Genomic DNA, 115343 nt, shown 5'->3' on the forward strand with positions numbered 1-115343 from the left:
TCTAATCGGGCATTGTAAACAAGATATGGTCTCCCACTAAAATCGATTACTACTCTTGCTAAAGTTTCATCCATTGGGATATAGCTAGATCCATAACGATTAATCCCAATTTTCTCACCAAGTGACTCCAACAATGCTTTCCCAATTGCAATTCCTACATCCTCTGTTGTATGGTGATCATCGACGTCTAAGTCTCCGACACAATTAAGTTCCATATCGACCCCGCTGTGAAAGCAAAATAACGTCAACATATGATCTAAAAAACCAATTCCAGTATAAATATTACTATTACCGTCTCCGTCCAAATTCAATTTTAAATATATATTCGTCTCTTTTGTTTGTCTTGAAATATTAGCTATTCTCAATTTCATTCCTCCTCAAAACGGATACTGATTGCTTTTTTATGTCCAAATAATCCTTCTTCATTTGCAATTGTCTCAATATAATTTCTAGCAGCTTTTAGTGCTTCCTTACTGTAATAAACAACTGATGTTTTCTTTTGGAAGTCATTAACCGACAATGGTGACGTAAATCTAGCTGTTCCACTAGTAGGCAATGTATGATTCGTTCCCGCATAATAATCGCCTACAGGTTCTGGTGTATAGTCTCCTACAAAAATTGCCCCAGCATTTTTAATCTTAGTCACATATTCTTCTGAATCCTTAAGTAAGATTTCAACGTGCTCTGGTGCAATTTTATTTACAAGATTGAGCCCTTCTTCTATTGAATTGACTTTTATGATCGCCCCATAATTTTCAAAGGCTTTTTGAATGATTTCTTTACGTGGTTGTTCTTCTATTAAGTCATGTGATGCTTGTTGAATTTTCTCAGCTAATTCATTTGACGTAGTGATCACAATGCTTGATGCCATTTCATCATGCTCAGCTTGCGCCATTAAATCTGCAGCGATAAATCTTTCATTTGCATGTTCATCTGCTAAAATAACCACTTCAGTAGGACCAGCAACCATATCAATACCAACAATTCCAGACACATTTTTCTTAGCCAAAGCTACATATAAGTTTCCAGGACCGACAATTTTATCGACTCTTTGAATCGTTTCAGTCCCATAGGCTAGTGCTCCAATTGCATGAGCACCACCTATTTTTAATACTTTTGAAACCCCAGCTAATTTCGCTGCAACTAGAATTGAACTTTTAATTTTACCTTCTTTATTTGGAGGCGTTACAATGACGATTTCATTTACTCCAGCAATTTTTGCAGGGATCGCGTTCATTAGAACGGTTGAAGGATATGCTGCTTTACCTCCTGGGATATAAATTCCTACTCTTTCAATTGGATTAATAATTTGTTGAATTGATGATATTTCATTTTCGATTTTGTAACCTGTTTGTAGTTGTTTTTCGTGGTACCGTTCTATATTTTCCTTTGCAGCAAGTAGTGCTTCCATTAATTCTTCATTTATCTCATTTAATGCTTGTGATATTTCTTCCTCAGATACTTCAAATGTTTCTAAATTTACTTCATCAAACAAGAAGGAATATTTACGAATTGCACCATCTCCGTTTTCTTTCACATCTGAAAGAATTTCTTCAACTCTTTTTTCAATTTGACCTGTTGGAAGAACCGTTCTATGTAGAATTTGATTAAGCTTTTCGCTTTTTTGTTCAATTGATAGAATTTCCAGCATACACCATCTTCCCTTTCTTTACTTCGTCTAAAAATTGTTGTATCCGATCATGTTGAAATCGATAACTAACTCGATTTGAGATAACCCTAGCACTGATTGTCATCATTTCCTCTAAGATGACTAAACCATTTGCTTTTAAAGTACTACCTGTTTCAACTAAATCTACAATGATGTCAGATAGACCAACGATTGGTGCAAGTTCAACTGAACCATTTAAATAGATTAATTCTATTTTTTGACGATCCTGAAAATAATTTGTCGTGATATTTGGATATTTAGTAGCAATCCTTAATGGTTCTTCACCCTTATCAATCAAAGTGTTTGGAAACCCTGCTGCAGCAAATATACATTTACCGAATTCTAAATCCATCAGCTCATAAACGTCTTTTTCTTGTTCTAATAAAACATCTTTTCCAACGAATCCTAAATCAGCAACACCACTTTCAACATAAGTAGCCACGTCTACTGGCTTGACGACCAAGTATCTAATTCGATTTTTATCATCTTCAAAAATTAATTTTCTTGAGTCGGAATCAATTACATTGCCAAGTCCAGCTTGAGCTAGAATCTTTTTTACTTCGTCTTCCAATCTCCCCTTAGCGACCGCAATGATGAGCCATTTCATTTGTATGCCACCTCCTGACATTCTATCCAAGCATTCGTATCAATCGAAAATCCAATTGCATCCATCATTTTTTCCGAATCTTCAGAAAGCACTTTGTAGCGTCCGCCCCTTAATACCTCTTTATTTAGTCGATCATAATATCCTTTAAAAACAATTCCATCATAATAATCAAGTTCATTTATTATCGAAAAATCAACATGTATATTTGGACTTATTTCTTGTAATCGTAAAATTTTATGTACTGCATCATCCATTTGCTTATTTAAAATACAACTGGTTAGCAACGAACTTATCTCTTTCCCCTTTCCTTGTAAATTAAATAATTCGTTTAGGACACGCTTTACTTCTTTTGGAAGAATTGTTTTTTCAGACCATATTTTTAATTCATCTGAATTTTTCAAGTAAATAAGTCGTTTGACTAAGTTTTTTTGTTCTTTTGAAAGATCACATTCATTAAATAATCCTTCTAAAAACCCTGTATGCCCTATTTCTAAAATAAAAGGTTGTTTACTTAATAAATCAATTGCCATTACAATGATTTCAATTTCAGTAGATTCATTTATTTCACCAAAATTCTCTATTCCAAATTGATTGATCTCCTTGATCCCTTCTTCATTGTTTCTATAAACGATTGATTGATAAAAAATCTTACATTTTTCTTCTTTTAAGGCGATCGGATATATTTCCTTCATTAATGCACTCGTAATATCTGGTCTTAATAAAAGAATTTGTTGTTTGCCTGAAAGTAAAACGACTAGTTCTTCACGTGGTAGTCGCGGATTCTGAATGGCAAAATGTTCAAATTCCTCGAAAACTTGAGGTTCGAAAGGTATATATCCACGATCTATAACGTAATCTTCCATTTTTCGCTTATACTCGTAGCTTTTCAAAGCTTGTAATAATTTCCCATTCACTTTCTCACTACCCCTTTCTGGAAAAATAAAAAGGCCATACAGGTTAATGCCTGCATGGCCTTCTGGCACGACACAAGCACCTTTTTCGTAACACGAAGAGGGCTTGTATCTACGGTCAATTTTTGTCCATAGATTCAAACCCTGGGTGGATGATGATGTTGTAACCCATTTATCGTGCGTGCGAAAAACATAGTTATGTCTCCTTCTTGTTATCATTTTTTTAAATATTAAAGAATTATGTTTGGATTGTCAATCCTTTTTATTTTATTTTATTAAATATTAAAAAAACTACCTTTTGCCTATTTCTCAAATCAAGAGATCAAAATCCGTTTAAATAAAAGGGATTCAAGACAAGAATCACGAACTATTTATTGAGAAAATTTTCCAATCGGAGGAATTATATGACGACTATAACTGAAAAAGTATTTATAAAAAACGAACCCATGTTTTTCATTGGTGACTTTGTTACAACAACAAACCAAATTGAAATGAGTGAAAAAGCTTTAATCCCTAAACAATGGGAAAAATTTTATTCAAATCAATTAGCAAACCAAATTCAAAGTAAAAAGAACGCAACCATTCTAGCACTCTATACAAATTATGAAACTGATGAAAATGGTTCATATTCATTTGCCATTGGAGCAGAAGTAAGTAATATTGAACAGATTCCTGATGGAATGAAAAGTTATTCGATTGAACCTAATCAATATATTGTATTTACCACTAGAAAAGGACCCGTTCAAGAAGTGGTCGTCGAAGCCTGGCAACATATATGGGAATGGTCCAAAACAAATAAAAGAGCATTTACAACGGACTTTGAATTATATGATGAACGTTCAATTGATCCGAATAATAGTCAAGTTGATATATATATATCTATAAAATAATTCAGTTTAGTAGGAAGGACTCAAAAAAATATTGTTGTATATGTGGCCATTTGAGTTACAAAAAAGGATAGAATTGCAGATAACACTCCTGCATTCCTATCCTTTTTTTCAATATTATTATTCTATTATGATAAAACCCTGATATTTTTTGTATTCATTTTCGTCATTCGATTAGTATATTGAGAATCTGAGTAAAATGATGTTGGATTTTTAACGCCACCATTTTCTTGTGGTTTTGTTGGTTTTGTTGGGTTTGTAGGTACAGTAGGTTTATTTGGATCTGTAGTCTCTGGCGTTATCGGATCACCATTATCATCTTCAGTTCCATCGTCAGTACCATTCCCATTATCTATACCATCATTATCATCTTCTGGGTCGTCATTGTCCCCACTACCGTTGTCATCTCCAGTTTGAGTGTCATCATCTGTTGGGTTAGTTGGTTCTACTACCGATGTTAAATCTACCGTAATTGTTACAGGATTACTCTTTCCATCTTCACTAGTTGCAACTATTTTAATTTTTACAATATCTCCTGGCACAATTCCAGAAATGGTTGCTGTAGTTCCTTGAACTTTTTGCGTTTGTCCTGCAACTTTATTTGCTTCATAACTTACTTCAAATGTAGTTGATGGTAATAAGTCTGATGGATATTGCCAATTCAATAAAATATTTCCTGTTGCTTCATCAAATTTTGAAGTAACTTTTTGTGCTGGTTCCAATAATTCATCTTTAGGAACCTCATCCATTTTTTCACCTTTAATAAACAATTCATCACGAATTTCCACTACTGAATCTGGCTTTTGGAATTTTGAAGATGAATTTGCTGTTTCTTGTAACATATCTTTTGCGATATATTTGGCAATTTTTACAGAACTTTGTCCTAAGTAATGATCTTTTTTATTTTTTTCATAGCCCGTCCAAACCGAAACAGTTACATCTGGTGTATAGCCAACAAACCAACTATCTCGTGTAGCATTTGATGGAAAACCATATTTAGCTTTTACATCATCTGGATAATTTGTTGTACCTGTTTTTCCGACCATATCAAGCCCAGGAATATTTGCCAAACCACCTGTTCCACTTGGCGATTTAACAACATCTCTAAGCATATCTGTGATCATATATGCTGTGTAGTCACTCATAGCCTGCTTTGGTTCTGGTGTTAACACTTTTTCTGTTTTATCTTGATAAATGATTCTAGTTACAGCATGTGGTTTGATATACACTCCACCATTACCAAATGCAGCGTAAGCTCCAGCCATTTCCATTGCGGACACACCAGTAAATCCACCGATTGAATGAGACTCGTAAAATGTATCTTTTTCGAAATTAAAACCAAGTCCATTACCAAATTCACGTGAACGATCTAAGCCAACTTCTTGAATTGTTTTTAAAGCCGGTATATTCCTTGATCTTGTAAGAGCCTCACGGATTGATATTTGCCCTTTGTAATTTTTGTCAGAGTTTCTAATTGGTGTTCCATCAGAATATTGATAAGGTTCATCAACAATTTGGTGATTTGTTGACCATTTTAAATTTTGAATTGCTGGTCCATAATCTAAAACTGGTTTGATCGTAGACCCAGGTTGTCTTTTTATATCTGTTGCAAAATTTAAACCACCTGATGTAGTATTTCTACCAGCTCCTACTGCCTTGATTTCCCCTGTTTTTGTATCAGTTAATACAAATCCTGTTTGAAACTCATCACTTGGATAAAATTCTTTTCCGCGATTAATGATTTCATCAGCTTTATCTTGAGCCTTAGTATCTAGCGTTGTTTCAATTATTAGTCCGTCTGTATAAACATTTGCATCTCCATTTTTTTCTACTTCATCAATGACTACATCTAAAAATGAATGATACTTTACACTTTCGTCTTCTTGGACTTTGATTAATTTCTCCATAGGAATCGCTTTTGATTGTGTAAATTGATCCTCTGTAATATATCCGTATTTCTTCATTTGGCTAAGAACAATATTTCTTCTATTTTCAGATGCCTTAGGATGCTTAGCAGGATTAAAGTTATTTGGACTTTGTACCATGCCTGCTAAAGTTGCTGCCTCAGGTAATGTAATTTCTGATAAGTCCTTACTAAAATATCGTTCACTTGCTTTCGCAATTCCATATACACCTTGACCTTTTAAACCGTTTGAAAAATACACCTTGTTTAAATACAGTTCCAAAATTTGATGTTTTGAATATTTTTGTTCTAATTGGAATGCTAAATACCATTCTTGTACCTTACGTTTGATCGTTTTTTCTGGTGATAAAAATGAATTTTTTACGACCTGTTGCGTAATTGTACTACCACCTTGAGAACCAAATCCGCCAGTAATGTTTGCTAAAACAGCACCAACGACGCGGCGAGTGTCTACACCTTTATGCTTATAAAAACGTATATCTTCTGTCGCAAGAAACGCATCTTCTACAACTTTAGGAATCTCACTATAAGAAACTTTCGTTCGACGCTCTTTTCCTAATTCAGCAATTACATTTCCATCTTTATCTAATATAGTTGATGATAAAGGAACTTGAAGCTTCTTTGTATCTAATTTAGGTGCATCACTGATTAAGTAGTAAAATGTACCAACAACGCCTAATAAGCCTACTAAACCACATGTTAAAATGATGAGGATTATTTTCTTTAATAGACCTTCTCGTTTTTTAGGAGTTCCTTTTGAAGGCTTTTCCATTCGTTTACGTTCTTCTCGTGAACGATACTCTTTTGCCATCTTATTTTCCTACCTTTCAAAACTTATAAAAAATATTTTCATAGTTACTTATTATTTTCTATACAAATGCTTTTTTAGAAATCTTCTTTTCAATTTGAACTCAATTTAAAACACGAATCACCATCTTTTCTCCTTTTATTCTATTAGTCAGATCTCAGGATCGTAAAAACGATTTACTCTACTAATATACTAATGGATTTTTTTCCCATCATAAATAATACTACAAAGATAGAATAATACCCTTTTTTGTAAAAATTTGGAATATTATAAGTCTTTATGTTTTGTACGTATTTTTCATACCCAATTAACGTTCAAAAGGAGCTGCAATCGCAACTCCACACCACTTGTTCAGTAATATTTAATTAATTTAGTCTTTTAAAAAATTTAACAATTGACACTAAAATTGCCATAAGAAAAACAATTATACTATTAATAATTAAACAGTAACCAACGACATTTAATCCGAAGAAAAATGCGAAGCCATCTTGAATAATCATCACAGCAATGATCCCTTCAACAATTGCTAAAATACATGCAAGAGCAAAGATGATAAAAGCTGCTAGGTATAGATTCTTTGATTTTCTATAAATAAAAAATGCAAATAAATTTACGCATAGTATGTTTGCTAACAATATTGAAATGATTATTAAATTACTAGACATTTTATCCCTCCTAAATTAAACATTTTACTTTTGGTAAAATATTCCTTTTCCAATACTTCTTTAGTATCAAATATTTATTAAAAAGGTGCCTCAAAAATAGAGAATGGGTTGATTTCCACTCCAGGATGCTCGCTTTCCGTGGGGCGTGCGCTGAGCCTCCTCGGCGCGCGCCTGTGGGGTCTCAGCTGCCCCGCTACTCCCACAGGAGTCGAGCACCTTCCGTTCCAATCATTTTGTGATATTGGGTGACTCTAAGAAAACCTATCTTGATACTCCTAGCATTCATAAACTCTTAATTAGTGCAAGTCTACTTTTTCTAATTTCGGGAGAGCCCCTAGATTTCTCACTTAATATAAAGAACAATATAATTTGAACAAATCAAAATATATATCTTAAAATACTTTCTATTAATAGTGTCAAATATTTATTCAATTCGTATCTGCAATTCTGCGTTTTATTACAAAATGATAATTAAAGATTAATTTCAAAATAACAAAAAGACCAAATCATACTCAATTTGGTCTTCAAATTCATTATTAAATTATATTTTTGTAATTAACCTAATACATTATCGGTTTAGAGGAGTTAAGTTCTTACTTAATAGCAGACTTGTCTGTTAGGATCGCTTTTAAGTGTAAGATTAATCCTTCGTTTTCCGCTGCAGTTCCAATTGTAATTCGGATTCCGTCCGGGAATGCGCGAATAATATAACCTTTTGCTTCTAGTCGAGTAAAGATTTCTTGGCTATTTGAAACTGGAATGTAAATAAAGTTAGCTTGAGATGGATAGTATTCAATGCCATATGCATCAAAAAATGCAGTATATTGCTCCATACCTTTTTTGTTTTGCTGTACGCAATTTTGAATGAATACTTGATCCTCTAATGAAGCTATTGCTGCAACTTGTGCAACCATAGATGTGTTAAACGGTAATCTAGCTATATTAATTTCTTCGATTAACTTACTATTTGCTACACCATATCCGATTCGGAAAGATGCTAGGCCGTATGCTTTTGAAAAAGTACGTAAGACAACTAAATTCTCATATTTATTTAATAATGAGATTGTTTTAGGATAATCAGAAGCAGATACATATTCAAAGTACGCCTCATCAACTACAACAAATGTTGATGATGGGACATTTTCTAAAAACGCTGTTAATTGGCGTGTATTTATATATGTACCTGTTGGGTTATTTGGATTACAAATCCATACTATTTTCGTGTTTTGATCAACTTGTTCAAGCATTTCATCTAAATCATGTACCCCATTTACAAGTGGTACACTTCTAACTTCAGCTCCTTCAATTACTGCGTGATGTGAATATTGGGAGAAAGTTAAAGCTGCTTGTACAATATTATGTTCTTTTGTAAGTAAGGCTCTACTAATCATTTGAATGACTTCATCAGCACCGCTTCCGAAGATTAATTGATTAGGAGCTACTCCAAGAAAATTTGCAACTTTTTCACTTAAAATCTCTGTTGCGCCATCAGGATAAATGGCAAATTTACTGACTACATTTCTTAATTCTTCAAATACTTTAGGAGAACAACCAAACGGATTTTCATTTGAAGCAAGTTTTACAACTTTATCGAGACCATATTCTCTCATGACTACTTCACTAGGTTTTCCTGGTTTATAAGCTTGAAGTGTCAAAATTTGTGGTTTCACATACATGCAAAAATCTCCTTTTCATATTCAAATTTTTTGTATAATGTTGCTAGTTTATCATATTCATATGTCGTTTATCTAGTTTTATTTGCTAGAGTTTTCTAAAAATTAGTTTTATAGTTACCTCATAGAGAATCTTCTAGAAAGATGTAGATGTATCCCTTCAGAGCTGGGCGAGCTTGTTCCACTTTTCATTCGGTCTAGCTCCACAAGCTAGCTCTTCGGTAATATTCCATATATCTTTGAAGTGGATAAATCACCACTTCTTCAGATATATGGAGATATTCCCTTCAGAGCTGGGCGAGCTTGTTCCACTTTTCTAAATAAAAAGTAGAATCATAAGACTCTACTTTTCTATCCAACTACTCATATAAGCTGGATCCTCATAGGCATGAGCATCCTTCACGACATAAAGTGGTTTAAATGTATCAATCATAACTGCTAGTTCTAATGTTTCTTTTTTGCCAATACTTCCTTCAGTTTTTCCTGGATGAGGACCATGTGGAATACCAGATGGGTGAAGAGTGATTGATTCTTGTTCAATCCCTTTTCTACTCATAAAATTACCTTCTACATAATAAAGTACTTCGTCGCTATTTACATTACTATGAACATAAGGCGCAGGAATTGCTTCTGGATGGTAATCGTATAATCTTGGAACGAATGAGCAAACGACAAAATTATGTCCTTCAAATGTTTGATGGACAGGAGGCGGTTGGTGAATTCGACCAGTGATTGGTTCAAAATCCTCAATATTAAATGCCCATGGATATAAATAACCATCCCAACCAACTACATCAAATGGATGATGTGTTAATACATGTTTATATAAATTTCCTCTCGCTCTCGTTAATACGGTAAATTCACCTTTTTCATCAAAAGTCTCTAATGTTTCAGGTCCTCTAAAATCACGCTCACAAAATGGGCTATGCTCAAGCATTTGTCCATATTCATTACGATAGCGTCTTGGCGTTGTAAGTTGAGAGTTTGACTCTACAATTAACAATTTTGTATCCGAAGTTGGCACAAGCTTGTAAATTGTCCCAATCGGAATCATTAAATAATCACCTTTTCGGTACCTAATTGTTCCAAACATCGTTTGAAGTTCACCAGTGCCGTAATGTACGAATAACATTTCATCACCTTCACCGTTGCGATAAAAATATTGGCTTTCTTCCGTAACATTACAAACAGCGATTAATAGGTCTGAATTACCTAATACGTACATTCTTCCTTCTAATGCATCGCCAGTCTTCTCAATATTATTTGTTCTAATATGACGATGTTGTAAAGAGGATTGCTCTTCAAACTCGATATTAAGTGATTTGTAAAATGAAGTTTCACTTACTGATGTAGGCATATGGTGATGATACAAAATGGATTGAGTACCAGAAAATCCTTTTGTCCCCATTACCTGTTCTCTAAATAGTGTTCCATCTTCTTTTTTAAATTGAATATGCCTTTTTCTTGGTACTTTACCTAAAGTGCGATAATACAATATCTTCCCCTCACTTTCTAACGATATTTCTTAGCTTTCCTAAACCGGTGATATGAAGTTCTACCTCATCACCATCTTCTAACCATCTATGCTTCTCTTCACCTAGCTCTAAAATGCACCCTGTACCAACTGTTCCTGATCCGATAACATCCCCAGGATATAAAGTGACATTTTTTGATGCATGTGAAATTAATTCTGAAAATGAGTAATAGATTGAAGAAAAATTACCACTAGAAATGACCTTTCCATTTATTGAGGCAGTCATCTTCAAATCGTAGCTTTTATTCTTTCTATATTGTTCAATTTCATCTTTGGTTACAATCCATGGTCCAAGTGATGTTGCAAAATCCTTACCCTTAGATGGACCTAAACCGACCTTCATTTCATGTGCTTGAAGATCTCTCGCGCTCCAGTCATTCATAATTGTGTATCCTAAAATATAATCATCTGCTTCTTCAACTGAGATATTACTTCCTGCTTTTCCAATAATACAAGCAATTTCTAGTTCATAATCCATTCGCTTACAATTAGAAGGAATAAATACACTATCCTCTGGTCCAATTACCGCTCTATGATTAGTGAAATAAAATACTGGTACTTCATACCATTCAGGAATCATCTCTAAACCTCGTCTGCCTCGAGATGTTTTAACATGTTCCTCAAATGCATAAAAATCACGTATGCTAGACGGCTTCGGAAGTGGTGATCGCAATTCAACAGAAGAAAGTGGAATACCTACTCCTGTTAATTCAGCAATTTCATTTTTATATTCATCATAGTTTTCTAGAATAGATAGTAAATCGGATGGTATTTTGCCATTGCTTAATTTATTTATATCAAGCACCTGGTCATCTACTAATATTCCTGCTTTTTCTTTTCCTTCATATAAAAATGTAATAAATTTCATAATTCACCTTTTTCTCTCAATCGCAAATGTGTCTGTAATTGCTTTTGTATATGAGTGACCAGCCAAACGTCCAACTGGATTTAATTTTTCAGTATTGATTTTGCCATTTTCATATAATTCATCATTAATATGAACATTCACAACTTTACCAATTACTAAACTACCAGCACCTTTGTTATCACCAAAATGTAATAGCTCAAAAAGTTCACATTCTAGTCCTACTAAACTTTCCTTTACTCTTGGTACATTCACAGTTGTACCATCAATTTTGGTTAGTCCAACCATCTCGAATTCATCTACTCCATAAGCAAAATCAGTTGCAGCTTGATTTACTTGTTCGCAAATTTCTTCACTTACAATATTAATAATAAATTCTTTTGTGCTTTCGATATTCTTTAGCGTATCTTTTTTATCTCCATCTGTTCCTCGAATCATTGGAGCAAAGCAAACTAGCATTGGATCAGCACAAATTGCTGTAAAGAAACTAAAAGGTGCAACATTCGCTACACCTTCAGTATTCTTTGTTGACACAAAAGCAATTGGACGTGGTAAAACTGAACCAATTAACAGCTTATAAGCATCTTGCCATGGTAAAGTATCCGGTCTAATTTCCATTGTGACAACCCCTTATAGATTTCCTCGCATTGCTTGTTCACGCTCAATCGATTCAAATAACGCTTTAAAGTTTCCATCACCGAAACCTTTAGCACCTTTACGTTGAATAATTTCAATAAATAATGTCGGGCGATCAACGATTGGACGAGTGAAAATTTGTAATAAGTAGCCTTCATCATCGCGGTCTACTAAAATCTTTAATTCTCTTAGTTTTTCAATATCTTCATCAATTTTGCCTACACGTTCTGTTAACATATCATAATATGAATCTGGCGTTTTTAAGAATTCAACACCTAATGCTCTTAGCTTCGTAACAGTATCAACAATGTCTTCAGTTAAAAGAGCTAAATGCTGTACACCAGGTCCATTGTTATAGTCTAAATACTCTTGAATTTGTGATTTACGTTTGCCTTCAGCAGGTTCGTTAATTGGGAATTTGATACGGCTTCCATTTGTCATAACTTTAGACATTAGTGCTGAATATTCAGTACTGATATCATCATCATCAAAATGAATCATTGATTGGAATCCCATTACGTTTTCATAATAAGAAACCCACTCTTCCATTTTTTCAACATTTCCAACAACGTGATCTACAGCAATTAAACCTGTTTCATTTACAGGAATGGTAAACGCACGATCCTTAAATCCAGGTAAGAATACACCTTTATAGTCTTTTTTCTCAATTAAAGTATGGATTGTGTCGCCATAAGTACCAATTACAGCTTTTTTCACTGTACCATACTCATCACTAATTTCAGTTGGAGGTAAGATTTTAATAGCTCCTCTACTAACTGCACCTTGATATGCTTTTTCGATATCATCTACGATTAATGCGATATCTTTAACGCCATCACCGTGTTTTTTTACAAATTCAGCAATTTTAGAATCTTCTTTTAAAGTTCCTGTAATCACAAGTCGAATGCTACCTTGTTTTAAAACATAAGAAACTTTGTCACGTACTTTTGTTTCTAATCCTGAATAAGCGATTGGTGTAAATCCAAAAGTGTTCGCAAAAAAATAAGCTGTTTGTTTAGCATTACCCACATACATTTCTAAATGATGCACTTCTTGAACCGGAAAAATATCATAGCTATTTTTTGCTTGTGTTAATTCATTTTGTTTCATCTTGATTTCCTCCTATAAATTACGATTTTTGTGAAGAAAAAAACTATGTACAAACTTTAAGTAAACGCTTACAAAACAAATAAACTACATAAAAAAAACATTTTCATTGTATGATTATTCAAAAGAGTATCATTTATGATGATATGGACATTCCTCCCTTTTCTAACAAACAACCTTTACTACTATATGAATATTTGAATCCATCAATGATACATTTTATATTTTTTTATAGTAGCAACTAATACAAGAAGTTCTACATCTTTTTTGTAATTCCTTCAAAAAAATTTATATTATATGAAATTTCTGTCGTTTTATATTATTCAAAAATTTAATTTTGTTTACGATCTTTGAGTTACATTACTTTATTCTACTAGTTATTTAGTTCATAATATCAATTAGGAAATATATGTAAGTACATGAAGGAAATGGAGTGAAATATACATGTTTATTATTCACGGTAGTTCAAGAGAAAATGGTAATACAGAGCAACTAACAAAAATGATTACAGAGGGTATTTCAGTCTCTGAGGTTCAATTACGAACAAAAAACATAAGACCAATCAATGATCAAAGACATGCAGAATTAGGTTTTCAACCTGTTGATGATGACTATGAGCAAATTAGCAAGGAAATGCTTGAACATAATACAATTATCTTTTCAACTCCTTTATATTGGTATGGCATGAGTGGACTTATGAAAAATTTTATTGATCGCTGGTCTCAAAGCTTAAGAGATAAAGAATTAAATTTTGCAGAAAAAATGAAAACCAAGAAAATGTATGTCGTTATCGTTGGTGGGGATAATCCAAGTTTAAAAGCATTACCACTCATTTTACAGTTTAAGCATATTTTTGAATTTGTAGGCGCGTCATTTGAGGGATATATCATCGGAAAAGCTAATTCTCCTGGTGATATTAGATTAGATTCAAACACGATTCAACAAGCAAACGCACTAAATTTGAAGCTAAAAAATGAAAATTAAAGATGAAATACCCTTGCATAGTCGCAAGGGTATTTTTTTTATGTTATATAAGGATGTGGAAATTCACTTCTGGATGTTCGTTTTCCATGATGTGTAAGATGAGGTAATTTCAATTAAAATGAAGTATGTTCCCATTCTAATTCGTTCATATGAACTAAAACATAATCCGTGCACATTTTAGGGTTAATTGTATCAACATGTGAAATAGCAATAGATGACATTGTCACAGCATATTTAACTGTATCAGCCATACTCATTTGATTCATATAGCCATATCCGATTCCAGCAACAAGTGCATCTCCTGCTCCTGTGACATTCACAACAGATACTCCTTTGGCCTTTAAAATGCCTTCTTCTACACCATTATGATAATAGATTCCTTCCGCATCTAAACTAATAAATACGTTTTTGACACCTTTTTGCCTAAAATATTCACCAGCTTTTCTAACGTCAGAAATCGAAACAATTTCAAAACCACATAATACTTCCGCTTCATGTCGATTTGGTTTAACTGTATGAAAATATTGAATTGTATCTTTAATTTTGCAAGCCTTTGCAGCAGAGACTGGATCAAGAATAAACTTTGTTTCTTGATGAAATTCTGATAATAAAAATTGAAGTGTGCTTGGATTATCTGCATCGACTACCATATAATCAGCACCTCGAATAACGTCGGCTTTCGAAAGAATAAATTCTTTTGTAAAATTGTTAGTGATTGTTAAATCTACTACTGCGGAAACCATTTCGCCACTTTCATCTAAAATAGCTAAATAAGTTGGAGTAGCTTCTCCTTCAATAATCAAGCTTTCACTCATATCCATACTAATTTTTTTGGAATGTTCGATCATATTCATTCCATTCATATCGTTCCCAACGACTGAAATAAATTTTGTATTTAATCCGATTTTTGCCATATTTTCTGCAATATTTCTGCAAACGCCACCAAATGAAACTTTCACACTACCTGGGTTCGAATCATAAGGGCGATAATTTTTTTTGGTAAACCCGATAATATCACATATTGAAACCCCAAAAACTAATATATAAGGGTTATTACTTTTGGTCATACCTTCATTCCTCTCACTTACATAAAAAATTAATAATATACATTATTTAAATATACCATAAAACACATTCATTTATTAATAGAAAATCTTGTATTTTTTAATAATTAATTCATTTAGCCCTTGACGTATACTATACATACAGATAAAATAAAATCTTGTTTGTTAAATTACGTGGTTCGTAACCCTCCCACGAAAAAAAACTAAGGAGAATAAAATGAAATTAAAAACGATTGCGATAAACGGCGTTTTTGCTGCTTTATATATAGCAGTTACCTTTTTTGTACAACCATTCGGATTTTCGAATTTACAATTCCGCCTTTCAGAAATATTTAACCACCTAATTGTATTTAATAAAAAATATTTCTTAGGAATTGTAGTCGGTGTTATTCTTGCCAACTTTTTCTTTTCACCAATTGTTGCTTATGATTTAATCTTTGGAGTCGGACAAACTGTTATTTCATTGTTCATTACAATCATCACTTCAAAATTGATCAAAGGTATCATTCCACGTATGATCGTGAATACAATCGTCTTTACCGCTTCAATGTTCCTAATTGCGATTGAACTAAAATTAGCATATGGATTACCATTCCCAATCACATATTTAACTACTGCTGTTGGAGAATTTGTTGTCATGGTGATAGGTATTCCAATTATGTATTACTTAAATAAACGTGTTAATTTTGAGAAACTAATTTAACATATAAAAAGAGTTGCCAATTCAGGTAGGCAACTCTTTTTTGTATGTATCTTTTATAATGAATAATCTTATTTGTCTTCTCTCAATATATAATCATTTCCGTCTTGATCATAAAATGAAAACATCGTTCCAAATGGCATTCTTAACATTTCGTCAACTTTTACACCATTATCTTGCATTTGTTTATAAGCTGATTCAACATCATTCGTACTGAATAAAACAGATGGATGTGCTACTTTTTCCGGTTTATGTTGTTCCATTGATGATTTTGAATATAAAACTAATGTTGTAAATTCACTTTCACTTGGACCAACTTCAATCCACTTAGCATTTGGACCCATTGCCATCTCATATTTTAATACGAAGCCAACTTTATTTATCCAAAAATCCTTCGCTGCTTCTTGATCTTGTACATATAAAGTAACTTTACCAATTTTATTAATCATTTAAAATGTACCCCTCTATTTAATAATAGTCTGACAAAATTTAGTATATCAAACAGATTTTGACAAAACAATGTCTCATCGTAGAAAAGAAAAAGCTCAAATATGAAAGCAACTAGTTTGGTAATCACTAAGTTTTTACATAAAAAAACGACTCAATTTCTTGAGTCGTTTTACATTACGCGCTTAAACATTTTTTCAAGCTCATACGAACTGAAATGAATAACAATTGGTCTGCCATGTGGGCAAGTAAAAGGATTTGTTGATTTTCTTAGTGTTTCTAGCAATCTAAATATTTCATCGTTCGTGATAAATTGATTCGCCTTAATTGAAGCTTTACAACTCATCATGATTGCTTTTTCTTCACGAAGTTTTTTAATATTTATAGTCCCGCGTTTTAATAACTCTTGGATCATCTCATCAATTAATGTTTCTTCTTGTCCTTCTGGAAACCAATTTGGATGTTCTCTAATCACATAGCTATTGCTACCAAATTTCTCAATAAACAAACCAACTTCTCTTAGTTCATCAGTATATTGATCTAACAGAATAGCTTGTTCCGGAGAAACATCGAATGTAATTGGGATCAATAAGGTTTGTAATTCCGCTGCAATTTCACCAATTTTTTCTTTAAAATATTCATAATAAATTCGTTCCTGTGCAGCATGCTGATCAACCAAATACAATCCATTTTCATTTTGTGCAACAATATACGTACCATGCATTTGTCCTATTGGATAAAGCGGTGGTAATTGATCAATCGGTGGTTCTTCTTTAGCAAGTTCATTACTAATGAAGACAGTTGTTTCCTCAGTTTTACTTTGTATCTCTTCACTTTTAAGATCACCATTATCGTTTTCATTCGAATAAAACGATTGAAAATATTGGCTTTCATAATCAGCTTGACTTTCTGATTCAATGAAATCATTTGTGTCAGGACTACTAAATGATTCCTCAAATATCTTTTCTGATTGCTGGGTTGAATGATTCATAGAATCATTCTGTAATGAAAACGGCAAACTCTTTTCTACATCATCTTTCGTTGTATGTTCAAAAGTAAATGTAGATTGTTCACTTAAAACCTTTTCTTTTGGTGCTGATCTTGTTATTTCTGGAATTAACGATCTACTTCTAAATACTTTTTGGATACTTTCTCTGATTAAAGTATATAATTGCTCTTCCTTACTAAAGCGTACTTCTTGCTTTGTAGGATGAACATTTACATCTACTAATTGAGGATCCATTTTAATAAATAGTGCAACAATAGGAAATCTACCGATTGGAAGTAATGTATGATACCCTTCAGAAATTGCTTTATTTACACCATAATGTTTAACATATCGACCATTTACATAAATTGATAAATAGTTTCTTGAAGCTCTAGTATATTCAGGCATCGATAAATAGCCATCTACTTGAAAATCTAATGATTCGGCTTCAAAGTGAACCATGTTCTTAGCAATTTGCAGTCCGTATAATGATGCTAAGATTTGCCTTGCATCTCCATTCCCATTACTTCTAAACATGTATTTATCATTATGTTTTAAATCAATTGCAATAGATGGATTAGCTAGTGCAAGTCTGTAAACCACATCAGTCACATTACTTAATTCAGTTTGGACAGTTCGCATATATTTCAAGCGAGCAGGTGTATTAAAAAATAAATTAGAAACATCTATACTTGTTCCTGTTGATTTAGCAATTTCTTTTTGGGATTGTAAAATGCCACCTTTAAGAACAGTTTCAATACCTGGACCATCAGTTGTTGATGTTTTTACAGTCACATAACTAACCGATGCTATACTAGGTAAAGCTTCTCCACGAAATCCTAGTGTTCGAATCCGAAATAGGTCATTTTCATTTTTTATTTTACTAGTTGCATGACGTTCAAAAGCGAGAATGCTATCTTCTTTTGACATCCCTTCTCCATTATCACTAATGAAAATTCTAGAGAGTCCACCATCATTTATTTCTATTGAAATGCGTGTGCTTTTTGCGTCAATCGAATTTTCAAGCAATTCCTTCACAACAGATGCAGGACGTTCAACTACTTCACCTGCTGCAATTTGATTGGCGAGGATTTCATCCAATTTTTTAATTTTAGACATACGTTTCCTCCTTTCCAAAATAAAAAGAAAGGCCAACTTCTTGCCTTGGCTATTATTTCTTTACTTCTTTTTGTAGTTCATATAATAAATTAAATGCTTCCATTGGATTCAATTCTAATAAATTTACCTTTTTCAACTGATCAATAACAGGATGATCTTTTTTCATTTCTTTCATTTTCGGTTTCTCTACATCAAAAAAGCTTAATTGTGCGTTGGAATCATTATTCATTTCCTCAGGTGTTTTATCATTTTGATTAACTTCTCTCACTATTTCACTAGAAAGATTAGCTTGTTTTTTTGGTTCTTCTTTTATAAACGGTCTCTCATTTGATTCTAAGTCATTTAATAGCTCCTTAGCTCTAGAGATGACATCTTTAGGAAGGTTTGCAAGTTCTGCAACATGAATACCATAGCTTTGATCTGCAGCTCCTTCAAATATTTTATGAAGGAATAAGACTTTCCCATCTTGTTCTTTGGCGGCTACATGAATATTCTTTAAATGTACTAATTGTTCAGCTAATACAGTTAGTTCATGGTAATGTGTCGAGAATAAAGTTTTCGCACCAATATGATCATGAATATATTCAATCATCGACTGCGCTAGGGCCATTCCATCATAAGTTGAAGTACCCCTTCCAATCTCGTCAAATAATATTAAACTATTTTCAGTCGCATTTGTAATAGCAAAGTTGGCTTCTAACATTTCAACCATAAATGTACTTTGACCTGAAATTAAGTCATCCGCTGCGCCAATACGTGTAAATATTTGATCAAAGATCGGTAGTTTTGCAGACTCAACTGGTACAAAACACCCAATTTGAGCCATAATACTAATGACTGCAACTTGTTTCATGTACGTACTTTTACCAGCCATGTTTGGCCCAGTGATTAATAATTGATGTGTTATTTCATCTAAGTTTGTATCATTTGGAATATATTCAGTATCGGATAATACGCGTTCTACAACAGGGTGACGTCCATTTGTAACCATATATTCACGTTTAGTTGTAAATGTCGGTTTTACATATCCATATTTTTCACTAATGACTGAAAAACTTTGTAAAACATCTATTTGACTAATAACTTGTCCAAGTTTTTGTAGTCTTGTTAAATATTGCTTTACTTGCTCACGAATCGAGATAAATAATTCGTATTCTAAACCAATCATTTTCTCTTCTGCTTCAAGAATTAATGTTTCTTTTTCTTTTAATTCTTCTGTTATAAACCGTTCAGCATTGGCTAGTGTTTGTTTGCGCTCATATCGCCCTTCTGGAAGCTGTGACAGATTAGACCTTGTTACTTCTATAAAATAACCAAAAATACGATTATAGCCTATTTTAAGGGACTTTATTCCTGTAATGTCTCGCTCACGTTGTTCTAGCTCCATTAGCCAGTTTTTCCCATTTTTACTAACAAAACGATATTCATCAAGTGTTTTATGAAAATCATCTTTGATAATATTACCTTCTTTAATCGATAAAGGCGCATCTTCTACAATCGCTGATTCTAAAAGCTCCTCTAGTTCATCACAAGTGTCGATTTGGTTAAGTAACGAATGAATTTCATCATGATCAATCATTTTTAATGTTTCTTTGATCGCTGGAATATTTTGAAGTGAACGTTTCAGTTGTAATAAATCTCTCGCATTCACATTACCAAATGAAACCTTTCCAGCTAATCTTTCTAAATCATAAACACCTTTTAATAATTCTTTAATATCTTCACGTACAAAGTAATTTTCATTAAATAGTTCAACAAGTGTTAAACGTTTTTCTATTTGTTTAACATCTACCAACGGTCTTTGAATCCACTTTTTCAGTAATCGTCCACCCATTGCCGTTTTTGTTTCATCTAATAACCAATTCAATGATCCTTGTTTATTTTTTGAACGTTGCGTTTCGACTAATTCTAGATTTCTCATTGAATACATATCCATATTTAAAAAGTCATGTTGGTGGATAACAATGATTGGTTGTAAATGCGAAAGTGTACGTTTTTGCGTTTTTGATAAATAGTTTAATAATCTTGCCGCTGCTTTTTGAAGTTCAACTCGTTCAATTGTTTTGACGACATTTGTAAACTCTTCAGTTAACATATCATTCGTTTCAATTGACACCGTAATTGAAAAACTTTTTTCAAGTGTTTGAATGGCCTTCGTAGAAAAATGATCCGCAACAACGACCTCTTTCGTACCAGTAGCAGCTATCTTTAATACCGCCTCATCTAATGAACCTTTTAATAACATTGCATTTCCTTCACCAGTCGTAAGGTCAATCCAAACTAATCCGTAAGATGTAGGTGTAAATTCCATCAACGAGGAAATATAATGATTTTGTTTTTCTTCAATTGTTCTTCCTTCCATTTGAGTGCCCGGTGTAATAAGTTGAACAACCTCTCTTCGAACAACACCTTTTGCAACAGATGGATCTTCTACTTGCTCACAAATTGCTACTTTATATCCTTTTTCAACTAATTGTTCTATATACCCTGCTGCAGAGTGATATGGTACCCCACACATCGGTATTTTCTCTTCCGACCCACCTGCACGTCCAGTCAACGTAATTTCTAAAACTCTAGATGCTTTAATTGCATCTTCAAAAAACATTTCATAAAAATCACCAAGTCTAAAAAATAAAAAAGCATCTTGGTAATGTTTCTTTATATTTAAATATTGCTCTATCATAGGCGTATAAGTTGCCATGCTATACTATCCTCTCCATCAAAACATTCTTTGCATATTATATCACATTTTGACGAAAGCTTTTTGATTACTTACTCGCAAAAGTTAAATGTTTCTTTTATTTTAAACAACAAAAAAGCTAGGAAGTGTCACCTTCCTAGCCTTGTTTATTCTTCTTCGCCATCTAAAATAAAATCTGGATCTAAATCTTCAAACTCATCATCTAAATCATAGAAATCTTCACCGTCGTATGCACCATCTGGAGCTACGACAACAACCACTTTTGTTTCACCTACTACTTCAACTAATACCTCTTTTTCAACAGTAACGATAAAGCGATTGCCATTTGGTGAGATAACTGCATCTAAGCAATTTGGATGTTTTAATGACTTTGCAATTACTTCACAATCTTCTCCAGTATAATTATCATCTCTGTACTTTAATTTCACCAACTCATGATACTTTACTGATTCTTGTACAACCTCTGTTCTCGTATTGTCACTATAGGAGTACCAAATATTGATATCATATTTACCTGATACCTCTACTCCTTCTTTTACTTTTTTAGCATCATATACATGATTAATAACCCAGCAGCCTAGTATACTTGATGGTGTGTGACTTGGTGTGATTGTATGAGTGCTTCTATTGTATTTCTTGCCCTTTCCTACGACTGCCTTCGTTATGATCTCTCTGTATTCAGACATAGGTGTGACCCTCCTCGTTCCATTTTCATTTCATTCTATGCGTGACATTAGCGGAATGTGTTAATGACATGAAAATTCTTTTATACAAGTTAAAAAAACATGTGATGATAAATTGTATGACGAGTGCCCAATAAAGTTGACTGTTTATTAAAGAAATTAAAAAATAATCATAAAAAATTATGATGATACCGCATCACACCTATGTTTTAAATAGATATTAAAAAGCATTTTTCAAAAGAATTCACTAGAAAACTGTGAAAAAAAATAGCTCGACTAGGTAGTCATCGTTAAGAGTATGAATTTGAAATGTCAGAGGAGATTTTTCAAAGTGTATTCAATCAATTTAGTGAATATGAAATATAAATATAGTAATTGGACAAGAAGTTTAACAAAAAAAGACACAACGGCAATTTCATTAGATTGCACGTTGTGTCTTTTTATTAATGACCGCAGCTATCAGTTGAGCAGCTTGAGCCAGCATTGCTTGCAATTTTTGAACCAGTTTCACCACTTAATAAGTTTCCACCAGTAGATTTAATAATTTCGTCTGTTACACCGTTAGAAATTGTGTGTGCAATTAGTTGAAGTAAGTCATTTACTTCTACTTGAGAAGATTGGAATTCTTGAACGATCGGAATTGATTCTAATTGTTCATTAAGCTCTTCAAGCTCTTGTTCCACTTTTTTCAATGCTTCTTTCTTGCCCCAATGTTCAAGGTTTACTGCTTGTTTTTGTAATGATTTAATTTGTTCTATATGTGTTTTAACTGTTTGGCTTTCATTAATTTGAGCTTCAGCTCGTTTAAAAAAGTCTACTTCTTCTGTTTCAGAAATCATGACAGCTAATTCCTTAGCACGTGCAACGATATCTTCTTTTGTAAATTTTCCCATTATCTCACCTCTACTGGTTCTTCTACTGACTCTTCTACTAATTCACCGTCTAATGACCATGTTTTAGCATTTGTAACTTTAACTTTTACGATTTGACCAACAATTGATTTTGGACCTTTGAAATTAACAAGTTTATTGTAAGGAGAATATCCTGCAAGTACATCAGGGTTTTTCTTACTTTCACCTTCAACTAATACTTCAAGAATTTGACCTTCAAATCGTTTATTAAACTCATTTGCTTTTTGATTAACAACAGCATTTAAACGTTGTAGACGTTCTTTTTTCACATGCTCAGGTACATTGTCAATCATTTTCGCAGCTGGAGTACCTTCACGCGGTGAATAAATAAACGTGAATGCTAAATCGAAACCTACTTCTTCATATAAAGTCATTGTTTCTTCAAATTGTTCATCAGTTTCATTTGGAAAACCTACAATGATATCTGTTGTAAATGAGATATTTGGCATTGCAGTTTTTAACTTTTTCACTAAACCAAGATAATGTTCACGATCATATTTACGTGACATTAATTTAAGTACCTCTGAACTACCTGATTGAACAGGTAAGTGAATATGTGGCATTATATTGCCACCTTTAGCTAATACTTCAATTAAATGATCATCAAAATCGCGAGGATGACTTGTCGTAAAGCGAACACGAGGTATACCAATCTTACGGATTTCATCCATTAAATGGCCAAGTCCGTAATTTCCATCCTCAAGGTCTTTACCATATGCATTAACATTTTGTCCTAAAAGTGTTACTTCTTTGTAGCCTAAACGAGCAAGTTCGCGTACTTCATTAATAATATCTTCTGGTTTACGACTTCGCTCTTTACCACGCGTGTAAGGTACGATACAGTACGTACAGAACTTGTCACAACCATACATAATATTAACCCAAGCTTTTATTTCGCCACGACGGACTTTTGGAAGGTTCTCAATTACGTCACCTTCTTTTGACCATACTTCAATAACCATTTCTTTACTAAACATAGCTTCTTGAATGATAAATGGTAGTCTATGAATATTGTGAGTACCAAAAACCATATCTATGAAAGAATGTTTTTGGAGAATACGATTTACTACAGCTTCCTCTTGTGACATACAGCCACAAATTCCAATTAATAAATCAGGTCTTTGAAGTTTAAGTGGTTTTAAGTGTCCAATCTCTCCAAATACTTTGTTTTCTGCATTTTCACGAATCGCACAAGTATTTAAAAGAATAATATCTGCATCTTCCACAGAAGTTGCTACTTCATATCCCATCGTTGTTAAGATTCCGGCCATAACTTCCGTATCATGCTCATTCATTTGACATCCGTAAGTACGAATTAAAAACTTTTTACCAGCACCTGAATTTCTCATTTCCTCTGGTATTTCAAAGCCTCTATCATACATTACTTCTTCCTTACCACGACGTTTTGCATCAGCTAAGGAAGGAGCTTGATAAACTTTTTCAAAGTACTTACTATAATCTTTATCAGTTTGATTTTTTGAATTATTTATATTAGTGCCTTGAAGGCGTTGTTGTTCATTCATTTAACAATCTCCTTTCATCGCAACATTACACATTACTCTAGTATATAACGTTATTCTACAATATACAATCTACGTTACGCAAAAAGAAAGGTCTAATCAGCAAGTATTATCTTATAGAAATTTTATCTAAAAACAATTCACTATAAACCGCTTTCATTTGTGGGTATTAAATAATGATTTATTTAGTTCTTTTTCTCTGAAATTAAATCAATGTTAAATTATATAATCAAAATAGAAGCTATCATAGTTGAATACTATTTAAAGAAACTGAAATCAGTATTCAATCATTATATAATCAAAACAAAAAAACTCCTCAAAAATGAGGAGTTTTTTATATTACATAAATTCAGCAACTAATTTTTCGAATTGATCTTTTTCTAATTGTAGATCAGATTCTACTAGTGGTTCTTCACTGTAACCAGAAATTAATTCTTGGTAAGATTTTTGTTCTTTGTTTTGGTAGATAAGACCAGTTACTAAACCTTTATTTTGCATTAATGTTTGCATAGCCATTTCTTTATTTGATGGATCATATCCTTCAACATCAGAAAGCTTCACTAGGTTTTCTTTAAACCAATCATAAGTGTTTACTTTATTGTAAGTAACACATGGACTAAATACGTTGATTAAAGAAAATCCTTTGTGTTGGATACCTTGCTCGATTAATGAAGTTAATTCTTTTAAGTCACTAGAGAAACTTTGTGCAACGAAAGTTCCACCAGCAGTTAACGCCATTTCCATTACAGAAAGTGCTGATTCAACCGAACCTTGTGGAGTACTCTTCGTTTTGAAGCCTACATCACTACGAGGTGATGTTTGACCTTTTGTTAATCCGTAAATTTGGTTATCCATTACGATATAAGTAATGTCGATGTTACGACGAATTGCATGGATTGTATGACCTAAACCGATTGCGAATCCATCTCCGTCACCACCAGAAGCGATAACAGTTAAATCACGGTTAGCCATTTTAACACCTTGTGCAATTGGAAGTGAACGACCATGAATACCATGTAAACCGTAAGAATTAATATATCCTGAGATACGACCAGAACATCCGATACCAGATACAACTGCAAGGTTATCCGGTTCTAAACCAACATTTGCTGCTGCACGTTGAATTGAAGCTTGTACAGAGAAATCTCCACATCCAGGGCACCAGTTTGGTTTAACGTTATTACGAAATTCTTTAAATGTTGCCATTTAGAACAACTCCTTCCTTACAAGTGTTGTAAATTTCTTTTGGTAGGAAAGGATTTCCATCATATTTTAATAAGCTTGAAATCTTTTCTGCATGACCACAGTTCATTTTAATGATGCTTGTTAATTGACCTGTAGCATTGTTCTCAACAACGATTACACGTTTAGCTTTTTTCAGTTCTGGTAAAAGCTCAGCTGTTGGGAATGGGTGAATTAAACGTACATGAGCATGGTTAACTTTAATACCATCTTGCTCTAAACGTACCATAGCTTCTTCTATAGCACCACGAGTTGAGTTGAAGCCTACTAATAATACATCAGCATCTTCATGTTTTGCATTTACTAATACAGGGTTAGGGAAACGTAGGTTATTTAACTTACGCATACGTTTATCCATTTGTTGATTACGATTAATTGGTGATTCAGAAGGCTTACCAGTTTCATCATGCTCAACACCAGTTACGTGGTGGATTCCACCTTTCATACCTGGTACTACACGTGGAGAAACGCCATCTTCTGTCACTTCATAACGCTTGAAGTATTCTTTATTCTCAGATACAGGAAGCTCCATGTTGTAATCAAACTTACCGCGACGAATTTGAACTTTATCAAATTGAAGTGGTTCTACTGTTTGTTTACCTAAAGATAACTGTAAGTCTGTGATTAAGATAACAGGAACTTGATATTCTTCAGCTACGTTAAACGCTTCCACCATATCGTAGAATGCTTCTTCTACTGTACTTGGAGCGATTACTACTTTAGGAATCTCACCGTGAGTACCATAGATCATAGCCATTAAATCTGATTGTTCTTGTTTTGTAGGAAGACCAGTACTTGGACCACCACGTTGTGTATCAACGATTACTAATGGAACTTCAGTAATACCTGAAAGACCGATTGCTTCCATCATTAATGATAGACCAGGACCTGCAGATGCAGTTAGTGTACGTACACCAGCGTAGTTTGCACCAATCGCCATTGTACATGCAGCAATCTCATCTTCAGTCTGGATAACAGCTCCACCGAACTTAGGTAATTTTTTAATTAAGTATTCCATAATCTCAGACGCAGGAGTAATTGGATACGCTGCCATAAAACGTGAACCACCAGCAAGTGCACCCATTGCGATTGCATCATTTCCGATTAAGAACATACGTTTTTTACCGTCTGCGCTTGATAATTGCATTTTATTTACATTAACGCCAAGCATTTCTCTCATTTCTTCTGCTCCGCGTGCGATTGCTTCAATGTTTTTCTCTACAATTTGTTGACCTTTTTTACCGAAAATTTCATCAACTACTTCTCTAAATACATCAATAGATAAACCTAAAATTGCACTTGATGCTCCAACTGCAACCATGTTTTTCATTAATGAAGTACCTAGTTCAGTTGCTAAGTCTGTAAATGGAATTGAATAAAGTGTTACATCCGTTGAATCTGGAATTGTTGGATTAAATTTAGCATCAGCGATTACGATACCGCCTTTGCGTAATTCATAAAAGTTCACATCGATCGTTTCTTGGTCAAAGGCTACTAAAATATCTAAGTCATCTGAAATTGCACGAACTTCAGTTGTACTTACACGAATTTTATTATTTGTGTGACCACCTTTAATACGTGAAGAGAAATGGCGGTAACCGTATAAATAATAACCTAAACGGTTTAACGCAATTGCAAAAATTTCTCCTGTACTTTCGATACCTTCACCCTGTTGTCCTCCAACTTTCCATGAAAGTTGTTCTATCATTTCCTACACCCCTTTGAATGCCCTCATTCGTAGTAAATTAAAAATTAAAATATTGCATATTTGCATATCATTCATTTTTTTATAAAAAGAATGAAAGCGATTTAAAACATATCTTTTGATATGAGTTAATTCGCTTTCAATTCTAGACCTTATATTCAAAAAAATCAATGATTTTAGCACAAATTATTCCTATAATTTTTATATTTTTATTATTCTGAACAAATAACCCGTTATTTAAAATGAATATATGATGAATAATTGTTGTACATAAAGCCTTTTACTTGTTCTTCAGTATAAAATTTTAGGAGTTCATTTGAAAGATTTTGATATTTTCCAACGTGATTTAAATTCGTTGGATGAATTTCGATTCCATCAAAATCAGAGCCCATCGCGATACATTTTTCGCCACCAAGTGCACACATATGATCAATATGCTTAATCAAATCAGAAATTGTTGCAGTACCTTCATCTACTACAAATGGAGGATAAAAATTAATACCTACTATTGCATTTCGACTAAACATTGCTTTTAATTGCTCATCATTTAAGTTTCTTGGGTTTTTACAAATTGATTTTGCATTTGAATGTGTAGCAGTTGGATATTTCGCTTGATGAAATGCGTCCCAAAAAGCTGCTTCACTACAATGAGAAAGATCACACCACATATTATGCTCATTTAAGTAATGAACTACACTTCTTCCAAAATTCGTTAGTCCACCGTTTCGTTCCTCAAGAATACCATCTGCTGCTTCATTAGCAAAATTCCACACTAATCCGACGCTACGTACGCCTAGACGGTGAAGAATTTTCAAACGATTAATATCACCTAATAATGCGTCACAACCTTCTAACGTTAAAATTGCACCCATTTCATGTGATTGTAATGTCGCCTCATCTTCTTTTGTCCGAATTACTTTAATATTATTCTCCGAAGTTGCAATTTTTTCATAAAAAAGAGTAACACATTGCAATGCTGCATCAAATTTGATTAATTTATGTATACTTTCAGGAATATAAATTGCATAGCATTGTACTTTGCTATTTCCTTGTTTTAATTTTTCTACTGAAACTTGCAGTGTCTCACCATTATGAAAATTGATTGAAGGCTTTTCTAATAGTTTCATCAATACGTCACAATGTGCATCAAATATTTTCATATCGTAACTTCCTTCCGATTTATTAGACTTTTTACACTATTCTATCATATTCGTCGTTACGAGAATGTTTTTTTATAAAAATGCAAAATAAAACAACCTGCTCGCATGTTGCTAACAGGTTGTTATTATTAACGAGGTTCAACGATTAATTTGATCGCTGTTCGCTCTTCCCCATCGATTTGAATATCTGTAAATGCAGGGATACAAATTAAATCCACTCCGCTTGGTGCTACAAATCCTCTTGCAATTGCAACTGCTTTCACAGCTTGGTTTAATGCACCAGCGCCGATTGCTTGAATCTCTGCCGAGCCACGCTCTCTTAATACACCTGCAAGTGCTCCTGCTACAGAATTAGGGTTTGATTTTGCTGAAACTTTTAATATTTCCATTCCTAGATCCTCCTTGTTACTAAAAAAGCTATTATTGTGTACAATAAAAACTATTCTTGATAACAAGAAGATATTCCTGCTAATTTTTTAAAGTTTTTTAAAAATTTTTACTATTCTTTTAATTAAGATAATAACGCTTGATGATCATCATTAATTTGGATACGTTTGATTGATTTTGCTCTTCCAGAATTCTTATCTAATTCTATGATTACACCACTTAGCTGGCCTCTTCCTTCATCCACTTCAAAGCGTACTGGTAGATTCGTTAAGAATTTCTTTAAGACTGCTTCCTTAGTAACGCCAAGCACACCATCATATGGCCCAGTCATTCCAACATCAGTTATAAATGCAGTTCCCTCAGGTAATACTCTTTCATCTGCAGTTTGAACATGTGTATGTGTACCTACGACCGCTGTTACACGACCATCTAAGTACCATCCCATTGCAATTTTCTCACTTGTAGCTTCCGCATGGAAATCAACAAAAATGATATTTGTTCTTTTCTTTGCAATTTTAATTAACTCATCAGCCTTTTTAAACGGGCAATCGATTGCAGGTAGGAATGTTCTTCCTTGTAAATTTATTACTGCAATCTCAACATCATTGAAGTTTAAAAATACTAAACCATTTCCTGGTGTTCCTTCTGGATAATTTGCAGGTCTTACAAGATACTTTGCGTTATCAATAAATTCAAATATTTCTTTTTTATCCCATGCATGGTTACCAAGTGTAACTGCTTGAGCTCCTAATTCTAAAAATTCACGATAAATTTTCTCTGTAATTCCCTTACCGTGTGCTGCATTTTCCCCATTTATTATCGTTACTGAAGGACTAAAATTTCTTTTTAAAGACTGTAAATGAGTCTTTACCATATCTCTACCATTTGAACCTACTACATCACCAATAAACAAAATTCTCATCTTCTTACATCCTTCCAAATTTGCATATTCTTTTTATAGAACATACAAATATCTTACCTATATATTACCCAAAAATATGAAAAGCTCCTTTACTAGCACAATCCAAATCTTTCATCCATGATAAAGATCAGATTGTTTAGTTGGAGCTCCAATTATTTCACATAAAAGAAAATAAAGTGGCTATTGCCACTTTATTTTGCATACTCAACAGCGCGAGTTTCACGAATAACCGTAACTTTGATATGTCCTGGATAATCCAGTTCATCTTCTATACGTTTTCTTATATCTCTTGCTAATCTATGAGCTTGTAAATCATCAATCGTATCCGGCTTCACCATGATTCGTACTTCACGGCCAGCTTGAATAGCGAATGACTTTTCAACACCTTCATACGATTCAGAAATTTCTTCAAGCTTTTCTAATCGACGAATATAGTTTTCTAATGTTTCGCTTCTTGCACCTGGTCTAGCTGCAGATAATGCATCAGCAGCTGCTACTAATACAGCAATAATTGATGTAGGAGCAGTATCACCGTGATGTGATGCGATACTATTAATAACTACTGGATGTTCTTTATACTTAGTCGCTAGTTCAACACCGATTTCAACGTGGCTACCTTCTACTTCATGATCAATTGCTTTACCAATATCATGAAGTAATCCTGCGCGTTTAGCTAATTTAGCATCTTCGCCAAGCTCAGCTGCCATTAGACCCGCTAGATTTGCAACTTCCATTGAGTGTTTTAACACATTTTGACCATAACTAGTTCTAAATTTCAGACGACCTAATATTTTAATTAAGTCTGGGTGAATTCCATGAACGCCAACTTCAAAAGTAGTTTGTTCACCGACTTCACGTATGTACTCATCTACTTCACGTCTAGATTTTTCAACCATTTCTTCAATTCTAGCAGGATGGATTCGACCATCTTGTACTAACTTATCTAATGCAATTCTCGCAGTTTCACGACGAATTGGATCAAAACCTGATAAAATAACAGCTTCAGGTGTATCATCAATAATTAAATCAATACCTGTTAATGTTTCTAAAGTACGTATGTTTCGCCCTTCACGACCGATAATACGACCTTTCATTTCATCATTTGGAAGATTTACTACAGATACTGTTGTCTCAGCAACATGGTCTGCAGCACAACGCTGGATTGCTAATGATAAGATATCCTTTGCTTTCTTATCAGCTTCTTCTTTTGCGCGAGCTTCTGTTTCTTTTACTAAAATTGCTGTTTCATGGGATAGCTCATTTTCGACTTTAGAAAGAATTAACTGTCTTGCTTCTTCACGATTTAAGCTAGAAATACGTTCTAACTCTTCTTGCTGAGCAGCAATTAATGCCTCTATCTTGCTTTCCAGTTCTTCTACCTGCTGTTGTTTTAAAACAAGAGATTCCTCTTTTCTTTCAAGTACAGACTCACGTTTAGAAAGTCCATCATCTTTACGGTCAAGATTCTCTTCTTTTTGCATCAAACGATTTTCTTGCTTTTGTATTTCACTACGACGATCTCGAATTTCGTTTTCTGCATCTGTACGAATTTTAAAGATTTCGTCCTTTGCTTCCAATAAAGCTTCTTTTTTAATCGATTCTGAATCACGTTTAGCATCTTCAATAATTTGATTTGCATGATTAGTTGCGCCATTAATTTTAGCTTCTGCAATGGACTTACGAACAAAAAATCCAACAACGTAACCGACTCCGAGAGCAAGCAATACGAAGATGATCCAAATTATTTCTTGTGCACCCATGATTTCACCTCCTCTTGCTATTTAATTAGTTTCATTTTTGTCGGCTGGTATATTGTATTAATAAATTGCATCAACATACAGCACATTAAAATTCAATTTTCATTTCAAAGTAATATTTTTTTAGAATATACACTTAAATATTAAATCTCTTACCAAATGATGTCAAGCCTTGTAACCTGCTTACTTGCTTGATTTATCAATATTTATTACATTTTTACTAGATTTCATACATAGAATTTAAAATTTTATACTATAAAAGAAAAATATATTGAAAAATATTCGTCTTTTTTTATTCAATATAATTTAAAATCTATCCTTTCATTTGCTAGATTTTATGAAATCACAACCATCTTATTAGCGAGACTCCTTTTACTAAAAAGTGTCTTCCGTTGTAACTAACTTCACCATCTAATTTCAAATCCAAAAAACTATCAAAAAAAGCGAGTGCTGATTGGAAGCACCCGCTTTTTACTAAATTAAATGACTAACTATTAAGATAAATTATTAATTTAATTCATCGTTACAAAAGCTTACTCATCTAATAAAGAAAATTGATCATCTTCTTCATCAGGTACAGTTACAGGCTTATCTAAATTATAGTGCTCACGAATAGATGCTTTAACAGTATCACGAATATCTTTATTTTCTTTTAAGAATTGCTTAGCATTTTCACGACCTTGTCCTAGTCGTTCCTCGTTATATGAATACCAAGCACCGCTCTTAAGAACGATATCTAAATCAGAACCGATATCTAGGATTTCTCCTTCTTTAGAGATCCCTTCTCCGTACATAATATCCACTTCTGCTTGTCTGAACGGAGGCGCTACTTTATTTTTAACAACTTTAATTTTCGTTTTGTTACCAACAATATCATTACCTTGTTTTAATTGTTCAGCACGACGCACTTCTAAACGTACAGATGAATAGAATTTTAAGGCACGTCCACCTGGTGTTGTTTCAGGGTTTCCGAACATTACCCCTACTTTTTCACGAATTTGGTTAATAAAGATTGTAATTGTTTTTGATTTATTGATTGCACCAGAAAGCTTACGTAATGCTTGTGACATTAATCGAGCTTGTAAACCAACGTGAGCATCTCCCATTTCACCTTCAATTTCAGCTTTTGGAACTAAAGCTGCAACTGAATCGACAACAATAATATCAATTGCACCACTTCGAACTAATGCTTCTGCAATTTCAAGTGCTTGTTCCCCTGTATCTGGTTGAGATAATAATAATTCATCAATATTAACGCCTAACTTTTGAGCATAAATAGGATCTAATGCATGCTCAGCATCAATAAATGCCGCTTGTCCACCTTGAGCTTGAACCTCTGCAATTGCATGAAGCGCTACAGTTGTTTTACCTGAACTCTCAGGGCCATAAATTTCAATAATACGACCTCTTGGATATCCACCTACACCTAATGCTACATCTAGTGCTAACGATCCACTAGAAATAGTTGAAATTTGGCGATCAGTTTGCTCTCCAAGCTTCATAATTGAACCTTTACCAAATTGTTTTTCTATTTGTTTTAAAGCCATTTCTAAAGCAGCTTGACGATCACTCATTTGTTTTCCTCCTCAAATTACATCCATTTATATATCTTATATATCTATCATAACTGTTTTTTGTTCGTTTGCCAACAAAAAAATAGAACATTTATTCGATATTTTTTGTATTTAAAGTAGAATTTCTCAGAATAGAAACGCTTGTTTCGTATTTTAACGCCTATAAAACTAAAAATCTATTAATTTAAGTATATGAAAATTAAAAAACTCGGCATTTTAACCGAGCTTTCTTATTATAAAATATGCAGTTATAATTTATAAGTCTTGACTTTCATTAATTAATTTCACTAATAGACTTGCTCCATTTTTCACGCTAGATAGCCTAATTTGTTCTCTACTACCGCTAAATTGGAATTCTTTGACAATTGCTGGAGAATCAGCAATTTTTATACCAATATAAACCTTACCTACTGGTACATCCTCACTTGCAATTGGTCCAGCTTCTCCAGTAAAACTTATTGAAACATCACTACGTGAGATACTTTGAATGTTTTCAACTAACGACTTAGCACATTCTATACTCACTGCCCCTTCTTTTTCAAGTAATTCTTTTGGCACATTTAATAGATTTTGTTTCACTTCATTTGAATAACAAACGATACTTCCTTTAAAGATTGACGAATTACCTGGAATATCTGTCATTCTTTTACTAAACAATCCACCTGTTAAGCTTTCAGCAGCTGATATTGAAAGATTGTGTTTTTTTAATTTTTTTGATAGGACGATAAACAAATTATCGCCATTTGAGCCATATATAAATTGTCCAACACGTTCACGGATTTGATGTTCAGCTTGTTCAATCAATTTATTAGCAGCAACTTCATCCTCGGCACTTGCAGTAACTCTAAGCATAACCTCACCTTCACTCGCTAAAGGAGCGATCGTTGGGTTCGATTGATTTTCAAGTAAATCAATAATCTTTGTCTCTAAAATAGACTCGCCAATGCCAAAGAACTTAAGTTCTTTTGATACAATTGTGTTAGTTTCCTTCCCTTTTAAGAAATAAGGAATTAACTCATTTTCTACCATTGGAATCATTTCTTTTGGGGGACCTGGTAACAGTACGAATTGTTTATTCTCACCTTCGTAAACCATCCCTGGAGCCATTCCATTATGATTCATTAAAACATGTGCGTTATTAATAACTAATGCTTGTTTTTTATTATTCTCAGTCATCGGTCGGTTAACTTTTAAGAAATATTGTTCGATAAATTGCAATGAAGGTTCATGAATGATTAATGTTTCATTTAGAAATTCAGAGACAACTTCTTTTGTTAAATCATCTTTAGTTGGACCTAACCCACCTGTTAATATGATAAGATCACTGCGTGTTATAGCAACATCTAATACATGCTTCAATCGTTCTGCATTGTCTCCAACAACAGTTTGGAAATGATGGTGATAACCAAGTGTAGACAAGTGTTTAGCTAAAAATTGAGCATTGGTATTCGCAATTTGACCTAATAGAAGCTCGGTTCCAACCGCAATAATTTCAGCCTTTTTCATATCATTTCCTCCTATTAATACAAGTTACATTGATTTAATAAGAACTTCTCTATTTTTATAGAAGTAATCCCAACCAGAATACACTGTATAGAATAGTGCAACCCAAAGAGATACGTCAGCAATTGAAAACGGTAAGAAGTTTAATGGGAAATCATGTAAGAAGTAAGCAGAAATTGCAACAATTTGTGCCCATGTCTTAATTTTTCCTAGCATTGCTGCCGCATGAACTTCTCCAGATCCAGCTAAAATCATTCTTAATCCAGTTACTGCAAATTCTCTACTAATAATCACAATTGTGATCCATGCTGGTACGTAATGAAAATCCGTTAAAATAATTAAAGCAGAAGAAACTAGTAACTTGTCTGCAAGAGGGTCTAAAAACTTCCCAAAGTTTGTTACTAAGTTATACTTACGTGCAAAATGACCATCTATAAAATCAGTAACGGATGCTAGAATAAAGATAGCCGCCCCTACGAGATGATTAACTGGTATGGAGTCACCTAGTAAAGTAACATTCCCCCATCCGAAGTCAATTAACACAACAATCATAAATAGTGGTATTAAGCATACCCTTGATACTGTAATCTTATTTGGTAAATTCATGGTAAAAACCTCCAAAACTTTCTAAAAAATGAAGCTAATTTATTGGAAATGAATAAAAGCCATCTTGAAGATGACTATTGATTCATTTTTAAATTTTTGATCGTAATATATTGGTGTACTGATTCCGATGGACTAACAGGAAACTCAAATACTTCATCATTGATTCTTAATTCAACAGCCTGTGTTGCACCAATATTTAATGTTACTTCTTCTTCATCAGTAAAATCAAAAGTTTGATTTTTAGATTTATTGATCATACCTGCAAACAGAGACGATCCAGCTTTATTTTTAATACCTAAATACACATCACCAGTAGCGCCAATTACTTCTAGTTTAAATACATCAGTTCCAGTTAATGATACAGTTGTATATTTACCTTCAGCAGAATCTACTGTGATTTTTTGTGTTGTTTCTTCAGTTTGATTTTCTTCATCCTGAGTAACATCATCTTTCGTTTCTTCGTTTGTTGCTTCATCATCTTTATTTGTTTCATCTAAAGCATTATTTTCAGGTTTTTCAATTTCTGAATTTGCATTAGATTGGTTTGTATTTGCAGAATTGTTATCGTTATCTTTCGTTGGGAACATCACGTAAATTAGAATACAAATACCAATAATAAGAAGGGCAATTAATATTTTTGGTAAATAATCCATTACGCGTGATGACTTCACATTCACACCTAATGGTTCTTTAAGCTTCGAAGAACGTGTAGGTATTTCCTCATGTTTAACTTCTTCTACGTGACTTGAACCTTCTTCAGTGTCTTCTACTGTCGGTTTTTCCACTAAGAAATTCGAGACATCAACATTTACTGTTTCTGCATATTGACGTATAAAAGCACGTACATAAAACTGTCCAGGTAATATTTCATAGTTACCTTCTTCAATCGCTTCTAAATAGCGTTTTTGTATCTTTGTTAATTCTTGCACATCATCGATCGATAAACCTTTAGCTTCTCTAGCTTCTCGTAATATTTTTCCTAATTCTGTCACAATTTACACCCCAACTAACTTTAAAAATCAAACATTGAGAACGAGTTGTGTCCATCTTTATTTTGGTCTACTAGTTCATATTTAATTTCTTCGTTTTCATCATTTCTTAGTTCTATTATGTAATCAAAATCTTCTAATGAGTATTCAGTCTGTTGTACAAATACGTCAGGATGTTCTACTACTTTTACAGAAGGCATCGCCATGATTTCACGAACCAATTGCCAATGTTGCTCATTTGCTCTTCTATGAGAAAGTATTCCATCTATAATAAATACATTTTCAGAATTATACTCATCTTCTATTAATTGACTTCTTAAAGTTTGCTTTATTAGCGTTGAAGATACGAATAACCATCGCTTATTTGCACAAACGCTTGCCGCTACTATTGATTCAGTTTTTCCAACACGAGGCATTCCTCTAATTCCAATTAGCTTATGTCCTGGCATCTTAAATAACTCAGCCATAAAATCAACTAACATACCCAGGTCATTGCGAACGAATCTAAATGTTTTTTTATCATCTTCATCGCGTTGAATATATGTACCATGCCTAACTGCTAAACGATCTCTAAGTGTCGGTTTTCTTAGTTTAATTATTGTTATATTGTCCATTGTATTTAAAATTGATTCAAATCTAGTAATTTGATCATCATTATCACAACCAAGTAGCATTCCACGTTTCATCGTAGCAACACCGTTAATCGTTAATATATTAATCCCTAACATACCAATAAGTGAAGCAATATCTCCAAGTAGTCCAGGGCGATTCTTATGTATTTCATACTCAAAGTACCATTCAACTAACTGCATACTTATACCCCCTCATTATAACTACTTTTACTCTACCTTTTATAATAAACGATTTTACCTTAATAGAAAAGGTAAAATATGTGAATTAGCAAACTTTCAAGACTTAAATTTACTAGGAAGTGTGCCATCCTCCATTTACTCCTAGAATCTGACCAGTTATATAGGAAGATTGTTCGGAAATAAGAAATGCAACGGTATTGGCTATTTCGTTTGGAATGGCTAATCTATTTAATGGAATTTCCTCTGCAATACTTTGTAATTCTTCCTCACTAAACGTGTGTAACATATTCGTTTTTACAGCACCAGGTGCAACAGCATTTACACGAATCCCACTTGGTCCTAGCTCTTTTGCTAATGCCATTACATAAGCATTTTGAGCACCTTTTGTAGTAGAATATAAAACTTCACATGATGCACCAATTTGGCCCCAAATAGAAGAAATAACAACAATACTACCAGTTTTTTTTGAAACCATTTCTGGTATAAAATGATTTACTAGTTTAATCAAGCTTTTAATATGTAATTGCATCATTTTATCAATTTCATCATCGCTAGCATCCGTAATTAATCCAAAAATAGATTGTCCAGACGCATAAATTATTGAATCTATTTTAGAGTGATTATCTATTTTTGATAGCAAATCATTAACACCTAATTCATTTGATAAATCTGCTTGGACTATTTGACAATCAACTTCATTCTCTTTTGCTAGTTCTAGTAACTTTTTGACACTTTGATCATTCCGATTGTAATGTGCAATCAAATCGTAATTTTCTTCAATACATTTTTGAGATATCGCTAGTCCTATATCTCCACTTGCTCCAACAACCAAAATTCTTTTTCTCATTTTATTTTCTCCAATTGTAAGACTTCTATAAATTGAATACTGATAGGGACAGATGAACTTGGAGTTTTCCTGCCAAAAGCTCGTTTTTAGCCAAATCCAAAGATTAAAACTCGGCTAGTGCTTGTCGGAGCAAAGCGAACGCCTTCCGCTTTTCAAATAAAAGGCATCCTATAAAGGATGCCTTCTAGTTTAATGAGGAAGTACGAAGAATTCACTCATATAGTCTTCATTTATTAAATGACTAACACTTGATTTTAAGTCCTCTACTGTAATAGATTGTAGCACACTTACGATGTCAAATAAATTCATATCTAAGAATGCATATCTTGTAAATTGATTTGCGATATATTCTGGTGAATTCAGTGAACGTAAAAATCCACCTATTTTCTTTTTCACAACTCGATCTACGATTTCTTTTTCCCATTGAAGTGAATTTGTGTCTAATAGGACTTCTTTGATTTTTGCTGATAGTTTTTCTGGTGAAGTTGAGTCTCCACCGATAATCGCAAATGCAAATCCATTCTCTGCCGAGTAATCATATGAGAATGTGTCATCTATTAGGCCTTCTTCGTACATTTCTTGATACGTATTTGATCCTTTTCCAAATAAATAATCGAGTAATAAAGAAACAGTCAGCTCATGTTTCAATAATTCTGGGCCTTTTTTCGGTGCATTAAAATCCTTTACACCGACTAAAACTTTGGATGATTGAACATTCATATGTAACACTTTCTTCTTTTCTGCTGAACTTGCTGTTTCTTCCGGGAAGAACCTTTTTATTTCATTTGCATCTTTAAATGTTTTTTTGTTTTGATTTTCTTTAATAAGTGTCATTGTTTTTTCAGGATCAACAGGTCCTACGACGAAAAACAGCATATTACTTGGATGGTAGAACGTTTCATAGCAAGTATATAATAATTCTTTCGTAATGTTAGAAATAGATTCTACAGTTCCAGCTATGTCTGTTCTAACTGGATGCTTTCCGTATAGAGACGCAATCATTCCAAAGTATTGTCTCCAGTCTGGATTATCTTCGTACATTTTGATTTCCTGACCAATAATGCCTTTTTCTTTTTCTACGCTTTGGTCGGAGAAATATGGATCTTGCACAAAGTCTAATAAGGTAATTAAATTTTGGTCAACATTATTCGTTGCTGAAAATAAATATGCAGTTCTTGTAAAGCTTGTAAATGCATTAGAAGATGCTCCTTGTTTACTAAAAACTTGGAATACGTCTCCATCTTTTTTCTCGAAAAGCTTATGCTCTAAAAAATGAGCAATTCCGTCTGGAACAACTAACTTCTCATCTTTTCCAAGAGGGATAAATTCAGAATCAATTGAACCATACTTGGTCGTAAAGGTAGCATAAGTTTTGTTGTACCCTTGTTTTGGGAGAATATAGACTTTTAATCCATTGTCCATCTCCTCAAAATAAAGTGTTTCATTTAGTTGTTCAAAATATTGCTTTTCCATTATGCTCCCTCCTGACCTTTTAAGAAGTATGTTGTATGAAGTTTGATTTTATTTGCAACTTGAATAATTTCCTCTTTTGTAACTTTTTCAATTGCTGGTATCCATTCTTCTATTGCACGCTCATTACCGCCTGCGTGGTCATTAAATAGCGTTTCGATAATTCCATAAGCAGTATCCATACCTTCTAAAAGACTATTTTTAATGACTAATTTTGTTTGTGCAATTTCTTCCTCTGTAAAATTACCTTTTCGCATTTCCTCGAGTTGCTCGGCAATAATCGTCGTTGCTTTTTCGTAATTTTCATTTGCAATACCTGACATCACCATTAGAATCGACTTATGGCTTTCAAATCGTGATGCTGCATAATAAGCTAAACTATTTTTTTCACGAACATTGATAAATAGCTTTGAGTGCGAATATCCACCAAATAATCCGTTAAATACTTGCAGTGCAAAATATTCTGGATCTTGAATTGAAACATCTGTTGTATATCCGATATGTAATTTTGCTTGATTTAATTTTTGCTCTTCGATAACTTCTTGAGGAGATTCAATTGAACTAGCTTTAACCGTATCGAAACCTTTTTGTTCAACACTTGTATTTTTGAAGTTTTCCTCAACAAGCGCTTGGCATTGTTCGAATGAAACATCCCCAACGATATATAAATCAATTAAATCCTGTTGTAATGATGTTTGATAATATTGATAAAGCCCTTCTGCCGTAATTGATTTAACGGCCTCTGTTTTACCATTCGCTAGTAAAGCATACGGATCATTTTTAAACATTTCTTCAACTAGACGCTGATTTGCATATTTAAGCTTATCATCATTAATTGATTGAATGCGCTGGATTTGACTACGCTTTTGAGTTTCAAGATGCTTTGAAGAAAAGCTTCCATTTTCCAAATAAGGATTTTGCCAGATTGAGGATATAAGAGCAATTGCTTCATTTAATAGTGCACTTTGATTTGAAAGGTATTTTTCATTTGCAATATCAATGGAAAAAGACATGACATGCGAGTCACCTTTTTTTGAGACATCTACAAAAAACGTTGCTCCATATAATTCTTCAAGCTTTCTACGAATTTCACCATTTGTAGGAAAATCCTGAGTTCCACTTTGTAAAACATAAGGTAAGATACCTCTGTAAGAAATTGTATCTTCTTCAAGCTTTCCTCGAACTTTTAATGTGATCGAATTTGTTTTAAATTTTTCTGTAGTGATGACATGTAGCTTAATCCCATTTATTTCACTGTTTCTATACTGTAGCAAATTCACTTAAAAACCCTCCTTAGTCTTAAAAGTGTATATTTATACTTATTTCCAATATCTTCATTGTATCTCTAATTTTACCAAAAATAAAACCTACAGCTTAGTTTACCCAAATTTCTAAAATTAAAGTATTGGTTCCTGGCGAATGACTATCCATTTTAGTCCGAGTTAGAGTGAATTTATACGGATTAACTTAGAAATGAAAACTACATATGTTATCCTCGAAAATTTACTTACAAAAAAAGAAGCTTCCTGCTGACAGGAAGCTTCCCCGAGAATATATTGTATTAACGTTTCCCTTTTTCATAAGCAACACCAACAGATTTTGGTGCTTGAGATGATTTAGAGAAAATAACTAACGCAATAAGTGTTACTACGTATGGGAATAACTTTAATGCTAATGGTGGAATTTGTGCCAAGCTTGGAATTACTTGCGAAACGTTTGCAACTGTTGTTGCAACTCCAAAGAATAATGTTGCTGCAAGAATTCCTAATGGCTTCCACTGACCAAAAATTAATGCGGCGATTGCAAGGAAACCTAATCCAGCAACACTTCCAGTAAACTCACCAGAATATGTTACTAAAATGATTGCTCCCCCTAAGCCTGAAAATGCACCAGAAATGATAACGCCTAAATAACGAATGCGATAAACATTAATACCAGCTGCATCTGCTGCTTGAGGATATTCACCACAAGCACGTAAACGTAAACCAAATCTTGTTTTATAAATAACAAAAGTACTAACAATTAAAATAAGTAATACTAACCATGTTGTTGCGTAAGCATTTTTAAAGAATAGGTCACCGATTATAGGAATATCACTTAAGAATGAAACATCTCCACGATCCAACCCGTTCACACGAATATTACCTGATCCAGTTAAATTTCTAGCTAAGAATATTGTTAATGCACCTGCAATCATATTGATTGCAATCCCACTGATAACTTGGTCTGCATTTAAATTAATACTAGCAAATGCATGTAATAATGAGAATAAGGCACCAGCAATAACTGCAACTAAAAGACCTACCCAGATTACCCAAGCTTCACCTGGGTTTGTTTCTTGTAATTTTGAAATTGTTAATGCACTTGCAAAGCCACCAACAACCATAAGACCTTCTAATCCGATATTTACAACACCGCTTCGTTCAGAAAATAGTCCACCTAACGCTACGATTAATAAAGGAATCGTATAGGCAATCGCATATGGGAAAATTTGTATGATAGTATCCATTGCCTTATTTCACCTTCTCTCCAACATTGCTTTCAACTGCTTCTTTTTTATACTTACGTTTCTTACCGAAGTAATCCGTTACCTTTTTAATTAAGACACTAGTCGCAGCGAAATAAATAATGATTGCAATAATAACATCAGCAATCTCTGGTGGAATTGCAGTCATTGCACTCATAAAACCTTTACCAGAGTATAAAAGACCAAAGAAAATTGCTGAGAAGAAAACACCGATTGGTGTGTTCATACCTAATAAAGCAACAGCAATTCCATCAAAACCTACAGATGGTAATATACCAATTTGGATTGTTGAGGCATTACCTGCAAATTGAACAACCCCTGCAAGTCCTGCTAATCCACCTGAAATCATCATTGATAAGATTACGTTACGATTTACAGAAATACCTGCGTATTCTGCAGCACTACGATTATAACCTACTGCTTTTAATTCATAACCTAGTACCGTACGATTAATGATAAATGCAATAACAATTACCATGATAGCTGCAAGAAATAGACCAAAGTTTATATATGATCCACCGAATATATCAGATAACCAGTGCATTTTTAATGTAGCACTATCTGGAAGATTTTTTGATTCAGTTTCAGTATTTCCTTTAAAATACTGAGGAACTAAATAGTAAATTGTCCAATAAGCAATCCAGTTCATCATGATTGTAGAAACAACTTCATGAACATTAAATTTAGCTTTTAAAAGCCCTGGGATAAATGCCCATAAAGCACCTGCTAAAAATCCAACGATAACCATTAAAGGAACAATAACGATTGATGGTAAATCAAGTGTCAATCCAATAGCAGTTGCACAAAATCCACCAAATAACATTTGTCCAGCAGCACCGATATTGAATAGACCAGTTCTAAATGCGAATGCAACAGAAAGACCTGCTAAAATTAATGGTGTAGCTGTAGCTAATGTATTACCGATACGTTCAGAATTCTGTAAACCACCTTGGAATAAATACGTAAATCCTTCAATTGGATCATTACCAGTCGCTGCAATTAGAATTGCTCCAGCAATTAACCCTAATAAAATGGCAATTAAAGAAATGATTCCGTCCTTTTTCATGCCCCTTCACCCCTCTTTATACCTGCCATCATAAGTCCTAATTCATCTTCATTCGTATCTTTTGCATCTACAATGTCAATAATTTCCCCACCATTTACGATTGCAATACGGTCAGAAAGATTTAAGACTTCATCAAGCTCTAAAGAAATTAGTAGAACAGCTTTTCCACTATCTCTTTGTTCAATTAATCTTTTATGAATGTACTCGATTGAACCTACATCTAATCCACGAGTTGGTTGACATGCAATTAATAATTCTGGTTGTAGCTCAATTTCACGGCCAATAATTGCTTTTTGCTGATTACCACCAGACATTGATTCTACAACTGTTTTAGCTCCTTCACCTGAACGAACATCAAACTCTTCAATAATTTTCTTTGCATGTTTTGCAATTGCAGCTTTATCTAAAATACCAAATTTAGAGTATGGCTCTTGATTATAAATTTCTAAAACAACATTTTCTTCAATCGTATATTCCAAAACAAGACCTCTTTTTTGTCTATCTTCTGGGATATGCGCAATACCATTATGAATTCTTTCACGGATACTATTCTTTGTAATATCTTGTCCTTTTAGAAGAATCGTTCCTTCTTCAATCGGTCTTAAACCAGTAATTGCTTCTACAAGTTCTGATTGGCCATTGCCTTCTACTCCAGCAATACCAACAATTTCACCTGCACGTACTTGAAGTGAAGCATTTTTAAGACCTAGTACTTTTTTATTATTTTTAACACTTAAGTTATTTACATCTAGTACAACTTCACCAGGAGTTGCAGCTTGTTTATCAACTTTAAAAGATACCTGACGTCCGACCATCATAGATGCCATTTCAGACTCAGAAGTTTGTTTAACATCTACAGTACCGATATATTTACCGTGACGAATAACAGTACATTGATCAGCAACAGCCTTAATTTCTTTTAATTTATGTGTAATGATAATGATTGATTTGCCTTCATTAATTAAATTTTTAATGATGTTCATTAATTCTTGAATTTCTTGAGGCGTAAGTACAGCTGTTGGTTCGTCTAAGATTAAAACTTCTGCATTACGATATAACGTTTTCAGAATTTCTACCCTTTGTTGCATTCCAACAGAAATGTCTTCAATTTTCGCATACGGGTCTACGTTTAAACCGTAAGTTTTAGATAATTCTTCAATACGTTTAGCTGCAGTTTTAATATCAACGACTAGACCTTTTTTTGGTTCAAGACCTAAAATAATATTTTCAGTCACTGTAAAGTTTGCAACAAGTTTAAAATGCTGATGAACCATTCCGATTCCAAGTTCATTTGCAACATTCGGGTTAGCGATTTTAACTTCTTTCCCTCTTACTTTGATCGTACCTTTTTCAGGAGTATACATACCAAAAAGGACGGACATTAAAGTTGATTTTCCAGCTCCATTTTCTCCTAATAGAGCGTGAACTTCACCTTTTTTTAATCGTAGTGTAATATTGTCATTCGCTATAATTCCAGGAAATTCTTTTGTTATATTTAACATTTCCACTACATATTCCATAATTTTCCTCCTTTTTATATTACGAAATCATTTATTCACAAATACGTTTTTATTTGAGTTCGAAATATTTACCTATTTTATATTTTTTAGGGAGGGTCTCTCACTCACCCACTACTCATGCCCTAATCAAAAGTAAACTTTACCATATTAAGTGCTTACATTTGATTAAGGCATGATGTTCCTTGAAAGTTGTAGAAGAAGCATACAAAAAGGTGGAATTCCTTTCCTTATGCTTCTTCTTTTAACTATTCAATGAATCGTATCATTTAAAAAATTACTTGATTAAATCGCCTTTTTCACTTGCTACAACGATTTCACCAGACTTAATTTTTCCAAATACTTCTTCAACTTTTGTTAAAGTTTCTTCGCTTAAGTTTGGATTTTCTTTTGGTAAACCAATACCATCGTTTTTAGCATCGAAAATTAAAGTTTGTCCACCAGGGAATTTTCCGTCTTTTTCAGCTTTCATCATATCAGAAGCTGCTTTAGAAACATCCTTCATAGCAGAAGTTAAGATTGTTGATTTGTTACCTTCGTAGATACCTTCAGAATATTGGTCAACGTCTACACCGATAACCCAAGCTTCTTTACCAGCTTTTGCACGAGCTTTAGATTCTGTGATTGCACCAATACCTACACCACCAGCAGCAGTGAAGATCGCTTTAACACCACGGTCATACATTTGAGCAGCAATTTGTTGTCCTGCAGCTACGTTATCAAAGCTTCCTTGATAAATTACGTTTTGAGCTTTTAAAGAGATACTAGTTCCAAGGTTTTCGTTTGCATATTTAACACCTTGTTGGAATCCCCAGTTAAATTTTTGAACGGCAGGAATTTCCATACCACCAATAAATCCAACATCACCAGTTTTTAATTGAACTGCAGTTGCAACACCAGCTAAGTAACCAGCTTCATGCTCAGCGAAGAAAATTGAAACTGTGTTATCTTTAACTACAGGTTTGAAATCACCAGCGTGTGGAGTTCCATCGATGATAACGAATTTGTCATCTTTATATTTATCTTGCGCTTTAAAAATTGCTGTTTCGAATTTGAAACCAGGCGTTACGATGAATTTGAAACCAGCATCGTGTAAGTTTCCAATTTCTTTTAAGTAGTCAGCTTCAGTACTTCCAGATGGCTTTAAGTATTTTGTATCTTTTTTCTCATTGAAGCTTAAATCTTCAGCTCCAGCTTTAATACCTTCCCAAGTACCTTGGTTAAATGACTTATCGTCAATTGTACCTGAGTCTGTTACCATACCTACTTTAAATGCGCCTTCTACATCTTTTCCTCCATCTTTACCACAAGCGCCTAAAATTGTACCTGCAGCTAAAGCCATTGAAAGAATAAGACCAGCTTTTTTCAACTTCATAAATTTTGCCCCCTTAAATTTATTTACATTTGTACTAGCTTGGTATATAATCGTTTACTTAACGATCCACCTCCCTAATAATTTTTTTATGAAATTTTCAGTTTTTTTTAGAAATACCAGCCTTTTTTATTTTCTCTTAAATTACTTTTGTATATGCAGTTAATTTCTTTTACGTAATACGTTAAAACTAAACTGATCCGCTCTAAAATAATTGTAAGAATGTAGTACAGCTCGATTTAAATCATCAAAATGTAGCTGTTCAATTAATAAAAGTGATACTTCTGGTTCACACTGTAGTAAAGGTGATACTTTATCGTGATAACCAATTGGTTCAATTCTTGCACTTGAGTATTCAATATTTCGACCTGTCACTTTTTTGATATATGAAAAAAATGAATGATCTTCAAAAGAAGGTACTTGTTTGAAATAATTAGTAGGTAGTTTATCTATACAATAAACAACCGGTTCCTCATTTGCAGTACGTATACGTTCAACGACGTGAATACGATCATCTTCAGTAATATTGAAATTATTTAAATCTTCTTTAGTAGGAACTAATAGTTTAGAAGATAAAAAGATTGTACCAGGCTCCTTACCTGCATCAACAATCATTTCCGAAACACTATTCAATTGTTCGATGCCTGTCCTAAAGATTGGTTTCGGTTTTACAAAAGTACCTACTCCATGTCTTCGAACCAAAATATTTTCTTCTTCTAATACTCTTAATGCTTCTCGCAACGTTGCTCTACTTACTCCAAATATCTTAGATAACTCATACTCTGAAGGTAACTTATGATGTGGCAAATAAATTCCATTATCTATATCTTGTTTTATTCGATCCATCACTTGGAGATAGAGTAATCTGGAGTCTGTTTTAATTTTCATGTTCCATCCCCCAAACTTTGGATTTCAGACATCAGTTGTTAGACCTCAGTCGTATAATCCTTCTTTACTATACTGTTATTTTTAAATCTTTTCAATACTTTCTGTATATTTTTTGTAAACGCTTTAATACATTTGTCGAAATGTAAGGATTCCCCTTTAATACACATAAAAAAGACTCCTATAATCCCCCAGTTTCACACAGTGAAAAAGCTAGATTATAAGAGTCAATGATTCTAGTATACGATTTCATTTTCTCCATAATAATGCTTTTTCCCCATAGTATTGCAAATACCGGTTGCAATGTAGAAACTTTCGACCCATAATGTCGAATTTATATGAGGACTTACATCTATCTGAAGAAAATAATAGCATTTCTTGTCTAAAACTGTCAATAAAGTTCGAGCAAATTTTCAAAAGATTATGATGACGCTTGTTCATCTTCTGCTGGTTTACTAACTAATACCTCTCTTGGTTTACTTCCTTCATAAGGACCAACGATTCCATTATCTTCCATAGCATCAATTAATCTCGCTGCTCTTGTGTAACCAATTCGAAATCTTCTTTGTAGTAAAGAAACTGATGCAGATTGCATATTTGTAACTAATTCAACTGCTTCATTATACAGGTCATCATCTACTTCAGTCTTTCCATCTTTCTCTTCTTTTACCATCATTTCCTCTTGGTATTGTGCTTTTTGCTGAGAAATTGTAAATTCTACAACACGCTCAACTTCATCATCTGATAAGAAAGCACCTTGTACACGAATTGGTTTGGAAGCTCCGATTGGTTGATAAAGCATATCTCCTCTACCTAAAAGCTTCTCAGCACCACCTGAATCTAAGATGGTTCTAGAATCTGTTTGTGAAGAAACACTAAAGGCGATTCGTGAAGGAATATTTGCTTTAATAACACCCGTAATAACATCAACTGATGGTCTTTGTGTTGCGATTATTAAATGAATACCAGCTGCTCGGGCCATTTGTGCTAAACGAGTTATTGAATCTTCAACATCACTTGAAGCTACCATCATTAAGTCTGCAAGCTCATCGACAATGACGACAATAAATGGTAATAAAGGTTGTTTCGCATCCAACATATTGTTATTTTGGCGTATTAATTCATTATAAGCCTCAATATTTCTAGTACCTGTATGTGAAAATAACTCATATCGTCTTTCCATTTCACTTACAACTTTTCGAAGTGCTTGAGATGCTTTTTTCGGATTTGTAACAACTGGTGTTAATAAATGTGGTATACCGTTATATACATTTAGTTCTACCATTTTTGGATCGATTAACATCAATTTTACTTCAGAAGGTTTTGCATTCATTAATATACTAACGATAATCCCATTAATACATACACTTTTCCCACTACCGGTTGCACCAGCTACTAGTAAATGTGGCATTTTATTAAGTTCTGCAAATACAGCTTCACCAGCAATATCTTTTCCAAGTGATACCGCCAAAGGATTTTGAAGTTTAGGATTTTTCGTTTCAAGAACTTCTCTAAGCAGTACTGTTGTTATGTTTGTATTAGGAACTTCAATGCCAACAGCCGATTTCCCAGGAATTGGGGCTTCTATTCGAATATCTTTCGCTGCTAGGGCAAGTGCCAAATCATCACTTAAATTAACAATTCTACTTACCTTTACACCCGCCTCAGGATATACTTCATACTTTGTAACTGCTGGGCCATGGTGAACCTTCGTTACATTGGCTTTTACCCCAAAACTTTGGAAGGTTCGTTCTAGCTTGTCCGCATTTTCTTTTAGCTTTGATTCATTTTCTCTCTTTTTAACACCTTTTGGAAATGCAAGTAAATCCATTGATGGTAATACATAATCTACTTTCTCATCCATCCCTACTTCTGCAACCGGAATATCGATAGAATTGTCATCGTCTTCGGTACTAGTAGAAGAATTGATAGTTGCAATTACTTGTTCATTTACATTAGGTTGATATGTAGGGGAATATTGAATTTGAATTTCCTTTGGTTCCTCAAGTACTTCCTCCTCGTAAATACCGGCAATTTCTATATCTCTATTGACCGTATTCGAGGGTTGGATCATTTCATCTTCTATTTGTTCTTGATTAGCTTTCCTTTTTTGTTTTGCAGCCGCTCTTCTACCTGACGTTTTAGGTTCACGCTCTCGCTTCCAAAAATTACGGAAATCTTTAAATATATCTGATATTACATTTCTAAGCTTTGGCACGATGTATTGATAAAGATACCCACCAAGTGGTTTCCCAGTAATAAATAAAATACCAGCTACAATTGCAATGACTCCAAATAATATAGCTCCAGTGCGATCAAATAGGAAATATAAAATAGCAAATAATATTGCACCAATCATTCCGCCACCAAGATCGACTGTACTAATTTGACCTTTTGCCTCAATCATAAATAAATCAAATGTACTCTTCAGAACAGATTGATCTTTAAATTGGTTACCTTTTGCTAGTAAATCAAATAGAGTAACATGACTAAACATCAGTATACTAAAGAAGATTAATAAGCCGCCCATCGTTATACTCGATATAAAAGGTGGCCTTTTTCGGTAGATAATACTATACGCAGATAAGCCGATAATAAATAGAAAACTTAACATATACCATTCACCGAAGAAAAATCGAAGGAATAGGACAAATGATTTCCCTACTATGCCTAGTTTTAATATTGTAATGATGGATAGTGCTATGAATAGTAGACCGCTAATCTCATACCATATTGATCCCGAACCACTAGTAGATTTTCGAGCTTTTGATTTTTGTTGTTTTTGTTTTGCCATGTATTTCACCCCCATCTAAGAATGCAGATTCGCCAAAGAAAGCAGCCATTTGGCTGCTTTCTTAAATTGAATTTATTATAACATATCAGAACATATGTTTACCATGTATTGTTAACATTTACCTTAAGTTGGTAGGATGACTATTCGTTGTCCTGGCTCATATTGCATATAATGCTCGGGATCTGTACTAACAATTCTTCTAATTTCGAAAGAACTGCCACCAACACTATCTACAAGCATTGGTACTCCGTTGTACTCCATATATTGCTGCTGAGTATATTCTTGTTGATCAATAGGATAAATAGATTCAAGTGGCATAATTGTATAAAGAATCAAAATGCATTCTCCTCTTTATTCGATTTTTCTTTTCTTTCATCTATTAATTCTTGAAGTTTTTGAATTGCTTGCCCAATACCACCAACATCGTCAATTAAACCATATTTCACAGCGTCTATACCTACTACATTAGAACCAATATCTCGTGTTAGATTTCCTTTTGTAAACATTAATTCTTTGAAACGCTCTTCAGTAATCTTTGAATGCTTTGTAACAAATCCAGTAACCCTTTCTTGCATCTTATCAAGATACTCGAATGTTTGAGGCACTCCGATCACAAGTCCAGTTAATCGAATAGGATGGATCGTCATCGTAGCTGTCTCAGCAATAAATGAATAGTCCGTACTAACAGCAATCGGAACCCCGATACTATGGCCTCCACCTAAAACAATTGAAACTGATGGTTTAGTTAAAGAAGCTACCATTTCTGAAATCGCAAGTCCAGCTTCAACATCACCTCCAACTGTATTTAAAACAATTAATAATCCTTCAATTTTTGGATTTTGCTCAATTGCAACCAATTGTGGAATTAAATGTTCGTATTTTGTTGTTTTATTTTGTGGTGGAAGTGCAACATGACCTTCAATTTGACCAATAATAGTTAAACAATGTATTTTTGAATCATTAGAAGTCGGTACATTTGTTTGACCAAGCTGCTGAATTTTTTCAACAATACTCATCTCTTTTTGATCATTTGGCTTTGAGGGTGATTCTTCGTTCGGGATTGGTGTTTCATTATTTGAATTTGACACAGGCGGTTCCCCCTATCATTTTTCATACATGTTAGTATGTGAAAATAAGAAGGAAAACATACATTCATTTGTAAAGAAGAGAAGCTTTTAATTAGCTTCTCTTTTTCATTTAAACTTCCATTAAAATTGGAAGTATCATAGGTCTACGCTTAGTTTCTTCATATAAATAAGCACTTAGTCCATCTCTTATTGAATTTTTTAACAGCGTCCATTCTATTTGATCATTTTGTAACATTCTTTCGGTAATGTCCTTAACCATTTCAGTTGATCTAGTAATAAGCTTTTCCGATTCTCTTACATAAACAAAACCTCTTGTGATAATTTCTGGACCTGATAGAATTAATCGTTTCTGCTTATTAAATGTGACAACAACTACTAGAATTCCGTCTTGTGAAAGAAGCTTGCGATCTCTCAATACGATATTGCCTACATCTCCAACACCGATTCCATCGATTAGCACATTGCCAACTTCAACTCTTTCAGTGCGATTAGCAAGTCCATTTTCAAATGATACAACGTCGCCTTTTTCAACGATAAATATATTTTCTTTCGGAATGCCAACTTCTTCAGCAATATGTCCATGTGCTTTTTGCATACGGTATTCACCATGTACCGGTAGGAAATATTGTGGTTTCATTAATTCTAGCATTAGTTTTAATTCTTCCTCATAACCATGACCTGATACATGAACTTTCTTATACCCGTATATTACATTCGCGCCAGCTCTAAATAGTAGATTTACTGATGAAGAGACAAGCATTTCATTTCCTGGGATTGGCGTTGCTGCCATTAATACTGTATCCCCTTTTCGAATAGATACTTGTTTATGTGTTCCTTTTGAAATTCGAGAAAGAGCTGACATCGGTTCACCTTGTGTACCAGTCGTTAAAATTACGACATCACTTTGTTTATAGTTATCTGTATCAACTACTGAAATAAATAAATCTTCAGGAATTGTTAAGTAATCTAATTCCTTCGCTAATTCTATTGATTTGACCATGCTACTACCTACAACTGCCAATTTTCGGTCTGCAGCTATACAAGCGTCAATAACTTGTTGAATGCGATAAATATTTGAAGAAAAACATGTGATAATTACTCTTCCTTTTGCATTCATAACTTCTTTTTTAATCTCTTCAGAAACTTTTTTCTCAGAACCAGAGAATCCTAGTCTTTCTGCATTTGTACTATCAGAAAGCAAGCATAGAACTCCTTTATTACCGATTAATGCTAGCTTCCCAATATCAGCGCCTTTGTAAGGGCTTTTCGATTGATCAAATTTAAAATCTCCAGTATATACAACAGAGCCTTGTGGTGTATCGATACAAATACCAAAAGAATCTGGAATACTATGTGTTGTACGGAAAAAGCGAATTGAACTTTGACCGAATTCAAATGAACTCTGCTCATCATAAAGTTCAAATTGATCCATATTTTTAATTCCTTTTTCACTTAACTTTTCTCGTATATATAAATATGCTAGTTTATTTGTATAAAATTTTACATTCGGAAGCCTTTTCATAATATAAGGAATAGCTCCAATATGATCTTCATGTCCGTGTGTGATAAAAACACCCACTAGTCTTTGAGCGTTTTTCTCTAAATAACTCACATCAGGTATGACATGATCAATTCCGTACATTTCTTGTTCAGGGAATTTAAGACCCGCATCAAGTACATAAATCGCTTCCCCTACTTCAACAACATACATATTTTTTCCGATTTCTCCAACCCCACCTAGGGCAAATACTTTTACTTGTTCATTTATTTCTTTAGCCACTACATGTTCCTCCTATTACATTTTAAATTTACAGACCGTTCAAAATCTTACAAACATTATATCCTAGTAGGAACATTGAAAACAAGATACATTCTTCCTTAAAAAGGAAAATAGACGTGTAAAATGAATGGCATAGATGACTAGAGAATAGATAGGTTTATTAAAATTTTTTCATTTTTTGACAATAAAAAAAACCATTTTTGAACAGCATTGCATGCTCAAAAATGGTTTGACATTTTATTAATTTTGTAATGCTTCTTCCAATTGGTTCATAAGTGAAGTTAATGTTGTGCGCTCAGCTTCTGTTAATGGAACAAGTGGTAAACGTACTCCACCAACATCTAAGCCTTTCATTTGTAAAGCGGTTTTAATTGGACTTGGGCTTGGAGCCATAAAGAAACCGTCAAATAACGGTAAAAGTTTACGGTGTAAAAATTGTGCTTGCTCCATATTTCCCGTAAAGAAGCTTTCAGCTAATAGTTGCATTTCATTTCCTAATACATGTGATGCTACCGATACAGTTCCTTTTGAACCGATTGCAAATGCTGGTAGTGTTAATCCGTCATCTCCACAATAAAGTTCAAAGTCCTCAGGTGTGCGGTCAATGATTTCAGTCATAACACCTAAATTACCTGTAGCATCTTTAATTGCAACAATATTTGGAACTTCTGCAAGTCTTACAACTGTATCTATTGCTAGATTTGCAACAGTTCTACCAGGCACATTGTATAACATCACAGGAAGTTCAGTACTTTCTGCTGCTGCTTTAAAGTGTTGGTATAGCCCTTCTTGATTTGGCTTATTGTAATATGGTACGACTACCATAATTGCATCTACACCAAGCTCAGTAACTTTTTTTGTTAGAGAAACAGTTGCTCTTGTATCATTACTGCCTGTTCCAGCAATTACTGGAATTCGGCCATCTACAACCGTAACAACGTGACGAATTAATGCTAATTTTTCTTCTGATGTTAATGTTGGAGATTCTCCCGTTGTACCACAAACTACGATTGAATCTGTGCCATTTTCAATTAAGTAATTCACTAGTTTTGTTGTTTTTGCGAAATCAATATTACCCTTTGAATCAAAAGGTGTTACCATCGCAGTTGAAATTTTACCAAATCTACTCATTTTCCCACTCCGATCAAATAATTAATCCATTTTTACCGAGCTAAGTTCAAATGCCTCATGTAAGGCAGTAACCGCTTCAATCATATCTTCATTTTTTACAAGTACCCAAATAGTTGTATGGCTATCAGCAGATTGAAGTATTTGAATGCCTTTTTCGGAAAGAGCTGTAACAATTTTTGATGTTACACCTGGCACTCCTGCAATTGCTGCACCAACGATTGATACCTTTGCACATCCAGTCGTATAAGAAGGCTCATAGCCTATTCCTTTTAATACATCGATTGCCTTAGTAGCAACCTCATCGCTAACAGTGTAAACAACACCATTTGGTGAAATATTTATAAAATCAACGCTAATACCTTTATTTGCCATTGCTTTAAATACTTGAGAATGCAAATCAAAAGTATGTTCTTTTGATGTTACACGAATTTGAGTAACATTAGGCACATGAGCAATCCCTGTAATTAATCGATCTTGAATATCTCCACCGATTAATTTTTGAGAAGGATTTGACGTTACAAGCGTACCTAGACTATTTGAGTATGTTGAACGAATTCGAATTGGTACTTTACCTTGCATTGCTATTTCAACCGCTCGTGGATGAATTACCTTTGCACCTTGATATGCCATATTGCATATTTCTGCATATGTTACGACAGATAAAGGACGTGCTTCTTTTACAATTCTTGGGTCAGCCGTCATTACACCTTCAACGTCTGTGAAAATTTCAATTGTTTCTGCCCCAACAGCAACACCAAGAGCTGAAGCAGAAGTATCACTTCCACCTCTACCCAAAGTTGTGATATCACCTTTAGTTGTAGCACCTTGGAAACCTGCAACAACTACAACATCGTAGTTTTCAAGCTCTTTAAGTAGGCGACCGCATTTCATATCTAATATTTTAGCATTTCCAAATTCATCATTTGTACGGAATCCCGCTGATGCACCTGTCATCGCAGTAGCATGAATTCCATTTTCATTTAATAAATTAGAAAATACAATAGAAGATATTGTTTCTCCACATGACATTAATAAGTCAAGTTCTCTTTGAGAAACCTTACTTCTTTTTGCTCCTACTAAGTTTAACAATGTATCAGTAGCATATGGTTCACCTTTTCGACCCATGGCTGACACAACTACTACTAACTTATAACCGTTTTCTAAAGCTTCTTTTATATGTTTAAGTGCGTGTGATCTACCATTCTCATCACGTACTGAAGTCCCACCAAATTTTTGGACTAAAATTTTCATCCTTGCACCTCTCTAGCTGTTTCTCACTAAATGATGCTTAATTCAATCAATTTTTCAGCAATTTGAACTGAATTCCAAGCAGCACCTTTTAATAAATTATCTGATACGATCCATAAATGGAATCCTAATGGATTGTCTAAATCTTTACGAATACGTCCAACAAATACATCATTACTTCCAATACTATAAAATGGCATTGGATAAAGTTGTTGATCCGGATCATCTTGAAGTACGATTCCAGGTGCATCGCTTAAAATTGTTTTAAGTTCTTCAACTGTAACCTCTTTATCTACTTCGATATATACTGACTCTGAATGCCCAGAAATAACTGGTAATCTTACACAAGTTGCGCTTATTTTTAATTCAGGTAAGTGCATGATTTTTTTTGTTTCATTTATCATTTTCATCTCTTCATAAGTATAACCATTCTCTGTAAAAACATCGATTTGAGGAATTGCATTAAATGCGATTTGATAATGCTTTTCTCCGCTTTTCACTGGTAATACAGAAGGAGTTGCTTCTTCGCCATTTAAAAACGCTTGTGCTTGCTCTTTTAATGCTTCAATTGCTGTTACACCTGCACCTGAAACTGCTTGGTATGTTGAAACAACAACTTTATTTAAACCGATTGTTTGACGAATAGGTTCAAGTGCAACTACCATTTGAATTGTAGAACAGTTCGGATTTGCAATAATTCCTTTATGGTTAAATAAATCTTTATCATTCACTTCAGGTACTACTAAAGGAACATCTTCAGCCATTCTAAATGCACTAGTGTTATCTACAACGACTGCACCTCTTTTAACAGCTTCATGAGCAAGTTCTTTTGACACAGAACCACCTGCACTAAATAAAGCAATATCAACACCTTCAAACGCGTCTGGAGTCGCTTCTTGTACAATAACTTCTTGACCTTTGTAATATAAAGTCGTCCCAGCAGAACGTTTTGAAGATAAATATTTAATTTCTTTTACCGGAAAGTCTCTTTTTTCTAAAGTAGCAATCATTTGTTGACCTACTGCACCAGTAGCTCCGACTACAGCTACAACATAATTTTGTTTATTTCCCACAATTTGCACCTTCCCTATTTCTAACTTTTATTAAATAGTTTACGCGATTTTTAGTGATATTTCAAAGCTTTTAGTTTGGACATTTCTATTCATAGGAACGAGTATGTATCACAAGACACATACTCAATTTTCTTCATTCTAACATAGAAAAAATAAATCGGAGTTATTTTTTCTAAATTTATTATTGCAAATCGCGATATTTTTCTACTAAAACAGGTTGAAGCTGCTTTCCTTCAATCGAAGCTTTAACTGTTTCAAGTAAAGATTCCATTCTTGCCACTAATGAGTTCGGTTTTTTAACCGGATCATCTTGCCCAAATGGGATAAAATAAATATTTTTCGTACTCATTAAACGCATTAAATTCGTGCCATTTAAACCTAAAGCATCATTTGTAGAAATACCTAATACAACAGGCTTACCATTTCTTAATGTTGCTTTAGCTGCCATAAGTACTGGAGAATCAGTTTGAGCGTTTGCGAATTTACTCATTGAATTTCCAGTTAAAGGTGCAATTACCATACAGTCTAATTGAACTTTAGGTCCAAATGGTTCTGCGCCAACAATTGAATCCACTGTTTTACGACCAGTGATTTCTTCAATTTTCTCAATCCAGTCTTCTCCTACACCAAATCTTGTTGTTGTACTTTTTACAGTAAATGTAACGACTGGATATACGTCAGCTCCATCATCAACAAGTTTTTGAATTTGTGGAACGACCTCTTCATACGTACAATGTGAACCAGTAATTCCGAAACCAACCTTTTTACCTTTAAGCGACATTACGGTTGCTCCTTTCTTTTTTCAAGATCATCTCTTAAAAGCTGTGTTAATACATTTCCAATAATTTGACCAGCTGTTTTAGGAGCAACGATTCCTGGTAAGCCTGGTGCTAATAATGCTTTAATTCCTCTTTTTTCTGCATAACGAAAATCCGTGCCTCCAGGCTTTGATGCTAGATCAATAATGAGTGCATGTGGTTGTAGTTTTGAAATCACACTAGCTGTTACGATTAAAGTTGGCACTGTATTAATTACAACATCAACATCTTTAAGGGATTCTTCGATATTTTTAAATTCAAATGCCTCTAATCCCATCTCTACAATTCTTGCAATATGTTCAGATCTACGAGCTCCAACTTTTACTTTCGCACCTAAACTATGAAATGTGCGAGCAACACTCATTCCAGTACGACCTAACCCTAAGACAGCGACTTTTGAATTATGAATCGTATATTCCGTATGTTGAATAACCATCATAATCGTTCCTTCAACAGTCGGAATACTGTTATAAATAGCTACATCATCTCTTTCAAACAATTTCACAAGTTTACGATTAGAGGCTGCTATGATACCGTCTAGATAACTATTACTAATACCAGAGTAAATCGTACAATGTTCTGGTGTACTATCAAGAATCTCTTTGGTCAAAACAACTTTTTCATTTGAAAAAATTGTATCGACGACTCCTTCAATATTTGTACCAGGTACAGGTAATAAGATTGCATCTAAATCTTCAAAACTTGCATCAGCGATTAACTCTTTTGATGCACTAGTAAATCCACTATCTAATTGTTCAAAACCAATTAATGTTACTTTTGCGTCTAACTCTGTTAACTTCCGAATAACTTCCAGCTGTCTGGCATCTCCGCCTAAAACAGCTATATGCAAGCCAGTTAACATGCAGCATTCACCTTCTTTACTTCACTTTGGTAAATGGAAATGAATATAATTAAGGCGGGACTACCGCCTAACATCTTTCTCCTAAATATCTTATGAATTTCCTTTCTCATTGGTGAAAAGAAATATAAAAAGAAGACCTTCATTCTTTGAAGGTCCCGCTTGCTTACGTCCTTGCTTCCCTTGCTTGTGGTGCTCATTACCCTTTAGGGTAACTTCTGCGCCTCGAAAGACAAGCGTTTTCAATTTAGTCTCAATCTCACTTTTTATACTTTGTAAAAAATAGAGAGGACCCTCATAAATGAAGGTCCTCTCTTAATCAAATTCTTATTTAATGCTAGTCGGCATGATCCCATCAGGGCTTACAAGTGAAACTGCATAGTCATCTGTAAAGACAAATCGCGCGATATCATTAACATTCGAAATTGTTACTCCGTCTATTAATTGAATAATTTCATCTAAAGAGCGATGTTCGCCAAGCATTAATTCATTTTTACCATTTCGGCTCATTCTGCTATTTGTACTTTCTAAGCCCAACATTAAATTCCCTTTTAATTGTTCTTTACAATTCAACAGCTCTTTTTCTGAAATGCCATCAACTGTTAAGATCTTTAATGTTTCTTGAATTGTTTCAAATAGCTGGTTTAGTTGACTTTTGCCTGTACCGGCATAAATAGCAACCATTCCACTATCTTGATATGCAGAATGGTAAGAGAATACAGAATACGCAAGTCCTCTTTGTTCACGTACATCCTGGAATAAGCGACTACTCATACTGCCACCAAGAATATTATTTAATGTGATTAATGGATATAATTCGTCATGACCAATTTCTAAGCCTCTGTAACCAACACATAGATGTGCTTGCTCTGTTTCCTTCTTACGCGCAATTTTGCCATAGTGTAAAGTTGGTACACCAAAAGTGATTTCTTTCTTTTTACCTTCGTAATTTCCAAATAAATTTTCTACTCGGCTAACAAAAGAATCATCAATATTACCAGCTATGGAAACTACAACTTGATCAGGCGTATAAAAATCCTTCATATATTGGCGTAATGTATCACCATTAAATGATTTTAACGTTTCTTCAGTTCCAAGAATTGGAGATCCTAGTGGATGTTTCTCGTACATAACTTTACTTAATAGATCATGTACTAAATCATCTGGCGTATCATCATACATTTTTATTTCTTCTAATACTACATTTTTTTCCTTTTCTAATTCGCCTTCATCAAAAGTTGAATTGAAAAACATATCTCCTAATACATCTAAAGCATAATCAGCGTGAGTATCTAAAACCTTAGCATAATAGCAAGTATATTCCTTAGATGTAAAGGCATTTACTTGTCCACCAATTGAATCAAAGCTTTCTGCAATTTCTTTTGCACTTTTTGTCGTTGTACCTTTAAAAAACATATGCTCAAGAAAATGTGAAACACCATTTAATTCTGGGACTTCATTTGTAGAACCAGTTTTGATCCATATACCAATTGCAACTGAACGAACAGTTGGAATATTTTCTAAAACAACTCTAACACCATTTTTACAAGTATGTCGTACTATCATGTATTGCCTCCTATGTATGCACCGTCATTTACAATTGTAATAAATTGAAAAAATTTACTATATTTTACAATCATCTTAACAAAGCTGACATAAAAAGTCATTTTTTTTCAACATTTTTAATGGTGTCGTATCTTTTTTCGTCTAATAATGTTGAAATATTGACAACTTTCCTACCTGATGCCTCTATTTTTGTTAATAGCTCATCAAGTGATTCGGCAGTTGGAGCAGTTGGATGCATTAGGACAATTGTCCCGTTTTCTACTTTTTTCATAACTCGATTAATTAATACTTCTTTTGGCGGTTTCTGCCAATCAATTGTATCAGCTGTCCACATGATTGTACCTAGACCTAGTTTTGAAGCTATATTTACGACCTCGTCTCGAAAACTACCACTAGGTGGAGCAAACCATTCAACTTTTTGATCTGTAATTGCTAAAATGACTGAATTGGTTTTTTGTATTTCATTTGATATCGCATTAGTACCTAATCTTGCCATATCAGGGTGGGTATAAGAATGATTTCCTACTTCTTGTTTTGCAGCAGTTATTAATTGTGCTACGGTTGGATTTTCCTTTACCCATCGTCCTTCTAAGAAAAATGTTGCTTCTGCGTTATGTTTTTTTAGAACTTCAAGCATCCGTGGAATATATTCATTCCCCCATGCTACGTTTATTGCAAATGCAACTAAAGGTTTCTCAGGATTTCCTCTATAAACAGGTGATGGAGGTAAATCTCGCAAATGAACTTTCGGGGAAGTCTCTTTAAATACTAATTGCTTCTCGTTAAACTCCCCTTTTTTCTTCATTTTCTGATAAGAGCTTTCAATATCCACTGATAAGCCATTATAACCTGGAATAGCCTTCCATACTCGATCGATATATGCGTCTTTAGGTGCGATTTCATATGTAGGTGCCTTTGTTTTGATTTCTTCATATAAAGCATCAGAATGGCCTGCTACATAAGAAGAATTCTTTGTTAATACTGAAACATAACGATTAGTATATTGATTATTGACAACAAAAAAAGCAATAATCATAGCGATTGACAATGCAAATACTTTCAACTTACCTCTACTCATTTCCGGACGCCCTCCTACTAGAAGGAATATGATTTTTTTAAAGAAAATAGAACAAGCTTTCTACTAAATTATGTAACAAGATCATTCAACTTAAGCATGATACACATTAATTGGATGAAGATGTTTCACTTTATACTTTAGTGTAACCAAAAAAAAGTCAGGCACTCATAGGAATTTTCCTATTTATACCTGACTTTTTTTATTTTGTTCTTATTGTTGTTCAGCTTTTTCTTTTTGTTCTTTTAATACTGCTTTGCGAGATAAGTTTACTCGTCCTTGCTTATCGATTTCAGTAACCTTAACAAGGAATTCATCGCCAAGTGCAATAACATCTTCAACTTTACCTACACGCTCTTCAGCAAGTTCAGAAATGTGAACAAGACCATCTTTACCAGCAAAGATTTCAACGAAAGCTCCGAATTTTTCAATTCGTTTTACTTTACCCATGTAAAGTTGTCCAACTTCAACTTCTCGAACAAGGTCTTCAATAATTTGTTTAGCACGTTCGTTCATTGGTTGATCAACAGATGAGATAAAGACTGTTCCATCTTGTTCGATGTCAATTTTAACACCAGTTTCTTCAATAATTTTATTGATTTGCTTACCACCAGGTCCAATTACATCTTTAATTTTATCTGGTTTAATTGACATCATTAAAATTTTAGGTGCGAATTCTGATAAATCTTTTCTTGGTTCACTGATTGTTGCAATCATTGAATCTAGAATTTGCATACGACCAATTTTTGCTTGATCTAATGCTTCTTTTAGAATTTGTCTAGATAAACCTTCAATTTTAATATCCATTTGAAGAGCAGTTACACCTTTAGAAGTACCGGCTACTTTAAAGTCCATATCTCCTAAATGATCTTCCATCCCTTGAATATCAGTTAAAACTGAATAATATTCACCAGATTTAATTAATCCCATCGCAATACCAGCTACAGGTGCTTTAATTGGTACACCAGCGTCCATCATTGCTAAAGTACTTGCACAAATACTTGCTTGTGAAGTAGAACCATTTGATTCAAGTACTTCAGAAACAAGTCGAATTGTATAAGGGAAATCTTTCTGATCAGGTAGACTTGGCTCAAGAGCTTTTTCGCCTAATGCACCATGCCCAATTTCACGACGACCAGGACCACGGATTGGACCAGTTTCACCAACACTAAATAATGGGAAATTATAATGATGCATAAAACGTTTAGATTCTTCAATTCCTAATCCATCAAGAATTTGAACATCACCAAGCGCTCCTAAAGTACAAATACTTAGGGCCTGAGTTTGTCCACGTGTAAATAGACCAGAACCATGTGTACGAGGTAGAAGTCCCACTTGTGAAGATAATGGACGAATTTCGTCTAACTTTCTTCCATCTGGACGTACTTTTTCAACAGTTATTAAGCGACGTACTTCCTCTTTAACAAGTTTAGAAAGAATTTCTTTAACTTGTCCAATCGTTTCTTCATCTGCTTCTTTTTCTTCAAACTCTGCAATTACTCGATTTTTCACTTCTGTAATTGCTTCTTCACGTGCATGTTTTTCATGAACTTGAATTGCAGAATTTAATTCTGCTTCACAAAGGTCACGAACTTGTTTTTCTATTTCAGCATCTAATTGATGAAGTTTTACTTCAGATTTTTCTTTACCTACTTGAGCTGCAATTTCTTCTTGGAAAGCAATTAATTTCTTAATTTCTTCATGTCCAAACATAATCGCTTCTAACATTACATCTTCTGGTACTTCATTAGCACTAGCTTCAACCATGTTAATTGCATCTTTTGTTCCAGCTACTGTCAAGTTAATATCACTTTCTTCAGCTTGTTCAACAGATGGGTTAATCACAAATTCTCCATTAATACGGCCAACGACTGCACCTGCAATTGGGCCATTAAATGGAATATCTGATACTGATAAAGCTAATGAACTACCGAACATTGCAGCCATTTCTGAAGAACAGTTTTGATCAACACTCATTACCATGCTGATTACTTGAACCTCATTACGGAAACCATCTGCAAATAGTGGTCGAATTGGACGGTCAATTAATCGACTTGCTAAGATTGCTTTTTCACTTGGTCTACCTTCACGTTTGATAAATCCACCAGGAATTTTACCTACTGCATATAAACGCTCTTCATAGTTTACAGTTAATGGGAAAAAGCTAAGGTTTTTTGGTTCTTTTGAGGCAGTTACAGTTGATAGAACGACTGTATCACCGTATCTAACTAATACTGCTCCATTAGCTTGTTTTGCTAGTTGGCCTACTTCTACTGTAAGTGGTTTACCAGCAAGCTCTGTGGAAAAAACGTGCTTTTGTTGTTCCATATGGTATAAATACCCCTCTCTAAATGACAATTCATTGTACATACCTTGAATTATGTAAAAATCTTCATATTACCTATTATCTCCTATGTTTAGTAAAGAAATCAACTAACGATAAAGAGATTAAAATATTTCTTAATAAAATTAACGATATGTATAAGAAAAAGCGGGAAGTAATCCCGCTTTTCCTAGAAGTATCTGATTAGTACTCGAAATTAACGACGTAAACCTAATTTAGTAATTAATTCACGGTAACGAGTAATATCTTTGTTACGTAAGTAGTTAAGTAAGTTACGACGCTTACCAACCATTTTTAATAAACCACGACGAGAGTGGTGATCTTTTTTGTGAGTACGTAAGTGCCCATTTAAAGAGTTGATGTTTTCTGTTAAAACTGCAATTTGAACTTCTGGAGAACCAGTATCGTTTGCATGAGTTTTGTAAGTGCTGATAATTTCGTTTTTACGTTCTTGAGTTAATGCCATGTTTTTTCACCTCATAAAATTATTGTTGAACACCTATTACCTAGCAGTCGTCGGTGAATATCGATTAGCCAAGCAACGGTTTTTCAAATACGTTGTTAAGTGTACTATGTTTTCATACTAAAAGCAAGTACCTAGTTAATCTCTTTAAAATAACTAATGACTGTTTCGCGATCTTTATGAAGTTGTTCAATTAGTTCATTTATTCCATTAAACTTCTTCTCATCACGAATTCTTGTAAACCAAAAAATCTCAACTTCTTTTCCATAAATATCTTCATTAAAATTAAAAATATTAACTTCAATCGTTTGTTTTTGGAATTCATGATAAAATGTCGGTTTGTAACCAATATTACACATACCTTCATATAATTCGCCGTTTACGATACATTTTACTGCATAAACGCCAACTGATGGCAATGCATATGGTACTGACACGGAAATATTTGCTGTCGGGAATCCAATTGTTCTTCCCCTCTTATCACCATCAACGACAGTTCCAATGATTTGATACTGTCTTCCAAGTAATCGAGCAGCTTCATCCATCTCTCCATCTTTTATCGCTTGACGAATTCTTGATGAACTTACTTTCTCATCATCTATATCAAATTTTGAAACTGTTGTTTGTAAGAACTCATTGCGAGAATGAAATGGTAGTGATTCCATCGTACCTTTACCATATTTTCCGAATGAAAAATCGAATCCAGCGACAACATGTTTCGCATTTAATGCAATAATATATTGATCAACAAATTCCTGGGGTAAGAGATTTGCAAATTCCTCTGTAAATTGAACAATAAATAATTGGTCAACACCAAGTTTTTCCATCCACTTCACTTTTAGTTCCAAAGGCGTCAAATAAGAAATCGACTCATCTCGATTTCCAAGAATCGCTGAAGGATGTGGATCAAATGTCATAACTGATAATAATAATCCTTTTTCATCCGCAATTTCTTTGGCAGTTTTAATGACTTGTTGATGCCCTTTATGTACACCATCAAAAAAGCCAAGTGCTAAGACCGTTTCTTTGCAATCTACTTTTTTTATCGAATGAGGATGGGTGATTTTTATTAATTTCGTCATTTTTATCACCTTCTATATTCAAGTCTCTTTCCCCATTATAGAACAATGGCTAAAAATTATATAGTTTTTTCTATTGATTATGAAATACTCTTGTAGGTTTGATCATATTTGGATTTTTCGGATTCGGACTATACATCGCAATCACACGTTCATTTTCATTGTATACAGCGATAAATTCTTCTTCCTTTACATTCATTTCATTTTTAAATTGACTTCCATTAAATACCTTTGCTTCATCTTCTTTATTCACGTTTAGTCGTGGGTAATCACTTAAAGCTTGTTCCATTGAAAGCATGACCTGGTCTAATGTACCTTCTACCGCTTTTTCTTCAAGCTCTTCAAACGTAACACAATCATTAATAGTGAATGCGCCAGCTTTTGTTCTAGTTAGATATGACATATGTGCTGGATACCCTAATATTTCTCCCATTTGCACTGCTAATGTTCGAATATATGTGCCTTTACTACAAAACACTTCAAATTTAAATGAAATTGTTTCGCCCTCAAATAACTCTCGATCATCAAGTAAAGATAATTCATAAATTGTAATCGTTCTAGTTGGACGCTCTACTTCAATACCCGCTCTGGCGTATTCATAAAGTTTTTTACCATTTACTTTAACCGCCGAGTACATTGGAGGTGTTTGCTGAATTTCACCTGTTAGCTTGTTAAAAACATCTAATATTTCTTTGCGAGTGATGGTTCGATCCACTTTCTTCTCTTCAATTACTTCACCATGTGCATCTTCTGTAGCCGTAGAAAATCCTAAAGTAATTTCACCGATATATTTTTTGCGATCATCCGTTAAATACGGTATTAATTTTGTGGCTTCACCGACACAAATTGGTAAAACGCCAGTAACTTCTGGATCAAGTGTACCAGTATGTCCAACTTTTTTTGTTTTTAATATTTTTCTTATTTTAAACACACAATCATGAGACGTAAGTCCAGTAGGTTTGTTAAGTGCAATGACACCATTCATGTTTATCACCTTATTAATCATTTTATGTATTGCAGAAAAATGGATAGACGAAGTATCGCCTATCCATTTCATCTAGTACTATTATTGATTTTCTTTGTTAATTTGAGTTAACAATGATTCAATTCGGTTACCATAATCCACTGATTCATCAAATTCAAAAATTAATTCAGGCGTCTTACGTAAACGAATACGCTGACCAATTTCAGAACGAATAAATCCTTTTGCTTTTGCTAATCCAATTAATGTATTTTGACGTTGTTCATCGTCACCTAATACAGAAATATAGACTTTAGCTTGTTGAAGATCTCCTGTTACTTGAACATCAGTAACTGTTACGAAACCAATTCTGGGATCTTTTATCTTTCTACCGATAATTTCACCAAGTTCTTTCTTCATTTGTTCCCCAACACGATGTGCTCTAACTTTCATACTTTCACCTCTATCTTACAAAGCAAAACATTTCTGGCTTACATACATTAGTTTAACTAAATGTATTCGATATTATTTATTATACTCAACCAATCCATCTTTTTACAGAATGGTTCGGTATTTGTCTTATTCTTGTCGGAGCTGAACGAGCTTGCTCCGCTTTTCGTTTTTATCGTTTAATTTCTTCCATTACGTAGGCTTCGATGATGTCGCCTTCTTTAATGTCATTGTACTTTTCGATTGTAATACCACATTCGTAGTTCGTTGCAACTTCTTTCACGTCATCTTTGAAACGTTTAAGCGTGTCTAGTTGACCTTCAAATACAACAATACCATCACGGATTAGACGTACTCCACTATCGCGAGTAATTTTACCATCGATTACGTAACAACCAGCAATTGTTCCAACTTTAGATACTTTGAATACTTGTCGAACTTCAGCTTGACCAATAACTTTCTCTTCAAACTCAGGGTCCAACATACCTTTCATAGCAGCTTCGATTTCTTCAATTGCTTTGTAAATGATGCGGTGTAGACGAATATCTACATTTTCTAAGTCCGCAGTACGTTTTGCATTTACATCTGGACGTACGTTAAATCCAATAATAATAGCATTTGATGCAGATGCTAAAATAACATCAGATTCAGTGATTGCACCAGCGCCAGTGTGAATGATTTTAACTTTAACGCCTTCAACTTCAATTTTTTGTAGAGATGCAGCCATTGCTTCTACAGAACCTTGAACGTCAGCTTTAACAATTAAATTAATTTCTTTTACATTACCTTCTTGAATTTGTGCAAATAAATCTTCAAGTGATAATTTTGAGCTTTCACTTCTTTGTTCAAGAACTGCTTTAGATGCACGAGCTTCCCCAACTTGACGAGCACGTTTTTCATCAGCAAATACCATAAAGCGGTCACCTGCTTGAGGTACTTCATTTAATCCTGTAATTTCAACAGGAGTAGATGGACCAGCTTCTTTAATACGACGACCTAAATCATTTACCATTGCACGTACACGTCCAAATGATGTACCAACTACGATTGGGTCACCAACTTTTAATGTTCCATTTTGAACTAAAAGTGTAGCTACAGAACCTTTACCTTTATCTAACTCAGCCTCGATTACAGTACCAACTGCTTTACGAGTATCGTTTGCTTTATATTCTTCTACTTCACTTACTAGAAGAATCATTTCTAATAATTGATCTACACCTTCACCGTTTAATGCAGAGATTGGAACGAAGATTGTGTCTCCACCCCATGCTTCAGAAACTAAACCATATTCAGTTAGTTCTTGCATTACGCGATCAGGATTTGCTGCTTCTTTATCCATTTTATTAACTGCAATAATAATTGGTACTTCTGCCGCTTTTGCGTGGTTAATTGCTTCCACTGTTTGAGGCATAACACCGTCATCAGCAGCTACAACAATAATTGTGATATCAGTTACTTGAGCTCCACGAGCACGCATCGTTGTAAATGCAGCGTGACCTGGTGTATCTAAGAAAGTAATTTTCTTACCTTCAATGTCAACTTGGTATGCACCAATATGCTGAGTGATACCACCTGCTTCACCAGCAGTTACTTTTGATTTACGGATATAGTCAAGTAATGTCGTTTTACCATGGTCAACGTGACCCATAATTGTTACAACAGGAGGACGTTCTGATAATTGAGACTCATCATCTTCCTCATCAATAAAGCTTTCGAAATCAGAATCGTCAACAATAACTTCTTCCTCTACTTCAACACCATAATCACTAGCTAGTAATTCAATCGTGTCTTTATCAAGGTCTTGATTAATTGTTGCCATAATTCCAAGTAAAAATAATTTTTTAATTAATTCAGATGGTTCTTTACCTAATTTTTTTGCAAGCTCAGATACTTTTAAAGAACCTGAGAAAACGATTTTATTTGAATTGTTCTCAGTTGAGTTGTTTTTATGATTCATATTTTGGTTGCCTTTCTTATTCCCATTCGTTTGTCGATCTTCATTTTGACTGCTTTGCTTTTGGCTATCAGTCTTTTTCTTTTTATTACTGTTCTTTTTTGATTTCACTTTTGTGTCTTCTAGTTGGTAGTCTACTTCAATATCAAGTTCATCACTTGTTTCAAAATTTAACGCAGGTATTACCTTAATAGAAGGTTTTGATGCTGCTTTTTGGGGTTGTTTTACCTCTACAGACTTTGGTTGAAAACTACTATTTAATTTTTCAACAATATCCTCAGCAATTGTGGCCATATGATTTTTTACTTCTATTTTTAAATCCTTGAGTCTTTCAATAATTTCTTTACTTGAAACATTTTGCTTTTTAGCATACTCATAAATTCTAATTTTCGTCATACGTTCACCCCCAGATTAGTCCATTAATTTAATAATGTCTGAAGTTTTGTCGCAAATCCTGGATCAGTAATTGCAACGACCACGCGAGCGTCTTTCCCAATAGCGTGCCCTAAATCATAACGATTTTCAACAAACACAAGTGGTGTCTTATAAAAAGTTGTCTTATCTCTGATTTTTTTTGCTGTTAATTCAGAAGCATCTTTTGATAAGATAACAAGTTTGGCTCTTTTTTGCTGAACTTCTTTAACAACTAATTCTTCACCTGAAACCACTTTTCGAGCTCTAGCTGCAAGTCCTAATAAGGACAATCCTTTATTACTCATACTTTGTCCTGTTCAACAAAAGCCAAAAGTTCTTCATATAAATTTGAATCAATTTTTGCATTTAATTGTTGTTCCAATGTATTTTTTTGCTGGGCTAGTTTTACAACTTCTGCTGACCTTGTAAGATAAGCACCACGCCCAGATTTTTTACCTGATGGGTCAATTGAAACTTCCCCTTCTTTAGAACGAACAACACGAATTAATTCTTTTTTAGGTTTCATTTCTTGTGTAACTACACACTTACGTAACGGAATTTTTCGATTCATGAGTTGACTCACTCCTCATTAAAGTCTTCAGCGTAAGCATCATACTCATCTTTTGAAGCATGTACTGGAGTTGATGTTTGATAATCAATACCAAGTTTATCTGCATCAGATTGTGATTTTATATCAATTTTCCAACCTGTTAAACGTGCAGCTAAACGTGCGTTTTGACCTCTTTTTCCAATTGCAAGAGAAAGTTGATGATCAGGTACTACTACAGTTGTTGCTTTTTCCTCTTCATTAACAAGTACTTGAATAACTTGTGAAGGGCTTAATGCATTTGCAACGAATTCAACTGGATCACTAGACCAACGAACAATGTCGATTTTCTCGCCTTTTAATTCGTTTACGATCGACTGTACACGTTGACCTTTTTGTCCAACACAAGCACCTACAGGATCTAAATCTGAATTACTTGTATATACAGAGATTTTAGAACGGTCTCCTGCTTCACGAGCAACAGATCGAATTTCTACAATACCATCATAAATTTCTGGTACCTCTGTTTCAAATAAGCGTTTTAGAAGACCAGGATGAGTACGTGAAACAAAAATTTGAGGACCCTTTGAAGTTTTCTCAACTTTTGTTACAAATACTTTAATTCTATCATGGATTTTATATTTTTCTGTAGGTATTTGCTCTGTCACAGGAAGTACTGCTTCGATTTTGCCTAAGTTTACATATATTGCACGAGAATCGATACGTTGAACTGTACCTGTCATCATATCTTCTTGACGATCAATATATTCTGAGTAAATGACACCACGTTCTGCTTCACGTACTCGTTGAGTTACGACTTGTTTCGCAGTTGTAGCAGCAACTCGACCAAAATCTTTAGGCGTTACTTCTAATTCAATAATGTCGCCAACGATAAAGTTTGGATTGTGTTGGCGAGCTTCTTCAACAGTAATTTCTAAACGTGTATCAAACACATTGCTAACTACTTCTTTTCTAGCAAAAACACGAATTGATCCATTATGTAAGTTAAAGTCAACTCGAACGTTTTGTGCTTGATTAAAATTACGTTTGTAAGCAGAAATTAAAGCTGCTTCAATCGCTTCAATTACTACGTCCTTACTTATTCCTTTTTCTTTTTCAATAATTTCCAGTGCTGTTATTAACTCCGAACTCATTAAAAGTACCCCCTACTTAGAAAAACGTCACAGCAAGCCTTGCACTTGCGATTTTTTGCGTTGGTATTGTAATCATTTTTTTTCTTGTTTTAATCGTTAATTCAAGTTGAACTTCCTCAGAAGAATAAGAAATTAATTTACCTTCAAATTTCTTCTCATCTTGAATTGGTTCATATGTCTTGATATTAACTTGCTTTCCAATTGCCTTTAAAAAATCTTGTTCTTTCTTTAATGGACGTTCAGCACCTGGCGAAGAAACATCTAAAAAGTATAGATTTTCAATTGGATCTTTTTCATCTAAAATTTCACTAAGTCTTTCACTCACCGCAGCACATTGCTCCAAATCAATTCCAGACTCATTATCTATAAATACTCGAAGGAACCAGTCTTTTCCTTCTTTTACGTATTCGACATCAACTAATTCTAATCCTAGTTGTTCTATAATTGGTTGTGCTAATTCAGTAACAACCTCTGTGACCTTCTTACTCAAGAAGAATCCTCCTTCCAAACATTACAAGATGAAAATTCCCTGCTATTTAGCAGGGAAATTATCTTTAGTATTTCCAATTTACGTAAAAATCGTTAGTAAAAACTTTGACAATTAATACGAAAAAGATGAATCGGGTCTTTAGGGTAATAAGAAAGAGCAGGTTGCCCCTGCTCTTAAAGAAATTCCCGCGCTAAAATTACATCTGTACTAACTATACCATAATTCCCAAGTTTTGCAAACTGTTAAAACCCGTCAAATAAGGATAGTTGATTTTGATCAGGTAAATCTTGTAAACAGCCTTGTTTATCTAAATATTCAAGAACTGTTTTTGAAATCTTACTTCTTTGTTGTAAGTCTTCCTTCGATAAAAATTCGCCATTTTCTCTAGCTAAAACAATATTTTTTGCCGCATTTGTTCCTAAACCAGGAATTGCATTAAATGGAGGGATTAATTTATTTCCATTCACTAAAAATTCATCTGCACTTGATTTATATAAATCCATTCGTTCAAAAGAATACCCTCGTTCACACATTTCTAAAGCTAATTCAAGAACAGTCATTAAACTTCTTTCTTTAACAGAAGCATCTAAACCTTTAATGGCGATTTCTTCTATTTTTGCTTTAATCGTACTAGGTCCGGCTACCATTGCTTCGATGTCAAAATCTTCAGCTCGAACTGTAAAATAAGCAGCATAATAAAGAATTGGATGATGAACTTTGAAATAAGCAATACGAACAGCCATTAATACATAGGCAGCTGCGTGGGCTTTAGGGAACATGTACTTGATTTTTTTACATGAATCAATATACCATGCTGGCACTTTATTATTTCTCATTTCTTCTTCCCACTCTGGTGGTACACCTTTACCTTTACGAACAGATTCCATTATTTTAAATGCTAGTGATGGTTCCAGTCCTTGATAAATTAAATAAACCATTATATCATCACGACAACCAATTACTTCTGATAGTGTACAAGTGCCGCTATTTATTAATTCAGATGCATTTCCTAGCCAAACGTCTGTACCATGTGATAGACCCGAAATTTGCACTAGCTCAGAAAACGTAGATGGTTTTGTTTCTTCTAACATTTGTCGTACGAATTTTGTACCAAATTCTGGTATCCCATATGTCCCAGTTTTACAACCGATTTGAGTTTCTGTTACACCAAGTGGTTCTGGGCCAGCAAAGATTTTCATTACTTCTGGGTCATCTGTCGGGATTGTTTTTGGATCAATCCCACTTAAGTCTTGAAGCATACGGATAACTGTAGGATCATCGTGTCCAAGTATATCAAGCTTTAATAAGTTATCATGTATAGAATGGAAATCAAAATGTGTTGTTTTCCATTCAGATTTTACATCATCTGCTGGAAATTGGATTGGAGAAAAATCATAAATATCCATATAATCTGGAACAACGATAATACCACCTGGATGCTGTCCTGATGTTCTTTTTACGCCAGTACATCCCATTGCTAAACGATCAAACTCAGCACCTCTTAACATTAAGTTGTGATCATTCGCATAGCCCCTTACATATCCATAGGCAGTTTTATCTGCAACAGTTCCGATTGTACCAGCTCTATATACATAATCCTCTCCGAATAGTACTTTTGTATAGTTATGAGCGGTTGGTTGATATTCACCACTAAAGTTCAAATCAATATCGGGTACTTTATCCCCTTTAAATCCAAGGAATGTTTCGAACGGAATATCATGACCATCCTTCTTATAAGCAGTTCCACATTCAGGACAATCTTGATTTGGTAAATCAAAACCTGAACCTACAGAACCATCATTGAAAAACTCCGAGTGTTTACAATTCGGACATACATAATGTGGTGGTAATGGATTTACTTCAGTAATTTCTGTCATTGTTGCGACCAGTGACGAACCTACAGAACCACGTGACCCTACTAGATAACCATCATCTAATGATTTTTTAACAAGCTTATGTGAAATTAAATAAATAACCGCAAAACCATGTCCTATAATACTTTTTAATTCTTTTTCAAGCCTAGCTTCTACAATTTCAGGTAAATCTTCGCCATAGATTGAACGAGCCATACTGTAACTCATATTACGGACTTCATCTTCCGCTCCTTCAATTTTAGGAGTATAAAGATCGTCTTTAATTGGTTTGATATCTTCTATTAAACTAGATATCTTCTGAGTATTTGTTACTACTATTTCTTTTGCTTTTTCATCACCTAAGAATGCAAAAGCCTTTAACATTTCATCCGTCGTTCTAAAATGAACATCTGGTAAACGATGTCTGTTTAAAGGATTCGCTCCGCCTTGCGAACCAATTAGAATTTTACGGTAAATTTGATCTTCTTTTTGTAGGTAATGAACATTCCCAGTACCTACGACAATCTTTTCCGCTTTTTCAGCCATTTTCACTAATTTCGTAATGACTTCTCTTAAGTGCTGTTCATTTCGAACGATTTCTAACTCAACTAAGTGTAATAAGACCTCAGGTGGCATGACTTCTATATAATCATAGAATTCCATTAATTTTTCTGCTTCTTCAGGTGACTTTTGCACACTTGCTTCAAATACTTCACCTTTATCACAAGCCGACCCTACTAATAAACCTTCTCGATGTTTAACTAATAAAGATTTTGGAACTCTCGCTACGCGATGATGATAATGAATATGAGAATAAGAAACTAGTTTAAATAAGTTTTTAAGTCCAACTTCGTTTGTAGCTAACAATGTTGCATGTGATGGACGAGCACGTTTATATGCATCACCTTTACCCATATTGTTATTTAATTCATCATGGTAATTCATACCTTGTTCCGCTGCATCTTTTAACATTTTAATCATTAAGAAGCCTGTTGCTTCAGCATCATAAATTGCACGGTGATGTTGTGTTAAATTAATATCGAATTTTTTACAAAGTGTATTCAAACGGAAATTTTTGAAATCAGGATATAAATTTCGCGCAAGTTCTAGTGTATCGATTACGCCATTTTCAGTAATGCCAATCTCATATTTTTTGAATCCCATTTGGATAAAGCCCATATCAAAGGATGCATTATGTGCAACCAATATACAATCTTCCATCCATTCTTTGAATTCACGTAAAACTACATCAACATTAGGTGCATCTTTCACCATTTCATCCGTTATACCAGTCAATTCAATCGTTGTAGCAGAAAGAGGATGATGCGGATTTGCAAATCGTTCAAAGCGGTCTATTATTTCACCATTATGAATTTTTACAGCTGCTAATTCAATAATCGTGTCATATACAGCAGAAAGTCCTGTTGTTTCAACGTCAAATACAACATAAGTTGCATCATCTAAAGAAACATGAGAAGGATTATATGCTGTTGGGACACCATCATTCACTAAATTGATTTCTACACCATATAAAATTTTGATCCCGTGCTTTTTACCTGCTCCAAACGCTTCTGGAAAAGATTGGACTACAGCGTGATCAGTAATCGCAATTGCTTCGTGGCCAAATTTACTTGCTTGTTTCACTAAATCACCCGCAGATACGACTGAATCCATTTGACTCATATGAGTATGAGCATGCAATTCGATTCGACGTTCTCCCTCTGGTGCTTCGTCTTTACGTTCATCAGGTGTTATTTCATTAATATCATTCGCAATCATGACTAAATCGCGTACAAATGTATCATTTTGGACAGACCCTCTAACTTTTAACCACATACCTTTTTTAATTTTATTAAGCATCGGTATGTCTTCTTTATCTCGTGAGAACATCTTAACAAGTATTGAGCTCGTATAATCAGTTATTTTAAATGTAATTAATACACGGCCGCTTTTTAATTCACGTACATCAGAATCAAAAACATAGCCCTGTATTATTACTCGTTTTTCTTCTTCTATTATTGATGAAATTGTATTAATCTCGTTTTCTTTAATATAATAACCGACAACTAATGGACCTTGTGGCTCTTCTCCGTCAGCTTCCTCGGCTTCACGTTTATCTAATTCAACGAGTACTTCCATTGCACGCTTTCGATCTTCCTCTGCTTTTTTCTCAAGGAATACATTTTTTTCTTCAATATTATCGTTTATCTTATTTTCAAAAAACAACTTTGGAAAGCCGACATTTTGATAAAGTTCTTGAAGCTGTGGTGCGTATCTATTTGTAAATGCATTTTCTTCAATGACGCTATTTAAATTAATGCAAACTTTATTTTTTTCAACCGAAGGGATTGCACTTTCAATATGATGGAGGATCGGTGATTTTGAATCAACCGATTGAATCATATAAGACCAATAATCGATTACTTTTTGCTCCTCAACAATTGTATTATCAGTTTTAATAACGACAGAGATATCTGCTATATGTTTAAAAGTTCTTAATAAATTCGTAACGAATATTTGGAACGTAGCAAAAGGTAAAACATTTTCAATTTTAAATGTAAACTGCCATTTTCTTTCGCTTTTATTAACCTCAAGATTTACGATTTCCCCGTTGTTAAAATACGTTTCACGAAATTCTTGCGGAAATTGAAGCTGATCTAATAAAAGCTGAAAACGTTCCTGTCGAGTTTGTCCCATTTTTTCACCAACCTTCGAATATTACAAATGTGAATACATAACAGAAAGTACCTCTAAAAAGAGGTACTTTATTTGTTTTGTTTTAACGCCTTTTTTTAGCGTATGAACTTAGCTATTCTATTTTAACATATTTAATTCATTCATAAGGTTAGAAATTTCTACTTCTTTACTATATTGACCATCTCTAGTTTTTAATTCAACAATTCCTTCAGGCGCACGTTTTCCTACTACAATACGTACAGGAATACCAAATAAATCAGCGTCAGCGAATTTAACACCTACTCGTTCATTTCTATCATCAACTAGAACATCATGGCCATTTTCTTTTAGCATTTTGTAAATGTCTTCTGATAATTGTACTTGCTCATCATTTTTAGTATTAACTGTGATAACATGTACATCAAATGGAGCTAGATTTTTTGGCCAGACAATTCCTTTTTCATCATTAAATTGTTCCACAATTGCAGCTAATGTACGTGATACGCCAATACCATAGCATCCCATAATAATCGGATTTGATTTACCATTTTCATCTAAGAATGTTGCATTCATAGATTCTGAATATTTTGTACCAAGTTTGAAAACATGTCCAACCTCAATACCTTTAGCAAATTGAATGACACCGTTTCCGTCTGGTGATGGGTCACCCTCTTGGATAAAGCGTAAATCAACAAACTCTTTTACAGTATAATCGCGATTTACAGTGACATTGATATAGTGGTAACCTTCTTCATTTGCGCCACAGCAACCATTTACAATCCCTTGAACTGCATTATCAGCTAAAATCATTAAATCTGGTTTTACACCAATTGGACCTAATGAACCGACTTCACAATTCATTAATTCTTTTACTTCTTCCTTAGTAGCTAATTCAACAGAATGTGCACCTAAGTAATTTTTTAATTTAATATCATTTATTTCATGATCACCTCTAGCAAGTACTAGAACAAATTCTTCGTCTGCTTTGAAGATGATTGATTTAATGCTTTTTTCAATTGGTAAGTTTAAATAATCAATCACTTCATCAATTGTTTTTTGATTTGGCGTAGATACTTTTTGTACCTCGTCCATTTTTTCATCAGTTTGTTCATAGACTGTAACAACTGGTGCCATTTCAATATTCGCAGCGTAATCTGATTCTGTTGAAAATGCAATTGTATCCTCGCCGATTTCAGATAATACCATAAATTCGTGAGTATCTTTTCCACCCATTGCACCAGAATCGGCAACAACTGCTCTGAAATTTAAGCCACAACGTCTAAACACATTGCTATATGCAGTAAATAAACGATCATAAACTTCATCCAAACTTTCTTGTGATGCATGGAATGAATATGCATCCTTCATCAGAAATTCACGTCCACGTAATAAACCAAAACGAGGGCGCTTTTCATCACGGAATTTAGATTGAATTTGATATAGTGTAATCGGTAATTTTTTATATGATTTTAATTCATCACGTACAACTGAAGTAACAACTTCTTCATGTGTTGCCCCTAAGGCAAATCCACGGCCATGACGATCACGTAAACGCATCAATTCAGGTCCGAAATTATCCCATCTTCCCGATTCTTCCCATAATTCTTGAGCTTGTAAAGCAGGCATTAACATTTCCATCGCACCTGCATTATTCATTTCTTCACGCACAATATTTGCTACTTTTTGAAGAACTTTATTCCCTAAAGGAAGAAAGCTATAAATACCAGAAGCGTTTTGTCTAATAAATCCGGCTCTTAGTAAAAGTTGATGACTTTTAATATCTGCATCTGATGGTACTTCTCTAAGAGTTGGGCTAAACACTATACTTTGTTTCAAAAAAATTCACCTCAAATTTCTTTCTACATAAATAATCTTTTTATATCATTCCATGTAACAATAATCATTAATAACATTAATAATGCAAATCCAATAAAATGAACAACGCCTTCTTTTTGACGATCAATTGGTCTACCGCGTAATGCTTCGATTGCGAAAAATGTTAATCTTCCTCCATCAAGAGCTGGTAAAGGTAGCAAATTCATAATCCCTAAGTTAATGCTTAAGAATGCCGCCCATTTCATCAAGTAGAAAATGCCAGATTGTGCCGCTTGATCTGTAACTTGATAAATACCAACTGGACCCGATAGACTATCAATCGAGAATTTACCAGTCACTAATTGACCTACAGCAAATACGATTTCCTTCGTCCATCCAATTGTTTCTGTTACACCATATTTAATAGATGATAAAACATTCTTTTCAACTGGTGCATATACACCGATTAAACCATTTACTTTGTTATCTATTTTTTCTGCTTTAGGTGTAACTGGAATTGAAATAACTTCATCGTTTCGTTTCACTTCAAATAATAATTCTTTTTCAGGACTTTCTCTTACAATCTTAACCACTTCAGCCCATTTACTTACTTCTTTATTATCAATTGATAACACTGTATCTCCTGATTTTAAGCCAGCTGTTGAAGCTGCACCTTTTGGTAGTAATTCACCAATTTTTGCATCATCAATTGGTGTACCTTGAAGCAATCCTAAAAGGATAAAAATAAATAGAGCCAAAATAAAGTTCATCATAGGTCCAGCAAAAATAGCAATTGCTCTTTTCCCGACTGATTTACTATTAAATTGTCGATTATAAGGTGCAATTTGATGACCTTGTCCCTCGCTATAAATAAAAGCTTTTTCATTTACACGTATTGTAGATAGCTCTTCATTTCCTTCTTCAATACCGATAATTTCTAATTTGTGCTCTAAATCAATTGAATCTACTTCAATAAATCGAAGATCAGCAAAACGATCAAATTGATCCACGACAATTTTAGAAACTTCACCGTGGTCATTAAATTGTAAACCGATATGAGACCCAGGTTTTACTTGTACCATTTCAGGGTCTTCTCCTGCATATCTTACATAACCGCCAAGTGGAAGTAGTCTGATCGTATAAGTTGTTTCATTGCGATAAAATGAAAAGACCTTTGGACCAAATCCAATTGCAAATTCTCTACATAATATCCCTGCTCGTTTTGCAAAATATAAATGACCTAATTCGTGAAAGAATACTAGTACCCCAAAGATCACAATAAACGCAATTACTGTATTCATGATATGACCACCCTTACTTTATTTGTGATGAAACGAATTGTCTAGTTTGCTCATCAATTATACGAATTTCTTCTAACGAAGGTTTGCTAATACACTCGTGTTTTTCCAGAGCATTTTCAATTAAATTTTCAATCTGTAAGAATGATATTTTTTTCTGTAGGAAAGCACTTACTGCTTCTTCATTAGCAGCATTCAGTACTGTTGGAAGACTTCCACCTACTTTTCCTGCATGATAAGAGTATGCTAAACATTTAAATCTGTTAAAATCCATTTCTTGAAAGTGAAGCTTTCCAAACTGAATCAAATCAAGTGGTTTGTGTTGGTGAATCGGTTTTCTAGATGGATAATTCAGTGCATATGCAATTGGTACCCTCATATCAGGAGTTCCTAACTGTGCCATAACACTACCATCATCAAACTCTACCATTGAGTGAATAACACTCTCTCGATGTTGAATCACTTCAATTTTCTCATACGGCATATCAAATAACCAATGTGCCTCAATTACTTCTAATCCTTTGTTCATCATAGTTGCAGAATCAATCGTAATTTTTGCACCCATTGACCAATTTGGATGGTTTAAGGCATCTTCAACAGTTACATTTTTTAATTGTTCTCTTGTTTTATCTCGAAAACTACCGCCTGAAGCTGTGATGACTAACTTATGTATTTCTTTTTGATTTTCACCATTTAAGCATTGAAATATCGCTGAGTGCTCACTATCAACAGGTAATATTGAGACCCCGTATTTTTCTGCTTCTGCCATGACAATATGTCCTGCAGTTACTAATGTTTCTTTATTTGCTAAAGCAATTGTTTTTCTGTTTTGGATTGCCTTCATAGTAGGAACTAATCCTACACTTCCAACTACAGCGTTCACTAAAATCGTACTTTCGTGGTGAACTGCAACCTCAATCAATCCTTCTTCACCATAAAGAACTTTTGTATTCGCAGGAATTTTTAAATTCATCAACTTGTCAGCTTCTTCTTTACCTGCAACTGAAACTAGTTTTGGTTCGAATTCTAAAATAATTTTGTATAATTCTTCGATATTTTTGCCAGCAGAACATGCTACTAACTCAAAATCATCTGATTGGTTTCGAATAATATCAAGAGTTTGTATGCCGATCGAACCAGTGGCTCCAAGTAAGCTGATTTTCTTCATATGGTACGTCTCCTTATACACAAAAAACTAATGCTAAATTACAAATAGTAAATAGACAATAGGTAATGTAAAGATAATACTGTCGAATCTATCTAAAATTCCACCGTGGCCAGGAAGTAGTTTCCCTGAATCTTTAATCCCGTAATATCTCTTATATGCAGATTGAACAAGGTCACCTAATTGTCCAAAAATTGATACTAAAATTGATACTAAAATTAAATATAGCATTGAATAATCTAAAGTTAACACATTCGACAAAATTATCGCAACTACAACGGCACATAATATCCCGCCTATAGATCCTTCAATTGTTTTGTTTGGACTAATATCTGGCCATAGCTTTGATTTCCCCATTGATTTTCCAATAAAATATGCACCTGAGTCTGTTGCCCAGATTACAAATAATGGGAAAAAGAAGTCTTCAATACCCATGTTCCTTAATTCATACATAAAGTGAAATCCAAACCCTACGTAAAAACTACTTAGTACGATGAAAGAAGCATCTTCAAAAGTAAATGTATTCTTTGTAATCACCGTATATGATAAAAGTAATAGGATTAGTACAATTGCCACTTCGGTTTTCCCTATTTGAACTGGTAAAATCGAATCTGACACTTGTTTTGGTGTAATTGCTACGCATGTTAAAAGTAATCCAAGTACAGATTGTGCACTAAATAGATTTAACTTTTTCATTCTAATCAGTTCATAGTATCCAATCGTACCTAGTGCAAATACTAGTAGTCCAAAAGGCCAATCACCAAATATTACTAATCCTAAAAAAAGTGCTCCAGCTATAACTCCTGTAAGTATTCGCTGCTTCAATTTCGTTCACCGCTTTCTTAAATACCACCATATCTTCGTGCTCTATTTTGATATTCCTTTATCGCATCAATAAAGCTTTCTTCTGTAAAATCTGGCCATAATACATTCGTAAAGTATAATTCCGAATAAGCAATTTGCCATAGCATAAAGTTACTGATCCTTAATTCACCACTTGTACGAATTAATAAATCCGGATCTTTTAAATCATTCGTCATTAAATACTTTCCGAATAACTCATCATTAATTTCTTCTTTATTTATTTTATTATCCAAAACATCTGAAGAAATCTTTTTAACCGCTGTAATAATTTCATCTCTTGATCCATAGTTCAATGCAAAATTTAAAATCATTCCAGTATTATTCTTCGTATCATCTACCGCTTTTAATACTGCATCTAAAGTGTAACTTGGAAGTTGTTCTCTATTCCCTGTTAATCTAACTTGAACATTCTCTTCAATTAGTTCAGGTAAAAATGTACCTAAAAACTCTTGTGGTAATTTCATTAGAAATTCAACTTCTGTTTTTGGTCTTTTCCAATTTTCCGTTGAAAATGCATAAAGCGTTAGCGTTTTCACACCTAGTTTGCTAGCAGTTCTTGCAATTGTTCGAACGACTTTCATTCCTTCATAATGGCCTTTAATTCTAGGTAAATTCCTTTTTTGTGCCCATCTTCCATTACCATCCATGATGATGGCAACATGCTCCGGTATGACTCCATCTTCCCCAATTAATTGCGAATTTGGAGGGACATTTATCTCTTGCTTATTTCTTTTCAAGAAAGAAAATAATTTAAACATTTTTAATCCTCCGTTTAAGTACATCAAATTACATTATTGAGTAAAAAAACCCCCTTAAACAGAGGGTCTTTTTACTCAAAAGCGCTTAGTTAATTAATTATATGATATAAACGAAAATTTTAAATACTAATATTCGAAAATTTTTGTAACAATTCTAAGCGCTAAAGTATGATATACCTTCAATACAGAAGTATTAAACTTCCATAATCTCTTTTTCTTTATCTTTCGTAATTGCATCAATTTTTTCGATATGAGAATCAGTTTGCTTTTGAATGTCTTCTACAAGGCCACGTAATTCATCCTCAGTAATATCGCCATTCTTTTCAGATTTTTTCAGATCATCATTTGCATCACGACGTACATTACGAACTGCAACTTTTGCATCTTCTGCTGATTTTTTTACTACCTTAACTAAATCACGACGACGTTCTTCAGTTAATGGTGGGAAAGTAATACGAATAACCGTACCATCATTTGATGGATTTAAACCTAAATCAGCTTTTTGGATCGCTTTATCCATATCGTTGATTACTGTTTTATCGTAAGGCGTAATTAATAATAATCTTGCCTCTGGTACTGAAATGTTAGCCATTTGGTTAAGTGGTGTCGGTGCACCGTAATATTCAACTGTTACACGATCTAATATAGCTGGATTTGCACGTCCTGCGCGGACTGTAGCTAATTCTCTTGAAAACGCAGCAACTGCTTTTGTCATTTTTTCTTTTGCTAAAGAAATGATTTGATTTGACATGAGTTATTTCCCCTTTACAATTGTTCCAATATTTTCGCCTAGTACGGCACGTTTAATATTACCTTCTTCCATAATTGAGAAGACAATTAGTGGAATATCGTTGTCCATGCATAATGAAGAAGCTGTTGAGTCCATTACGCCTAAACCTTCTTTTAATACATCTAAGTATGTAAGTGTTTCATATTTAACTGCAGTTTTATCAATTGAAGGATCGGCAGTGTATACACCATCTACATTATTTTTAGCCATTAAAATAACGTCCGCTTCGATTTCAGCAGCACGTAATGCAGCTGTTGTATCAGTAGAGAAGTAAGGATTTCCTGTACCAGCAGCGAAAATCACAACACGTTTCTTTTCTAAATGACGAATTGCCTTACGACGGATGTATGGTTCTGCAACTTGACGCATTTCAATTGATGATTGTACACGAGACTGTACACCTAATGTTTCAAGGCTATCTTGAAGTGCTAATGAGTTCATTACAGTACCTAACATACCCATATAATCTGCTGTCGCTCTGTCCATTCCCATCTCACTACCTGTTTTACCACGCCAAATATTTCCTGCACCAACTACAACTGCTACTTCTACATCAAGTTCAGCTATTTCTTTTACTTGTTCTGCAATCGATTTAATTACTGCAGGATTTATACCAAATCCTTGTCCACCAGCTAATGCTTCACCACTAAGTTTTAATACAACGCGATTATACTTTGCTCTACTCATAATTCCCTCCATTTACGTACATACCTATGTATTCTCTTGCTTTAAAAAATAGGGAACACTAAGTGTCCCCTATTTTCATTCAAAGTAACTTATTAGTTACCTTTTACTTGATTCATTACTTCTTCAGCAAAGTTATCTTCACGTTTTTCTAAGCCTTCTCCAACCTCATAGCGAACGAATGATTTAACAGTTCCGCCAGCAGCTTTAACGAATTGGCCAACTTTTACGTCTGGGTTTTTAACGAATGATTGATCTAATAAGCAGATCTCTTCAAAATATTTACCAATACGGCCTTCAACCATTTTAGCAACAATATTTTCAGGTTTTCCTTCGTTTAATGCTTGTTGAGTTAAGATGTTGCGCTCATGCTCAACTTCTTCTTGAGATACAGCATCACGAGAGATGTATTTAGGGTTGATTGCAGCAACGTGCATTGAAACGTCTTTTGCTACTTCTTCCTTAGTAGTTCCTTCAACTAATGTAAGAACACCAATACGTCCGCCACTGTGTAAGTAAGCACCGAATGCATCTGCATCTGTTTTTGAAACTAATGCAAAACGACGTAAAGAGATTTTTTCTCCGATTTTAGCGATTGAGTGGTTGATGAAAGTTTCTACTGTTTCACCATCAGCCATTGTTTGAGCTAAAGCTTCTTCAACAGTTGCAGGTTTATTTGTAACGATGTGTTTTGCTAAAGCAGCACCTAATTCTTTGAAACCTTCGTTTTTAGCAACGAAATCTGTTTCAGAGTTTACTTCTAAAAGAACAGCATCATTTCCAGAAACTTCTACGAAAGTTAAACCTTCAGCAGCGATACGATCGTTTTTCTTAGCAGCTTTTGCGATACCTTTTTCACGAAGGTAGTCAATCGCTTGATCCATATTTCCGTCTGTTTCTGTTAACGCTTTTTTACAATCCATCATACCAGCGCCAGTTTTTTCACGTAATTCTTTTACCATTTGTGCAGTGATTGCCATATTATTCATCTCCTATATGTAAGCTTATTTTATTCAATAGTTTAAAAAGGTAAACATTCTATTATAGAATTAAACCTTAAAAAAAGGTGATAAAAGGCTAAACCCTCTTATCACCTTTAACTTCATTAAGCAGTTGTTTCTTCGCCTTGTTTCGCTTCAAGAATCGCATCTGCCATTTTTGATGTAAGAAGTTTTACAGCTCTAATAGCATCGTCGTTTGCTGGGATAACGTGATCGATTTCATCTGGATCACAGTTAGTATCAACAATACCGATGATTGGAATGTTTAACTTACGTGCTTCAGCAACTGCGATACGCTCTTTACGAGGATCAACAACGAATAATGCATCTGGAAGTTGCTTCATGTCTTTGATTCCGCCTAAGAACTTTTCAAGACGTTCTAATTCTTTTTTAAGTTGGATAACTTCTTTTTTAGGTAATACTTCGAAAGTACCATCTTCTTGCATTCTTTCGATATCTTTTAAACGCTTAACACGTTTTTGGATTGTTTGGAAGTTTGTTAAAGTTCCACCTAACCAACGTTGGTTGATGAAGTACATTCCAGAACGGATTGCCTCATCTTTGATAGCTTCTTGAGCTTGTTTTTTAGTACCAACGAAAAGGATGTTTCCACCTTCAGCAGCGATACCTTTCATTACGTTGTAACACTCTTCAACCTTTTTAACTGTTTTTTGTAGGTCGATGATGTAGATACCGTTACGCTCAGTGAAGATGTAACGTTTCATTTTTGGGTTCCAACGGCGAGTTTGGTGACCGAAGTGAACACCAGCTTCTAATAATTGCTTCATAGAAATTACTGACATTTTATTTCCTCCTAATGGTTCTTTTTCCTCCGCTCACGTCGTCTTCTCCTATCACTCCCAAACTGGGTAGCACCAATAAGAAAATCGGCAAGCGTGTGTAATAACACCATGGACTACTATAGCATAGCTAGATTGTTTTATCAAGTAAATTAGAAAAATTATTGTCGAAGTTTCAACATTAATTCTATTTCTGTTTTCCCTTTATCCAGCTTTTTCGCAATTTCATCCGTAGTTAGTCCATCATTTTTCATAGAAATGATTTCATCTAACAGGCTATTTGAAGGCCTATCTGGTGCTAGTTTTTCAGTAGGTTTAACGCTTTCTGCTACTAGTTTTTCACGATTTTGTATTCGCTCAGAAATATTGTTTTGATCACTTTCATTTAATAGTAGATCTTTATAATCTATTTCTGTTTGTTTTTCTACAAAATCAAATCTCTTAACTAGATTTGGTTTTTTAGAAACGAAAGATTCATTTCTATTAATTGGTGGAGCTTTTTCGACCTGCTTATTATTATTGGAATTATCGCTTAATTTATTCAAAAATTGTTCATTTTCCTCTTTCCATTCTTCAATAAATGAATAGAGTACATCTTCTGTTTCCTGTTTAATTTGAAATAAAGAAGTTTCAATTTCTTTGTATTTAGATAATTGCATTGTTAAATAAACATTCCAAACACATAATAATAAAAATAATATAAAACAAAAGATAATTAGTACAGTCAATCAATTCACTTCCCAAGATCGTAAAATTTTAGCTATTTTCTAACAGATGTTGCTATTAGACTCTGATACGGCAAAGACAAAAGTTGATTACAACTGAAGGTGCTAGTCTCCTATAGGATATGCGAAGAAGGCTAAAGACCCCGCAGGCCCGCAAGAAGGCTCAGCTCACACCCCACGAAAAAATGGGGTATCCTTGTGTTGTAATCAACTAACGTTTTCTTACATATCAACAATTGAACGGAAAACAGCCTAAATATGAGACAAATGTTTGAACTAGTTTTTACTTAAAAAATCTCTAAGTTTAAAAATTGCTTTTGCATGTATTTGTGAGACTCTAGATGTAGACAATTTTAACACTGTACCGATTTCAGTAAATGTTAATTCATCATGATAAAATAAACTGATCACTAATTGTTCTTTTTCATTTAATTCAGTTACAATCGTAGCAGCCAACTGTTTAATTTGCTCAGCTTTTAGTAATTCTTCTTCTGGATTTAAGGTGCCATTATCTCTTAAAGTTTGGATGAAATTAACTTGTCCATCTCCATCATCTTTAATCTGCTCATCAACAGATAACATATTCGAGAAAAACACATCGTTAACGACATTTACAACTTCATTCGAAGAGTACCCTGTATATTCAGCAATTTCCTCAGGCGTTGCTTTACGTTGTAATGACTGCTCCAACGTTTCAATTGCAAAATCAATTTTCTTTGCTTTATCTCTAGTAGTTCGAGGTAGCCAATCTTCTTTTCGAAGACCGTCCATAATATTACCTCTAATTCTAATAGAAGCATATGTTTCAAACTTTAAATCCCTATTTGGGTCAAACTTTTCTAAAGCGTCATATAATCCCATCATTGCAAAGCTTCGTAAGTCATCTCTGTTAACATTCGAAGGCAAGCTTTGAGATATTCTATTTACTTGAAAATGAACTAATGGCATATAGATCCGAATTAGAGCATCACCAGCATGAATATCGCGATCTTCTATCCACTTTTTCCAATAACTATGTGAATCATTTTTCAGGATTTGCGACACAGTCTTTCACCTCAGCTACTTACTAAATTATGATAACACCTTGATTTACAATTCTTATGTTCAATAGTGAGTTTTCTGGTGAAAATTCAATCGTTCGGCCTTTATTGCCTCCTACATCTGAACCCAGCACTCGAATTTGAAGTTTTTCTAATTGTTGTAATACTGCTTCTACGTTTCTGGGACCTATCCTCATCATTTCATTGGATGAACTGAATTGAAACATTTGTGATCCACCAGCTAGTTTAGCTTTTAAATTAGCTCTTCTACCACCATTAAAAACTACGTGATCTACTAATTCTTTAATCGCCGTATCAGCAAACTTGGCCTTATTTAGTTGACCTTCCTTTGCTAGGCTTGAATCTGGTAGCATGACATGCACCATACCACCTATTTGTCTTTCATCATCATATATGACTACACCTACACACGAACCTAACCCAGATGTTCTTATCGCTTGAGATCCCTTTACAACTCCCATTTCTGCGATACCAATTTTTGTAATTTGAACAAGATTACTCATTGGAACCTAAACCTAGCGAATTGAAAATTATTTCAAAACTATCAGGATCAGGAAGTAAGAAGAAATGTCCATTTAATTCCTCATTTTCCTTATCTTCATCGGAAAAGAAAATCGTATCGATGACGATTGCTTCGTCACTAAATTGTCCTATTTCAATTAAACCGTATGAAATAATTGCTCCAAACATATCGATTGCAAGTGCTGGTACAGTAGGATAAATATTTAAATTAGTAAAATCTGAAAAGGATGATAAATATGAACCTATTAATATATTTCCAACTTCTTGTAATACAGATCCAGCTATCGGATTTTGTTCAAGATCTTCTATTTGAAATTTAGGGTCGTGCGTTAATTGTTTAATGATATTTGAAGCTTGTTCAAGGCTTGTTACAAAGTACATACTACCAGGTGCTTCACCTTCTATGCGGAAGTAGACAGAAGCAACGACATTTTCAGCACCACCAACAAGTTCCATCATATCGTTAAACGGCATAATCTTAACATTTGGTACACTCATATCAATCTTCGTATTTAATAGGTTTGACAGAGCAGTAGCAGCGTGCCCTGCTCCGATATTTCCTATTTCTTTTAAAATATCTAGTTGCAGGGATTTAATCTGTTCTTGAAAGGACATTATTTAACCTCAACAACGTTCATTTCTGCATCATCATTTATATCTAAAACTTTTTCTAAATCTAAAATAATAAGAAGTCTTTTATCTAATTTTGCAATTCCTTCAATATAATCATGTACTTGTTCACCAACTACTTCAGGTGCACTTTCAACACAATCATTTGGAATATCAATTACATCATTAGCAGAATCTACGATAAATCCTACTTCTTTATCTTCAAACGTTACAATAATGATACGCGTGCGCTCATTATATTCTTTTTCTTCTAAATTAAAACGAAGACGTAGATCAATGATCGGTGTAACTACTCCTCGTAAGTTAATAACACCTTTAACAAAATTGTTAACTTTTGGAACTCGTGTAATGAATTGAATTTTTTCAATCGACTTTACGTTTTTAACCGGTATTCCGTATTCCTCATTATTTAAATCAAACACAATTACTTTTTCTACTTGAGACATCATACGTTTATCTCCTAACAGTTATTTAATTAATGCATTACAATCTAAAATTAATGCTACTTGACCGTCACCTAATATAGTTGCTCCTGAAATTGCGAAAACATTTGTTAAATAATTTCCTAAAGATTTAAGAACAATTTCTTGTTGTCCAATAAATGAATCAACTACTAAACCAGCAAGTTTGTCACCTTTTCTTACAATGACAACTGATATTCCATCTGTGTTATTTTCTGATTCAACTGGTACATTAAATAAATCATTTAAAAACAACAGTGGTACGACTTTCCCACGGAAATCGATTACTTTTTGATTGTGTGCACTCATGATATCTGTCTTTTTAATAAACGCTGTTTCAATGATTGAAGATAATGGGATTGCGTACTTCTCTTTTTGAAGCTCAACTAACATAACTGAAATAATTGAAAGTGTTAAAGGTAATTGAACTGAGAATGTAGTGCCGTGTCCTAAAATAGAATCAACCGATACTGTCCCACCTAATGATTCAATCTTACTTTTTACTACATCTAAGCCTACTCCACGACCTGAAATATCAGATAATACTTCAGCAGTAGAGAAACCTGATGCAAAGATCAATTCGAAAACTTGTTTATCTGTTAATGTAGAAGCTTGTTGTTCAGTAACAATTTTATTTTTAATTGCCTTCTCAAGTACTTTCTCGCGGCTAATTCCAGCTCCATCTTCTTTAACTTCGATAAAGACATGGTTTCCACTATGGAAAGCCTTCAGCTCAACAGTACCCGTTTCAGGTTTACCTTTTGAAACACGAACCTCAGGTTTTTCAATTCCATGATCAAGCGCATTTCTAATTAAATGAACTAATGGATCCCCAATTTCATCAATTACCGTACGATCAAGCTCAGTTTCAGCACCGATAATTTGTAAATCGATTTTCTTATTTAAGTCTTTTGATAATTGTCTAACCATTCGTGGGAATCGGTTAAATACTGTATCGATTGGTACCATTCGCATATTTAAGATAATGCTCTGTAAATCACTAGATACACGTGTCATTCTTTCTACTGTTTCCTGTAGCTCACCATGACTTAAATCTCTAGAAATTTGCTCGAGTCTTCCACGGTCAATGACAAGTTCTTCAAATAAATTCATAAGAATATCTAAGCGTTCAATATTTACACGAATCGTTTTACTATTACTTTGAGCCGTTGCTTTATTTTTTTGCTCATTTTCTGGAGCAACCGTTACAGCAACTTCTTTTTTTGCTGCAGCAATTTCGTTCATTACTTCTTTTTGTTCATTTTCTTGTTTAATACGGTTTAGATCAAAGCTAGTAATCTCAACATTATGAATCTCAGAAATTTTCATTATTACGTTTTTTACTTCTGAATTATCGATTTTTGTAATAAATGTAACATAAAAAACGGCATCAAATTGCTCAGTTTCTAATTTATCAACTGAGGGATTACTTTTTAGAATTTCTCCATTTTGTTCTAATGATTCGAAAACCATAAACGATCGAGCTGCTTTTAAAATACATGATGCTGTTAATTCTACTTTAATTTCAAATACATTAAAGCCTTGATCCACCGATTGCTCTATAACGGTATAGTCATATTCATCGTACCTTAGAGTCAATTGATCAGATTCATTTTTCACTTCATTTGTTTCTTCTACAAATTCTGTGCCTTTTTCGATCGCTGCTAACTTAAGCACGATTTCTTTTACATCTCTTTTACCGTCTCCACCAGTACTAATTGATTCAACCATTGCTTCTAAATCATCAATTGATTGAAATACCACATCTAATATAGATGAACTTACAGAGATTTTATTATTTCGAATGGCATCTAAAACATTTTCCATTTGATGTGTTAAATTTGCTAAATCTTCATATCCCATCGTTGCGGACATACCCTTTAAAGTATGTGCACTTCTAAAGATTTCATTTACAATCGCTAAATTAGTAGGTTCTTTTTCAAGTTCTAATAAATTCTCATTAATATTCTGTAAATGTTCTCTGCTTTCATCTATAAATAAATCTAAATATTGATTTAGTTCCATAGTCTTACTCCCTTATTATTTGGAATGTTTAATTATGGTGTCAGCTACTAGTTGAATAGGTACTACTTCATCTACTACATTTAATAATGCTGCTGCTTTTGGCATCCCAAAAACAACCGATGTTTCTTCTGATTCTGCGATTGTTGTGCCTTTACATTGCTGTTTTATTAACTTCATACCTTTGGCACCATCTGCTCCCATACCGGTTAAGATTGCTGAAGTAATTTCATAGTTTTTTAAACTACTAATTGATTCAAACAATACGTCAACTGAAGGACGATGACCATTTTTAGGTGGTTCCTCAGATAGTTCTATCAATAATTCATTATTTTTTTGGATCACTTTCATATGAAAACCACCAGGGGCAATGTAAGCTGTTCCATTTGTTACTCTTTCACCATTTTCTGCTTCTTTCACATGAATTGCAGATAGCTTGTCCAATCGAATTGCCAAGGAGTTTGTAAAACCCGCTGGCATATGCTGCACGATAAGAATCGGTGGTTGGAATCCGTTAGGAATCTTTGTTAAAACCTCCTGGAGTGCTCGTGGCCCACCTGTAGACGTACCAATGCATACAATTCTATTACTTAGTTTGGTGAACACATTTGTATCTGTTGGTTTGGCAATTTGTACCTTATTTTCATTTTTGACTGGTATTTTTGTCTCTTCAACTACAGCTGGAACTTTACTAATTTTACGAATAGGTAGTTTTGGTGTTTGTTTCGGTAACTGTAATTTATTCAAGTTAACCGTTACAGCCATTTTCACCTTTTTAATAATTTGTTCCGAAACCGTCTCAATATCTAATGAAATGGCTCCAGATGGCTTTGGAACAAAGTCAACAGCTCCGTTATCTAAAGCGATAAATGAACTTGTTGCACCTTCTTGCGTTAAGCTTGATAACATAATTACTGGCACTGGACATTCTTTCATGATGACTTTTAATGCATCTAAACCATTCATGACAGGCATCTCAATATCAAGTGTTACTACATCAGGCTTTAATTGAATTACTTTTTCGATTGCTTCCTTACCGGTTTTTGCTGTACCAATTACATGAATGCCTTCATCAGATGATAATATATTGCCAATCATCTTCCTCATGAAAGCCGAATCATCGACGACAAGAACATTAATTTTTTTCAATTAAACCACTACCTTTTTAAAAATAGAGATTTCATACGATGTATAAAGGAATGTGACGGTTGTTCATTAAAATCCTCGTTTACGTATTTTTTGCTAATAAATTCTATATTTTTTGATGGCTGACTAGATGGTGTATGTAAAATAAATGGTTTTTGTGAAATAACCGCTTTTCTTACACTTGGATCATCACAAATCATCCCTAATAGATTTACTTCGACATTCATAAAATGTTTGATTGCATGACCTAATCTTAAATGAACAGATTCTCCTTCTTTCTGAGAATTTATTCTATTTATCACCATAGATAGTTTAGCGCTTACTTGATTAAGTACTAGATGTTTAATCATTGCATATGCATCCATTATTGCAGTAGGCTCAGGGGTAGTTATTACAATGATTTCATGCATTGCAGAAAGTAATTTTATTGTTTGTTCACTTACTCCTGCACCCATATCAAAAATGATATAATCAAACTCTTCCATTGCATCATCTAACTCATTAAATAAATGTGAAAGTTTAGTTTCACTTAATGAAAAAATGCTTGATAAACCCGAGCCTCCAGATATATATTTCAACCCAATTGGCCCTATATTCATAATATCACGAATCGTCAAATTTTTATCAAAAATGTCAATAATTGATAAATTAGTCACGGTTCCTAATAGGACATCAATATTACCCATCCCTACATCAAAATCCAGTAATAATACCTTTTTATTTTTTTGACATAAGGAAATGGCAAAATTCAAGCTAAAATTTGATTTTCCAACCCCGCCTTTTCCACTAACAATACCAATCACTTTACTTTTTGGTTGTTTTGCAAATTGTAACTTTTCCCTTAAATTTGCCGCTTGGTCACTCATAGCTGAACTTCCTTTGCTAGGATCGAATAAACTTTATTAGGGCTTCCTTCCATGATATCGTCTGGAACATTTTGACCATTTGTTAAGTAAGCCACCCCAACTTGTTTTTCGACCATAAAGTTTAACATCGAGCCGTATGATTCTGTTTCGTCAACTTTAGAAAAAATCACTTTATTAATAGGAACCGAGTGAAATTGCTCATAAATCTTTTTCATATCTTTGTACTTTGATGTTAATGCAAGTACTAAATACGTTTCCAATTCATTAAAATCAATAATTTTCTTCAATTCAGTAACGTATTTCTCATCACGGAAATTTCGTCCTGAAGTATCGATTAATACTAGATCATATCCTTCAAATTTGTCTTTTGCATGCTTAAAATCTTCTAAGTTATAACAAACCTCAATTGGCACACCAAGGATTGTTGCATATGTTTTTAATTGATCTATGGCAGCAATTCTATATGTGTCAGTCGTAATAAATGCAACTTTTTTTCGATATTTTAATACTGCTTCAGCTGCGATTTTAGCAAGTGTTGTTGTTTTACCGACTCCAGTAGGTCCTACTACATTCACATATCTAATATCATCATGTTTATGACCAAATTCTAAATCGTTAATTTTCGTCATGATTGATGACTTTAACCATTCATTAATTTGCTCTTTTGAAACTTGATTTGATAAAAGTGCCATTCTAGGCTTGATTTCTGAAATGAATTCTTCAGTCAGTTCTTCTAGAATATCTTGATCCATTAATTTGGTTTTTAGGTCCTCTACTAATGGATGGAGCGCCTCATCCCCAGACTGATCATTGCTCATTTTTGTAATCATTGATTTCAGTTGTTTCATTTCTTTCAGAAGATTATCATGCTCCAAATCTTCTTTTTGTTTTTCCTTTTTTGGTATAACGTTTTCTTCTTCTTTTATTAATGGAACAAGATCATCTATTTGACTTTGAAATGTAACTGTTTTTGGTTGCTCTTTTTGAGTTGTCGTTTTTGGAGCTGCTTGATTTTGATCTAAAGCAGCTATTAATTCTATTTTCTTTTTAGCAAAGAAACCAAATACGCCACCTTCTTGAATGACTCTTGAATTTAGAATGACAGCATTTTGTCCAAGTTCTTCGGTTACCTTTTTCATTGCTTCAGCCATAGTGGGTGCAATAATTTTTTTTACTCTCATCCTACTCTCACAACTCCTACGCTTTGAACTTCTAGATCTGCATCCAATTCATTATATGAAAGGACTGGAAGTGTCGGCATATATCTTTCCACCAACTGTTTTACATACATTCTTATTGCAGGAGAACATAATAAAATTGGCTGTTGCTGTGCAATTGACATTTCTTCAACTTCTTTATTTACGGCCTTGATGAATTCCCCTGAAGTATCTGGATCAATTGATAAATATGAGCCATGCTCTGATTGAGTAATAGAATCAGCTATAATTTTTTCAACCTTACCAGATAAAGTAATTACTTTTAGAGATTCATTAGATTGACTGAATTGACTTGTAATTTGTCTAGCTAGTGCTTGTCTCACATATTCTGTTAACACTTCTGGATCAGTCGTGTATCTACCATAATCAGCCAAAGCCTCAAAAATTACTGGTAGATTTCTAATAGAAACTTTTTCTTTTAATAGTTTGCCTAAAACTTTTTGAATATCTCCAATTGATAGTGGATTTGGTGTTACTTCATCTACTAAGATAGAATAGTTTTCTTTTAAATGATCTATTAAATTCTTCGTTTCTTGTCTACCTAATAATTCATGCGCGTAACTCTTAATGATTTCTGTAATATGAGTTGATACAACTGAAGGCGGATCTACAACTGTATAGTTAAACATTTCCGCTCTTTCTCTCATTTCTTCTGAAATCCATTTTGCTGGTAATCCAAACGAAGGTTCAAATGTATCAATACCTATAATTGAAGGTTCGTCATATCCAGGATTTAGTGCTAGATAATGGTCTAGTAATAACTCACCATGTGCAACTTCATTTCCTTTGATCTTTAAGACGTATTCGTTTGGTTGAAGTTGGATATTATCCCTTATTCGAACAACTGGGATGACTAATCCTAGTTCGATTGCTAATTGTCTTCTAATCATTACAATTCGATCTAAGAGGTCTCCACCTTGATTCGTATCAGCTAATGGAATTAATCCATAACCGAATTCAAACTCTATTGGATCAACCTGTAGTAATTTAACAACACTTTCAGGTGCTTTTAGATCATTCGTGACAATTTCTTCTTGCTGTTCTTCTATTACAGTTTCATCGACAACTGGTTTTCTAGATAATTGATAAGCACCAAACGCTAGTAGTGCACCAATTGGAAGTGTAACGATATCATTTAACGGTGTTACTAAACCTAATAAGGTAATTGAACCTGCTGAAATATATAATAATGTTGGATAAGCTAATAATTGTCCCGTTAAGTCCGTTGCTAGATTGTCTTCTGAACCAGAACGTGTAACCATAATACCTGTTGCAGTTGAAATTAATAGCGCAGGAATCTGACTTACAATCCCATCACCAACAGTTAATGTCGTGAATTGTTTTGCTGCTTCAGCAAAGCTTAAGTCCAATTGAACGACACCTATAATCATCCCTACGGCAATATTTATGATAACAATAATAATAGTTGCAATTGCATCACCTTTTACAAACTTACTTGCTCCATCCATCGATCCATAAAAGTCTGCTTCTCTAGAAACCTTTGTTCTTCTCTCTCTTGCTTGTACTTCAGTAATCATGCCTGCATTTAAATCAGCATCTATACTCATCTGTTTACCTGGCATCGCATCAAGTGTAAATCTTGCTGCTACCTCAGATACACGTTCAGAACCTTTCGTGATAACGATAAACTGAATAATAATTAAGATTAAGAACACTACAAAACCGACAATCGCATTTCCGCTTGTAACGAAATTCCCGAACGTTTCTACAACATTACCACCATGTCCCGTTGTCAGGATTGCCCTTGTTGTAGATACGTTCAAACCAATTCTAAACAAAGTTAAGATTAATAACAGTGATGGAAACACAGAAAATTCAAGTGATTCTTTTACATTCATTGAAAGTAATAAAACAATAAGTGCTATTGACATATTTAGCATGATTAGAAAACTAATTAACCATGTTGGTAAAGGAATAACTAACATGACAACGATAAATATTACACTGATAAGCACTGTTAAGTTCTTTGCTGACATTAGTTTCTCCCCTTAAATCTTTCTTTTCAACTTATAAACATATGCCAATATTTCGGCAATTGCTTTAAAAAACTCTTCTGGTACTTCATCTCCAATGTCCGTTTGTGCATATAGCGCTCGAGCAAGGGGACGATTTTCAATCATTACAATATCATGTGCTTTTGCGATTTCTCTAATTTTTAATGCTAGGAAATCTACTCCTTTTGCTATGACAAATGGAGCATCTCTTTTTTCCTCATCATATTTAAGCGCAACTGCATAATGAGTAGGATTTGTAATGATTACATCTGCATTTGGAATTTCCTGCATCATTCGACGCATCGCGATTTCCCTTTGCTTTTGTTTAATTTTAGATTTAATCAGTGGATCCCCTTCTGATTTTTTATACTCATCTTTGATATCTTGCTTTGACATTCTAATATTTTTCTCGAAATCAAAACGCTGATAAAACAAATCAAGTACACCCAAAATAAACAAGGAAGCTGAAGCAAATATTCCACTTTTGACGACTAAATTATAAATCGTTTCTGCAACTTCCCTAATACTAATAAAGGGTAAATTTAATAACTCCTGTTTACTTTGCCAGATGATATAAAATGTTGCAGCACCTACAATCGTTATTTTCAATAATGATTTGACCAATTCTACGATTGCTCTTAAAGAATAAATCTTTTTAAAACCTTGTATTGGATTTAAGTTACTAAACTTTACATTAATTGCTTCTGTCGAAAACATAAAACCAACTTGCGATATATTAGCTACGATAGCAGCAATAAAAGCAACTCCTAAAAAAGGACCAATTAAAATTAAAATTTGCATGTAAATTTTAGATAGCACTGAACTAGCATTCTGATTAGAAATATCTTTTAATAAATTATGTTCCAGATAGTCCTTCATCACATGCTCAAATTGGTCAAAAAGAAACTGTCGACCAAATAGTAAAAAGAGAAACATGGAAAGTAAAATCACAGCTGTATTAATCTCTACGCTTTTAGCTACCTGCCCTTTTTTCTTCGTTTCTTCCCTCTTTTTGGGGGTTGCTTTCTCAGTTTTTTCCCCAGAAAAAAGTTGTAAATTTAGTTTAATTTGCGCCATTTTAAATTCCTCCAATTAGCTGGATGAGGGAATTTGTTGATTGTACAACTAATTCAAATAAATGCTGAACTAATATCATCATTGTTGGTAAACCGATGATTAATAAGATAAAAGCAATAATCACTTTAAGTGGAAGGCCAACAACAAAAATATTCAATTGTGGAACAATTCTCGTTAAAATACCTAATGCAATATCTACTAAAAATAATGATGCGACAATTGGTAGCGCCATTTGAAATGCAATCACAAACATTGCGATAAAAATTTTTACAACTTCAAGCACAAATTCCTCATGACCAATGGGTAATCCTGTCGAATTTACAGGAATAATTTTGAAGCTATTTATGATCCCTTGTAGTAAAAGATGGTGTGCATTTACCGATAATAAAAATAGGATCGTAATTGCATTTAAAAATTGAGCTGTAATTGGATTTTGCATACCCGTTTGAGGATCAAATACACTAGCCATTGAAAATCCGACTTGAAAATCGATTAATCCTCCAGCGATTTGTATCGCTGACATAACAATAAATGCAATCAATCCGAGTGCTAAACCGATTACTGCTTCTTTCATCAATAAAAAAAGATAATTATCAATGTTTAGTAGTGGTTGTTGCTCGACAAGAAAAAATGCAATATAGCTTGTAAAGAAAGAAAATCCCACTTTATGACTTGTCGGTATCGATCTATTCGAAAAAATCGGAACTGAGACAAAAAAACTTGAGATCCTAACAAAAATTAATAGAAATGCTGGTATGCTTTGATATAAAGTCTCCATTTTTATTAACCTACGAAGTTATTCAAATTACTAAAAATTTGAAATGTAAATTCTACTAATTTAGTTAACATCCAAGGTCCAAAGAAAATCAGTGCGACTAATATAGCAACTATTTTTGGTATAAATGCTAGTGTTTGCTCTTGAATTTGGGTTGTTGCTTGAAAAATACTGACAATCAAACCAATTACTAAAGCAATAATTAGTAATGGACCACTCACAATAAATAATGTATAGATTGCCTTTTGAGCAATTGTTATAACGAATTCTTGACTCATTTTTCAGTTCACCTCTAGAAGCTTTCGAGCAATGATTTAACAATTAAATACCATCCATCTACCATAATAAATAATAAGATTTTGAACGGTAGTGAAATCATAATAGGTGGTAACATCATCATCCCCATCGACATTAATACACTTGCTACAACCATATCTATCACTAAAAATGGAATAAAGATCATAAACCCCATTTGAAAAGCAGATTTTAATTCACTAATTGCATATGCTGGTACTAATGTAGTTAACGGAATGTCTTTAATACTTTTAGGCTTTTCCATACCTGTATAACCCATAAATAACTCTAGATCCTTTTGTCGCGTATGCTTACTCATGTATTCTTTAACCGGAACTGAAGCGCGATCATATGCTTGTTCCAACGTTATTTTATTATCAAAAAGTGGTGTTAAAGCTTGTTTATTTACTTCTTGAAATGTTGGAGCCATAATAAAAAATGTTAAAAACATTGCTAATCCTAGTAAAACTTGGTTTGGTGGTACACCTTGAGTACCAATTGATGTTCTAACAAATGATAGAACAATGATGATTCTTGTAAAACATGTAGTAAGAATGATTATTCCCGGTGCTATAGATAATACCGTTAATAATAATAATAGTTTCACAGATGTTGTAACCGTTTCTGGATTACTAGAATTAAAGTATTGAACTACATCATTCATTGTTGTCGATCCCTTTCTCATCAATTCTAGTAAGGATTGAATTTTTCTTACCTTTTAAAGACTGCATTTGTTGATTAAATAGATTTTTAAATGATTCTTTTGTTGAATCTATCTTTGTTGAATCAATTTTTCGATAATCTTGTTTGATTACATTTTCAAACCATTTTGTTACCTTTACCTCAGCTTGCGTTTTTTGCTCTCTTAATTCTTCAATCGATTGTATTTCTTCTTCATCACTGATTTCTTTTAGTAAAGTAATATCCTCACCTACACCAACTACATATAATGAGTTTCCAATTTTTAAAATTTGAACGGATTTATTAGATCCAACCGATGTTCCACCAAGAGAATTGATTACATTATTTTTTAAGAAAGAATTTCCATTTCGTTTAATCCAGTAAAGTACTAAATATAATAGTCCAATGACAATTCCAAAAGAAATAATCATTTTCACATAGTCAAAAAATGTTAGTTTGGTAGACTTTACTTCTGAGATGTCTTGACTAGTCTGCTTTTTTGTATTGTCATCACATAACTTTGGGTTATCTATACAATCTTGTATAGATGGGTTAGATTGCGCCGCAAAGCCAACTGTGGACTTAAACGGCGCAACAATCACCATCAATGACAACAACGTTAAAAAAAGTAGCTTCTTCATTCGTTGTCACCTTCTTTTCAAATTCATTGCTAGATTTTAAGCTAAAGTTTTAGAAATAGCTTCAATTACACGATCAGCTTGGAAAGGCTTAACAATAAAGTCTCTAGCTCCAGCTTGAATTGCGTCAATTACCATAGCTTGTTGTCCCATTGCAGAACACATAATTACTTTTGCATTAGGATTAATTTTCTTAATTTCTTTTAAAGCTGCAATTCCATCCATTTCTGGCATTGTAATATCCATTGTTACAAGGTCCGGTTGATGCTCTTTATATTTTTCAACAGCTTGAGCTCCATCAGCAGCTTCAGCAACTACATTAAAACCATTTTTTACTAAGATGTCTTTAATCATCATTCGCATAAATGCTGCGTCATCAACTATAAGAATATTATTTGCCATTTCAAATTCCTCCAAAATATATTTAAATTATTTTAAATTATTTAATCGATCACTCTTACTTACAATATCGGTAACACGTACCCCAAAATTCTCATCAATAACAACTACTTCACCTTTTGCAATTAACTTACTATTAATTAGAATTTCAACAGGTTCGCCTGCAAGCTTGTCCAACTCTAAAATTGAACCAGTCGTTAATTCTAGAATTTCTTTAACTGAACGCTTTGTTCTTCCTAATTCAACAGTTACATTCAATGGAATATCGAATAACATATTTAAATTTCTAGCTTCATTTTCAGTAATTGACACTGGTTGTAATTGTGAAAAAGCAGCTGGTTGAACAGATTGGTTACTTACAGGGTGTGATGCTCCAATCATTTGATTTCCAAGAGAATTTGAACTTATTGGTGTATTATATGACACTTGTTGAGCCATTCCATTGTTTATTGGCTCTTGATATGCATGCGACGTTTGTTGCACTTGTTGTTGCTGTTGTGGTACTTGTTGTTGCTGTTGAGCTTGCTGCTGTGTTGGCACTTCCGCAGGAGTTTCAGCAGGTGAATTCAGTTTAAACAGTTCATCAACTAGCTCTTTTCCGAAATCATATGGTAAAAGCTGCATGATCGTTGAATCAATTAATTCTCCTACCTTTAATCTAAATGAAACTTTAATTAAGTACTCATCTTGAGGAACTCTATTTGTTCCTTCTCCAACTTGGAAATCGATTAATCCAATTGTTGGTGGTGAGATATCTACCTTTTTCTTAAAAATCGTACTCATTGATGTTGCTGCTGATCCCATCATTTGATTCATAGCTTCTTGTACTGCACTTAAATGAATATCATCTAATTCAACTTCTTCTACGAATCCATCTCCACCAAGCATTAGGTTAGCTATAATTGCAGCATCTCTCGTATCAATTACAAATAAGTTTGCTCCAACAAACCCAATTGTGTAACCTACTTGAACTGCAACGTACGGAGACTGAAACTCTTTTTCTAAATGCTGACGATGTAATACAGATAAACTAGGAGTCGTAATTTCTACTTTTTGGTTTAATAATGTTGATAGAGCCGTAGCAGAACTACCGAATGAAATATTTCCTATTTCACCCAATGTATCCATTTCAATTGAGGACAGTAAATCCTCTAAAGGGGGTACATTATCTTGATTATTTGTTTCGGTTGGCTCTTCTCCTAAAGAACCACCATTTAATAGTAGTTCAATTTCTTCTTGAGATAGGATTTTATCACTCATCATTTCCTCCCCCTTTCAACTCATCTAATATTTGAACTGCAACTTTTTTACCTACGACACCAGGTTGGGCAGTAAATTTATAACTTTCACCTATTTTTATATTTAAGGCTTCATTCGTATCTTTATCTAATACGATTACATCACCTATATCCATATTCAATAAGTCATTAATGGAAATTGTTGTTTTGCCTAGTTCTGCCGTAATTTCCAATTTCGTTTTATTAATTCGTTTGTTAATAAACTCTGATTCCTCAACATTTTTAGGCTTTGTATTTGGTTGCATCCAATATCTTACTGATAACTTTGGAATCATTGGTTCAAGCACTACATGAGGAATACAAATATTAATCATCCCGGTCGTATCACCAATTACAGTATTAAATGAGATTACAACTACTGTTTCATTTGGTGAAACAGTTTGTAAAAACTGAGGATTTACTTCAAAATCTGTTAATACTGTGTCAATATCTGCAATCGTACTCCAAGCATCACGCAGATTTTCTACAGCTCTTTCAAATAATTGAGTCATGATTTTTGTTTCGATTTCAGTTAAGTTCTCAACTTTATTAATACTATTGCCCTGACCACCTAGAACTCGGTCAAGCATTGCATACGCAATATGAGGATTGATTTCAAAAATAATTCTTCCATCTAAAGGAGGTACTTCAAATACATTTAAAATCGTCATTTTAGGAATCGAGCGAATAAATTCCTCGTATGGAATTTGATCAGTTGATGCAACACTTATTTGTACATAAGTCCTTAATTGGGCTGAGAAATAAGTTGTTAACAACCTGGCAAAATTTTCGTGAATTCTTGTTAAACTACGGATATGATCTTTCGAAAATCGAAGTGCACGTTTAAAATCATACACTTTAACTTTTCGTTCACTTTCTTCCTTTTTCAGTTCTTCGGCGTCCATTTCACCTGTTGAAATAGCTGAAAGAAGCGCATCTATTTCATTTTGTGATAAAACCTCTCCTGACAAGCAATTCACCTCCTCTTACATGTAAGATCGACTATTGTAGGATGAATGAGGTGGTGTATACTTTTTCAACTTTTCCATCCTGCATTATACCGTTTAATTTTTCTTTTAACGTATTTTCTAACTTTGAAATACTATCTTTTTCCTTCAATTGGTCACTTTGCATTTGTGCCAGTTGTTGAATAATTAAGTTTTTCACTTGAAAATCTCTTTTTTCAAGTTCAGCTTTTGCATCATCACTTGAAGTTTGAATTTTATAAGAGATTTTTATATAATCACCATTTTTTAAGTTCGTTGTGATTTCTGGAACATCAACTGAAGTTTTAATAATTTCATCAATTGTTGGTTCTCCACTAGCAGGTTTTACATTTACTTTATTAATAATAATGACAGTAACTGTTCCAATAAGCGTAATCGCTAACAGAAGCACGATCATAATATTTACTAACTTATTTTTAAACAATGGACTACGCCTCCATTTTTTTATCAGTACCTAATAAATTAATTGTTTGGTAAAATGCAGTTACTAATTTGATTACTTCAGCTTCTGGTTCTTTTACAAAGAATTTATGACCATTCGTTAAAGTAATTGTCGTATCAGGGAAGGATTGTATTTCCTCGATATAAATTGCATTTAATGTAAATTTATTTCCGTTTAATTTTGTTAAGCTAATCATTTATAGTAGAGGATTAGGTTTTAGCATAATCCTCTTTCACCTACCTTAACGTTTTAAGTTTACAAGCTCTTCTAAGATTTGGTCTGAAGTCGTAATAATTCTGGAGTTCGCTTGGAATCCACGTTGTGCAACAATCATATCAGTGAATTCTTCAGATAAATCAACGTTTGACATTTCTAATGTACCTGCTTGTACTACCCCACGAGAATTACCTGGAGTTGAAACATTTGGAATACCAGAGTTATTACTTTCTTGGAATGTATTTCCACCTGCTTTAAGTAATCCACCTGGATTCGAGAATGTTGCCAAAGCAATTTGACCAAGCGTTTTTACTTGTCCATTAGAGAAAACACCCGTAATTTCACCTGACTGACCAAATGTAAAACTTGTTAATGACCCACCAGCTGATCCATCTTTTTCTTTTACTGATACAGAAGATGCTGCTGCAGTTTGAGTTAATCCAGAAAAATCAAGTGCTGCATTATTTAATGTAATAGGACTTGCAGGTGCAGGAGATGTAATTGTATAGTTACCTGCATTTCCAACTGGAACCGCTTTACCTGTCGCATCAAATCTTACAGTAAATAAAGGTGCTGCGTCAGTAACTGCATATCCTGCTGCAGTGGTATTTAAATCTACATTCCAATCAGTAGCATTTTGTTTCGTAAATACTACTGTAATTGGAATTTCATTACCTAGTGAATTTCTAACAGTCATATCCATTGAATACGATGTTCCGTTTGCGGCATTACTATCAAGATTACCAGCATATTTTGCAAATGTAGTAGCTTGTGGTAAAATCGTTGCATTTTTATCAATTGATAAATCAACTAATTTACTTGTATTAGGTAATCCTGTCGTTGGGTTCATTGCATATCCCTGTACTTTCAAACCATCTGAATTTACTAGATTCCCAACACTATCTATATCAAAGTTACCAGCACGTGAATAATATTGTTGGTTCCCATTCTTCACTACGAAGAAACCGTCACCATCTACACCTAAGTCTAGTAATCTACCAGTCGTTTGAAGACTTGAATTTGTCATAATCGTATCAATAGATGCTACAGCAGCACCTAGCCCGATTTGTTTCGCATTTGTACCACCGCGATTATTTTGTGCGCTACTTGCACCAGACATTGTTTGACTCGCAATATCCTTAAATGTTACTCGTCCTTTTTTAAATCCATAAGTATTTACGTTCGCGATGTTATTACCAATTACATCTAATTTTGTTTGGAAGTTTCTCATTCCACCAATTCCTGAGTACATTGAACGAAGCATTAATTTTTCCCCCTAAACTAAGTAACTTTCATACTATGAAATGTTTCATTTATTTCGTTGGTTCACTTACAGTATTTTCACTAATTTTCGAAATATATTCTGTATAAGTTGATTTGCCATTTGTTAATTGGACTAAGAAACCATCTTTATTTCGTTCTACGGATTTAACGATACCTTCTTCTACTGTCGTTGTTTTTCCATCCTCCGAAATTACAATATAGGATACTTTCTTACCGATTAATTCACTGAACTGAAGTAAGTTTGTTGACATATTTGATAAAAAGTTATTCAAGGATGTATTCATGTTCGTCATTTGTTCTAGTGAAGAAAAAGTTGCTAGTTGAGCAATGTAGTCTTTATCTTGCATTGGATTTAATGGATCCTGGTTTTTCATCTGCGCCATTAATAATTTAAGAAAATCATCTTTTCCTAGTTCACTGCCAGACTTTTTGCTTGTTTTCGAATCCGTTGAATTAATAGCATTTAATGCATCTAAAATTGTGCTCATGGGCTACAGACTCACTTTCAAGAACTCGTCTAAGAATGAAGAACCAACTTCTTCTTCTTTCTCAGGTTGGTTTGATTGTTTTTGTTGTTGATTTTGTTGCTTTTGATCGCGTTCACGATTCAAGTAAGATGAATTATCAGTTTGCAATGATTGATAAAGGTCTATCTTTTCTACTTGCAAATTGTTCATATGAAGCGCTTGCTTTAAACCATCCATGTTTGACTGTAATAATTCTTTCGCTTTCGCAGTTGATGCAATAATTGTTGCAGTCATACCATGTTCGTTTTTGACTAATTCAATCGAAATACGACCAAGTTGTTCTGGGAACAGTTTTATAAATATTTTTTGTTGACCCATTTCATTTGTAAAATTACTTTTCTGAATGATATTTTGAAAATCTCTTACAAATTGATTGGCCTCAGCTTTATTTGTTGTTTTTCCTATGAATAAAGCAAACTGTTTAACATTTTCACCAAATAATGATTGATTTGAAGATGAGAAATTTTGATTGTCCGTCTCGGAAGTATTTATTTTTGTCACTGAGACAGAATCTACTTCAACTTCTGCTGTATTAGAAATTGCTTGTTTTTCTAAATTAGCTTTTGAATCTATTAATTGTGAATTCGATACCATTTTCACGATTCTATCAGAAAAAATCTTGATTTGATCAGTTCCCAAACCATTATCTTCTAAAAATGCTCCTAATCCCGCTATCAATTTCTTTAATTCACTTTGAGAAATTTCAATGTTTGAGTTTTGAAGATGATCACCTAGTTTAGCTTCTGATTGAATCGTTTCCATTAACTTTGAAAGAATACTAGATAAAATTGTTGAAATACCTTTTAAATCGTTTATTTCTGTTGATTTTTTAATGTCCGTAGTAGATAGAATGGCATTCATAAAACCTTTTGAGTCTGTTAACAAAATCCCGTCTGATAAATTAAAAGTCGTATCATTAGTATTATTACTATTTGATGGATCTTGTATAGATGACTCAAGTTGTTTTTGAATCATTGACTGTAATAGTGTTAATAAATCAACCATACCATTCAAATTTTCTTTATCAGAGTCACTACTATCTTCTATTTTTTCAAGTGTATCTTCAATAAGCTTTTCTAGTTTTTTTATATCAGAATTTTCTTCGATATGTTTTACTAGTTTACGATTATTTTCATTCGGTTGAACCGTCTGAAGAGATTGTGAATCCTTCATAACTTTATCAAAAGATTTATTATTCTTCTGAAAATATGAAGATTTTGATTTCAATGGCTGCACCATATTGAATAATTGATTTTTTTCAATCCCATTCATACTGTTCACCTCCCCCCACTTTCTGTTTTTTATCTGGAACTAGCTGTCATCATGGACGTAAATTTAGCAGCTTTTTTTACATCCATGTTTGCTAAAATTTCGGTTACAGCTTCGTTTTTAAGGTTTGAAAGAATATAAAATGCTTCATCATCTGTTACCGACTGTAAAATTTGAGCGGCTTGTTTTTCAGACATTTCCTCATAACTTGTAAATAGTTTTTTGGATAATGCCTTTTTCTCTTCCTCTGAATCGATGGTTGCTGTATTTCTTTCTTCTAAATCCTTGATCTGTTGTCTTAACTTTTCAGCTTCAATTCGTAAACTGTTAATATGTTGATCTTTTTCTTTCGACTGACTTTTCAATGTTTTTAACTCTTCTTCAGCTCTTTTATTCGTTTCTGTAAGCTTTGCAAGCTTATTTTTGATTTTCTCATCTTCTGATAAGGGAGACTCACTTTTTACATATGATTCAATAATAGGAATATGTGAAGCGATCTTCCTTGCCTCTTTCGGTACATCTACGCCAGCAACATTTAATATAATCACTGCAATTGTGACAGTAAAAAGTATTGGAATCAAAAAGACAAAAATAAAATATTGAAAAGCGCTGTATTCTTTTTCATTCGTCTCAATCTGCATATTCATCACCTATAAGTTTCGATTTACAAATTGTTGAAGAGATAGGTCATCCATGAGTTTAGACTCTAAATTAAGTAAATTTGCATATTGAAGTTTAAATGCTTTTTCCTTCATCTTTTCAAATTTCTTCACTTCTACATTTTGATCGAGTAATTCTTCTTGTTTTGTAAGCATTATATTTCTAGTTTGCATTACATCAATTTGAGCTTTTGATATGTCTCTTTCTATTGCGTCTCTAAAAAGTTGTTGTTGCTTTATTCCAATGATTGAAAGCCCTGAATTTAATTCTTGTTCTGTGTGTTCATCAAACATTTCTTTTTTTCTTAGTAACTCATATAATTTAGTGGCTTCTTTCTCAAACGATTTAACAGCAACTTCATAGCTCATTTGAACATGTTCTTTTTCTTTTTGTTTAATTGTTAATATTTTTTCAAATCGAAATGGTATTGCCATTATTGATCACCCTTACTAACAATTGAATTTAACAGTTCTACGGTTTCTTCAGCTGAAAAATTTTCATGAACAGATTGTTTAAAAAAATCTACAAGTTTTGGATAATAATATATTGCTTCATCGATTTCTAAGCTTGTTCCTCGCTTATAGGCACCGATATTGATTAAATCCTCTGAATTTAAATAAGTTGCTAATATTGTTCGAACTCTATCAGCTAGCTTCATATTTTCATTCGGAACGACTGCTGGCATTACCCTACTTACACTTTTAAGAACATTGATTGCTGGAAATTGACCTTTATTTGCTAATTCACGATCTAATACAATATGACCGTCTAATATACCGCGGACTGTATCTGAAATTGGTTCATTTAAATCATCTCCATCAACTAGTACCGTGTAGAATGCACTAATTGTGCCATGCTCGCTTGTACCGGTTCTTTCAAGTAATTTAGGTAAAATCGCAAAAACAGAAGGTGTATATCCCTTTGTTGTTGGCGGTTCTCCTGTAGCTAAACCGATTTCTCGTTGAGCCATTGCAACACGCGTAACGCTATCCATCATAAACATGACATTTAAGCCACGATCTCGAAAATATTCAGCGATTGCAGTTGCAGTAAAAGCTCCTTTTAGCCTCATTAAAGCTGGTTGATCAGAAGTAGCTACAACTACGATTGATTTTGCCAAACCTTCAGGACCTAGATCTCTTTCAATAAATTCTCGAACCTCTCTACCACGTTCTCCAATTAATGCAATTACATTTAGATCTGCCGTCGCGTTTCTAGCAATCATCCCCATTAATGTACTTTTACCAACACCACTACCTGCGAAAATACCGATTCTTTGACCGTTTCCAACACTTAGCATGCTATCGATTATTTTCACACCAACTTCAACTTGCTCCGAAATTGGAGGCCTCTTCATTGGATTTGGAGGTTCATTTTCAGTAGGTACAGGTCTTAATCCTTTTGGTAAGCTTGAACCATCTAGTGGTTCTCCTAATGCATTAACAACTTGTCCTATTAATGAATTACCAACTTTCACTTGAAGTGATTTTCCTGTTGTTTCAACAATGCAACCTGGTGAAATATCATGTACATTTGTAAATGGCATAAGTAAGACGTTTTCATCATTAAATCCTACTACTTCTGCAAATACTTTCTTCTTTTGATTTTTATCAAGAAAGATGTAACATAAATCGCCAATTGAAGCTTTCGGACCTTTTGATTCAATCATCAATCCTATTACTCGAAGTACCTTACCGTACCTTCTATATGAGTCAATTGAAGGAAGCTGCTGGATCACTCTAGTTAGTTGCATCTACTTCCTCCTGACTTAGTTCTAAAAGTTTCCTAGATATTTCACTTAATTGAACATCTACACTTGCATCAATTCTTCCAAACGAAGAATCTATTACACAGCTACCCATTGATAATGTTTCATCTGGATAAATAAATAACTTTGATTCATTTAGTAATATTTTTTCTAATTCAACGCGTTGCGTAACTAATAAATCATATTGTGAAGGATGAATTGTTAATCGAATATCCTTCTCTTCTCTGATTTCATGTAATACCTTTTTAACAATTGGTATTAGATGCTCCTGATTTTGATCAATTTCATGTAATAAGATATGTTCTGAAACAGCTAATCCAAGCTTTAAAATCGCATCTTCACTTTCTTCGATTCTGTTTATATAATCAACTTTAGAAGCTTCAACTACTTCTTTTGCTTCATTTAATAAACTTTCATATTCATAAAGTGCAATTTGTCGGCCTTCTTCTTTACCAAGTGCAATTCCTTCTTCTTTTGCGACTTGAATCAAGTTGTTTTTTTCTTCGAACCAAAGCTGCTTCATTTGGTCAATTTCTAATTGAGCATCTCTTTTTTGCATCTCAATTTCTTGTTTAACAAGTTCCAATTTATTTTGATATTCTTCAAGCTCTTCTCTAATATTTAGAAGTTGCTCGTTATCATTTTCATACTCTAACAGATCCTCCGCATGCTGAAATACTCGTTGGATTCCGATTGTTTTTACAGGAGTAGATTCATTTTGCAATTGCTGTCTTTTAATTAAATTAGACAATGATATCCTCTCCTCCGCCTCTAGCAACTACGATAATGCCTGATTCTTCTAATCGACGAATAGTTGATACGATACGAGTCTGAGCTTCCTCTACATCACGTAAACGAACCGGTCCAAGATACTCCATTTCTTCCATAAATGTTTCTGCCATTCGATTTGACATATTCTTGAAGATAACGTTTTTAACTTCTTCACTCGCAACTTTAAGTGCAAGCATAAGGTCTTCATTATCAACATCTCGAATAACACGTTGAATTGAACGATTATCAAGTGTAACAATATCTTCAAATACAAACATTCTCTTTTTAATTTCTTCTGCCAATTCAGGATCCTGTATTTCAAGTGCTTCTAGAATTGTTCGTTCTGTGCTTCGGTCAACACCATTTAACACATCAACTACTGTTTCTATACCACCAGTTTGTGTATAATCTTGTGTCACACTAGTTGATAGTTTTCTTTCTAAAAGCTGTTCTACTTCATTGATGATTTCTGGTGACGTACTATCCATAAGTGCAATTCTTTTCGCAATATCAGCCTGCATATCTTGTGGTAATTCAGAAAGGATTTGACCAGCCTGAATTGAATCAAGATAAGATAAGATTAATGCGATTGTTTGAGGATGCTCATTTTGAATAAAATTTAATATTTGTGATGGATCTGCTTTTCTAGCAAAATCAAATGGTTTAACATGTAATGAAGATGTCAATCTATTAATGATTGTTTGAGCTTGATCTCCACCTAATGCTTTTTCCAAAATTGTTTTTGCATAGCCTATTCCACCTTGTGTGATATATTCTTGCGCTAATGCGATTTGGTGAAATTCTTCTATGATACCTTCTTTTTCTTTCGCTTCTACCTTACGAACACCTGAAATTTCAAGTGTTAATCTTTCAATTTCTTCCTCAGATAAATGCTTGTAAACTTGTGCAGATACATCCGGACCAAGAGAAATAAGAAGAATAGCAGCCTTTTGTTTTCCACTTAACTCTGTTGATTTATCCTTTTTTGCCATTGTTCTCCTCCTAGTCCTCTGAAATCCAGCTTCTTAATAATTTTGCAAACTCTTCTGGCTTTTCTTTCGCCATCTTTTCTAATTGCTTTCTTCTTACAGTTCCATCTGTTTCAGTTTCTTCATTTATGTCTGGTACATCAATAATTGTAGATGCTAAATCCTCTACAGTAATTTCTTCTTGACGTCGTTTACGAAGTAATAAGAATACTAGAATGATAATAACCAACAATAATGCGCCGCCTGCGATATACATCCATAATGGAATTGTTGTATTCGTAGTAGTTAAGGCCGCATTATTTCCTTTAAATTGTGAAACTGAGACTGCAACTTTTTCTGCTACTTGATCTTGCGTTAACTCAACTCCATCTTTGTTGTATCCTTTATCGATTGATGTTTTTACAATTGTTCCAAGCATTTGTTTGATTTCATCAATTGTTTGCTGTGGTAGTGAGTTCACATCTTTTGGATTAGGTGGTTCAACAGCAAGTTGAATACTTAAATCTCTAATTCGATATGGTGCATCAACGATTTCATTTTTAATTCGGTTTACATCATAGTTAATTCTTTCTTCTTCTTTTGTATAATCTCCATTACTTGAACTATTTGAACCTTGATAGCTAGCAATATCTTCATCACCAGTTCCGGCCACTCCACCATCAGTTGGCTTCGAGCCTGCATAAGCTTCTTTTATTTTTTCTGAGCTTACGGCAATTCCTTGGATATTTTCTTTATCAACAGGTTCTACTAATTCTTGGTTACTTTTCTTTTGGCTAAAATCGATATCAGCAGTTACACCAACAGCAACTTTATCAGGACCCATCATTTTACCAAGCAATTGTTGTACTTGAAGCTGAATATCTTTTTCAACATTATTTTTAATATTTTCTTGTGATGCAATATCAGTACCAAGTTCTGAATTTTCATCTTCATCTTTTATGTCAAAACTATCAAAAAATTGGTTTGTAATGACGATATTAGAAATAGGTAAGTTAGGAACACTTTTTGAAACTAAATGATAAAGTGCAGTTTTTTGTTCTTGATTAAACTTATAACCAGGTTCTGTTTCTAATACGATTGAAGCGGACGCCTCTCCAGCCTCATCTGTGACCCACACACTCTTTTCTGGAAGATTAATCATTACTTTCGCGTTATTAATTCCATCTATTTCTTTCATTAAATTAGCAAGTTCATTTTGCATAGCTTCTAGCTTTACAACATTAAACTCATTTTCAGTCATGCTGAAATTGGAATTACTTCCAAAAAACTCATAATCGATTGTACCTGAATCTGGAATACCTTTTGATGCAAGGTCTACCTTCAGCTCATCAACTACTGTATCTGGCACAAAAATTGTTTGACCATTATCCTTAATTTCAGATGTGATACCCTTTGCATCTAGCGTCTCTTTTATTTGCCCTGTTTCAGAAGGGGAAAGATTACTATATAAAGGAACTAAATTTTCTTTTGTAAAAAAATAAGTACTTGCTGCTAATATAACTACTATTAGGACTGGGAGCCCAATTAAGAATGATTTTTGTTTTAACGTTCGATTCGTCCAAAAATTCTTTATTCGAGCGACCCATCCTTTCACCTTTTCGTTCATTACAATCCCCCAGATGTTATTCAAAATATGAAAAACATTATATATATATTTTTAAATTTCTTAAATTGGTTTTCTCATTACATTTGCATTCTCATCATTTCTTGATATGCATCAATAACTTTATTTCGAATTTCCATCGTAGTTTGTAACATAATACTTGATTTCTCAGATGCGATCATGACATTGTGCAAATCAACGTTTTCGCCTCTTACTAATTTATTTGTTAAGTCACTTGAAGCAAGACCTGCCTCGTTTACTTCATTAATAGAATCTTTTAAAAAACCTGCAAATTTAGATTGTATTTCACCTGATGTACTAACAGCATTTGTTGGTTTTAGAGGCTGTATATTAAACGAATGAATCTGATTAATTTGTGTCATCTAATGTCCCTACCTTTATTTTCCAATTTCTAAAGCCTTTGTTAAAAGCCCTTTCGATGCATTTAAAACAGTAACATTCGCTTCATATGATCTTGTTGCACTCATTAAATCTACCATTTCCTTTAACGGATCTACATTTGGCATTTGTACGTATCCATTCTCATCAGCATCAGGGTGTTCAGGATTATATACTAATTTAAAAGGTGACTGATCCTCTGATATTTTAGTTACTTTAACACCGCTCCCAGCACTATTATTTGATTGTACTGTGTCATTAAAAATACTTGCAAAACTACCACTACCGTTACTAGATGAGATTTCAACCATTTTTCTTCTATACGGTTGCCAAACGCCATCTACCATTTTTGATCTGGTAGTTTCTGAATTTGCCATATTGGATGAAACTACATCCATTCGTAATCTTTGCATTGTAAGAGCAGAAGCTGAAATATTAATACTATTAAAAATACTCAAAACCTATTTACCCCCTCTAATGACACTCTTCAATGTGTTGAACTGTCCGTTAATTCGATCAACTAAAGCTTGGTTATAAATCTGATTTTCCGCTAATTGCGCCATTTCAGTATCTAAATCTACATTGTTTCCATTATGTAAATAAGAAGTATCACTTTTTTCAACAATTGAATTACCTGATGCTTGTCCATATTTAAAATCAAAGTGTTTACTATTCGTTTTAATTGCCCTAAAGTTCGCATTCATTTCATTTTCAAGAACAGTCTTAAAAGATACATCTTTTGCTTTGTAATTTGGCGTATCTGCATTTGCTATATTTTGAGAAATCGCCTTTTGCTTTTGTACTGAATAATCAAGACCTCTTTCTAATGCAGTGATTGTACTAGAAAATAATTTCATATGTCCTCCTCTATCTATCAAAAACGTCTTAATCTTACAAAAATCAACATTTTATATCTAATATATTAATATTTCGACAATATGTTCCAATCTACTACGTAATAAATTATAACTATGTATGTCTTGCATGGAAACTGTATATTTTCACATATTACAAATAGGTATATTGGACTAAAATATTGAACGAATTGAAGTCATATTGTTAATTCGTATGAAATATTTTCTATAAAATATGACAAATTATTTCATATTTGAAACATTACTTTAATAATCATACTATATATTACCAAGAAACAACCTAATTTGGTATACGTTTCGCAATAATTTAAATATTTTGTCTAAAAATATCACTGGAAATTCTTCAATTTTATACAAATTTATGGATAAATTAAACATAACTTTATAAATTTGACAAAAAGTTTACAAAAAAAAACCTTATCCAGATGGATAAGGTTTCTTTTATATCATTTATTAGTTTGATTTTAATTTTTCTAATTCTACTAAGAATTTATCATTAAGTACTTTAATATAAGTACCTTTCATACCAAGTGAACGTGATTCAATAACACCAGCACTCTCTAATTTACGTAAAGCATTAACGATCACTGATCTAGTAATACCTACACGGTCAGCAATTTTACTTGCTACTAATAGACCTTCATAACCGTTTAACTCTTCGAAAATATGTTCAATAGCTTCTAACTCACTGTAAGATAGTGATGAAATCGCCATTTGTACAACTGCTTTACTTCTTGCTTCTTCTTCGATTTCTTCAGCTTTTTCACGAAGAATCTCCATACCAACTACTGTTGCACCATACTCTGCTAGAATTAGATCATCATTTTCAAATTCATGGTTAATACGTGCAAGTACTAGTGTACCTAAACGCTCACCACCACCGATAATAGGAACGATCGTTGTTAATCCTCCAGCAAATAATTCTTTATTTTCAACTGGGAAAGCAGTGTATTCACTGTCAATATCAAGGTTTGAAGATGTTTCGTTAATATTAAAAAGACTTTGAGTGTATTCTTCAGGGAATTGACGATCACTAAACATTTTTTGCATACGCTCATTTTCAATCTTTTGGTGTAGACCGTATCCTAATAACTTCCCTTTACGGCTTAATACAAATACATTTGATTCAATTACTTCTTCTAAAGTATCAGCCATTTCTTTAAAGTTTACTGGCTTACCTGCTGATTGTTGTAATAACTTATTTATTTTTCTCGTTTTGTCTAATAATTGCATCTTTCTAAATGCCTCCTATTTAATTGTACGTTTCCTATAAGATAAATTGACTAATATCTTTATCTCTTGCTATATTTGCGAGTTTTTCATTTACGTATTGCGGAGTAATAAGAATAGTACCCATTTGGATTTCTGACGCCTCAAATGATAAGTCTTCTAGAAGCTTTTCCATAATTGTATGAAGTCTTCTAGCACCTATATTATCAGTAGATTGATTTACTTCAAACGCTATTTCTGCGATTCTACGTATAGCATCGTCAGAAAATTCGATTTGTATACCTTCTGTAGACAATAAAGCTTTATATTGTTTAATAATTGAAAAATCTGGCTCAACTAATATACGTACAAAGTCTTCAACTGATAGTTTTCCTAGTTCAACTCGAATTGGAAATCGTCCTTGTAATTCTGGTATTAAATCTGAAGGCTTTGAAATATGGAAAGCACCAGCTGCAATAAACAAGATATGGTCTGTCTTGACTGGGCCATATTTTGTAACGACAGTGCTTCCTTCTACAATTGGTAATATGTCTCTTTGAACGCCTTCTCTTGATACATCTTGCGTACTACTATTTTGTTTACTTGCAATTTTATCAATTTCATCTATAAAAATAATGCCTAATTGCTCCGCTTTAAAAACCGCTTCTTGAGTAACTTCATCCATATCTATTAATTTCTGAGCTTCCTCATTCGTAAGAATTTTACGAGCCTCTTTTACGGGAAGCTTTCTTTTTTTCGTTTTCTTTGGAAATAAACCACCTAATGATTCTTGAAAGTTCATTCCCATTTGTTCCATTCCGGTTCCTTGCATAAAATCTAACATTGGTGCTTGTTGTTGTTCTACTTCAATGGATACAAGCTCATCTTCTAGTTTTCCAGATAATAGTTGAAATTCTATATTTCTTCTCTTTGATGTTATTTCTGTATCATTCTCATCTTGCTCTGAATCTGAGTTTTGCGAATCCTGATTAAAAAGCATCTCAAGTGGATTTTTAAACGATGATTGTTTTTTTATACTTGGGACAAGAATTTTAACTAACCTTTGATTTGCGTTTTTTTCAGCTTGTTCTTTCACCTTATTCATTCGATCTTCTTTTACAATACGAATGGCAGTTTGAACTAAATCTCGAACCATAGATTCGACATCTCTTCCAACATAACCAACTTCTGTAAACTTCGTCGCTTCTACTTTAATAAAAGGCGCACCAACAAGTTTTGCCATTCTTCTAGCAATTTCTGTTTTACCTACTCCTGTTGGTCCAATCATTAAAATATTTTTAGGTGAAATTTCTTCACGGAAAGAATCTTCTAGTAGACTTCTACGATAACGATTTCTGAGTGCAATTGCTACTGCCTTTTTCGCTTGATGTTGGCCAACAATGTATTGATCAAGTTTTTCAACAATTTGACGCGGCGTGAAAGAAGTACTCATTAAACACTCTCCTATTCTAATTCTTCTAAAATTATATTTCCGTTTGTATAAACACAAATATCACTTGCAGTTTTTAAACTTGCATAAGCTATTTGTTTAGCTGTAAGATTATCTCCGGCGTTTTCTTTTAATGCTCTACCAGCAGCTAATGCATAGTTGCCTCCAGAGCCAATCGCAAGAATTCCATCATCAGGCTCAATTACTTCTCCAGTTCCTGAAATTAATAATAATGAGTTATGGTCCATTACGATCAGCAATGCTTCAAGTTTATGTAGTACTCGATCTGTACGCCATTTTTTGGCTAATTCAACTGCTGCTCGTTGAATATTTCCATTATATTCGACGAGTTTGCCTTCAAATAACTCAAAAAGTGTAAACGCATCGGCAACAGAACCTGCAAATCCAGCAAGAACCTTTCCATTAAAAAGTTTCCTAACCTTCCTAGCAGTGTGCTTCATTACGACTGCATTTCCAAATGTAACTTGACCGTCACCTGCCATTGCACTTTTACCATTGTGTTGTATCGCGAATATCGTTGTAGCGTGAAAATTGGACATTTAAATCCTCCTTAGAAATACCGATTTCTAAAATTGAGCATGTTTTAAGCTCTAGGATGATGTAGATTGTATACTTTTTGTAATCTTTCCTTCGTAACATGTGTATAGATTTGTGTTGAAGATAAATTCTCATGTCCTAACAGTTCTTGAACACTACGAATATCTGCTCCACTATCTAACATATGTGTTGCAAAAGTATGTCTTAACATATGTGGATGAATCTTGTTTGTTAACGAAGTTTCTTTGATCATCTTTTCTAAAATAACTCTTACTCCTCTTGGCGTAAGATTCTTTCCACGATGATTCAAAAAAAGATCATCATTATTTTGCTGATTAGCTACTATCAGTTTATTTCTGCCATCTTCTATATATGTATGAAGCGCTTTTTCTGCAAAACTACCAAATGGAACATATCGTTGCTTATTACCTTTGCCAGTAACTAAAATTGTTCCAATATGAAAATCAATGTCTTTTAATTTCAAACTACAGCATTCGCTTACTCGGATTCCAGTAGCATATAGCAATTCTAATAGAGCTTGATTTCGTTGACCAAGCTCATGTTCTAGATTGCTAATCGTAAATAGTTTTTCAAGTTCTTCTTTATATAAAAATCTAGGGATCATAGTTTCTTTTTTAGGAAGCGATGCTAAAATAAATGGGTTTTCTTTCGCTTCGTTTTCACGCATTAGAAAACGATAGAAACTTCTTAAACAAGAAATATGCTTAGAAACTGTACGTCTTGATAACTGTTTATCATGTAAAGTCGTTAAAT

General features: G+C 33.7%; 107 protein-coding genes and 2 riboswitches (2 of these 109 cut by a window edge). Of the genes, 3 read left to right on the plus strand and 104 right to left on the minus strand.

Features of this window, described 5'->3' with window-relative positions; all coding sequences use genetic code 11:
- The 4 genes in view from hisB to CAB05_RS03705 are tightly spaced (at most 2 nt apart) and all read right to left on the minus strand, a layout consistent with a single transcriptional unit that may run on beyond the window.
- Positions 1–365, minus strand: partial view of an imidazoleglycerol-phosphate dehydratase HisB gene (hisB, locus tag CAB05_RS03690; RefSeq protein ID WP_174567270.1) — the 5' portion only. It extends 214 nt beyond the left edge of the window; 365 of the gene's 579 nt are visible here — the first part of the coding sequence; its start codon is at positions 363–365; its stop codon lies beyond the left edge, outside the window.
- A gap of 2 nt (positions 366–367) precedes the next feature.
- Positions 368–1648, minus strand: a complete 1281-nt coding sequence (gene hisD / locus CAB05_RS03695; RefSeq protein ID WP_442903103.1) for a histidinol dehydrogenase — start codon at positions 1646–1648, stop codon at positions 368–370.
- Positions 1629–2276 carry an ATP phosphoribosyltransferase gene (gene hisG / locus CAB05_RS03700; protein WP_087998457.1) on the minus strand — a complete coding sequence of 216 codons (648 nt, stop codon included), beginning with the start codon at positions 2274–2276 and terminating at the stop codon, positions 1629–1631. The genes hisD and hisG overlap by 20 nt, the downstream gene beginning before the upstream one ends.
- Positions 2273–3190: an ATP phosphoribosyltransferase regulatory subunit gene (locus tag CAB05_RS03705; protein ID WP_158093169.1), complete on the minus strand. Its 918-nt coding sequence runs from the start codon at positions 3188–3190 to the stop codon at positions 2273–2275. Before CAB05_RS03705 ends, hisG begins: the two co-directional genes overlap by 4 nt.
- A gap of 401 nt (positions 3191–3591) precedes the next feature.
- Here CAB05_RS03705 and CAB05_RS03710 point away from each other — a divergent pair, with 401 nt between their 5' ends.
- On the plus strand, positions 3592–4077 hold the full coding sequence (locus tag CAB05_RS03710) for a GyrI-like domain-containing protein (RefSeq protein ID WP_371870379.1): 486 nt from the start codon (positions 3592–3594) through the stop codon (positions 4075–4077).
- A gap of 125 nt (positions 4078–4202) precedes the next feature.
- Here CAB05_RS03710 and CAB05_RS03715 read toward each other — a convergent pair whose 3' ends face one another.
- The 7 genes from CAB05_RS03715 to hppD all read right to left on the minus strand — a co-directional run bounded on the left by CAB05_RS03715 (position 4203) and on the right by hppD (position 13289).
- Positions 4203–6809 carry a transglycosylase domain-containing protein gene (locus tag CAB05_RS03715; RefSeq protein ID WP_087998459.1) on the minus strand — a complete coding sequence of 869 codons (2607 nt, stop codon included), beginning with the start codon at positions 6807–6809 and terminating at the stop codon, positions 4203–4205.
- A 362-nt stretch (positions 6810–7171) separates the two neighbouring features.
- Positions 7172–7471 (minus strand): 3-isopropylmalate dehydrogenase, encoded by a 300-nt coding sequence (locus tag CAB05_RS03720; protein ID WP_087998460.1) that lies wholly within the window; start codon positions 7469–7471, stop codon positions 7172–7174.
- Between the two features lie 593 nt (positions 7472–8064).
- Positions 8065–9147 carry a histidinol-phosphate transaminase gene (hisC, locus tag CAB05_RS03725; protein ID WP_087998461.1) on the minus strand — a complete coding sequence of 361 codons (1083 nt, stop codon included), beginning with the start codon at positions 9145–9147 and terminating at the stop codon, positions 8065–8067.
- Between the two features lie 340 nt (positions 9148–9487).
- Entirely contained in the window at positions 9488–10639 is a 1152-nt protein-coding gene (locus tag CAB05_RS03730; protein WP_087998462.1) for a homogentisate 1,2-dioxygenase, read from the minus strand.
- Between the two features lie 10 nt (positions 10640–10649).
- Complete coding sequence (locus CAB05_RS03735; RefSeq protein ID WP_087998463.1) at positions 10650–11546, minus strand: fumarylacetoacetate hydrolase family protein; 897 nt, start codon at positions 11544–11546, stop codon at positions 10650–10652.
- Positions 11547–11549: 3 nt separating this feature from the next.
- Entirely contained in the window at positions 11550–12161 is a 612-nt protein-coding gene (locus CAB05_RS03740) for a flavin reductase family protein (protein ID WP_087998464.1), read from the minus strand.
- 12 nt (positions 12162–12173) lie between these two features.
- Positions 12174–13289 (minus strand): 4-hydroxyphenylpyruvate dioxygenase, encoded by a 1116-nt coding sequence (gene hppD / locus CAB05_RS03745; RefSeq protein WP_087998465.1) that lies wholly within the window; start codon positions 13287–13289, stop codon positions 12174–12176.
- Positions 13290–13730: 441 nt separating this feature from the next.
- On the opposite strand from hppD, the gene CAB05_RS03750 reads away from it, so the two are divergent.
- On the plus strand, positions 13731–14270 hold the full coding sequence (locus tag CAB05_RS03750; RefSeq protein ID WP_087998466.1) for a flavodoxin family protein: 540 nt from the start codon (positions 13731–13733) through the stop codon (positions 14268–14270).
- A 113-nt stretch (positions 14271–14383) separates the two neighbouring features.
- On the opposite strand, the gene CAB05_RS03755 is transcribed toward CAB05_RS03750, so the two are convergent.
- Positions 14384–15337, minus strand: a complete 954-nt coding sequence (locus CAB05_RS03755; RefSeq protein WP_087998467.1) for a carbohydrate kinase family protein — start codon at positions 15335–15337, stop codon at positions 14384–14386.
- Between the two features lie 165 nt (positions 15338–15502).
- Positions 15503–15547, plus strand: a riboswitch (PreQ1 riboswitch).
- 4 nt (positions 15548–15551) lie between these two features.
- On the opposite strand from CAB05_RS03755, the gene CAB05_RS03760 reads away from it, so the two are divergent.
- Entirely contained in the window at positions 15552–16037 is a 486-nt protein-coding gene (locus CAB05_RS03760) for a QueT transporter family protein (protein WP_087998468.1), read from the plus strand.
- A 68-nt stretch (positions 16038–16105) separates the two neighbouring features.
- On the opposite strand, the gene CAB05_RS03765 is transcribed toward CAB05_RS03760, so the two are convergent.
- From CAB05_RS03765 to xerC, 92 genes are all read right to left on the minus strand, one after another.
- On the minus strand, positions 16106–16483 hold the full coding sequence (locus CAB05_RS03765) for a VOC family protein (RefSeq protein ID WP_087998469.1): 378 nt from the start codon (positions 16481–16483) through the stop codon (positions 16106–16108).
- 170 nt (positions 16484–16653) lie between these two features.
- On the minus strand, positions 16654–18588 hold the full coding sequence (gene mutL, locus CAB05_RS03770; protein WP_087998470.1) for a DNA mismatch repair endonuclease MutL: 1935 nt from the start codon (positions 18586–18588) through the stop codon (positions 16654–16656).
- 52 nt (positions 18589–18640) lie between these two features.
- Positions 18641–21289 (minus strand): DNA mismatch repair protein MutS, encoded by a 2649-nt coding sequence (gene mutS, locus CAB05_RS03775; RefSeq protein WP_087998471.1) that lies wholly within the window; start codon positions 21287–21289, stop codon positions 18641–18643.
- 146 nt (positions 21290–21435) lie between these two features.
- Positions 21436–21975, minus strand: a complete 540-nt coding sequence (cotE, locus tag CAB05_RS03780; protein ID WP_087998472.1) for an outer spore coat protein CotE — start codon at positions 21973–21975, stop codon at positions 21436–21438.
- Positions 21976–22415: 440 nt separating this feature from the next.
- Positions 22416–22865: a YlbF/YmcA family competence regulator gene (locus CAB05_RS03785; RefSeq protein WP_087998473.1), complete on the minus strand. Its 450-nt coding sequence runs from the start codon at positions 22863–22865 to the stop codon at positions 22416–22418.
- On the minus strand, positions 22865–24406 hold the full coding sequence (gene miaB / locus CAB05_RS03790) for a tRNA (N6-isopentenyl adenosine(37)-C2)-methylthiotransferase MiaB (protein ID WP_087998474.1): 1542 nt from the start codon (positions 24404–24406) through the stop codon (positions 22865–22867). The genes CAB05_RS03785 and miaB overlap by 1 nt, the downstream gene beginning before the upstream one ends.
- A 336-nt stretch (positions 24407–24742) precedes the next feature.
- Positions 24743–25609 (minus strand): 2-oxoacid:ferredoxin oxidoreductase subunit beta, encoded by an 867-nt coding sequence (locus tag CAB05_RS03795; RefSeq protein WP_087998475.1) that lies wholly within the window; start codon positions 25607–25609, stop codon positions 24743–24745.
- A complete protein-coding gene (locus CAB05_RS03800; RefSeq protein WP_087998476.1) occupies positions 25596–27353 on the minus strand; it encodes a 2-oxoacid:acceptor oxidoreductase subunit alpha in 1758 nt (585 codons plus the stop codon). The genes CAB05_RS03795 and CAB05_RS03800 overlap by 14 nt, the downstream gene beginning before the upstream one ends.
- Before the next feature lie 230 nt (positions 27354–27583).
- Positions 27584–28510, minus strand: a complete 927-nt coding sequence (locus CAB05_RS03805) for a dipeptidase (RefSeq protein ID WP_087998477.1) — start codon at positions 28508–28510, stop codon at positions 27584–27586.
- A 128-nt stretch (positions 28511–28638) separates the two neighbouring features.
- Complete coding sequence (gene spoVS, locus CAB05_RS03810) at positions 28639–28899, minus strand: stage V sporulation protein SpoVS (RefSeq protein WP_044893696.1); 261 nt, start codon at positions 28897–28899, stop codon at positions 28639–28641.
- A gap of 122 nt (positions 28900–29021) precedes the next feature.
- Positions 29022–29819: a TIGR00282 family metallophosphoesterase gene (locus tag CAB05_RS03815; RefSeq protein WP_087998478.1), complete on the minus strand. Its 798-nt coding sequence runs from the start codon at positions 29817–29819 to the stop codon at positions 29022–29024.
- 191 nt (positions 29820–30010) lie between these two features.
- Complete coding sequence (gene rny, locus CAB05_RS03820) at positions 30011–31579, minus strand: ribonuclease Y (RefSeq protein ID WP_087998479.1); 1569 nt, start codon at positions 31577–31579, stop codon at positions 30011–30013.
- Between the two features lie 530 nt (positions 31580–32109).
- Positions 32110–33150 carry a recombinase RecA gene (gene recA, locus CAB05_RS03825; protein WP_087998480.1) on the minus strand — a complete coding sequence of 347 codons (1041 nt, stop codon included), beginning with the start codon at positions 33148–33150 and terminating at the stop codon, positions 32110–32112.
- A 255-nt stretch (positions 33151–33405) separates the two neighbouring features.
- The gene (locus tag CAB05_RS03830; RefSeq protein ID WP_087998481.1) at positions 33406–34656 is read right to left on the minus strand and encodes a competence/damage-inducible protein A; all 1251 of its coding nucleotides are present in this window, start codon (positions 34654–34656) and stop codon (positions 33406–33408) included.
- A 24-nt stretch (positions 34657–34680) separates the two neighbouring features.
- On the minus strand, positions 34681–35259 hold the full coding sequence (gene pgsA / locus CAB05_RS03835) for a CDP-diacylglycerol--glycerol-3-phosphate 3-phosphatidyltransferase (protein WP_087998482.1): 579 nt from the start codon (positions 35257–35259) through the stop codon (positions 34681–34683).
- A 74-nt stretch (positions 35260–35333) separates the two neighbouring features.
- Positions 35334–36251 (minus strand): helix-turn-helix domain-containing protein, encoded by a 918-nt coding sequence (locus CAB05_RS03840; RefSeq protein ID WP_087998483.1) that lies wholly within the window; start codon positions 36249–36251, stop codon positions 35334–35336.
- 20 nt (positions 36252–36271) lie between these two features.
- Positions 36272–37060, minus strand: a complete 789-nt coding sequence (locus tag CAB05_RS03845) for a DUF3388 domain-containing protein (protein ID WP_087998484.1) — start codon at positions 37058–37060, stop codon at positions 36272–36274.
- 112 nt (positions 37061–37172) lie between these two features.
- The gene (gene ymfI, locus CAB05_RS03850; RefSeq protein WP_087998485.1) at positions 37173–37907 is read right to left on the minus strand and encodes an elongation factor P 5-aminopentanone reductase; all 735 of its coding nucleotides are present in this window, start codon (positions 37905–37907) and stop codon (positions 37173–37175) included.
- A gap of 189 nt (positions 37908–38096) precedes the next feature.
- Complete coding sequence (gene yfmH / locus CAB05_RS03855) at positions 38097–39380, minus strand: EF-P 5-aminopentanol modification-associated protein YfmH (RefSeq protein ID WP_087998486.1); 1284 nt, start codon at positions 39378–39380, stop codon at positions 38097–38099.
- Positions 39380–40657, minus strand: a complete 1278-nt coding sequence (yfmF, locus tag CAB05_RS03860) for an EF-P 5-aminopentanol modification-associated protein YfmF (protein WP_087998487.1) — start codon at positions 40655–40657, stop codon at positions 39380–39382. Before yfmF ends, yfmH begins: the two co-directional genes overlap by 1 nt.
- 281 nt (positions 40658–40938) lie before the next feature.
- On the minus strand, positions 40939–41886 hold the full coding sequence (locus CAB05_RS03865) for an ABC transporter permease (protein WP_087998488.1): 948 nt from the start codon (positions 41884–41886) through the stop codon (positions 40939–40941).
- Positions 41887–41890: 4 nt separating this feature from the next.
- Positions 41891–42970 (minus strand): ABC transporter permease, encoded by a 1080-nt coding sequence (locus CAB05_RS03870; protein ID WP_087998489.1) that lies wholly within the window; start codon positions 42968–42970, stop codon positions 41891–41893.
- Positions 42967–44490: an ABC transporter ATP-binding protein gene (locus CAB05_RS03875; protein WP_087998490.1), complete on the minus strand. Its 1524-nt coding sequence runs from the start codon at positions 44488–44490 to the stop codon at positions 42967–42969. The genes CAB05_RS03870 and CAB05_RS03875 overlap by 4 nt, the downstream gene beginning before the upstream one ends.
- A 274-nt stretch (positions 44491–44764) precedes the next feature.
- A complete protein-coding gene (locus tag CAB05_RS03880) occupies positions 44765–45862 on the minus strand; it encodes a BMP family lipoprotein (RefSeq protein WP_087998491.1) in 1098 nt (365 codons plus the stop codon).
- 159 nt (positions 45863–46021) lie between these two features.
- The gene (locus CAB05_RS03885) at positions 46022–46747 is read right to left on the minus strand and encodes a GntR family transcriptional regulator (RefSeq protein WP_087998492.1); all 726 of its coding nucleotides are present in this window, start codon (positions 46745–46747) and stop codon (positions 46022–46024) included.
- 257 nt (positions 46748–47004) lie between these two features.
- A riboswitch (purine riboswitch) is annotated at positions 47005–47106 on the minus strand.
- Between the two features lie 59 nt (positions 47107–47165).
- On the minus strand, positions 47166–49538 hold the full coding sequence (locus CAB05_RS03890; RefSeq protein WP_087998493.1) for a DNA translocase FtsK: 2373 nt from the start codon (positions 49536–49538) through the stop codon (positions 47166–47168).
- A 123-nt stretch (positions 49539–49661) separates the two neighbouring features.
- The gene (locus CAB05_RS03895) at positions 49662–49874 is read right to left on the minus strand and encodes a YlzJ-like family protein (protein ID WP_087998494.1); all 213 of its coding nucleotides are present in this window, start codon (positions 49872–49874) and stop codon (positions 49662–49664) included.
- On the minus strand, positions 49871–50554 hold the full coding sequence (locus tag CAB05_RS03900; protein ID WP_087998615.1) for a ClpP family protease: 684 nt from the start codon (positions 50552–50554) through the stop codon (positions 49871–49873). The genes CAB05_RS03895 and CAB05_RS03900 overlap by 4 nt, the downstream gene beginning before the upstream one ends.
- 181 nt (positions 50555–50735) lie before the next feature.
- The gene (locus tag CAB05_RS03905; protein ID WP_087998495.1) at positions 50736–52406 is read right to left on the minus strand and encodes a ribonuclease J; all 1671 of its coding nucleotides are present in this window, start codon (positions 52404–52406) and stop codon (positions 50736–50738) included.
- A 240-nt stretch (positions 52407–52646) separates the two neighbouring features.
- Positions 52647–53537 (minus strand): 4-hydroxy-tetrahydrodipicolinate synthase, encoded by an 891-nt coding sequence (gene dapA / locus CAB05_RS03910; RefSeq protein WP_087998496.1) that lies wholly within the window; start codon positions 53535–53537, stop codon positions 52647–52649.
- Positions 53538–53558: 21 nt separating this feature from the next.
- Entirely contained in the window at positions 53559–54788 is a 1230-nt protein-coding gene (gene dapG, locus CAB05_RS03915) for an aspartate kinase (RefSeq protein ID WP_087998497.1), read from the minus strand.
- Between the two features lie 26 nt (positions 54789–54814).
- Positions 54815–55858 (minus strand): aspartate-semialdehyde dehydrogenase, encoded by a 1044-nt coding sequence (gene asd / locus CAB05_RS03920; protein ID WP_142283046.1) that lies wholly within the window; start codon positions 55856–55858, stop codon positions 54815–54817.
- A gap of 181 nt (positions 55859–56039) precedes the next feature.
- Positions 56040–56639: a dipicolinate synthase subunit B gene (gene dpaB, locus CAB05_RS03925; protein ID WP_087998498.1), complete on the minus strand. Its 600-nt coding sequence runs from the start codon at positions 56637–56639 to the stop codon at positions 56040–56042.
- Positions 56639–57538: a dipicolinic acid synthetase subunit A gene (dpaA, locus tag CAB05_RS03930; protein ID WP_087998499.1), complete on the minus strand. Its 900-nt coding sequence runs from the start codon at positions 57536–57538 to the stop codon at positions 56639–56641. The genes dpaB and dpaA overlap by 1 nt, the downstream gene beginning before the upstream one ends.
- A 324-nt stretch (positions 57539–57862) precedes the next feature.
- Positions 57863–59101 (minus strand): M16 family metallopeptidase, encoded by a 1239-nt coding sequence (locus tag CAB05_RS03935; protein WP_087998500.1) that lies wholly within the window; start codon positions 59099–59101, stop codon positions 57863–57865.
- A gap of 97 nt (positions 59102–59198) precedes the next feature.
- Positions 59199–60137: a polysaccharide deacetylase family protein gene (locus tag CAB05_RS03940; RefSeq protein ID WP_371870398.1), complete on the minus strand. Its 939-nt coding sequence runs from the start codon at positions 60135–60137 to the stop codon at positions 59199–59201.
- A 252-nt stretch (positions 60138–60389) separates the two neighbouring features.
- Positions 60390–62504, minus strand: coding sequence for a polyribonucleotide nucleotidyltransferase (pnp, locus tag CAB05_RS03945; protein WP_087998502.1), 2115 nt, complete (start codon positions 62502–62504; stop codon positions 60390–60392).
- A gap of 212 nt (positions 62505–62716) precedes the next feature.
- Positions 62717–62986: a 30S ribosomal protein S15 gene (rpsO, locus tag CAB05_RS03950; protein ID WP_087998503.1), complete on the minus strand. Its 270-nt coding sequence runs from the start codon at positions 62984–62986 to the stop codon at positions 62717–62719.
- Positions 62987–63117: 131 nt separating this feature from the next.
- Positions 63118–64065: a bifunctional riboflavin kinase/FAD synthetase gene (gene ribF / locus CAB05_RS03955; protein WP_087998504.1), complete on the minus strand. Its 948-nt coding sequence runs from the start codon at positions 64063–64065 to the stop codon at positions 63118–63120.
- 70 nt (positions 64066–64135) lie between these two features.
- The gene (truB, locus tag CAB05_RS03960; protein WP_087998505.1) at positions 64136–65047 is read right to left on the minus strand and encodes a tRNA pseudouridine(55) synthase TruB; all 912 of its coding nucleotides are present in this window, start codon (positions 65045–65047) and stop codon (positions 64136–64138) included.
- Between the two features lie 81 nt (positions 65048–65128).
- Complete coding sequence (gene rbfA / locus CAB05_RS03965; RefSeq protein WP_087998506.1) at positions 65129–65476, minus strand: 30S ribosome-binding factor RbfA; 348 nt, start codon at positions 65474–65476, stop codon at positions 65129–65131.
- A gap of 169 nt (positions 65477–65645) precedes the next feature.
- Positions 65646–67823: a translation initiation factor IF-2 gene (gene infB, locus CAB05_RS03970; protein WP_087998507.1), complete on the minus strand. Its 2178-nt coding sequence runs from the start codon at positions 67821–67823 to the stop codon at positions 65646–65648.
- 23 nt (positions 67824–67846) lie between these two features.
- Positions 67847–68146 (minus strand): YlxQ family RNA-binding protein, encoded by a 300-nt coding sequence (locus tag CAB05_RS03975; protein WP_087998508.1) that lies wholly within the window; start codon positions 68144–68146, stop codon positions 67847–67849.
- On the minus strand, positions 68143–68412 hold the full coding sequence (gene rnpM / locus CAB05_RS03980) for an RNase P modulator RnpM (protein WP_087998509.1): 270 nt from the start codon (positions 68410–68412) through the stop codon (positions 68143–68145). Before rnpM ends, CAB05_RS03975 begins: the two co-directional genes overlap by 4 nt.
- Positions 68413–68420: 8 nt before the next feature.
- Positions 68421–69542 carry a transcription termination factor NusA gene (gene nusA / locus CAB05_RS03985; protein ID WP_087998510.1) on the minus strand — a complete coding sequence of 374 codons (1122 nt, stop codon included), beginning with the start codon at positions 69540–69542 and terminating at the stop codon, positions 68421–68423.
- 16 nt (positions 69543–69558) lie between these two features.
- Entirely contained in the window at positions 69559–70032 is a 474-nt protein-coding gene (gene rimP / locus CAB05_RS03990; RefSeq protein WP_087998511.1) for a ribosome maturation factor RimP, read from the minus strand.
- A gap of 242 nt (positions 70033–70274) precedes the next feature.
- The gene (locus tag CAB05_RS03995) at positions 70275–74582 is read right to left on the minus strand and encodes a PolC-type DNA polymerase III (protein WP_087998512.1); all 4308 of its coding nucleotides are present in this window, start codon (positions 74580–74582) and stop codon (positions 70275–70277) included.
- 117 nt (positions 74583–74699) lie between these two features.
- Positions 74700–76397: a proline--tRNA ligase gene (locus CAB05_RS04000; protein ID WP_087998513.1), complete on the minus strand. Its 1698-nt coding sequence runs from the start codon at positions 76395–76397 to the stop codon at positions 74700–74702.
- 23 nt (positions 76398–76420) lie between these two features.
- Complete coding sequence (rseP, locus tag CAB05_RS04005) at positions 76421–77677, minus strand: RIP metalloprotease RseP (protein ID WP_087998514.1); 1257 nt, start codon at positions 77675–77677, stop codon at positions 76421–76423.
- Positions 77678–77690: 13 nt separating this feature from the next.
- Positions 77691–78842 carry a 1-deoxy-D-xylulose-5-phosphate reductoisomerase gene (gene dxr / locus CAB05_RS04010; RefSeq protein WP_087998515.1) on the minus strand — a complete coding sequence of 384 codons (1152 nt, stop codon included), beginning with the start codon at positions 78840–78842 and terminating at the stop codon, positions 77691–77693.
- A gap of 33 nt (positions 78843–78875) precedes the next feature.
- Complete coding sequence (locus CAB05_RS04015; RefSeq protein ID WP_087998516.1) at positions 78876–79664, minus strand: phosphatidate cytidylyltransferase; 789 nt, start codon at positions 79662–79664, stop codon at positions 78876–78878.
- Between the two features lie 17 nt (positions 79665–79681).
- Positions 79682–80461 carry an undecaprenyl pyrophosphate synthase gene (gene uppS / locus CAB05_RS04020; protein WP_087998617.1) on the minus strand — a complete coding sequence of 260 codons (780 nt, stop codon included), beginning with the start codon at positions 80459–80461 and terminating at the stop codon, positions 79682–79684.
- 193 nt (positions 80462–80654) lie between these two features.
- Positions 80655–81212, minus strand: coding sequence for a ribosome recycling factor (gene frr, locus CAB05_RS04025; protein WP_087998517.1), 558 nt, complete (start codon positions 81210–81212; stop codon positions 80655–80657).
- Between the two features lie 3 nt (positions 81213–81215).
- On the minus strand, positions 81216–81938 hold the full coding sequence (gene pyrH / locus CAB05_RS04030; RefSeq protein ID WP_087998518.1) for a UMP kinase: 723 nt from the start codon (positions 81936–81938) through the stop codon (positions 81216–81218).
- A 92-nt stretch (positions 81939–82030) separates the two neighbouring features.
- Positions 82031–82915: a translation elongation factor Ts gene (gene tsf / locus CAB05_RS04035; RefSeq protein ID WP_087998519.1), complete on the minus strand. Its 885-nt coding sequence runs from the start codon at positions 82913–82915 to the stop codon at positions 82031–82033.
- A gap of 125 nt (positions 82916–83040) precedes the next feature.
- A complete protein-coding gene (gene rpsB / locus CAB05_RS04040) occupies positions 83041–83739 on the minus strand; it encodes a 30S ribosomal protein S2 (RefSeq protein WP_056470859.1) in 699 nt (232 codons plus the stop codon).
- 158 nt (positions 83740–83897) lie between these two features.
- Entirely contained in the window at positions 83898–84464 is a 567-nt protein-coding gene (locus CAB05_RS04045) for a hypothetical protein (protein WP_087998520.1), read from the minus strand.
- Between the two features lie 273 nt (positions 84465–84737).
- A complete protein-coding gene (locus CAB05_RS04050; protein WP_087998521.1) occupies positions 84738–85505 on the minus strand; it encodes a FliA/WhiG family RNA polymerase sigma factor in 768 nt (255 codons plus the stop codon).
- Between the two features lie 22 nt (positions 85506–85527).
- Positions 85528–86025, minus strand: a complete 498-nt coding sequence (locus CAB05_RS04055) for a chemotaxis protein CheD (protein WP_087998522.1) — start codon at positions 86023–86025, stop codon at positions 85528–85530.
- A complete protein-coding gene (locus CAB05_RS04060) occupies positions 86018–86659 on the minus strand; it encodes a chemotaxis protein CheC (protein WP_087998523.1) in 642 nt (213 codons plus the stop codon). The genes CAB05_RS04055 and CAB05_RS04060 overlap by 8 nt, the downstream gene beginning before the upstream one ends.
- The gene (locus CAB05_RS04065; RefSeq protein WP_213087725.1) at positions 86659–87123 is read right to left on the minus strand and encodes a chemotaxis protein CheW; all 465 of its coding nucleotides are present in this window, start codon (positions 87121–87123) and stop codon (positions 86659–86661) included. The genes CAB05_RS04060 and CAB05_RS04065 overlap by 1 nt, the downstream gene beginning before the upstream one ends.
- Positions 87124–87141: 18 nt before the next feature.
- On the minus strand, positions 87142–89160 hold the full coding sequence (locus CAB05_RS04070; protein ID WP_087998524.1) for a chemotaxis protein CheA: 2019 nt from the start codon (positions 89158–89160) through the stop codon (positions 87142–87144).
- 15 nt (positions 89161–89175) lie between these two features.
- A complete protein-coding gene (locus tag CAB05_RS04075; RefSeq protein ID WP_087998525.1) occupies positions 89176–90306 on the minus strand; it encodes a protein-glutamate methylesterase/protein-glutamine glutaminase in 1131 nt (376 codons plus the stop codon).
- An 8-nt stretch (positions 90307–90314) separates the two neighbouring features.
- Complete coding sequence (locus CAB05_RS04080) at positions 90315–91169, minus strand: MinD/ParA family protein (protein WP_087998526.1); 855 nt, start codon at positions 91167–91169, stop codon at positions 90315–90317.
- Positions 91166–92350: a flagellar biosynthesis GTPase FlhF gene (flhF, locus tag CAB05_RS04085; protein WP_087998527.1), complete on the minus strand. Its 1185-nt coding sequence runs from the start codon at positions 92348–92350 to the stop codon at positions 91166–91168. Before flhF ends, CAB05_RS04080 begins: the two co-directional genes overlap by 4 nt.
- Positions 92347–94383, minus strand: a complete 2037-nt coding sequence (gene flhA, locus CAB05_RS04090; RefSeq protein ID WP_087998528.1) for a flagellar biosynthesis protein FlhA — start codon at positions 94381–94383, stop codon at positions 92347–92349. Before flhA ends, flhF begins: the two co-directional genes overlap by 4 nt.
- Positions 94384–94395: 12 nt before the next feature.
- A complete protein-coding gene (flhB, locus tag CAB05_RS04095; protein ID WP_087998529.1) occupies positions 94396–95478 on the minus strand; it encodes a flagellar biosynthesis protein FlhB in 1083 nt (360 codons plus the stop codon).
- 1 nt (position 95479) lies between these two features.
- Entirely contained in the window at positions 95480–96256 is a 777-nt protein-coding gene (gene fliR / locus CAB05_RS04100) for a flagellar biosynthetic protein FliR (protein ID WP_087998530.1), read from the minus strand.
- A 5-nt stretch (positions 96257–96261) separates the two neighbouring features.
- Positions 96262–96531 carry a flagellar biosynthesis protein FliQ gene (gene fliQ, locus CAB05_RS04105; RefSeq protein ID WP_087998531.1) on the minus strand — a complete coding sequence of 90 codons (270 nt, stop codon included), beginning with the start codon at positions 96529–96531 and terminating at the stop codon, positions 96262–96264.
- A gap of 14 nt (positions 96532–96545) precedes the next feature.
- Positions 96546–97211, minus strand: a complete 666-nt coding sequence (fliP, locus tag CAB05_RS04110) for a flagellar type III secretion system pore protein FliP (RefSeq protein ID WP_087998532.1) — start codon at positions 97209–97211, stop codon at positions 96546–96548.
- Positions 97204–97869 carry a flagellar biosynthetic protein FliO gene (locus CAB05_RS04115; RefSeq protein ID WP_087998533.1) on the minus strand — a complete coding sequence of 222 codons (666 nt, stop codon included), beginning with the start codon at positions 97867–97869 and terminating at the stop codon, positions 97204–97206. Before CAB05_RS04115 ends, fliP begins: the two co-directional genes overlap by 8 nt.
- A 36-nt stretch (positions 97870–97905) precedes the next feature.
- Entirely contained in the window at positions 97906–98268 is a 363-nt protein-coding gene (gene cheY / locus CAB05_RS04120; protein WP_087998534.1) for a chemotaxis protein CheY, read from the minus strand.
- A gap of 27 nt (positions 98269–98295) precedes the next feature.
- On the minus strand, positions 98296–99528 hold the full coding sequence (gene fliY, locus CAB05_RS04125; protein WP_087998535.1) for a flagellar motor switch phosphatase FliY: 1233 nt from the start codon (positions 99526–99528) through the stop codon (positions 98296–98298).
- Complete coding sequence (gene fliM, locus CAB05_RS04130; RefSeq protein WP_087998536.1) at positions 99518–100513, minus strand: flagellar motor switch protein FliM; 996 nt, start codon at positions 100511–100513, stop codon at positions 99518–99520. Before fliM ends, fliY begins: the two co-directional genes overlap by 11 nt.
- A gap of 31 nt (positions 100514–100544) precedes the next feature.
- Positions 100545–100973 carry a flagellar basal body-associated protein FliL gene (gene fliL / locus CAB05_RS04135; protein ID WP_087998537.1) on the minus strand — a complete coding sequence of 143 codons (429 nt, stop codon included), beginning with the start codon at positions 100971–100973 and terminating at the stop codon, positions 100545–100547.
- A gap of 4 nt (positions 100974–100977) precedes the next feature.
- Positions 100978–101187, minus strand: a complete 210-nt coding sequence (locus tag CAB05_RS04140) for a flagellar FlbD family protein (protein ID WP_087998538.1) — start codon at positions 101185–101187, stop codon at positions 100978–100980.
- Positions 101188–101232: 45 nt separating this feature from the next.
- Complete coding sequence (locus CAB05_RS04145; protein WP_087998539.1) at positions 101233–102471, minus strand: flagellar hook protein FlgE; 1239 nt, start codon at positions 102469–102471, stop codon at positions 101233–101235.
- A 49-nt stretch (positions 102472–102520) separates the two neighbouring features.
- On the minus strand, positions 102521–102979 hold the full coding sequence (flgD, locus tag CAB05_RS04150; protein WP_087998540.1) for a flagellar hook assembly protein FlgD: 459 nt from the start codon (positions 102977–102979) through the stop codon (positions 102521–102523).
- 3 nt (positions 102980–102982) lie between these two features.
- Entirely contained in the window at positions 102983–104290 is a 1308-nt protein-coding gene (locus CAB05_RS04155) for a flagellar hook-length control protein FliK (protein WP_087998541.1), read from the minus strand.
- A gap of 29 nt (positions 104291–104319) precedes the next feature.
- Positions 104320–104934 (minus strand): MotE family protein, encoded by a 615-nt coding sequence (locus CAB05_RS04160; protein WP_142283047.1) that lies wholly within the window; start codon positions 104932–104934, stop codon positions 104320–104322.
- A 3-nt stretch (positions 104935–104937) separates the two neighbouring features.
- On the minus strand, positions 104938–105381 hold the full coding sequence (gene fliJ / locus CAB05_RS04165) for a flagellar export protein FliJ (RefSeq protein ID WP_087998543.1): 444 nt from the start codon (positions 105379–105381) through the stop codon (positions 104938–104940).
- Entirely contained in the window at positions 105381–106700 is a 1320-nt protein-coding gene (gene fliI, locus CAB05_RS04170; RefSeq protein WP_087998544.1) for a flagellar protein export ATPase FliI, read from the minus strand. The genes fliJ and fliI overlap by 1 nt, the downstream gene beginning before the upstream one ends.
- Positions 106687–107466 carry a flagellar assembly protein FliH gene (gene fliH, locus CAB05_RS04175; RefSeq protein ID WP_158093170.1) on the minus strand — a complete coding sequence of 260 codons (780 nt, stop codon included), beginning with the start codon at positions 107464–107466 and terminating at the stop codon, positions 106687–106689. The genes fliI and fliH overlap by 14 nt, the downstream gene beginning before the upstream one ends.
- A complete protein-coding gene (fliG, locus tag CAB05_RS04180) occupies positions 107459–108478 on the minus strand; it encodes a flagellar motor switch protein FliG (RefSeq protein WP_087998546.1) in 1020 nt (339 codons plus the stop codon). Before fliG ends, fliH begins: the two co-directional genes overlap by 8 nt.
- Before the next feature lie 10 nt (positions 108479–108488).
- Entirely contained in the window at positions 108489–110081 is a 1593-nt protein-coding gene (gene fliF / locus CAB05_RS04185; RefSeq protein ID WP_087998547.1) for a flagellar basal-body MS-ring/collar protein FliF, read from the minus strand.
- Positions 110082–110158: 77 nt separating this feature from the next.
- Positions 110159–110461 (minus strand): flagellar hook-basal body complex protein FliE, encoded by a 303-nt coding sequence (fliE, locus tag CAB05_RS04190; protein ID WP_087998548.1) that lies wholly within the window; start codon positions 110459–110461, stop codon positions 110159–110161.
- A gap of 15 nt (positions 110462–110476) precedes the next feature.
- Positions 110477–110935, minus strand: a complete 459-nt coding sequence (gene flgC, locus CAB05_RS04195; RefSeq protein WP_174567271.1) for a flagellar basal body rod protein FlgC — start codon at positions 110933–110935, stop codon at positions 110477–110479.
- A 3-nt stretch (positions 110936–110938) separates the two neighbouring features.
- Positions 110939–111334, minus strand: a complete 396-nt coding sequence (gene flgB / locus CAB05_RS04200) for a flagellar basal body rod protein FlgB (protein WP_087998549.1) — start codon at positions 111332–111334, stop codon at positions 110939–110941.
- A 471-nt stretch (positions 111335–111805) separates the two neighbouring features.
- The gene (gene codY, locus CAB05_RS04205; protein ID WP_087998550.1) at positions 111806–112585 is read right to left on the minus strand and encodes a GTP-sensing pleiotropic transcriptional regulator CodY; all 780 of its coding nucleotides are present in this window, start codon (positions 112583–112585) and stop codon (positions 111806–111808) included.
- 34 nt (positions 112586–112619) lie between these two features.
- The gene (gene hslU / locus CAB05_RS04210) at positions 112620–114014 is read right to left on the minus strand and encodes an ATP-dependent protease ATPase subunit HslU (protein ID WP_087998551.1); all 1395 of its coding nucleotides are present in this window, start codon (positions 114012–114014) and stop codon (positions 112620–112622) included.
- 11 nt (positions 114015–114025) lie between these two features.
- Positions 114026–114571 (minus strand): ATP-dependent protease subunit HslV, encoded by a 546-nt coding sequence (gene hslV, locus CAB05_RS04215; RefSeq protein WP_087998552.1) that lies wholly within the window; start codon positions 114569–114571, stop codon positions 114026–114028.
- Positions 114572–114615: 44 nt separating this feature from the next.
- Positions 114616–115343, minus strand: the 3' portion of a protein-coding gene (gene xerC, locus CAB05_RS04220; protein ID WP_087998553.1) for a tyrosine recombinase XerC. 172 nt of this gene lie beyond the right edge of the window; only the last 728 of its 900 coding nucleotides appear in the window; the start codon falls outside the window, past its right edge; its stop codon occupies positions 114616–114618.

The organism is Gottfriedia solisilvae, from assembly GCF_002128405.1.
Lineage (GTDB): Bacteria > Bacillota > Bacilli > Bacillales > Bacillaceae_G > Gottfriedia > Gottfriedia solisilvae.

Coding starts and splice junctions, on each gene's coding strand:
- hisG (WP_087998457.1), bottom strand. CDS start 2,276: ATGAAATGGCTCATCATTGCGGTCGCTAAGGGGAGATTGGAAGACGAA.
- CAB05_RS03710 (WP_371870379.1), top strand. CDS start 3,592: ATGACGACTATAACTGAAAAAGTATTTATAAAAAACGAACCCATGTTT.
- CAB05_RS03715 (WP_087998459.1), bottom strand. CDS start 6,809: ATGGCAAAAGAGTATCGTTCACGAGAAGAACGTAAACGAATGGAAAAG.
- CAB05_RS03720 (WP_087998460.1), bottom strand. CDS start 7,471: ATGTCTAGTAATTTAATAATCATTTCAATATTGTTAGCAAACATACTA.
- hisC (WP_087998461.1), bottom strand. CDS start 9,147: ATGTATGTGAAACCACAAATTTTGACACTTCAAGCTTATAAACCAGGA.
- CAB05_RS03735 (WP_087998463.1), bottom strand. CDS start 11,546: ATGAAATTTATTACATTTTTATATGAAGGAAAAGAAAAAGCAGGAATA.
- CAB05_RS03740 (WP_087998464.1), bottom strand. CDS start 12,161: ATGGAAATTAGACCGGATACTTTACCATGGCAAGATGCTTATAAGCTG.
- hppD (WP_087998465.1), bottom strand. CDS start 13,289: ATGAAACAAAATGAATTAACACAAGCAAAAAATAGCTATGATATTTTT.
- CAB05_RS03750 (WP_087998466.1), top strand. CDS start 13,731: ATGTTTATTATTCACGGTAGTTCAAGAGAAAATGGTAATACAGAGCAA.
- CAB05_RS03755 (WP_087998467.1), bottom strand. CDS start 15,337: ATGACCAAAAGTAATAACCCTTATATATTAGTTTTTGGGGTTTCAATA.
- CAB05_RS03760 (WP_087998468.1), top strand. CDS start 15,552: ATGAAATTAAAAACGATTGCGATAAACGGCGTTTTTGCTGCTTTATAT.
- CAB05_RS03765 (WP_087998469.1), bottom strand. CDS start 16,483: ATGATTAATAAAATTGGTAAAGTTACTTTATATGTACAAGATCAAGAA.
- mutL (WP_087998470.1), bottom strand. CDS start 18,588: ATGTCTAAAATTAAAAAATTGGATGAAATCCTCGCCAATCAAATTGCA.
- mutS (WP_087998471.1), bottom strand. CDS start 21,289: ATGGCAACTTATACGCCTATGATAGAGCAATATTTAAATATAAAGAAA.
- cotE (WP_087998472.1), bottom strand. CDS start 21,975: ATGTCTGAATACAGAGAGATCATAACGAAGGCAGTCGTAGGAAAGGGC.
- CAB05_RS03785 (WP_087998473.1), bottom strand. CDS start 22,865: ATGGGAAAATTTACAAAAGAAGATATCGTTGCACGTGCTAAGGAATTA.
- miaB (WP_087998474.1), bottom strand. CDS start 24,406: ATGAATGAACAACAACGCCTTCAAGGCACTAATATAAATAATTCAAAA.
- CAB05_RS03795 (WP_087998475.1), bottom strand. CDS start 25,609: ATGGCAACATTTAAAGAATTTCGTAATAACGTTAAACCAAACTGGTGC.
- CAB05_RS03800 (WP_087998476.1), bottom strand. CDS start 27,353: ATGATAGAACAACTTTCATGGAAAGTTGGAGGACAACAGGGTGAAGGT.
- CAB05_RS03805 (WP_087998477.1), bottom strand. CDS start 28,510: ATGAAAATATTTGATGCACATTGTGACGTATTGATGAAACTATTAGAA.
- spoVS (WP_044893696.1), bottom strand. CDS start 28,899: ATGGAAATATTAAAAGTTTCAGCAAAATCAAACCCTAATTCTGTAGCA.
- CAB05_RS03815 (WP_087998478.1), bottom strand. CDS start 29,819: ATGAGAATTTTGTTTATTGGTGATGTAGTAGGTTCAAATGGTAGAGAT.
- rny (WP_087998479.1), bottom strand. CDS start 31,579: ATGGGTGCACAAGAAATAATTTGGATCATCTTCGTATTGCTTGCTCTC.
- recA (WP_087998480.1), bottom strand. CDS start 33,150: ATGAGTGATCGTCAAGCTGCTTTAGAAATGGCTTTAAAACAAATAGAA.
- CAB05_RS03830 (WP_087998481.1), bottom strand. CDS start 34,656: ATGAAAAAGGCTGAAATTATTGCGGTTGGAACCGAGCTTCTATTAGGT.
- pgsA (WP_087998482.1), bottom strand. CDS start 35,259: ATGAATTTACCAAATAAGATTACAGTATCAAGGGTATGCTTAATACCA.
- CAB05_RS03845 (WP_087998484.1), bottom strand. CDS start 37,060: ATGCAGTTAGTTGAATGGTACTTTGAGTATGAAATACATAAGAATCGC.
- ymfI (WP_087998485.1), bottom strand. CDS start 37,907: ATGAGAAAAAGAATTTTGGTTGTTGGAGCAAGTGGAGATATAGGACTA.
- yfmH (WP_087998486.1), bottom strand. CDS start 39,380: ATGGAAAAGCAATATTTTGAACAACTAAATGAAACACTTTATTTTGAG.
- CAB05_RS03865 (WP_087998488.1), bottom strand. CDS start 41,886: ATGGATACTATCATACAAATTTTCCCATATGCGATTGCCTATACGATT.
- CAB05_RS03870 (WP_087998489.1), bottom strand. CDS start 42,970: ATGAAAAAGGACGGAATCATTTCTTTAATTGCCATTTTATTAGGGTTA.
- CAB05_RS03875 (WP_087998490.1), bottom strand. CDS start 44,490: ATGGAATATGTAGTGGAAATGTTAAATATAACAAAAGAATTTCCTGGA.
- CAB05_RS03880 (WP_087998491.1), bottom strand. CDS start 45,862: ATGAAGTTGAAAAAAGCTGGTCTTATTCTTTCAATGGCTTTAGCTGCA.
- CAB05_RS03885 (WP_087998492.1), bottom strand. CDS start 46,747: ATGAAAATTAAAACAGACTCCAGATTACTCTATCTCCAAGTGATGGAT.
- CAB05_RS03890 (WP_087998493.1), bottom strand. CDS start 49,538: ATGGCAAAACAAAAACAACAAAAATCAAAAGCTCGAAAATCTACTAGT.
- CAB05_RS03900 (WP_087998615.1), bottom strand. CDS start 50,554: ATGAGTATTGTTGAAAAAATTCAGCAGCTTGGTCAAACAAATGTACCG.
- dapA (WP_087998496.1), bottom strand. CDS start 53,537: ATGAGTAGATTTGGTAAAATTTCAACTGCGATGGTAACACCTTTTGAT.
- dapG (WP_087998497.1), bottom strand. CDS start 54,788: ATGAAAATTTTAGTCCAAAAATTTGGTGGGACTTCAGTACGTGATGAG.
- dpaB (WP_087998498.1), bottom strand. CDS start 56,639: ATGTCGCTTAAAGGTAAAAAGGTTGGTTTCGGAATTACTGGTTCACAT.
- dpaA (WP_087998499.1), bottom strand. CDS start 57,538: ATGTTAACTGGCTTGCATATAGCTGTTTTAGGCGGAGATGCCAGACAG.
- CAB05_RS03935 (WP_087998500.1), bottom strand. CDS start 59,101: ATGATAGTACGACATACTTGTAAAAATGGTGTTAGAGTTGTTTTAGAA.
- CAB05_RS03940 (WP_371870398.1), bottom strand. CDS start 60,137: ATGATTATTGCTTTTTTTGTTGTCAATAATCAATATACTAATCGTTAT.
- pnp (WP_087998502.1), bottom strand. CDS start 62,504: ATGGAACAACAAAAGCACGTTTTTTCCACAGAGCTTGCTGGTAAACCA.
- rpsO (WP_087998503.1), bottom strand. CDS start 62,986: ATGGCATTAACTCAAGAACGTAAAAACGAAATTATCAGCACTTACAAA.
- ribF (WP_087998504.1), bottom strand. CDS start 64,065: ATGACGAAATTAATAAAAATCACCCATCCTCATTCGATAAAAAAAGTA.
- truB (WP_087998505.1), bottom strand. CDS start 65,047: ATGAATGGTGTCATTGCACTTAACAAACCTACTGGACTTACGTCTCAT.
- rbfA (WP_087998506.1), bottom strand. CDS start 65,476: ATGAAAGTTAGAGCACATCGTGTTGGGGAACAAATGAAGAAAGAACTT.
- infB (WP_087998507.1), bottom strand. CDS start 67,823: ATGACGAAAATTAGAATTTATGAGTATGCTAAAAAGCAAAATGTTTCA.
- CAB05_RS03975 (WP_087998508.1), bottom strand. CDS start 68,146: ATGAGTAATAAAGGATTGTCCTTATTAGGACTTGCAGCTAGAGCTCGA.
- rnpM (WP_087998509.1), bottom strand. CDS start 68,412: ATGAATCGAAAAATTCCGTTACGTAAGTGTGTAGTTACACAAGAAATG.
- nusA (WP_087998510.1), bottom strand. CDS start 69,542: ATGAGTTCGGAGTTAATAACAGCACTGGAAATTATTGAAAAAGAAAAA.
- CAB05_RS03995 (WP_087998512.1), bottom strand. CDS start 74,582: ATGGGACAAACTCGACAGGAACGTTTTCAGCTTTTATTAGATCAGCTT.
- rseP (WP_087998514.1), bottom strand. CDS start 77,677: ATGAATACAGTAATTGCGTTTATTGTGATCTTTGGGGTACTAGTATTC.
- dxr (WP_087998515.1), bottom strand. CDS start 78,842: ATGAAGAAAATCAGCTTACTTGGAGCCACTGGTTCGATCGGCATACAA.
- uppS (WP_087998617.1), bottom strand. CDS start 80,461: ATGTTTAAATTATTTTCTTTCTTGAAAAGAAATAAGCAAGAGATAAAT.
- frr (WP_087998517.1), bottom strand. CDS start 81,212: ATGTCAAATCAAATCATTTCTTTAGCAAAAGAAAAAATGACAAAAGCA.
- pyrH (WP_087998518.1), bottom strand. CDS start 81,938: ATGAGTAGAGCAAAGTATAATCGCGTTGTATTAAAACTTAGTGGTGAA.
- tsf (WP_087998519.1), bottom strand. CDS start 82,915: ATGGCAATCACTGCACAAATGGTAAAAGAATTACGTGAAAAAACTGGC.
- rpsB (WP_056470859.1), bottom strand. CDS start 83,739: ATGTCAGTAATTTCTATGAAGCAATTATTAGAAGCTGGTGTTCACTTC.
- CAB05_RS04055 (WP_087998522.1), bottom strand. CDS start 86,025: ATGAGTAATCTTGTTCAAATTACAAAAATTGGTATCGCAGAAATGGGA.
- CAB05_RS04060 (WP_087998523.1), bottom strand. CDS start 86,659: ATGTCCTTTCAAGAACAGATTAAATCCCTGCAACTAGATATTTTAAAA.
- CAB05_RS04065 (WP_213087725.1), bottom strand. CDS start 87,123: ATGATGTCTCAAGTAGAAAAAGTAATTGTGTTTGATTTAAATAATGAG.
- CAB05_RS04070 (WP_087998524.1), bottom strand. CDS start 89,160: ATGGAACTAAATCAATATTTAGATTTATTTATAGATGAAAGCAGAGAA.
- CAB05_RS04080 (WP_087998526.1), bottom strand. CDS start 91,169: ATGAGTGACCAAGCGGCAAATTTAAGGGAAAAGTTACAATTTGCAAAA.
- flhF (WP_087998527.1), bottom strand. CDS start 92,350: ATGAGAGTAAAAAAAATTATTGCACCCACTATGGCTGAAGCAATGAAA.
- flhA (WP_087998528.1), bottom strand. CDS start 94,383: ATGTCAGCAAAGAACTTAACAGTGCTTATCAGTGTAATATTTATCGTT.
- flhB (WP_087998529.1), bottom strand. CDS start 95,478: ATGGCGCAAATTAAACTAAATTTACAACTTTTTTCTGGGGAAAAAACT.
- fliR (WP_087998530.1), bottom strand. CDS start 96,256: ATGGAGACTTTATATCAAAGCATACCAGCATTTCTATTAATTTTTGTT.
- fliQ (WP_087998531.1), bottom strand. CDS start 96,531: ATGAGTCAAGAATTCGTTATAACAATTGCTCAAAAGGCAATCTATACA.
- fliP (WP_087998532.1), bottom strand. CDS start 97,211: ATGAATGATGTAGTTCAATACTTTAATTCTAGTAATCCAGAAACGGTT.
- CAB05_RS04115 (WP_087998533.1), bottom strand. CDS start 97,869: ATGAAGAAGCTACTTTTTTTAACGTTGTTGTCATTGATGGTGATTGTT.
- cheY (WP_087998534.1), bottom strand. CDS start 98,268: ATGGCAAATAATATTCTTATAGTTGATGACGCAGCATTTATGCGAATG.
- fliY (WP_087998535.1), bottom strand. CDS start 99,528: ATGATGAGTGATAAAATCCTATCTCAAGAAGAAATTGAACTACTATTA.
- CAB05_RS04140 (WP_087998538.1), bottom strand. CDS start 101,187: ATGATTAGCTTAACAAAATTAAACGGAAATAAATTTACATTAAATGCA.
- CAB05_RS04145 (WP_087998539.1), bottom strand. CDS start 102,471: ATGCTTCGTTCAATGTACTCAGGAATTGGTGGAATGAGAAACTTCCAA.
- flgD (WP_087998540.1), bottom strand. CDS start 102,979: ATGAGCACAATTTTAGATGCATTAAATGCTATTAATTCAACGGATTCG.
- CAB05_RS04155 (WP_087998541.1), bottom strand. CDS start 104,290: ATGAATGGGATTGAAAAAAATCAATTATTCAATATGGTGCAGCCATTG.
- CAB05_RS04160 (WP_142283047.1), bottom strand. CDS start 104,934: ATGAATATGCAGATTGAGACGAATGAAAAAGAATACAGCGCTTTTCAA.
- fliJ (WP_087998543.1), bottom strand. CDS start 105,381: ATGGCAATACCATTTCGATTTGAAAAAATATTAACAATTAAACAAAAA.
- fliI (WP_087998544.1), bottom strand. CDS start 106,700: ATGCAACTAACTAGAGTGATCCAGCAGCTTCCTTCAATTGACTCATAT.
- fliG (WP_087998546.1), bottom strand. CDS start 108,478: ATGGCAAAAAAGGATAAATCAACAGAGTTAAGTGGAAAACAAAAGGCT.
- fliF (WP_087998547.1), bottom strand. CDS start 110,081: ATGAACGAAAAGGTGAAAGGATGGGTCGCTCGAATAAAGAATTTTTGG.
- fliE (WP_087998548.1), bottom strand. CDS start 110,461: ATGACACAAATTAATCAGATTCATTCGTTTAATATACAGCCTCTAAAA.
- flgB (WP_087998549.1), bottom strand. CDS start 111,334: ATGAAATTATTTTCTAGTACAATCACTGCATTAGAAAGAGGTCTTGAT.
- codY (WP_087998550.1), bottom strand. CDS start 112,585: ATGCAATTATTAGACAAAACGAGAAAAATAAATAAGTTATTACAACAA.
- hslU (WP_087998551.1), bottom strand. CDS start 114,014: ATGAGTACTTCTTTCACGCCGCGTCAAATTGTTGAAAAACTTGATCAA.
- hslV (WP_087998552.1), bottom strand. CDS start 114,571: ATGTCCAATTTTCACGCTACAACGATATTCGCGATACAACACAATGGT.